Below are 115343 nucleotides of genomic sequence, written 5' to 3' on the forward strand. Positions count from 1 at the left end.
GATACAAACAGTAATTTTCGACATGGATGGTGTAATTGTCGACACAGAACCCGTACACCATTATGCCTATTACAAACAATTTGATGAACTTAAAATAGTGGTTCCAGAAGAAATGTACACTTCTTTTACAGGATTTTCAACCAGAAATACATTTCAAACTTTGAAAGAAGCTTTTCAGCTTGAACATAATGTTGAAGATTTAATTCAAAGAAAAAGAACCATTTTTAATGATGCTTTTGATAGTAAAGAAGATTTAGATTTATTAGAAGGAGTCAAAGATTTAATCAAAGATTTGCATGCAAACGGTATTCAATTGATTGTTGCTTCTTCGGCATCAAAAGTTACTATTGATCGCGTTTTTACTCGTTTTGGGTTACATGATTATTTTACTCATATTGTAAGTGGCGAAGATTTTCCAAAATCAAAACCACATCCAGCTATTTTTGAGCATGCAGCTTCTTTATCTATTGCTCCAAAGGAAAATTGCATTGTAATTGAAGACAGTACAAATGGTGTAAAAGCGGCAAAGGCTGCTGGGATTTTATGTATTGGTTACAATAGCCTTCACTCTAAAGATCAGGATTTATCTGAAGCTGACACAATTATAAATCATTTCAATGAATTAAGTTTTGAGAAAGTAGCTGATATAGATTCTAAATTAAGTAATAATTAACATTTAGAACTATCTGAATTTGTAAATTTGAAAACACCTAAATTGTAATTTATGAAAAATATAATTATTGCTTTGGCTATTATTATCGCCAATTTCACCATTGAGGCTCAGGTTAAAACACCTCAGTCTAGTCCTAAATCAACAGTGATTCAAACCGTAGGATTGACAGATGTTGAAGTAAATTATTCAAGACCGAGCGCTAAAGGTAGAGCAGTTTTTGGAAATTTAGTTCCTTTTGGAAAACTGTGGAGAACCGGAGCTAATGAAAACACTATAGTTTCTTTTAGTGATGATGTTATTATTGATGGTAAAACATTAAAAAAAGGAAAATATGCTTTGTACACTGTTCCTAAAATTGAAAGTTGGGAAGTAATATTCTATTCTACAACAGATAACTGGGGAACACCTCAAGAATTTAATGAAGCAAATGTTGCTCTTAGAACAGTTGTAAAAGAAGAAGCTCTTTCAAAACCAGTAGAAACATTTACTATAGGTGTAAGTGGTTTAGACCCTAATTATGCATATTTAGAAATCTATTGGGAAAATTCATATGTGGCAGTTAAGTTTGAAGTTCCAACACAAAAAACAGCTAATGCTAATATAGAAAAAGCTTTAGCTGGACCAACTTCAGCAGATTATTTTGCAGCAGCTCAATTTATTTTCCAATCTAATGGAGACAATGATAAGGCATTAGAATATGTGAATAAAGCTTTGGATATGAGTGCTGAAAAGCCTTTTTGGTATAATAGACTAAAATCATTGATTCAAGCTAAATCAGGAAATAAAGCTGGAGCTATTGAAACAGCAAAATTATCTCTTGCAGCTGCAGAAGCTGCAAAAAATCAGGATTATGTAAAAATGAATAAAGACAGCATTGCTGAATGGAGTAAAAAATAATCTTTTACCATTTTATATAAAAAATCCCGTTTCAATTTGGAACGGGATTTTTTTATTTAATCAATTATTGGTTCGTATTTCTCGTTTTTAAAAATGGTCCATTGTAGCAATAATGATAGTATGATTGTTAATGTAGCTCCAATGAAGTTAAGCCATAAATAGCCTAATTTTTCTTCGCCACTTGGATAAATATGTATGGCAAAATAGTAGATTATAAAAATGGTTATTTGACTAAAAACTGCGCTGTAGAAAATAGCTTTTGATTGCACTTCTTTTATATAAAAACCAACTAAGAAAATACCCAAAACAGTTCCATAAAAAATGGAACCAATGATATTGACTAATTGGATAAGATTTTCAAATAAGGTTCCAATACAAGCAAATAAGATAGCTATAATTCCCCATATTAAGGTGAAAAATTTTGTAGCATTTAGATAATGCTTTTCTGATTTTTCGGTTTTTACATTTCGTTTATAAATATCAATTGCTGTTGTTGAAGCTAATGCATTAAGTCCTGATGCGGTTGATGACATAGCAGCTGAAATGATTACAGCAAGTAATAAACCGATGAGCCCTTTGGGTAGGTAATTGAGTATGAAATGAAAAAAGACATAATCTTTATCATTAGTTTCACTGTTTTTATCGGCTTTTAAAATTATTTCTTTGGCACGATCTCTTAAATCCTTTTCTTTGTTTGAAAGGGTTATTAGTTCTTTTCGTAGAATTGGATTGTCATAATCCTGATTGAGTTGGTCAATATACAATAGGTTGATTACTTTTTTATCTTCTGATAAGGCTTCTAATTTTTTCTCCAAAGTATGGTATTCATTTTTGAAAGCTGACTTTTCAATAATTATTTTATTATTTGGATTAAAATTCAAAGGAACAGGATTGAATTGAAAAAAGACAAATACCATAACACCAGTCAATAATATAAAAAATTGCATTGGTACTTTTAACAAACCGTTCATAATTAATCCCATTTGGCTTTCCTTGACAGATTTACCAGATAAGTATCGACCTACTTGAGATTGATCTGTCCCAAAATAAGCCAAAGCAAGAAAAAATCCACCAGTAATTCCACTCCAAAAAGTATATTTTTCTTCGGGATCGAAAGAAAAATTGACAATATCCATTTTGTCGTTAGCTCCAGCGATATGTAAAGCACTATTAAAAGTCATGTCGTTAGGTAAGTAATGCAGAATTAGGAAAAAAGTGATAAACATACCAGACATGATAACAAACATTTGTTGCTTTTGTGTAACATTCACCGCTTTTGTGCCACCCGAAAAAGTATAGATTATTACTAATAAACCGATGACGATGTTCATATAGGTTAAATTCCAACCTAGTATTGCAGACAATATAATTGCTGGGGCATAAATTGTAAGTCCAGTTCCTAACCCTCTTTGAAACAAGAAAAGCAACGCGGCTAAGGAACGTGTTTTTAGATCAAACCTTTTTTCAAGATATTCATAAGCGGTAAAAACTTTGTACTTATGATAAATAGGAATAAAAGTTACACATATAATTACCATTGCAATAGGTAGTCCAAAATAAAATTGAACAAAACCCATACCGTCATGGTAGGCTTGACCTGGAGTTGATAAAAAAGTAATTGCGCTCGCTTGTGTAGCCATTACTGATAACCCAACAGTATACCATGGGGTTTCATTGCTGCCCAAAATAAAGTCTTCTACGTTTTTACTTCCTTTGGTTTTCCAAGCTCCATAAATAACAATAAATAATAGTGTGCCTATAAGTACAATCCAATCAAATAGTTGCATATGTTAAGAGTATAATTGCATGATTACGTAAAAAATTAAAATATAAATTACATTGGCTACAAGAACCCAGGTGTAGCTTTTTTTCCAGGTTTTTATTTTTTTAGTTTCCATTGGTTAATGCTTTATATTTTGAGTTGGTAAAGTTACAGGCGATTTTAAAGAAATTATATTAGCCAATAATCGATAAGCACCAGAAACTCCTTCAGGGAGCTCTCTAAAAAGGCTTAATCCAGTATAAATATAATATCCTTTGCCATAAGGAGCTACTAATAGTGCTCCGTTTTTAGGTTTTTCTCCTTTATCATTTGAAGATAAAATAGGAGTAAAGCTAGCGTCAAATTCGTTAGGATAATTTAATCCTTGTTCTTGTTTCCAACCTTCAAAATCTTTTTCGGTAATTTTATTCGGTGTATTCAAAACAGGATGATTTGGATTCAAAAAACGAACTTCTGCATTTTCTTCGGTTACACGATCACGAGAAATTTTTAAAGGATATGGCGCTATATTTGGTGTAACTATATCATCAGGTGTATTGTATTGGACTAACATTGTTTTTCCTTCTTTTACAAAATCAAAAAGAATAGTTTGCTTATTAGCTAAAGTTGGAATTGTGTTATAAGCGCGAACTCCAGTAATAATTACATCAAAAACGGCTATTTTTTCGGGTGTTATTTCCTCAGGTTTTAAGATAGTAACTCGATATCCCATTTGGATTAAACTTTTAGGGACTTCATCACCAGCTCCCATAATATATCCTATTTTTTCTTCATTTACATTTAAGTCTAATTTGATACATTTTGCTTCTGCTGATTTTAATACTTGTTGTTTCGTAATGTGATTGAAATCAATAATTATTTGCTCTTTGTCAAATCGCTTGTTGTCAATAATAGCAACACTTTTTGCAACAGCTTCATCGGACTTAGTTGGAGGTGTTACTTCAAAATATACAATTTGTTCGATTCCTTTTTTTTCTAAATTAAATGGAATTGATTTAGGAGATACAAGCCAATTTTTAGGCAATTCTAATTGTAAATCTCCTTTTGCATTATCTTTTCCAGATTTAATTTTAACACCTATAGTTTTGGTTTTTAAATCTTTAAATATTAAAACTTTATCTAAAAAAGAAGTAGTTACTTCAGGAACAATATCTAAATAATTATAGACTTCACCTTTGACATCATCATTGTATTTATAAACGATAGTTCTTTCGAAAGGGATTTCAATTCCGTTAATTAGAATTAAAAAAACAACTTTTTCTTGGCGAATAATATCAGGAATTCCAATCTTTTTTTGGTCATTAACGGAATACATCCCAATCGTTCCTTTTTCATCAAGCCAATAGGGTTGAGTATAATCAATTGTTTGCGGAACCTGAGTTTCAATACTTATATTTTCAACCCTATTATTGTTTAGAGGTTTGTTTTGAGGAATAGTCTTTTGTTCCGGAAAAGCAGTTATTTGAATTAATTCCATTGGAATGGAAGATCTATTAATAGCTTCGATTTTTAGTTTAATCGTACTTCCAGGAGTTGCTTCCTGATTTTGCGCTACAGCTTCAAGATACAATCCAGAACAAGCAGCAATTATTTTTTTTATTTCCTCAGATTTTAAAGAGGTCCAATGTTTTTCGTCCAATGATTGCATTAAAGTATAGGCTTTTACTAAATCAGGAATACTGGCCGAAGGATTTTTAAAATCAAATTCTGTTGCAATCTTTGTTAATAGTAAGCCTATTGGTTTTCCTCCTTTTACACGATTCCAACTCGTATCAATTCCTTCAAATAATGAAGATTTATCAGTTAGAGGATCTCCTTTGATAAACTCTAAATACTCTATTTCTTCACCACGACTTCCAGTGCTACCAAAGCCTTGTGATTGATGGCGACTACGACTTAATGCTGCAATTTCTTGATTTGATTTCCCTATAGAAGGATAATAAGCTCCTGTCTGGATGGCAATTAAATTTGTTTTATCAGCTTTATTGAATTTTTCTTTACTTCCATAAAACCACCACGAGGTATTAAAAAACTGTCTTTTGACCTGCCAAGGTTCTACGTATTTGAGTTGTTCCTGAAATAAATTTGGATTATTGGCTAAATCAAAACTTTCAACACTTAGCATAGCTGAAGCGGTATGATGACCATGGGTAGTTCCTGCTGATCTATGGTCAAAACGATTAATAATAATGTCAGGTTGGAATTTTCGTATTGCCCAAACTACATCAGAAAGAACCTTGTCTTTTTCCCATATTTCAAGTGTTTCCGTTGGATTCTTGGAAAAACCAAAGTCATTGGCACGGGAAAAAAATTGTTCTCCACCATCAATTTTTCGAGCTTCAATAAGTTCTTGAGTTCGAATGACTCCTAACAATTCTCGTAATTGTGATCCAATAAGATTTTGACCGCCATCCCCACGTGTTAATGATAAATAGCCCGTTCTAGCTTTGGTTTCATTTGACAAATATGAAATTAATTGGGTATTTTCATCATCAGGGTGTGCTGCAATATAAAGAACGCTTCCCAGAAAATTAAGTTTCTGAATTTGATTGTAAATTTCGGCGGAATTTAATTTTGTTGGTTGTTGGGCAAGTCCTATTTGAAATGGAAGCAGTAAGATTAATAATAATAGTATAACAATTTTTCGCATAGGGATTTATTTGCATGGTCGTAAGTTCAAAAATACTAATTATATCGTACGATTTCAGACGCTATTTCTAAACTTTATGTTAATGTTTTTAGTAAAAATTTATTTTCTAAAACTGTTTGTTTGTTTTTTTGAATAAAACAAAAAATGAGAGTACAAATAGTTGTACTCTCATTTTGAATAGTTGGATTAAAAATTAATGTTTTCCATTTCCTCTACCATTATTTCCTTTTCCGTTGTTGCCATTACCGTGATTATCTCCTCTATCATTTCCTCTATCATCATTTCGATTATCATTGTATCTATTATTGTAATTATCATTGTTTTGACGCTTACCAATGGCTCTTTGCGGACTTCCTTTGTATCCTTTGTAATATTTCATTTTATGATTATTGAAATATGTATAAGGTCTTGTACCGTGATAATCATTCAAAACTACTTTATATCCATTGTACAAATCATAGTTTCTATACGGTCTAGGTAAATACCTTGAACGAATCCATCTTCCTCTATCAAAATAGATAAATTGCGCCAATCTGATATCATAATAAACTTGAATATCTGGTAGATAATAGAAATCAACTGATGAATATCCAGAAGGACCCCAAGCTGGAGGAGAACCAATTTGAACATTCACAGAAACTTGAGCTTGTGTCGAACTTGTGACTAAAAGAATTATTCCTACTACAATTAATTTTAATGTTTTCATTTTTTTTCTTTTTAATTAATAATCATTTATTGAATTAATCATCAATAAACATTTTAATACTTTGAGAGTAAAACCAACAATTGTGCCAATACTTAATATTTAGCAAACGGATTGTTATAACTAAAAAAGAGAAGCAATGTTTAAGCTTCTCTTTTTTAGTTAATTATTTTGATTATTGTAACTTATAAAATAATTATTAAAAGAAGTATAATTATGATAGCACCAACTGAAATGTAAATTCCATTTCCAGTAGATCTTAATTCTGCATTGATTTTGCGAACTTCTTTTCGAAGTTCTTTCTTTTCAGAAGAATTTAACTCTGATTTATCCATTGCTTTAATTTCCTCTAAACGATTTAGAAGTACTTTTACTTCTGCAGGAATTTCTTTTGGATTTTCAGTTGCTGTTGTAATTGGTTTTTCGGCTGCCCTCGTTTGGGTTGGGACAATACATAATGACAATACTATCATCATTAAATAGAAGCTAATTTTTTTCATAGTAATGTAATTTATGGTTAAACATAATTGTTCCTGTAAATATATCGATTAGTTATGTCAATCCTACTAAGATTTGGATTTAAAAAATTTTGTAATCAACATATTTTCAATATATTACTATTTATGATGTTATAACGTAAATAGTTTTATTTATTGTATTCTATTTCCTAATAAGTTACTTAAAAATCACAGTTCTAGGTTTTGCAAGTTCAAAATCTTGAAATCCAAAATCTCTAGTTTCGAACGAATTTGTTTGGAAAATATTATTTCCAATATCTGGGATGGAAGGGTAGTAGGATAATGATATTTGGAACGAACTAAACACTAAATAGTCGTTATTGATAAGAAATCCAATTCCAATTTTTGAATAGAATTGATTTTTAAACAGCCCTTTTTCAGGCGTTCCTAGTGTAGCAACTGAATAATTGAAATAAGGATTTACGCGGAATCCCCATAAATTCCAAGGAGAATATAATTGAGTTTGCAATGTAAGAACCATTTTTTCAGTTCCGTATTCAGCACTATTAAAACCTTGAATTCCATTATTTTCATTTATGTTGAGTTTGTCTCCAATAGAATTTAACCTGTTTCTACCTAATATTAATTGAGGTTTTACAAATTGTCTTAATTTCCATTTTCCAAATTCTAATAAATCAGTAAAATAATTTGCTTGAAAAGAAAATACACTTTGATTAGTACCATTTGATTTTTCAAAAAAAGTACCTAATTCAAAATTAGTACTTAAAAACCCCCAATCATAAAAATTACCAAAGGACATTTGAGTTCCTAAATAATAACGGCCTATTTTATTTTTATATTGGTAACCACCAGTTATTCCAAAAATTTTCCCAATGGGAACATCTTCTATAATACCATTTCTAAAGATATATTTTTCTTGAATGTATTTTCTAGAAGTTACGCCAATTCCAGAAAAAATAAATTTTTCATTTGAAAAAAAATTAATAGCATCATATTCTAAACTCGGACTATCTAAATAGTTTATATTCAAAAATCGTCCAGATAGAATTAGATTAGTTGTTTGGTCGTTTTCGGTATTTTCTTTATAAAGAGTAAAGGCATGAGCAATCCAATAATCTTGAGAATTATACTTAAAATTTTGTTGTGCATACACTTGATTTTGATCTTGTAAAGTGTCCTTTCTGTATTGTTGATCAAAATAAATACCACCAGCCCATTTTGCATAAGGAGTATAAAAAGGGCGGTCTATAGTTATGCTTTTTTCATAATTACTATTTAAATCAATATTGTATTTAAATGTTGTTTTGATGTATGTGTTTTTAATATTTGGAATACCATAAATAAAATCATATCCCTTTTTGCCATCACTCGATCTGTTTGTGTATTTATTGCTAAATTCATGTCCAATGCCCATAAAGTTCTTTTCATTAAACTCTAAAGTAGTTTTTGAATTGGACACTGAAGCCTTTGGAATAATACTCCAGGAATCTAAAACTCGGATATAAACATCTACGGAATCTACATTTTTATCAGTTTGCAACACATTAATAGATACTTTGTTAACGTATTTTTGGGTTCTAATTAATCGTTCGGATTCTTTTAATAACAAGGAATCTAACGGTTTATTTTTTCTAATTAGAATTAGATTCTCAATTGCTAATTTCTTGGTTTTAAGGTGCAACCGATTTCCAGTTTGTTCTGCCCAATTTTTAGGTTTTCTAGTAGAGTCAATTTCTGAAAACCCAAATGGATCAAGGGTTATAATATTTATGTTTCGAATAATTTTACCCTCAAAGTTTTTGTATTGATTTGGAACAATTTTTTTCTTTTTCTTTTTTGGATTAATGGGTTCGAAAATTAATTTATGAAGTAATTTTGTAAATTTTCGTTTTTTAGAATAGGTTTGGATATCCCGATATACTTCTGAAGATTTCTTTTTCGGCAGATTGGTTTGTGAAAAAGAAAACGTACAAAAGCTGAGAAGCAGAAATAGTAGAAACAATTTTTGCTTTTGAAACATTTTATAAACAATTAATTTTGATAAAAAATGTTGACTTTGATTGGGGCTCTTTTTCAGATTAAAGATACAAATTGTATCTCTAAATTAGTATTTAATCTGTAAATTCTTTGTTCTCATACTCATTTCCTAAAATTGAAATGCCTTTTTGTAAAAGTAAATTATTAGGGTAAATAATTTTCTCTCCATCTTTGGTGTTCAAATAGACTAGAAATGCACCAATGTCTTCAATTTCGCCTTCAATAGGAAAATCTTTATCGTGAATTCGGATGGTATCTCCAATTTTGAATGGAAAATAAAAAAACAAAATAATACCCGAAGTAATGTTACTCAAAACCGACCATTGCGCAATCATTGCAACGCCTACAATAGTTGCTATAGATGAAATAGCAATAAAAATATCTTTGGTTTGAACTCCCCAAATAATTATTAAACCAACAATTGCTAAAATATTGATAAACAAATGAATGTATTTAATTACTAAGTTGGTACGACGCTCTATGGTTTGACTTAATTTAGCATAACGTCTTACTAATTTAGTAGTCACAATTCGTAATACAAGAATAATTATTAATAAAACTCCTGTTCCAATTATTTCCCGTGTAAAATCGTTAAAAAATCTCATGTTGTCTTCGTTTATTACGCTAATTTACTCAAATATTCATAAACTTTATCCGTTGGCATTCCCATAACATTCGCATAGGATCCTTCAATTTTCGAAACCCCAATAAAACCAATCCACTCTTGGATTCCATAAGCACCAGCTTTATCAAAAGGTTTGTAATTTTTTATGTAATATTCAATCGCCTCATCACTTAATTCATTAAATGTTACTTTGGTAATTTCGTAAATAACAGTTGATTTTTCAATGGTTTTAAAGCAAACAGATGTAATTACTTCGTGAGTTGTATTTGATAATGATTTTAAAATCGTAAAAGCATCTTGTTCATCTTTCGGCTTTCCTAAGGCTTTATTATTGTGCCAAACAATAGTATCGCTGGTAATAAGGATTTCATTAGGTTTTAATTCTCCTTCAAAAGCGTTTGCTTTTAATTCAGCTAAGTAGTTTGTAATTTGTTCCGCTTTTAATTCAGGAGGGAAAATTTCTTCAATTTCCTTTAATCTAATTTCAAAATCTAAATCTAAATCTTTAAAAAATTGTTGACGTCTAGGAGAACCAGAAGCCAAAATTAAGGTATATTTTTCTAATTTTTTTTTAAGCATTTTTGTGGTATTTAGATTGATTTAAAGAAACTTACTAATTTCTAATTTGTATGTTATTTTGACTAAAGTAATTTTCTGTTCCAACTTATAATAAGGATAGAAAGTATTCCAAAAAACAGAATCCATTTTAATAGAGTACTTAAATTATGAAATTGTTTTTGAGATTCAGCTGTCCAGATTTTAACCATAAAAAAGAGCAATGGAGCAACAACAAAAACTAACATATAAAGGCAAACATAAACTAAAGGAAAAAGATAGGTTTTAATATAATATAAGATTGAAAACAATGGGATAAAACTTAATACAAAAACTATTTTTGTAGTTTTTTGTTTTCCGATAAATATTGGTAATGTATTCATTCCTTGATTGTAATCGCCACTTATATCTTCAATATCTTTAACTATTTCTCTAATGAAATTAATCATAAAAGCAAAAACAGAATAATCAATAAGTATAGAAAACAGGTTTGCCAATACCGATTGATTTTCAATATTTACAATAGGATAAAGATTGAAAACGCCAATGATTAGAACACTAAATGAAAGCAATAATGCAACAATTATATTGCCAATAAGCAGCATCTGTTTTAAACTACTTGCATAAAAATACAATGTTGCTGCAATCAAAATAAATAGCGAAGCGAAGCCCGGTTTACCAATTACATTTGATAAATAAAACCCAATTGCAACACCCGCAACATTGAGCGCAACATAGCTATAATAGGCATTTGTTTCAGAAATGCTTTTGCCTACAATAACATTTTTTGGCTTGTTAAAGTTATCTGTTTCCTGATCAAAAATATTATTGATTACATAACCCGCTGCAGCAATTAAAACAGTTGATAATACTAATAATATAAACTGCCAATCCTTTAAACCTAAAGAAATATTTTGTAATGCTAAAAACCCATAAAAAAACACCAATTGCATAAACGCAAGCATCAATAGATTTTGGTATCGTATGAGTTTTAAAAAATTCAATTTATAGGATTTAGAAGTTGATTTATTTAATCGTGTTTTCCGTCAAAATGAGCCATCCATTTTCCTTGTACTTTCATTACTTGCTCAATCACATCACGAGCAGCACCTTTTCCTCCGTTTTTATGAGAAATATAAGTTGATATAGCTTTGATTTCTGGACTTGCATCTTGTGGACATGTTGGTAATCCTACTAATTTCATCACATGGTAATCAGGAATATCATCTCCCATATATAATACCTGCTCTGATTTTATACCATAAACATCAATGTATTCATCAAAAGTTTCAACTTTATTAGGAGTGCCTAAATGAATATCAGTAATTCCAAGATTTCTTAATCTAACACGAACACCTTCGTTACTGCCTCCAGAAATAATACATACATTATAGCCGCTTTCAACAGCCGCTTTCATAGCATATCCATCACGAATATTCATGGTTCTAAGAATTTCTCCTTCATTGGTAACAAAAACAGAACTGTCAGTAAGCACACCATCTACGTCAAATATAAACGTAGTAATTTCATTCATTATTTCCTTATAACTTTTTGCCATTATTTTGTATTGATTGTGTTAGTATTTTATAAATAGTAGATTGGTTTTCATCTGATAAAAATAATTCATGTGCTTCAATAGTTTTACTGTCATTGCGTTTTGCAGGTCCAGTTTGTGCTTCTTGTGGAGAAAGAGTCATTATTTTTTGTGCAGTTTCTAAGATCAAAGGTTTTAAAATTTCAAAAGGAATTTTGTTTTCGTAACAAATAGTATTTCCAATTTCATACAAATGATTTACAAAGTTGTTTACAAATACTGCTGCTACATGAAGCGCTTTTCTTTGTTCAGAATTAATTGCAAAAACTTTAGCAGATATACTTTTTGCTGCTTTTTCTAATAATTGAAAATCAGTTGCATTTTCACTTTCTAAACAAATAGGAATGGTTTTAAAATCTACTAATTTATCTTTTGAAAAAGTCTGAAGAGGATAAAATACCCCTTTTCTATTTTTATCATCCAAAGCACCTAATGCGACACTTCCAGAAGTGTGAACTACTAATCGGTTTTTGAAAGGCAATTGCGCCGAAACGGTTGGAATAGCATCGTCTGAAACGGCAATAATATATAAATCAGCTTTAAGTAATAGACTATAATCATTAATAACTTTAGTAGGATCAAGTAGTGAAGACGGTATGTTTTTTTGTCTTGAATACACCTGAATTAATTCGGTTGCAGTATTTTTTGCAAAAGCACGAATTAATTGTTGTGCTACGTTTCCAGAACCAATAATAATTATTTTAGTCATTTGGCAAAATTAACAAAAAAAATGAAGTCCTAATCGATAATTAAAAGATTCATTTTACAGTTAATTCAATAAAAAGCAAAATTTAAGAACCGTTTTTTGAACTCTTAATTTTGGATTAAATTAACAAATGTGCGGATATACAAGTCAACATTTTTAAGTACTTTTGTTGCACTTTTAAAAAAACGTAATCCCTTACAAATGGATAAAAAATTATATTCTATTTTATTCTCTACCCGATTGATGGCCCTGCTTTTTTTAACTTTTGCATTTGCAATGGGCGCAGGAACTTTCATAGAAAGCAAATACAATACTGATACAGCACGAATTTTAGTTTACAATTCTTGGTGGTTTGAAGCCATAATGGGTTTCTTTATGATTAATTTCATAGGTAACATCAAACGCTATCAATTATTAAAAAAAGAAAAATGGGCAACATTATTGCTTCATTTGGCTTTCATTTTTATTATTTTGGGCGCTTTCATTACTCGATATATAAGTTATGAAGGTGTAATGCCTATTCGTGAAGGTGCTGCTGAAAATCAAGTGTTTTCAGATAAAACTTTTTTAACCGTTTTTGTAGATGGTGAATATAAAGGAGAAATGAAACGTAGAGTTTTTGAGAAAGCATTGTTGCTTTCACCTGTAACCAACAATAATTTTTCTATTTCTGAAAAGTTTGACCAAACTCCATTTGAAGTAAAGTATGAAAATTACATCATGGGAGCAAAACAAGCTATTAAACCCAGTGATAAAGGAATATTATATCTTAAGTTAGTAGAAGCGGGTGAAGGTGGTCGTGAAGAACATTTTTTGAAAGCTGGCGAAGTACAAAATATTCACAATGTTTTATTTGCATTAAATAAACCAACAGAAGGAGCAATCAACATCAATACTACTGGTGAAAGTTATACGATTCAAACGCCATTCGAAGGAAATTTTATGCGTATGGCTGATAAATTACAAGGTAAAGTAAACAAGGATATCGTGCAGCCTTTAATGATGCGTTCGTTATATACCATTGGAGAAAAACGTTATGTATTTCCTGATCCAGCCGTAAAAGGAGTTATGGGATATGAATCGCAAAATGATTTTAAATCTAAAAGTCATGAAGACGCATTAGTTTTGAAAGTTTCTGCTGAAGGGCAAGAAAAAGAAGTAACTATTTTAGGTTCAAAAGGTAAAGTGGGAGAGGCACAAACGGTTCGAATAGGAAAAATAGATTACAGCTTTTTTTACGGAAGTAAAGCTTATGTATTGCCTTTTAAGATAAAATTGAATGATTTTATTGCGCAAAAATATCCCGGAACGGATAAAAGTTATTCTTCGTTTGAAAGCCAAGTTACCGTTCAAGATTCTGTTAAGCCATTTGATGCCAGAATATATATGAATCATGTTTTAGATTATAAAGGATATCGCTTTTTTCAATCTTCTTTTGATCCAGACGAAAAAGGAACTGTTTTATCTGTTAATCATGATTTCTGGGGAACTGCAATTACGTATAGTGGTTATTTTATGTTGTTTTTTGCCATGTTAGCCATTATGTTTACTAAACATTCTCGTTTTGCAGATTTAAAAAGAAAACTAGAAGTTGTAAAAGATAAAAAAGCAAAATTATTGACTATTTTAATTTTACTTTTTAGCTTTAATAGTTTTGCGCAAGACCATAATCATGTTCATACTGAATCAGGATCAACTCAAGAAAGTCATGCACATCATGCGGAAAAGAAATTAAACCCACAACAGCTCGATTCGTTGTTGAATAAGTTTAAAGTTTCAGAGGAACACGCTGCTAAATTCGGACGTTTAATCATTCAGGATGCTGGAGGAAGGATGAAACCTATCAATACTTTCTCTTCAGAATTATTGCGAAAAGTAAGCCATTCTGATACTTATAAAGGAATGAATTCAGATCAAGTATTTCTTTCTATGACGCAATATGCTAGTGCATGGATTGAAATTCCATTGATTTATATTAAAAGTGGAAATGACAGTATTCGTAAGATTATTGGAATAGATAAAGAGGCAAAATATGCTCCTTTTATTGCCTTTTTTGATGCAAAAGGAAACTATAAATTATCGTCATATTTAGAGGATGCTTTCAAAAATGCAAATCCAAATCAGTTTGAAAAAGATTTTATTGAAACGGATAAGAAAGTAAATTTAATGGAATCAGCTTTGAGCGGAAGAATATTAAAGATTTTTCCAATCCCAAATCATGAGAACAACAAATGGATTTCTTATTTGGAACTGAATGAATCTGGTATGAAAGGAATGGATTCCACCTATACAAAAAGTATTCTTCCATTATATTTTGGAACTTTAGGGAATGCTGTAGTTTCAAAAAATTATAAATCAGCGGATGAATTATTAGAAAGTATTAATGGTTATCAGAAGAAATTTGGTACCAAAGTGCTTCCAAGTGAAGATAAAATATCATTAGAAATTGCGTATAACAAATATGATGTTTTTAAGAATTTACCTTATTGGTATTTAACTGCAGCAATATTAATGTTGTTATTTACTATTCTTAAAATATTTAAAGAAAGAAAAATATTGAACATTCTGGTTAATGGAATGCATATCATTATCGGCTTATTATTTGTACTACATACTTTAGGTTTAATTGCCCGTTGGTATATTTCTGGACACGCACCATGGAGTAATGCGTATGAATCTATAATATATGTAGCTTGGGCAACCATGTTTTTTGGCTTGGCTTTCGATATTAAATCAAAACTTACAGTAGCTTCATCAGCCTTTGTTACCGCAATGATTTTGATGGCTGCTTATATGAACTGGATTGACCCTGAAATTGCTAATTTACAACCTGTTCTTAATTCGTATTGGTTGATGATTCACGTTGCAGTAATTGTGGCGAGTTATGGACCTTTTGCTTTAGGAATGATTTTAGGATTTGTGTCTTTGTTATTGATTTTGTTTACCAATGCCAAAAACAAAGATAAAATGGATTTAAATATTCAGGAAATAACGTATATAAACGAGTTGGCTTTGACTATTGGTTTAATCATGTTGACCATCGGAAACTTTCTTGGTGGACAATGGGCTAATGAAAGTTGGGGACGTTATTGGGGTTGGGACCCAAAAGAAACATGGGCTTTAATCAGTATTATGGTTTACGCTTTTGTAATTCATGCTCGATTTGTTCCTTCTTTAAGAGGAAAATGGATTTTTAACTTAATGAGTATGTTTGCTTTTATTTCGATTTTGTTTACTTATTATGGTGTAAACTTTCACCTGGTAGGATTGCATTCTTATGCAAGTGGCGAAGCACATTCACTAAGTTGGATTTGGTATTCCTTAGGTGGAATTACTTTATTAGGAGCAATAACATATCCTAAATACAGAAAATATTATAAGAAATAAATTTTATAAAATTCAATAAAAAAGGTTCAACTAACTAAGTTGAACCTTTTTTTTATGCTACATATTCTAATTGAATCATTTTGTAATACTCAATTGGTGAAACACCAGAAACTTCTTTAAAACTAGTAAAAAAAGGATTGTATGAAGTAAATCCAACTTTTTTTGATAAAGAATCCAAAGTGTTGGTTTTTAAGAAATCAGCTTCAATATGTTTGATTGCATCATGAACACGGATTGTTTTTTTGAATTCTGAAAATGAAATTGTAGTGTGGTATTTAAATAAATAGGAAATATGACTTTTCGGAATGCCTAGTTGATTTGAAAAATCAGCAAGTGATAATTCAGGATCTCTAAAAATCTCATAGCTTAAAGCTAGTTTTTCAATTTTTTCAATGTACAGTAAAATTTTACGATCTATTTTTTCTTTGAGGATTACATGTTGGTTATTATCTAATTTGGTAGTATTTGTTAATTTCCAAACACCTTTTAGTATTAAACTAGAATCGTTAATTTCTTTTATTTTAAAGTTTAACGCGTCGTAACCATATAATATTTCTGGTGTAATCAATATTTTTACCAGAACAACTAACCATACAATTGCAGATATCCATAGATAGCTAAAACCATTTATATTACTGTTATGATAAATTTCAATGAATAATGCCACCAGTAATCTAACTGCTAATATTAGTAGCGCTATAAATAAATAAGCAGTCCAGTTATTTATTAATTCGTTTTGCTTCTGAACTACATTTAAGGAGCCTTTTCTATTCCAAATTTCATTTTTTAGTACACTATAACTTAAAATAAAATAGGTTGTAGTAAAGAGGCAAAAAATAGGGAATATAATAAAATCTAATCGTATTGATTTTTGTGAAATTTTATCAAGTATTATTATTGCAAAATATATAGATATAGGTAAAATAAAATGTGCTAGTTCTTTAATTTTAAACTGATTTTTATTTGTTGCTAAATTTTTAAAATATAAATACACAAGCGGAATTACAATTCCTGTGAGGTTTATATATTTCAAATAATTTTGATTAACAATTCTATCGGAATTAAAATAGATTAAACCGCCTAATAAAAATCGAATAGAAACAATAACGATTAATATAATCATGTAGGAATTCATCATCCTGTTTGATTTATGATTATTGAAAATCAGGAATGCTGTTAGCAGACCTATAAGTCCAGTAATGATGAAGAGTAAATTTGTTATCATTCTTATTTAAAATTAGGGGGATTTGAAAACCTTTTTTGAACTATTTAAATGAAATTGTAAAATAATTTTCCCTACTTATTTCATTTAAGTTCCAAACCTAATTTTTTTAAATCAATTGTTTTGTATTGTTACTAAAAATTAGAAATATTGTCCTGATATTTTTAATTTAATTCTGGACATCAATAAAAAAAACTGGACAAAAATATTTTTAAAGTTCAGTATTGTCAATATAATTAGGATGTTATAATGTTTCATGTGTTTGCTGAAAAATGAAAATATAAACACTAAGTGAATTTGTTTTTAGGACATTTTATTCATTTTTTCAAGATAAATGGTGCGTGTTCAAATCATAAAAAATCTCAATAAATTTAATTTTTTTTACAAAACAGTAAATTATATGCTTTTTTAATGACTATAAATACCTTTATTATTGTTTCAAATATTTAACTACTGTTTAACCAAAATAAATTGTTTACAAACAATTAATTGTCTTAATTTTATAAAAAATAAAGTTTATGAGAAAAATAATATTCGTAGCAAGTTGTGCTATTATGTTTTTTAGTTGTAAAAATAATGCGCAACCAAAAAAAACTGAAATTAATACCCGTGAAACTCCTATGGTTAAAGAAAACATTTACCAGTTTAAAGTAGAAGATTTGTCAGGAAACACTTTTGATTTTTCAACCTTGAAAGGGAAAAAAATTATGATTGTCAATACAGCTTCAAAGTGTGGATTAACACCACAATACAAAGATTTAGAAGCTTTGTACAAAGAATATAAAGACAAAGGATTTGTGATTGTAGGTTTTCCCGCAAATAATTTCGCTTCACAAGAACCAGGCACTAATGCTGAAATTGCTACTTTTTGCCAATTGAATTACGGAGTTACATTTCCTATGATGGAAAAAGTTTCTGTAAAAGGGGATGATATGTGTGCGGTATACCAATTTTTGACACAAAAATCTAAGAATGGTTTAAAAGATTCTGAAGTAGAATGGAATTTTCAAAAATATCTTTTGAATGAAAAAGGAGAATTGGAGAAAGTGATTTCACCAAAAACATTACCAACAGATCCTGAAGTGGTAAATTGGATTAAAGGATAGATTTAAAAAGTATTTAATAAAAAAAGAGATTCTCAGTCAAGCCGGAATCTCTTTTTTTTATTGTAGAGATTAATTTTTTTCAGCAGCTAAAATTTCTGCAACTGCAGCTTCGTAATTTCTAATGCTTTTTGTTTTGTTTATTTTTTTCAACACTTTGTGAGGATTTGAAAAAAGGATTGAAAAGTATTCCCACAAATGATGCATCTTTAATAATATATGCGCTGATCCCGATAATGATTCGCTATATCCTTGATATAATGTATCATGAAAAGCACTGAATAAGGCTATTTTGTTTTCAGGATATTCAGAGGTATTGTTTTTTATCATGCTTGGCAAAAAAGGATCTGCAATTAATCCTCGGCCTATCATCCAGTGATCTATAGTAGGAAAACGTTTTTGCATTTCCTGAAATTTGGCCACTGAAGTAATATCTCCGTTATAATATAATTTATGCTTGGTGTTGTCAATACAATGTTGAAAAGCGTCTAAATGAACACCTCCCTTGTAAAGTTGTTTTCCAATACGGGCGTGAATGGCAATATTCTTAATAGGATAGTTATCTAAAATGGGTAATACATCCAGAATTTCTTCGGTAGTATCGTATCCCAATCGCATTTTCATTGATACGATAATATCCGTTTCAGAATGGGCTCTGTCCAGAATATGATTGATTTGTTCCGTGTTTTTAATCAAACCTGAACCCATTCCAGATTTAGTGACCATAGGATAGGGACAACCTAAATTCCAGTTCAATTCTTTATACCCTAGTTGTTGAACATATTTAGCTACAAATAAAAATTCATCGGCATCATTAGTAATAACCTGAGGAATAACTTCTAAACCAACATTGTTTTCAGGAAGTAAATCTCTCTCATAAGAGGATTTAATAATCAGTTTTCCGTTTAGTCGAATATACGGAGAATAGTAGGTGTCAATTCCTCCAAAATATTTATTCTGAGCATTTCTAAAACGAAAATCAGTAAATCCTTGTAAGGGTGATGAAAGTAAAGTGTAGTCCATTATTTATATAAGTTGTGCAAATATACTATTCTTTACACAGCTATGTTTTCTTGTTGCATTTGTATTTTTAAAATACTTATTTATTCTAAAATTAACTGCATAAAAACCGAATGCAACCAACGATCAAATTTAAATCCAGATTCTTTTATGATTCCAACAGTTTTGAATCCGTATTTTTCATGAAATTCAACGCTACTTTGGTTTTCTGAATCAATAACGGCAATCATTGTGTGAAGATTTTGTTTTTTTGCTATTTGTATTAATTCTAGTAGTAAAAGTTTACCAATGCCTTTTCCGTGGTATTCTTTGTCCACATAAACGGAATGTTCAACGGTATATTTATATGCTTCTCTGAATCTAAATTCACTATACATTCCAAAACCAACAACTTTACCGTCATATTCAGCAACAATCACGGGGAAACCTTTCTTTATTTTATCCTCTAAAATCTCTTTTTGCTGGTCGTAACTTCTTATATTATAGTCGTATAATGCTGTAGAATTTAAAATATTGTAATTTATCACAGCTAAAATATCTTGCGTATCTTCGGTTTTATAGGATCTTAATTTGATTTCCATGGAAAAATTATTTGTTCTCAAAAATAAGAAAAAACACTCGAAATTACAGAAAAAGAAATAGCAAGTTTGTAACTTTGTAATCAGAAAAATAAACAAATGATCTACCCCAAAATACCTTTAGCCCAAAGCATCATTCAAATATGTTTAGCCAAAGGAATCACAACAATAATAATATCACCTGGTTCAAGGAATGCTCCTTTGACAATTGGTTTTGCTAGCAATCCTTCGTTTAAATGTTATAGTATTGCTGACGAACGTTCTGCAGCATTTTTTGCACTTGGAATAGCGCAACAAACTAAACAAGCTGTAGCTTTAATTTGTACATCAGGATCTGCTTTACTGAATTATTATCCGGCATTTTCTGAGGCATTTTATAGCCAAATTCCGTTGATTGTAATTTCTGCAGATCGACCACAAAGCAAGATTGATATTGGTGACGGACAAACCATTCGTCAAGAAAACGTTTATGCTAATCATTCGCTGTATAATGCTAATTTGCACGAAGATGTATCTTTAGAAAACGATATAAAAATTAACGAAGCTATTAATTGTGCAATCACTAAAAAAGGACCAGTGCATATTAATGCGCCTTTTGAAGAACCGTTGTATGAGATGGTTTCTGAGCCTTCTGTTGTGCCTAATATAGTTGCTGTTACAAATAATAATTCAACTAATTCAATTGAAGATTTAACGGAATTTGTTACTATTTGGAATAATTCCGCACGAAAAATGATTCTTGTAGGAGTGAATGAGCCAAATTTAATTGATGATAAAATAATTGAGGCTTTTGCCAAAGATGAATCTGTTGTAGTTTTGACCGAAACAACATCTAACTTGCATCACCCTTCGTTTATAAACAATATCGACACCATAATTACACCTTTTACTTCAGAAGATTTTGAAACGTTTCAACCTGATGTTTTGGTCACTTTTGGAGGAATGGTTGTTTCTAAACGAATCAAAGCTTTTTTAAGAAAATACAAACCCAAACACCATTGGCATATCGATACACTGAGAGCTTATGATACTTTCGGGGTTTTATCCCAACATTTTGTAATGGAACCTAATTTCTTTTTTGAAGCATTTTTGCCATTAACTAACCAAATAGAAAGCGATTATTTCCAAAGATTAAATACAGTAAAAACTTTTCGAAAAGAAAAACACGATCTCTACTTATCTAAAATTTCATTTTCAGATTTTAAATTTTTTGAAAAGGTAATTCCTCGTTTACCAAAAAATAGTCAATTGCAAATTAGTAATAGTTCGGCCATTCGTTATGCACAATTAATAGACATTGATCCTTCGATAGAAGTTTATTGTAACAGAGGAACCAGCGGTATTGACGGAAGTACTTCAACAGCAATTGGGGCTGCTGTCGCAAATAATAAACAGACTGTTTTTATAACTGGAGATATTGGTTTTTTGTATGATAGTAATTCGCTTTGGAATAGTTACATACCTAAAAACTTCAAAATAATTTTGATAAATAATGGAGGAGGGGGAATTTTTAGAATTTTGCCTGGACATGATGAAACTCCGGTTTTCAATACTTATTTTGAAACTTCGCATTGTCTTACTGCGGAACATTTAGCTAAAATGTACGGCTTTAATTATAGTATTGCAAGTTCAGAAGAGAGTTTAGATATCGCACTTGCAGATTTGTTTGATCAAGATAACCAGCCAAGTATACTAGAGGTTTTTACACCTACATTAGAAAATAATAAGATTTTATTACAATATTTTAAGGAGTTGATTTAATTGTGAAAAATTAAATGCTCTTGTAGTACTCGCAAATAGTGTTGATGGGACAAATGTCACAATTTGGTTTTGGTCTGCAAATTTCTCTTCCAAGAAAGGAAATAGCCATGCCGATTTCTCCCCAAATTGCTTTTGGTAAAACGGTCATTAATTGTTTTTCGACTTTATTACCATCCTTTGTTTCAGTAATTAATCCGATTCTAGGTGCAACCCTAATAACATGTAAATCAGCGATGATACCTTCTGCAGGAATTCTTGCTTCCTTAAGAATAACATTTGCTGATTTTCGACCAATGCCTTTAAGTGCTGTTAAACCTTCCATTGTAAGTGGAATAGATTCGTCTTTTTTGATAGTTTGAGCAATTTCTATAAGCCAGCTCGCTTTGGTGTTGAAATTTCTAACTTTAGCGATATAAGGAAATAATGCTTCGGTATTTGAAACAGCTAGGCTTTCCATATTAGGAAATACTTTAAATAATTCAGGGGCTATTGTATTAATATTGGCATCAGAATCTTGTGCTGAAAGTACTACCATAACTAATAGTTGATATAAATTATGATAGTCTAAAGGATGCTTCCGATTTTTATATTTCGTCAGAATTGGTTCTAAATCTTTGGGCCAATTATTTGTATTTCCAAATAAATCCATTGCATTATTCTTTAAAATCAATTGATAAAGAGTTTACACAATACCGTTGTCCCGTTTTTGTAGGACCATCATTAAATACATGTCCCAAATGGCCGCCACAATTAGTGCAGACAATTTCTATGCGTTTCATTCCAAGAGTATTGTCAACAATATATTCTATTTTTCCAGGAATTGATTCGTCAAACGAAGGCCAACCGCAGTGTGCGTTAAATTTTGAATCACTTTCAAATAAAGGTTCAGAGCATCCAGCACAGCAATAGGTTCCTTTTTCAAAATGTAAATTATAGGATCCAGAATTAGGATATTCAGTGCCTTTTTCACGAAGAATTCTATAGCGTTCTAAACCTAATTGCTCTTTCCATTCTTGCTCTGTTTTCTCGATTGGATATTTCATTTTGTTTCTTTTTTTTAACCTAACTATTTATTGATAGAAAACCGAACTGTTTTTTTTACAACTTCATAATCTCCTAATATTTTTCTGTGACCAAGACCTTCGGTGAGCAATAATTCACCGTTTTTTAAATTCTTATGAATATTGATTCCTGCTGTAACAGGAACTTCAATGTCGTTTTTGTCATGAATTACTAAAACTGGAGTTGTGATTTCTGCAGCAGCTTTATGAACAGAATAATTATCCATTTTTTCACCATACTTTTCTTCAAAATATAAACGCAATTTTGTGCTAATTATTGGCTCTAATTCTAATTTTAAAATAAAATCATCCATAATATCTTGAACAATATCTCCACTTCCTATAATTACAGCTTTATTGACTTTCAAACCGCGTTTAATTGCATTCATGACAGACATTCCTCCTAATGAATGTCCTACAGCCGCTTCAAAGGGACCATATTTTTTGTCTATTTCAAAAATGGCAGCTATAAAATCAACCATTATGGAATCTGAACCTGGAGATTTACCATGAGCAGGAGCATCAAAGCTCACGGTTGAATATCCTTCTTGGACAAACGCATCGGCTATTTTAAATAATTGAGTACCTCTTCCAGACCAACCATGTACTAATAAAATCTTCTTATCACTTTTCCCATATTGATATACCATGACGGATTTATTTATTGCAGGAATTGGAATTAAATTTTGGATGCTTTTATTGTCCATTTCTAATTCTCTTTTAGGAACTTTATGTTTTATCGGTTTTGTAAATAATTTCGCAGTAAATAGAGTAACTAATTTTGTTGAAATAAAAGCGAAAAATTTACTAATTATTAATATAACCCTAGGTATCTTTAACGATATGGAAGGATTTTTGGATTTTTTTGTCATATAAATAAATTTTTACAAGTGCTGATATGTTAATTTTTTTTTACTAAATTTAGAAAAGATAAAAGTAGCATAAATTATAAATTTTAACGAATTAATACTTGTTTACCTAAAAAGTTTTTAACTACTATCGTTTGAGTAAACAATGTGTTTCTAAAATTTTCAAAATAATTGAAAAAAGATACAATTTCATAAATGGAAATATTTCATATCAGCGCAGAATGTTACCCTGTAGCTAAAGTTGGAGGTTTAGCAGATGTTGTTGGAGCTTTGCCTAAATATCAAAGCAACGAAGGGCATAATGTGAGAGTTGTAATTCCATGTTATGACACAAAATTTATTAAAGAAAATGAATTTGAATGTGTTCATTGGGGTCATGTTAAGTTAGGACAATTTAATTTTCCGTTTAGTGTTCTGAAAGAAAAAAAGGATATACTAGGATTTGAGCTTTATGTAATTGAAATTTTAGAATTATTTGACAGAAAAGAAGTTTATGGTTATGAAGATGATATTGAACGTTTTTTATCTTTTCAGATAGCCACATTAGATTGGATAATAGGACGAAGAGATACTCCTGATATTATCAATTGTCATGATCATCATACAGGATTAATTCCTTTCATGATGTTATATGTTAATAAATATGAAAGGCTGAAAAATACGCCTACGGTTATGACCATTCATAGTGGTTTATATCAAGGTGTCTTTGGTTTTGATAAATTGTATTATCTGCCTGAATTTGATTTAGCGCACTTTACAATTTTAGAATGGGGAGGTGCTATTAATTCGTTAGCCGCTGGAATTAAATGTGCTTGGTTTGTAACAACGGTTTCACCTAATTATTTGAATGAAATTAATACTTCGTCAAACGGATTGGAATCATTATTTAAATCAGTTAGAAACAAGTCAAAAGGAATATTGAATGGAATAGATATAAAAGTTTGGAATCCAAATACAGATCAATTTATTCCAGCTAACTATTCTGTAAAAGATATAGAACAAGGAAAAAATGCCAGTAAAGAAAGACTCTGTGCTCTTTTTGAATTAGATCCAACAAAACCACTGTTTAGTTTTATTGGACGATTGTTATATGAAAAAGGAGCAGATTTATTACCAGAAGCTTTAGCCATGGCAATGACTGAAAATAACAAGTCAATTAATGTACTGATTCTAGGTTCTGGAAATAAAAAAATAGAGAATGAATTAGATGATTTATTAATAGATTATAAAGGGAATTACAATAATTTCATTGGTTATAATGAAGAGTTATCACATTTAATTTATGCAGGTTCTGATTTTTTATTGATGCCATCACGAGTTGAACCTTGTGGATTAAATCAGATGTATGCTTTTAGATATGGAACGATTCCTATTGTAAGAAGAACAGGCGGATTGAAAGATACTGTTATTGATATAGGAGATAATGGGAATGGAATATGTAATGATCAAGCAACTGTAGAAGATATTTGTTCCTCAATAACAAGAGCAATACTATTGTATGAAGATAAGAGAAAGTTAAACGCATTACGAAAAATGGGAATGGATATGGATCATTCCTGGTCAAGTGTTTGCAAAGAATATATAGAAGTGTACCAATTAATTATTAAAAAGAAATGAAAGCTAAAAAGAAAAACGTAATTGCAATTATTTTAGGAGGAGGACAGGGATCTAGATTGTATCCACTTACAGAAACAAGGTCTAAACCAGCTGTACCAATAGGAGGAAAATATAGATTGGTGGATATTCCTATCTCAAATTGTATGAATTCGGATATTTATCGAATGTTTGTATTGACACAATTCAATTCGGCTTCTTTGAATGCCCATATAAAAAACACGTACAACTTTAGTATTTTTAGTCATGCCTTCGTTGATATTTTAGCTGCTGAACAAACGCCTGATAATCCTACTTGGTTTCAAGGAACTTCGGATGCTGTAAGACAATGTATGCCTCATTTCTTAAATCATGAATTTGATTATGCTTTAATTCTTTCTGGAGATCAACTGTATCAAATGGATTTTAACGAAATGTTAGAAGCACATATTAATGCAGAAGCTGATATTTCGATTGCTACATTGCCAGTAAATGCAAAAGATGCACCAGAATTTGGAATATTAAAAACCAATTCAGAAAGTTGTATTGAAGCTTTTATTGAAAAACCAGCTGCAGAGCTTCTTCCACAATGGGAATCAGATGTTAGTGAAGAAATGAAAAGTCAAGGGAAACATTATTTGGCATCAATGGGTATTTATATTTTCAATAAAAAACTATTGGTTGAATTAATGAAAAACCCAGACACTAAAGATTTTGGTAAAGAAATCATTCCGCAAGCTGTTGGTCACAGAAAAATATTAAGCTATCAATATGAAGGATATTGGACAGATATCGGAAATATTGATTCTTTTTTCGAAGCTAATATTGGTTTGACAAATGATATTCCAGAATTTAATTTATTTGACAACGACAATAAAATTTTCACAAGACCCCGTTTATTACCTCCATCAAAATTTCAAAAATCATTGATTGAGAGCTCACTAATTTCTGAAGGTTGTATCATAAATGCAAAGGAAATTAATAAGTCCGTAATTGGTATTCGTTCTAGAATTGGAGAAGGAACAGTTATTCGTAATTGTTACGTAATGGGTAATGATTTCTATCAAAGTATAGATGATATGAAAGAAGATGTTTATAATGACAAACAACTAGTAGGAATTGGAGAAAGATGTTTTATAAGTAATGCTTTAGTTGATAAGAATTGCAGAATAGGCAATGATGTCCATATTGAAGGAGGAAAGCATCTAGAAAACCTTAATCATGAATTATATGCTATAAAAGATGGTATTGTAGTTATTAAAAAAGGAGCAATTATTCCTAATAACTATACTATAAAATAGTAATTCAACTTTAAATAAAATTTTCAATTTGTAATAATTGATTTGCCCCAGTTTCAATTACAATAGTTTTAATTCTTAATTAAAAATTGCTTTAAAACTATTGTATTGGAGTAGATAAAAAAGGGTAATTTGATTGTTAAAGTTGAAAATTTTATTTTTTTCAATAATCAAACAAACTTTCTTTTGAAAAAAGAAAAATCAATACACACTAAATACAAAACATATGTTTAGTGGTTTTTAAAATTGGTTTAGAAATTTTCAATGAATGAATATGATATTAAGCAATTTTTAACATATCAATAATTTTTTTATTAAAGTTTTTACAATATATAATTTTTATTACATTTCGAAAATCATTTAAAGAAATACAATGCAGAATCAAACCAGAATTATAATAGAAAATGTTTTGCCTCAATTAGATTGTGGGGCTTTCGCCATTAAAAGAATTATTGGTCAAAAAGTACATGTAACCGCTGCTGTCTTTTCTGACGGTCATGATGTTTTAGAAAGTTGTGTCAAGTACAAGCATGAAGCTGATGAAAACTGGCAGGAAGTTCGAATGACTCCAACAGTAAATGATGAATGGTTTGCCGAATTCAAAGTTGAAAAACAAGGATTCTATTCTTATTTAGTAGAAGGATGGGTTGATTATGCTTTAAATTGGCAACACGGAACAGAAAGAAAAATTCAAGATAATCAACATGTAAAATCAGAACTTCTAGAAGGAGCGGAATATGTGCGTGCGATTTTGCCACTTGTTAATGCTACCGAAAGTGATTATTTGAAAACATTAGAGTATTATTTTATTACGGAATCAGAATATAATAATGCTGTTCGTGAAGCATCTTCTCATGAATTAACACGTATTTTTAAAAAATATCCAATTCGTTTTTTAGAAAACAAATCACAAGAATTGAAAGTGTATGTTGATAGAAAAAAAGCATTATACAGTACTTGGTATGAGTTTTTTCCTCGTTCAGCATCATCTGAAGAAGGCAAACACGGTACGTTTAAAGATTGTGAAAGACTTTTACCAAGAGTGGCAGCAATGGGATTTGATACCTTGTATTTTCCGCCAATTCATCCAATTGGGGAAGTAAATAGAAAAGGAAAAAATAATGCTACAAATGCACAACCTGGAGATGTAGGATCGCCATGGGGAATAGGTTCTCAATATGGAGGTCACAAGTCAACACATCCAGAATTAGGAACTATTGAAGACTTTAAGGAATTGGTTAAAAAAGCTCAAGATTTAGGTATTGAAGTGGCTATGGATTATGCTTTACAAGCAGCGCCAGATCATCCTTATGTAAAAGATTTTCCACAATGGTTCAAATGGAGACCGGATGGAACTGTCCAATATGCTGAAAATCCTCCGAAAAAATACCAAGATATTCAACCTATTTATTTTGAAAGTGGTGATTGGAAAAATCTTTGGAAAGAACTTTTAGATGTCGCTTTGTTTTGGATTGAAGAATGCAACATAAAAGTATATAGAGTTGATAATCCGCATACTAAGCCGTTTTATTTTTGGGGTTGGTTGATTGCTGAAATTAAGAAGAAACACCCAGATGTGTTATTTTTAGCAGAAGCTTTTACCCGTCCAAAAATAATGAACGAATTAGCGAAACAAGGTTTTAGTCAATCTTATACGTACTTCACATGGAGAAATTCTAAAAAAGAATTAACGGAATATGTTGAAGAATTAACGCAATCGGAACAAAAGGAGTTTTATCGTCCAAATTTTTGGCCGAATACTCCAGACATAAACCCATTTGCTTTGCAAAGTGGAAATGAATCCGTGCATTTACAGAAATATTTTCTTGCAGCAACATTAAGCTCAAGTGTTGGTATTTATGGGCCTGTATTCGAATATAGAATTTGTGAACCAATGGCTTCTGGTAAAGAGGAATATCTAAATTCTGAGAAATATGAGTTTTTTAAATGGGATTGGGATAAGCAGAACAAAATTACCACTTTGATTACTAAAGTGAATATGATTCGTAAAGATCATGCTTCCTTGCAACAAACTAATAATATTGTTTTTTGTGATACCAATAATGAGCAGGTTATGGCTTACTATAAATTTGATGATGAAAAACAAAATCAAACTTTGATGGTCGTTAGTCTTGATCCGTACAATATGAGTAGGGCAATGGTTAGAATTCCAATAGAACAACTAGGAAATCAACCCATTCAGGTAACAGACTTAATTACAGGTAATAATTATTTTTGGGATAAAGAATGGAATTATGTTGAACTATCACCAGATTTACCATTTCATCTACTTAAAATTCACAGATAATGATTGACAATAAAATTAATGAAGACGAATTTCAAGAGCCATTTGTTTTTAAAACAGATTGGAAAAATGCATTCGATGATGAAGAGTTTGTAAAAGTTTTCTCTTCGGATATTTTAGAAAATTATATCATTAATAAGCGTTGGTATGGAGGAAAAGCAAGTACTTTAAAATATATTGAAGTAGTTGACTTTTTTAAGATTTCATCAAAAGACAATACTTATTTTGGAGTTTTACTTGAAGTAAATTTTAAGGAAGCTTTTTATCAGCATTATTTCATGCCCCTAGCTTTCATGTCAGAAGAAGAGCTAGATACCAATACGATTATTGCTCCTGTAAAAATGAACAATATTGACGGGTTTCTTGTTGATGCGTTGCATCAAGAGGATTTTAGAAAATTATTGTTTGATGAAATTATTCATTCCAAAGGGACGGAGTCTTCAAAAGTACAATTTCACAAAGGAAATAAATTAGATGATAAAGAATATATATCTTCTAAATTCATGGGTGTTGAGCAAAGTAATACTTCAATTATTTACAATAACACATTAGTTTTGAAGATATTCAGGAGAATATATATAAGTATGAATCCTGATTATGAAATCAGTCGTTTCCTTACGGAAAGAATGAATTTTAAAAGTTCTCCACAATACAAAGGTAGTATAAGTGTGATATTAACGGAAGGAAACATTACCCTTGGATTAATGCAGGAATTAGTTCCTAATCAAGGAGATGCTTGGAAGTTTATGTTGGAAGAAGTTGACCGAATTTTTGATAATTTGAATCATAAAAAGATAAAAATCAATAAATTACCAGATATTGATTTATTCAAACGATTAAAGCTTAATGAGGTTCCACATGAAATAATTGATTGGGCTGGATTAAGTATCTTTTTACGTATTCAAACGCTCGCTACCCGAACTGCTGAAATGCATATAGCTTTAGGAAGTGATATTCACGAAACTGCTTTTACACCTACAACCTATAATGGAGATTATACGGTTTGGTTAAAAAACAGATTAACATATCAGTTCCAAAACAGATTGAATATTCTGGAAAACAATTTGCATAAATTAGATGGTTTAGCTTTAGAATTAGCCAATCAGTTTTTAGACCATAAAAAAGAAATTCGAAAGTTATTTTTAGATTTTGATTGGACTAAAATGAAATCCGAACGAATTCGTATTCATGGTGATTACCATTTAGGGCAGGTTTTAGTGAATGGCGATGATTTTTATATTCTAGATTTTGAAGGAGAACCAGAGAGTACAATTAGAGATAGAAAAGTAAAACAACCACCATTGAAAGATGTTGCTGGGATGTTTCGTTCTTTTCATTATTCGATTTATGCTACAATTTTTAATAATAAAGAAAAATACCCATACGAACAAAAAGAGCTTTTTCAGGCTGGAGAAATATTATTTAAATATTTTGTTGGTGTATTTTTACAGACATATACCGAGGTGGCACAAAGCGGAAATTTGAATATTGGATATAAAAAAGAGATTGATTTTCTCTTGAAATATTGCTTGCTTGAAAAAGCGGTTTACGAGTTAGGCTATGAATTAAATTCACGTCCACGCTGGTCCGTAATACCTTTAACAGGAATTGCGAGCATTATGGAGTTTGAAAAGCATAATTAATAGTATATTTATACTTTATAAAAAAAACAACAAAATAAAAATGAGCAAAGTACAATCACATTCCCTTTTTACAGATTTTGATATTGACTTATTCAAAGCGGGAAAACATTTCAGACTTTACGAAAAATTAGGGGCACATCTTATAGAAGTTGACGGCGTTAAAGGAGTTTATTTTGCTGTTTGGGCGCCATCGGCAAGGTCAGTATCTGTAGTTGGAGATTTTAACTATTGGATTCAAGGTGAACATTCTTTGCAAGTTCGTTGGGATTCTTCTGGAATTTGGGAAGGTTTTATTCCAGGTATTGAAAAAGGAACTACTTACAAATATAAAATACAATCTAATAATGGAGGAATTGTTACTGAAAAAGCAGATCCATTTGCTTTTTACTGTGAAAAACCGCCACATACAGCTTCTGTAATTTGGGATTTAGACCATAAATGGAAAGATAAAAAATGGATGGATACCCGTAAAGACCATAATAGTCTAGATAAGCCATATTCTGTTTATGAAGTTCATTTAGGTTCTTGGAAACGTCATGGAACTGAAAATCGATTTTTAACCTATCTTGAATTTGCAGAAGATTTAGTTAGTTATGTCAAAGAAACTGGATTTACTCACGTAGAGTTTATGCCGGTAATGGAATATCCTTATGACCCATCTTGGGGATATCAATTAGTGGGTTATTTTGCACCAACATCTCGTTTTGGAAAACCACAAGATTTTATGGTTTTAGTAGATAAGTTACACCAAGCTGGAATTGGAGTAATATTGGATTGGGTTCCTTCTCATTTTCCTGATGATGCACATGGTTTAGGATTTTTTGACGGATCTAATCTTTTTGAGCATCCAGATCGTAGAAAAGGATATCATCCAGATTGGAAAAGTTTAGTTTTTAATTATGGGCGAAATGAAGTGCGTTCCTTTTTGATAAGTAATGCTTTGTTTTGGTTGCAACATTATCATGTTGATGGACTACGTGTAGATGCCGTAGCCTCAATGTTGTATTTAGATTATTCTAGAAAAGATGGAGAGTGGGAGCCAAATATATTTGGAGGAAGAGAAAATTTAGATACCATAAGTTTCCTTAAAGATTTCAATGAAGCAGTTTATGCAAACTATGAAGGTGTTCAAACTATTGCAGAAGAAAGTACTTCATTTCCAATGGTTTCTAGACCTACATTTGCAGGCGGACTTGGTTTTGGGATGAAATGGATGATGGGTTGGATGCATGATACATTAGAGTATTTCCAAAAAGAAACAGTTTACAGAAAATACCATCAAAATGATTTGACTTTTTCAATGACATATACATTTTCTGAAAACTTCATGTTGCCTTTGTCTCATGATGAAGTTGTTTACGGAAAGAAATCTATTGCAGGAAGAATGCCAGGAGATGAATGGCAAAAATTTGCTAATCTGAGATTGTTATATGGGTATATGTTTACGCATCCTGGAACAAAACTATTGTTTATGGGAGCTGAATTTGGTCAAAGTGCCGAATGGAATTTTGAAGGAAGTTTAGATTGGCATTTGCTTCAATATCCATTTCATGAAGGGATTAAAAAATTGATTACAGATTTGAATGAATTATACAAAACACAACCTGCTCTACATGAAAAACAATTCAGTCCTGAAGGTTTTGAATGGATTAATTATTCAGACCATCAAAATGCGGTAATGTCTTTTATTCGAAAAGGAAATAAACCAAAAGAAGATGTAATTGTAGTATGTAATTTCACACCAGTAGTCCGTGAAAATTATAGAATCGGTTTGCCTAAAAAAGGAAAACTTATAGAAATTTTCAATAGTGACTTGGCAGTTTATGGCGGAAGCGGAATTACAAATGCTACTAAATTAGCTATTGAGTCATTGCCTTACGATGGAAGAGATTATTCAGTTGCGTTAAACTTACCACCATTAGGAGTAGCCGTTTTTAAAATATCATAAAAAAATAGATTAAAAGTCATCTTCTATATTTAGTTTTTCAATTGAACAAAATAAAGGGGATGGCTTTTTTATTGTATTTAATCCAAATTGTTTAAAACAAAATGCTTTAATATTTCTACTTTTGTTTTATTCTAAAATCTATATTATGAAAAAGCATTCCGCCCTCGTTGCAATACTAACTTTTGGACTATTATTATCATGTGCTACCAATCCTATAACTGGTAAGAAAAACTTAAATTTTGTTTCCAATAGTGAGCTATTTCCATCATCCTTTCAGCAATATGGAACTTTTTTAAAAGAAAATAAAGTAATCTCAGGAACAGCTGATGCAAAAAGAGTAGAAACAGTAGGGATGAAAATTAAAGTCGCTGCTGAAAAATATCTAATTTCTATTGGCCAACCAGAATATTTGAAAGATTATCGGTGGGAGTATAAATTAGTTGAAAGTAAAGATGTTAATGCTTGGTGTATGCCAGGTGGGAAAATTGTTGTGTACTCAGGAATTTTACCAATAACTAAAGATGAAGCGGGTTTAGCTACCGTTATGGGGCACGAAGTATCACATGCCTTAGCGAATCACGGAGCACAACGAATGAGTGCCGCACAATTACAACAAATTGGTGCAGTAGGGGTTTCTTTGGCTACAGGAAGCCAAACAGAAGAGAAACAAAAAATGTGGCAACAGTATTATGGCATTGGATCTCAGGTAGGAGTAATGCTACCTTTTAGTAGAAGTCACGAAACAGAAGCTGATAAAATAGGATTGACTTTGATGGCTATTGCGGGATATAATCCAGATTTAGCTGTTGGATTTTGGCAAAGAATGGCTGCGCAATCTTCTGGACAATCTCAGCCAGAATTTTTAAGTACGCATCCTTCGGATGCTACTAGAATTCAAAATCTTAAAGCATTAATTCCAGAAGCAAAAGCTACAGCTGCTAAATTTGGAGTTTTCTTTAAATAAACGATAATAAAGATAAATATAAACCACTTCAATCGAAGTGGTTTATTGTTTCATAAAGTATTAAATTTTTTATATTTACGCTTCCGAATAAACACATTCATAAAAAACAAAATATGGCAGATTTACCAAAAGGGAGTAAAAAATTATTGAATGCATGGGCTTTTTATGATTGGGCAAATTCAGTTTATCCATTAGTAATAACTTCTGCTGTTTTTCCAATTTTTTATGAAGCACTATTTTCAGAACGTAGTCATTATATAGCTGTTTTTGGTTTTAGCGTTAAAAATTCTGCATTGATTAGTTTTGTTACTGCTTTTGCTTTTTTAATTGTGGCACTATTTTCTCCTTTGCTATCTGGAATTTCTGATTATGTGGGAAATAAGAAAAAATTCATGAAGTTTTTCTGTTATTTAGGAGCCTTATCCTGTGTTGGTTTATATTGGTTTAGTTTAGAAAATATTTACATAAGTTTATTATTTTACTTTTTAGGATTAATAGGCTTTTGGGGAAGTTTAGTTTTTTATAATTCGTATTTGCCAGACATTGCTTTTACAGAACAGCAAGACGAAGTTAGCGCTCGAGGATTTTCATTCGGATATGTTGGGAGTGTTTTATTATTGATAGTCAATTTAGCAATGATAATGATGCCTGATGTTTTTGGAATTTCTGGAACTAAGGGCGAAGCCGCTATGAAAGCTATGAGATATTCTTTTATAATGGTAGGAATTTGGTGGATTATATTTAGTCAATATACTTATTATTATTTGCCAAAAGGAAATAAAAATGCTAATCGTAAAGTGACTCACCATGTTGTTTTTAATGGTTACAAAGAATTAAAAAAAGTATGGCACTTATTGTCTGAAAATTTGGCTTTGAAAAAATATTTGTGGAGTTTCTTTGTCTATAGTATGGCCGTTCAAACAGTAATGTTGATTGCTACTTATTTTGGTTCACAAGAAATACAATGGTCTTCTCAAAGTGAAAGTACTACGGGATTAATTATTTGTATATTATTAATACAATTAGTGGCAATTATTGGAGCTACTTTGACCTCTAAAGCATCCGCTAAATATGGAAATATTCCAACCTTAATTACAATCAATTCTTTTTGGATAATACTTTGTGTTTTAGCATATTTCATTACGCTACCTATTCATTTTTATGTTATGGCTGGTTTTGTTGGGCTAGTAATGGGAGGGATTCAAGCTTTATCACGTTCCACTTATTCTAAATTATTACCGGAATCTGAAGACACTGCTTCTTTTTTTAGTTTTTATGATGTTGCCGAAAAAATAGGAATTGTTATTGGAATGTGTGTTTATGGTATTATAGATCAGATCACTGGAAGTCCAAGATTTGCAATCGTATTTTTGGGAATCTTTTTTGTAACAGGAGTCTTTTTATTAAAAAAAGTGCCTAAACAAACTGTTTTAAATTAATAAAATTGGTATTTTTATTAAAACTATTTAGGGTTTCTTTATAACCTGCTAATCAAAATCTTTTTTAATAGTTGAATTATTAGAATTTATGCTAATCTTTTTTGGCATAGAGATTGCCTAATTTAAAGGCTATACAAATTTAGTACATTATACATTAATTTTATTTAAAATTAGTTCCGCGATAGCTTATGTTTGCTATTCGAATATAAATTTTAATGACAAAAAGACTTAAACTTATATATGTCAAATCATAAAATACTTACTATTGACAATCTGTCACTTCAGGAATTTGATACTGATGCAGAATTAATTCCATTATTGACTCCCGAAGACGAGGAGGAAATGAATAATGAAGAATTACCAGATATTTTGTCAATTTTGCCACTTCGAAATATGGTTTTGTTTCCTGGAGTTGTAATACCAATTACTGCTGGTAGGGATAAATCCATAAAATTGATTAATGATGCTAATGCTGCCGGTAAAAATATTGGTGTTGTTGCACAAAAAAATGAACAAGACGAAGATCCTACAAAAGACGATATTCATAAAATAGGTACTGTTGCTAAAATTCTACGCGTTTTAAAAATGCCTGATGGTAATGTTACCGTAATTCTACAGGGTAAAAAGCGTTTTGAAATTTCGGAAGTTGTTTCTGAGGAGCCTTACATGACCGCAACTGTAAAAGAAGTTCCTGAAATCAGACCTAGTTCTCAAGATTCTGAATTTATAGCTATAATTGATTCGTTGAAAGAACTAGCTATTAAAATAATTCAAGAGAGTCCAAACATTCCTAGTGAAGCAACTTTTGCAATTAAAAACATAGAAAGCAAATCATTTTTAATCAATTTTGTTTCTTCTAACATGAATTTATCTGTTAAGGAAAAACAAGGTTTATTATCTGTTAATGCGTTAAAAGAACGTGCTTTGCAAACGCTTCGGTTTATGAACGTCGAATTGCAAAAACTTGAATTGAAAAATGATATTCAGTCAAAAGTTCGTTTTGATTTAGACCAACAACAAAGAGAATATTTCCTTCACCAACAAATGAAAACCATTCAGGAAGAATTAGGTGGTGTTTCGCAAGAAGAGGAAATGGATGAAATGAGTCAAAAAGCTAAAACTAAGAAATGGGATGAAAAAACTCAAAAGCATTTCGAAAAAGAGTTAGCTAAGCTTCGTAAAATGAATCCTCAAGCTCCTGATTTTGGAATTCAAAGAAACTATTTAGAATTGTTTTTGGATTTGCCTTGGAATGAATATTCTAAAGATAATTTTGATTTAAAAAGAGCTCAAAAGATTTTAGATAGAGATCATTTTGGATTAGAAGATGTTAAGAAGAGAATGATTGAGCATTTAGCAGTTTTAAAATTGCGTAATGATATGAAATCACCTATTATCTGTTTGACAGGACCTCCGGGAGTTGGTAAAACTTCTATTGGAAGATCAGTTGCAGAAGCTTTAGGAAGAAAATATGTTCGTATATCTTTAGGTGGATTACGTGATGAAGCAGAAATTCGCGGACACCGAAAAACGTATATTGGCGCAATGCCAGGAAGAATTATTCAAAGCTTGAAAAAAGCAGGTACATCAAATCCTGTTTTTGTTTTGGATGAAATAGATAAGCTTTCTAATAGTCATCATGGAGATCCTTCTTCGGCATTATTGGAAGTTTTAGATCCAGAACAAAACAATTCTTTTTATGATAATTTCCTTGAAATGGGATATGATCTATCAAAAGTAATGTTCATTGCAACATCTAATAATTTGGCTACCATTCAACCTGCTTTGAGAGATAGAATGGAGATTATTAAAATGTCAGGATATACAATTGAAGAAAAAGTAGAAATTGCTAGACAACATTTATTCCCAAGACAGTTGAAAGAACATGGTTTAACTTCTAAAGATTTGACCATTGGAAAAAAACAATTAGAAAAAATTGTTGAAGGATATACTCGAGAATCAGGGGTGCGTAACCTAGAAAATAAGATTGCCCAAGTTATTCGTAATGCAGCAAAATCTGTTGCAATGGAAGAGCCTTATAATAAAAAAGTTACTAACGAAGATATTATTAGTGTTTTAGGAGTTCCAAGATTAGAACGCGATAAATATGAAAGTAATGATGTTGCTGGTGTTGTAACAGGATTAGCTTGGACTAGTGTAGGTGGTGATATTCTTTTTATAGAATCCTTACTTTCTCCAGGAAAAGGAGCGATGAGTATAACAGGAAATCTAGGAACTGTTATGAAAGAGTCTGCTACAATTGCTTTAGAATATATTAAAGCAAATGCAGCGCTTTTAGGATTAAGTCCTGAATTATTTACAAAATACAACATTCATTTACACGTTCCTGAAGGGGCTACTCCAAAAGATGGTCCAAGTGCAGGTATTGCTATGTTGACCTCATTAGTTTCTTTATTGACACAAAAAAGAGTGAAGAAAAACCTTGCTATGACAGGTGAAATTACTTTGCGTGGAAAAGTTTTGCCAGTGGGTGGAATTAAAGAAAAGATTTTGGCTGCTAAAAGAGCAAATATAAAAGAGATTATTTTATGTCACGAAAACAAAAGTGATATTGATGAAATCAAACCTGAATATGTTGAAGGGCTTACTTTTCATTATGTGAAAGAAATGAGTGAAGTTTTAGCGATTGCTTTGACAACTCAAAAAGTTAAAAATGCTAAAGATTTGAAATAACAAATAATAAGCAATAAAAATGAATTCCAAATTCCAAAACCTGTTCTGCAGTGCTTGGGATTTGGATTTTTTATTTATAATCATGAGTTTGAAAGTTACTGTTTATTGTATTTATAATTTTATCTTCGCACTAGCGTTTTACCTTACATAAATCACCATTTAAAGCATGTTAAGAAAACAGATATTTTTATTTTTGATCTCATTTTGTGCGGTTTCATACGGACAGATAGGCGGGAAATATACGTATCAGTTTTTGAATCTTGTTACGTCTCCAAGACAAGCTGCTTTAGGAGGAAAAACAATTACCATTTATGATGATGATGTAAATCAAGTTCATTTTAATCCAGCAACTATTAATTCAGAAATGGACAATCATTTAGCTTTGAATTATGGAAGTTACTTCAAGGAGGTTTCTTACGGTACAGCTTCTTATGCATATACGTATGATCGACATTTGCAAACTTTTCAAGCAGGAGTTAATTATGTTAATTACGGAAGTTTTGATGGCTATGACGAAAACGGGCAATCAACCGCATCTTTTTCAGGAAGTGAAATTGCGCTTTCTCTTGGATATGCTTATACAATTCCAAATAGTACGCTTCATATTGGTACAAGTGCTAAATTAATTTCATCAACTTTAGAAAGTTATCAATCGTTTGGAGGCGCTATGGATGTTGGTTTGCTTTTTATAGATGAAAAAAATGATGTCAATTGGGGATTGGCTATTAGAAATATCGGGACTCAATTTACTACATATTCTGAAGTTCGTGAAAAATTACCTTTGGAGATTATTTTTGGGGTTTCCCAAGAATTAGAAAATGTTCCGATTCGTTGGCATTTTTCACTAGAAAATTTACAACAATGGAATATTGCTTTTTCAAATCCTGCTCAAACACAAGTATCAATTAATTGGAACGAGACAAATAAAAAAGTTTCTTTCTTGAATAATGCGCTACGCCATACTATTTTTGGTGTTGAACTTTTTCCAAAAAGAGCATTTAATCTTAGATTTGGTTATAATTTTCGTAGAGCAGAAGAATTACGTATTTTAGAGCAGCGAAATTTCTCTGGAGTTTCTGTAGGTTTTGGGTTGAAATTGAACAAATTAAAATTTAATTATTCGTATTCAAGATATACTTTAGCAGGTAATACAAGCCTTTTTGGATTAACAATTAATTTTCAAGAATGATTATCTTTAGAACGTAAACATAAAAATCAATACACAAATAACATTTATATTTTGAGCAAAAAAATCACCATAGCAATTGATGGATTTTCATCTACTGGAAAAAGTACACTAGCAAAACAATTAGCAAAACAATTGGGATATATTTATGTAGATACAGGAGCAATGTATCGTGCAGTTGCATTATATGCTATGCAAAATGACTTTATAAAACCTGATTTTTTTGATAAAGTAGGACTAGTTAATGGTTTGTCATCCATTCAATTAGAATTTAAATTTAATTCAGATTTAGGTTTTGCTGAAATGTATTTGAACGGTCAAAATGTTGAAACAGCAATTAGAACAATTGAGGTTTCTGGTTTTGTGAGCAAAGTGGCCGAAGTTTCAGAAGTTCGAGCAAAGCTAGTGGAGCAACAAAAAGAAATGGGTAAAAATAAAGGAATTGTTATGGACGGAAGAGATATAGGAACTGTAGTTTTTCCAGATGCAGAACTTAAAATATTCATGACAGCAAGTGCTGCAACGAGAGCTCAAAGACGTTTTGATGAATTACAACAAAAAGGCGATGATGTTTCCTATGAAGAGGTGCTTAAAAACGTTGAAGAAAGAGATTATATCGATACACATCGGGAGGATTCTCCACTGATTATTGCATCTGATGCTATTGAAATTGATAATTCTTACCTAACTAGAGAAGAGCAATTTGACGTTGTTTTAAATTTAGTAAATGAGGTTATTAATGCGGTTTAAACATTTGTATATATAGATTTTAATAGTAGTTTTACGACTTCATTTACTTTAAAGACAATTTCATCATATGGGAATTAAAAACAGATTGATTTTAATGAGCTTTCTTCAATTTTTTGTTTGGGGAGCTTGGCTTATAACAATTGGAAATTATTGGTTTGGGACTAAAAATTGGGAAGGAACTCAATTTGGTCTTGTTTTTGGAACTATGGGAATTGCATCTTTATTTATGCCAACTCTTACTGGAATTATTGCCGATAGATGGGTTAACGCTGAAAAATTATATGGTATTTTACATATCGCTTATGCTCTAGTTTTGTTTGGTATTGCGCAAGTGACAACTCCTGATAACTTTATATACGTAATGCTTGCGGCAATGTGTTGTTACATGCCGACGATTGCTTTGAGTAATTCAATTTCCTATACTTCGCTAAAGTTAAATGATAAAAACATTGTAAAAGATTTTCCGCCTATTCGTGTTTGGGGAACTATTGGTTTTATTGCTGCAATGTGGATTACAAATTTAAGCGGGAGTAAAGCGACTGAATATCAGTTTTATATAGCTGGAATTGGTGCTTTGATTTTAGGAATTTACGCTTTTACATTGCCAAAATGTAAGCCACAACGTTTGACTAAAGAAAATGCTTCTTTGACAGAGACTTTAGGATTAGAGGCTTTTAAATTATTTGGAAATTATAAAATGGCTTTGTTTTTTGTTTTTTCTATGTTTTTAGGAGGTGCTTTACAACTAACAAACGCTTATGGAGATGTGTTTTTAGATGAATTCAAGCATTTTCCAAAATACGCAGATTCTTTCGTTATTAAATATTCGACAATTATTATGTCGATTTCTCAGGTTTCTGAAACCTTATTTATTTTAGCAATTCCTTTTTTCTTGAGACGTTTTGGAATTAAACAAGTTATGCTTATCAGTATGTTAGCTTGGGTTTTACGTTTTGGATTATTTGCTTTTGGAGATCCAATAAATGGTTTATGGATGCTTATCATGTCATGTGTTGTTTACGGAATGGCATTTGATTTCTTTAATATTTCAGGTTCATTATTTGTTGAAAGCAATACCGATTCTAAAATACGTTCTTCCGCTCAAGGATTATTCATGATGATGACTAATGGAGTAGGAGCGGTTTTAGGAAGTTTAACTTCGGGTTGGGCAATTGATCGTTTTTTTACTAAATCTTTTAGAAACACAACTGAATTAGCAGGTTTTTTACAAACAGATGCTACAAATTCTAAAATGTTAGAATTCGTAAAAGGACAAGGAAATTCAATTACTACAGATGGTATTTTTGCAAATCCTATTCTGATGAAAGATTGGCACACAATCTGGCTGTCATTTGCAGCTTATGCACTTATTATTGCGATTGCTTTTGCAATTTTATTCAGACACAAACATGATTCAGCTGAAATTGAGAATTTGAGTCATTAATAAAGAGATGTTTTAATAATAACCTGATATGTTTTCAAAATATATCGGGTTTATAGTTCTAAGGTTATGGAGAATAAAACAGTTTAAAAGAGTATTTGAAAAGTATTCTTAAATTCTGTTATAAAAAATTAGATTATGATAAAACAAATTTTAGGAGTTGTTGTTGGGTATGCAATTTTTGTAGTTAGTTCGATACTTCTTTTTAGAATTTCTGGAGTTAAACCACATTCGGATGCTTCTTGGATATTTATGATTTTGACATTTGTATACGGAACTGTTTTTTCATGCATTAGTGGGTTTGTTTGTCAGTTAATTTCGAAAACTAAGAGCTTGAAAATCAATTATATTCTATCTTTTATTATGGCTGGTTTTGCTACGTTTTCCCTTTTAAAATCAGACGGAAGTTCTTGGACACAATTACTGGCAATTTTTGTTTTTGCTCCGGTTTCAGTTTTAGGAGGATATATTTTGATTAAGAATAAGTAGTTGAATGATAATCATTTGATTTTATTTTGTCAATACAGATAAATGTATTAATTTTGCACACCTTTTGGCAGATAAGAGTTTCCATTAGGAATCAAATAATTAAAGTAAAACAACTTCTGTTTTTTCTATCGCTTTATGAAACTCAAGAAAAACAGAATACAAATTTTCAATCAGCATGTCTGAATTATTAAAATCACAAGAAGAGTTTTTAGCAAATTTTAACTGGCATAACTTCCAAGAAGGAATTGATGCAGTAGATGAGAAAAACTTACAAGAATTCGAAGAACTAGTTTCAAAAACTTTCATTGCTACAGATCAAGAAGAAGTAGTAGAAGGAGTAGTTGTTAGAATTACTGATAGAGACGTTATCGTTGATATCAACGCAAAATCGGAAGGTGTTATTTCATTAAATGAATTCCGTTACAACCCAGCATTAAAAGTAGGTGACAAAGTTGAAGTATTAATTGACATCCGTGAGGACAAAACAGGTCAATTAGTATTATCTCACAGAAAAGCACGTACTATCAAATCATGGGATAGAGTTATTTCAGCTAACGAAACAGGAGAAATCGTTAATGGTTTTGTGAAATGCAGAACTAAAGGTGGTATGATCGTTGACGTTTTCGGAATTGAAGCTTTCTTGCCAGGATCTCAAATTGATGTTAAACCAATTAGAGACTACGATGTATATGTAAACAAAATGATGGAATTCAAAGTGGTAAAAATCAACCACGAATTCAAAAATGTTGTTGTTTCTCATAAAGCGCTTATTGAAGCGGATATTGAAGTACAGAAAAAAGAAATCATCGGTCAATTACAAAAAGGACAAGTATTAGAAGGTGTTGTTAAAAACATTACTTCTTATGGTGTGTTCATTGACTTAGGTGGTGTTGATGGATTAATTCACATTACTGACCTTTCTTGGAGTAGAATCAATCACCCAAGTGAAGTTCTTGAATTAGACCAAAAATTAAACGTTGTAATCCTTGATTTCGATGATGAGAAAACAAGAATTCAATTAGGATTGAAACAATTAAACGCTCACCCATGGGATGCTTTAGATTCTAAATTAGCTATTGGTGATAAAGTAAAAGGTAAAGTAGTTGTAATCGCTGATTACGGTGCATTTATCGAAGTTGCTGAAGGTGTTGAAGGTTTAATCCACGTTTCTGAAATGTCTTGGTCTACTCATTTACGTTCTGCTCAAGATTTCGTAAAAGTAGGAGATATTGTTGAAGGAGTTATTTTAACTCTTGATAGAGATGATCGTAAAATGTCATTAGGTATCAAACAATTGACTCAAGATCCATGGACTGATATCACTGCTAAATACCCTGTAGGTTCTAAACATACAGGTATCGTTAGAAACTTTACAAACTTTGGTATTTTCGTAGAATTAGAAGAAGGAATTGATGGATTAATCTACATTTCTGACCTTTCTTGGACTAAGAAAATCAAACACCCATCTGAATTTGTAAATGTTGGTGAAAAATTAGACGTAGTTGTATTAGAATTAGATGTTGAAGGACGTAAATTATCTTTAGGTCACAAACAAACTACTGCTAATCCTTGGGATCAATACGAAGATTCTTTCGCAGTTGGAACTATCCACACAGGTGAAATTTCTGAAATCGTTGACAAAGGAGCTACTGTAGAATTTGGTGACGATATCGTTGCTTTCATTCCTACACGTCACCTTGAAAAAGAAGACGGTAAAAAATTGAAAAAAGGTGAAACTGCTGATTTCAAAGTAATTGAATTCAATAAAGAATTCAAAAGAGTAGTTGCTTCTCACACTGCTATCTTCCGTGAAGAAGAAGAGAAAAATGTGAAAGCTGTTACTGAAAATACTTCATCTGCATCTACAAATGCACCAGCTGCAACTTTAGGTGATAACAATGATGTATTAGCAGCATTGAAAGCTAAAATGGAAAAAACTGAGAAAAAATAATTTCTTGATTTTTGAATATAAAAGCCTCACAGTAATGTGAGGCTTTTTTTTTATATTAGAGGTTGGTTTTTTGTTTATCTGTAATTGAATTAAAATAGTTTAGTGATGTCATAAACAAACCTCATTATGCAACCAGAGGATGAGTATTTTGATATGATAAGTAATAAAATTTAGAAATATAAAGAACAAAAAAATCCCAATTTTATTTCTAAAATTGGGATTATAATTGCGTTAAGTTGAAACTATCTCAAACTTGCTCCAAGCTCTTTTTCAAAATTATTTTGCAATTTGCTCATAATTTTATCAATTTGTGCATCGGTTAATGTTTTTGAATTGTCTTGAATAGTAAAACTTAATGCGTAAGATTTTTTTCCTTTCGGAAGATTATTTCCTTCGTAAACATCAAATAGATTGACATCTTTTAATAATGATTTTTCAGTTTGACGCGCAATATCATAAATACTTCCGTAACTGATATTTTGATCAATTAACAATGCCAAATCTCTTCTAACTTCAGGATATTTTGGAATTTCAGTATATTTAATTTTATTAGAAATCAATTTTAAAATTATTGCCCAGTTGAAATCAGCAAAGAATACTTCTTGCTTAATTCCAAAATGCTTCGTGATTGATTTTTTAACTACACCTAATTCTACTAGAGTATCTTGTCCAAAGCCAATTGCAATTCCTTCAGAAAAAACATCTGATATTACGGGTTGATTTTGTACTTTTTGAATTCCAAGTCTAGAAAGAATCGCTTCAACATATCCTTTGAATAAAAAGAAATCAGAAGGTTTTTGAGTATTTGTCCAACTTTCTTGGTTTCGGTTACCAGAAAGAAATAAGGTTAAATGTTTTTTCTCTTCATAACCAGTTGGATAATTATGGTATGATTTTCCGAATTCAAATAATTTTAAATCTGCATTTTTTCGATTAATATTATAAGATATAGCTTCTAATCCTGAAAACAATAAGGATTGTCGCATTGTTGCTAAATCATTGCTTAATGGATTTAGCATAGTTACATTGTGCTCTGGACTTAATACTTCGGAAAGTGTAGCATACGTAGCTGTTGTCAATGAATTTGCCATCATTTCATGAAATCCTTGTGAATTCAATTGTGCGGCAACGCTATTCTGAACTTTATAATCTTCTGTTCTTGGCGAATTTGAAACGGATGCATTTAGTTTTTTAGAAAAACTGATGTTGTTGTATCCATATACGCGAAGAATTTCTTCAATAACGTCTATTTCTCTTTGTACATCTACTCGATAAGCAGGAATTGTAAGTCCTAAACCTGCATCAGAAACACTATTTACTTTGATATCTAACGAAACTAATATTTTTTTAATGATATCTTTTGGTATTTCTTGGCCAATGATTTTAGCCGCTTTGCTAAAATTTAAGAAAACTGTAAAATCTTCAATTTTTTTCGGATACAAATCAATTACATCTGATGTAACTTCACCACCAGCTATTTCTTTTATTAATAGGGCAGCACGTTTTAAAGCATATTGTGTAATTGTTGGATCAATTCCTCTTTCAAATCGGAATGAAGCATCAGTATTTAATTGGTGTCTTTTAGCTGTTTTACGAATGCTTACTGGATTAAAATAAGCACTTTCTAAGAAAATGGAATTGGTATTTTCAGATACACCTGATTTTTTTCCACCAAAAACTCCCGCAATACATAAAGGACCTTTTTCGTCACAAATCATTAAATCTTCTTCGTGTAAAGTTCTTTCGACATCATCCAAAGTTATGAACTTAGTCCCTGCAGGAAGTGTTTTAATAATTACTTTTCCGTTTATATGTGATGCATCAAAAGCATGAAGTGGTTGCCCTAATTCATGTAAAACATAGTTTGTTGCATCAACAATATTATTTTTTGGATTTAATCCAATAGCTTTTAATCTATTTTGTAGCCATGCAGGAGAAGGCTTAACAGTGATTCCAGAAATAGTAACACCACAATATCTTGGTGCTAATTTTGCTTCTTTTACGTCAACATCTATTTTCAAAGTTCTCTTATCAACTCTAAAATTACTTACTGATGGTGTAATTAATTCAACATTTACACCGCTTTGTAGCATACCAGCTCTTAAATCACGAGCCGTTCCTAAATGGCTCATTGCGTCAGCACGATTAGGAGTCAATCCGATTTCGAAAACTTCGTCATTTTCAATTTTAAAAACAGTAGCGGCAGGAGTTCCTGCAACTAATGAATCATCCAAAATCATAATTCCATCGTGACTCTCTCCAAGACCTAACTCATCTTCGGCACAAATCATTCCGTGACTTTCTTGTCCTCTAATCTTTCCTTTTTTGATTTGAAAAGAAACTCCTTCTTTGTCGTATAATGTAGTTCCGATGGTTGCAACTGGAACTTTTTGCCCTGCAGCAACATTACTAGCACCACAAACAATTTGTACAGGAACGCCATTTCCTAAGTCAACGGTAGTAATTTTTAGTCTGTCAGCATCAGGATGTGGAATACAAGTAAGAACATGTCCTACTACAATACCCTCTAAGCCACCTTTAACCGATTGGTATTTTTCAACAACTTCTACTTCAAGACCTAAATCTGTTAGTAATGCTGATGTTTCTTCTGAATTCCAGTCTATTTTAATAAATTGTTTTAACCAATTATAAGATATTTTCATCTGTCAATTTTAATGAGATTTTCGACCCTCGGTCTCGGGTGCAAATATAAGGATTGCAGTTTGGAGTAAGAAACAATTTTTTTTGTTTTTTATGAATGATTTTATGCCTTAAAAAAATATTTAAAATGAGTTATTGATATTTATAAGTCAAAATATTTGTTAATTATATAATAAAATAACATTAAAAAAACACATATGGAAATTTAATGCTATTAGTTGCATTAATTGTGCTATTTTGATGATTTATATCAAGCTACTTTTGAATAAACTAAAATATTTAAATATGAGCAATATAGCCCAAAGACCTGAATTTAAGGCAAAGTATGATAATTATATTGGAGGTAAATTTGTTGCGCCTGTTGGTGGACAATATTTTGATGTAGTTTCTCCAGTTGATGGAAAAGTTTACACAAGAGCTGCGCATTCTACTAAAGAAGATTTAGCAATAGCGGTTGATGTGGCATATGATGCTTTTCAAACTTGGGGAAAAACATCTGTTACAGAACGCAGCATTTTGTTGAATAAAATAGCACAGGTTATTGAAGATAATTTGGAATATATAGCAACCGTAGAAACTATTGATAATGGTAAAGCAATACGTGAAACTTTAGCTGCAGATATTCCTCTAGCAATAGATCATTTCAGATATTTTGCAGGTGTAATTCGCGCTGAAGAAAGTTCCATTGCCGAATTAGATTCTCAAACAGTTTCAATTGCATTGAGTGAACCATTAGGAGTTATTGCTCAAATTATTCCTTGGAATTTTCCTATTTTAATGGCGGTATGGAAATTAGCTCCAGCATTAGCAGCGGGAAATACAGTTGTTTTAAAACCAGCTGAAAGTACTCCAATTTCTATTATGGTTTTGATGGAATTAATAGGGGATATAGTGCCTCCAGGAGTTGTAAATATTGTAAATGGTTTCGGAGCTGAACTTGGTCGCGCATTGGTTACCAATAAAAAAGTTTCAAAAGCAGCATTTACAGGTTCAACTACAACAGGTCGTTTGGTGATGCAATATGCAACTGAAAACATTATTCCAGTAACATTAGAATTAGGCGGAAAATCACCAAATATTTTTATGAAATCTGTGGGTGATGCTGATGATGATTTCTTTGATAAAGCAGTAGAAGGTGCGGTTATGTTTGCTTTGAATCAAGGAGAAATTTGTACTTGTCCTTCTAGATTACTAGTACACGAAGATATATATGATAAATTTATTGCAAAAGTAATCGAAAGAACAGCTGCTATCAAATTGGGTAATCCTTTAGATAAAACTACAATGATGGGAGCGCAAGCGTCATTGGTTCAAAAAGAAAAAATACTTTCTTATATCAAATTAGGTAAAGAAGAGGGTGCTGAAGTACTTATTGGTGGTGAAGAAAATGCTTTGGGTGGAAGTCTTGATGGTGGTTATTATATCAAACCAACACTTTTCAAAGGGCACAATAAAATGCGTATTTTTCAAGAAGAAATTTTCGGACCTGTTCTAGCGGTTACTACTTTTAAAACGACTGAAGAAGCGATTGAAATTGCAAATGATACCATGTACGGTTTAGGAGCTGGAGTTTGGACACGTGATGCACATGAAATTTATCAAGTTCCAAGAGCGATTCAAGCAGGTCGTGTCTGGGTCAATCAATACCATGCGTATCCAGCGGGAGCACCATTTGGAGGGTACAAGCAATCTGGTATTGGTCGTGAAAATCATAAAATGATGTTAGGGCATTACCGCCAAACTAAAAATATGTTGATTTCTTACGATAAAAAGAAATTAGGTTTCTTTTAGTTGATTACCAATTACTTATATAATTTTAAACCTGGCAGATTTTAATAATTTGTCAGGTTTTGTTTTAAAATAGAAAAAATGATAAAAAGAATCGATGCAACAGAAAAAGCTGTAGAATTAATTAAAATATTACAGCAAAAACATGGCGAATTAATGTTTTATCAAGCAGGAGGATGTTGTGAAGGAACGCAACCTCAGTGTTTTGAAAAAGGAGGTTTTTATCAAAGAATGGGAGATGTTTGTATTGGAATTATCGAAAATACAGAATTTTGGGTAGACAAAGATTTATTCGAATATTGGAAACATGCTCATTTTACTTTGGATGTAATTGATGCTTTTGGAGTTGGAGGTTTTTCTTTAGAAACACCATTGAAAAAAACATTTCAAATCGAATATCGAATTTTTACACCCGAAGAAGAACTTTTATTGGAACCGGTTATTTACCTTGAATAATCTAATTAACATGTAATAATTGGTATTGTTTAGGGGTAATGCCTTCATGTTTTTTAAACAAACGAATGAAATAATTACTGTCTTCAAAACCAGATAAATAACAGACTTCATTAATTTGAATTGTTGGGTTTTTGAGTAATTGTTTTGCGCATCTTATCTTTTCATTTAGTACAAACTCTATTGGACTCATTCCTAATTCTCTTTTGAATAATCTATAGAAAGAAGTCGTACTCATACATGATTTTTCACTCAAACGCTTAAGACTTATGTTTTCCTTTAAGTTCAACCGAATGTATTCAATTACTTGTGTGATAGGGTTATTAGGATCTGTGAATAAGCCATCATCAATAGCTTTTGCAGTTTGTGTTTGAATAATACGAATCAATAATTCTTGTAAAGTTAAATCCGCCAAAGCATCTTTGGTGATTGATGTACTCATACATTCCTTTATTAATTTGTTGATTGTTGTGGCCAATTCTACATTATTGTAAAAAAAATAATTTTGGTAGTTCAAATGCCAAAATTGAGAATTTCCTTCTTTTGGATAACGCTCATTCAAAAAATGCAAGGTTTCTGTAATTTTAGTTTGATCAATTGCTAATGCTAAACATTGTGTAGGATTGTTTTTTGACGCTTCAGGAAAATCAATTTTCATTCCCACATTTGACGGAATAACGACCGTTTCTCCGGGTAAATACTCAAATCCAGGATCATCAAAAAGATGCATCACTTTTTTGCCTCTAAGCATACTTGTTACCACCAAATCATTAAATTTTAATGGAACCAATTGAGAAGATTCGTAGGTTTCAAAAAGGTTTAATTCACAATGATTTAAAGAATATACAGTACGGTTTTCCACTAAAGTTTTTAACGATTTTTCATTCGTTAATTGAGGTGGATTAATAAAAGCTCGTTTTGAATTCATAAATTAATTTTCTAAAAAACAGAATTTTAAATTTAATGAAAATAACTGTCGGAATAACAAACTAATTGTAAAAAAAAATCAAAGCAATTCTTCGATATGCTTTTTGATGTTTTCGGCGATTTTTTTGGTAGGTAAGTCGTTTTCGTCTGTTCCAAAAGGGTCTTCAATTTCCTCTGCAATTAATTCTAAACTTGCTAAAACATAAAAAATAAACACTACAACTGGAACTACATAATACCCTAAGCTGAAGGAATAGCCAAATGGTAATGTCATTACATAAAAGAAAATAAATTTTTTAATGAATGCACTATAGGAGTAGGGAATAGGAGTGTTTTTAATTCTTTCGCAAGCGCCACAAATTTCTGTAAACGATTGTAATTCGGTGTTTAAAAGAATTAATTGGTCGCCTGTAATTTTTTTGGAATCATACAAATCATTTATTTTATAAAATAACATTTTAGCAACCTGATTGGGTTTATGTGTATGATGATCAATTTCTAAATCCACATCATCAAATAATTGCTTACTGGTGTCACTATCATTTAAATGTTTATGTAAAATGGAAGCATAACTCGGGATCATTTTTCGGAAATAATTTCGATCTTTTTCATCTTTCAAAATGCTCCCTAATTTGATTGCTAGATTTCTGCTATTATTAACTAAATTTCCCCACATTCTTCTTCCTTCCCACCAACGATCATAGGCAGTATTTGTTCTGAAAACAAGCAATAATGAAATTACGAATCCTAACATTCCGTGCATGATAGTTATGTTTTTGATATAACTATCTTGAGATAATTTCCAATATTCGACTTCTAAATACCCAATAATTCCAGCGTAAACGCCAATAGCTATCATTATAGGAATTAATGTTCTAAAAGTGTCCGCTTTATGAAAACGAAAGATGAAAGTAAACCAATCCTTAGTATTGTATGAAATCATTTTTGGTTTTTTTAAAGAAATCTAAAATTAGAAATTCAAATTTCCAGCAAGTTCACGTAAGGCAATTTCGGATAATTTTGCTTGAAATTGAGCATTACTATAACGCACGGTTGCATTGACATAATTTAATTGTGCCGTTCTGAATTCTAATGTAGTTATAGTTCCTATTCTAAACTTATCTAAAGTGATTGTAAGGTTTTGTTTTGCTATAGCTTCATTTTTTTCTTCCAAAGCAATCAATTCTAAATTGGTTAAATAAGTTTGATATGAAATAGCCAATTGTGATTGTAAAGCAAGGTTTTGCTGATCAATAGCAATTTTAGAATTGTCAATTTGGATTTGGCTAATAGTCTCGTTCCTGTTTTGTGAAAAACCATCAAATATATTTAAAGAAGCACTAAATCCATAGTTGAGTCCTCTTGCAGAAGACTGAGTTGTAAAACCAAGACTGGAGTGACTTTCTGAAAAATTATAAGCAGTATTTAATTTTATAGTTGGATATCTCGCAGCTTTTATTTGCTTCAACTGCAATTCAGAAATCTTTTTATTGATGATTTGAGTTTCTAATTGAGGATTTTGTTTTTCAGCCAAAGCGCTCAATTCAGCCAATACTAATTTATTATCTACAAGAATTGTATCCATTACTTTAAAATCAATTTTTGCTTCTCTCGCAAGAATCTGATTCAATAGAATTTTAGTATTGGTATATAATTCTTTTTGTCTAAGGAAAGCTACTTTATCGGTATTCAAATCTACTTGAGCGTTTAGAACTTCCAGTTTTGAAGCTTTACCAATTGTAAATCTATTTTTGGCTAAAGCCAATCGTTGATTAGAGATTACAATAGTTGAATCAAGCGCCATTAGTTGCTGTTGCTGCTGAACTAAGTCGTAATAGGTTGCATTTACATCGCTAATTTTAGTAATTATAGTCAGTTTTAATTTTGCGTCTCCTAGTTTTTTCAATTCATCTAATTGTTCTTTTTTTGCAAACATTTTGAATCCATCAAAAACGGTCCAATCTAAACCAACTCCATAATTTAAGCTGTTGCTTCTGGCGTTGTCCAGATTATTAACTGTTCCGTCAGCTCGTGTTTGCGAAAGTTTTTGGATACCGTTATTGTCAACAATTGTCGCAGTAGCCTTTGGTAACATTCCAGCATTTCCATAAGAAACATTTGCTTTATCAATTAATAAATTATTAGAAGCAATTTTAATCTCATAATTGTTTTCTAAGGCTATTTTTATAGCATCATCAACAGTTAAGATTTCTTGTGCATTGATTTTTAATGCACAAAACAAAACTAAAACCAGCGTTTTAAATATATATTTAGAATGTATCATCTTAATTGCTTTCTTTTTCATATTCTTCAATGTGATCAAATTCAGGATAATGTTTTCGAGCTTTGGACCACATCAAATACATTGCAGGAATTACAAATAGCGTTAAAACTAAAGAAAAAATAGTTCCACCAACAATGACAACTCCCATACCAATTCTACTAGTTGAAGCGGCACCAAGCGACATTGCAATAGGCAAAGCTCCTAATGAAATAGCTAAGCTTGTCATCAAAATAGGACGAAGACGCGCTTCTGAAGCTTCTAAAATAGCGTCTAATTTCGATTTTCCTTGTTCACGAAGCTGGTTTGCAAACTCAACTATTAAAATTCCGTTTTTAGTCACTAAACCTATTAACATTACAGTTCCAATCTGGCTGAAAATATTCCAAGTTTGGTCAAACAACCACAAGGAGAATAAAGCTCCCGCTACTGCCATTGGAACAGTTAAAATGATAATTAATGGATCGATAAAACTTTCAAATTGTGCTGCAAGAATTAGAAAAATTAATACTAATGCCAGACCGAATGCAAATGAAGTATTCGAACTACTCTCCACAAAATCGCGAGATTCACCTCCTAAATCAGTTGTGAAGGTGTCATCTAATACTTTTGCTTTAATTTTATTCATCGCATCAATACCATCGCTCATACTTTTGCCTGGAGCCAGACCTGCTGACACGGTTGCAGACATGTATCTATTATTATGGTACAATTGTGGAGGATTACTTTTTTCTTCAATTGTAACAACATTATCCATTTGAATTAATTCTCCTTTGTTATTTTTTACATACATAGACGTTAAATCAAGTGGAGTAGAACGATCTTTCTGATCAAATTGTCCAATTACTTGATATTGCTTTCCATTTCTCATAAAATAACCAAAGCGTTGTCCGCTTAACGAAAGTTGTAAAGTTTGAGCAATATCAATTACTGAAATTCCTAAACTTTCTGCTTTTTCACGATCAATAGTAACATTAATTTCAGGCTTATTAAATTTCAAGTTAACATCTGTTGTAGAAAAAGTTTCGTTTTTTGAGGCTTCATCCATAAATAACGGAATCTTTTCACGTAATTTTTCAAAGTTTGGCGCTTGAATAATATACTGAATTGGTAAACCACCGCGTCTATTAACTGCAATTGTAGGCTGTTCCAATACAGCTGTTTTTGCTTCAGAATATTGGTTGGTCCATTTGGTTAGTTTTTCGGCAATTTCTTTTTGAGAACGGCTTCTTTCGTTTGGTTCGGTCAAAGAAATTCGGATTCTTCCACTATTTACGGTTGATGCACCAAAACCTGGTGAAGTAATAATTAAAGCAACTTTTTTCTCTGGAATAGAATCATCGATTAATTGTGATAATTCCTGCATGAAACGATCCGTATATTCATATGAAGAACCTTCCGGTGCAGTTATACTCATCATCAATCCGCTTCGGTCATCATACGGTGCTGTTTCTTTTTTTAGTAAATTAAAAAAGAGATAAATCAAACCAAAACACGCAATTAATATTGGAAAACTCAACCATTTTCTTTTCATAAAACGATTCAGTGCATCAGCATAGCCACTGTTCAATTTCAAGAAATAAGGTTCCGTTCTGATATAGAAATTTGATTTTTTTTGCTCGCCACCTTTCATCAAATAAGCATTCAACATTGGTGTTAATGTAAGCGAAACAAATGCTGATATCAATACAGCAGCACCAATGACGACACCGAATTCCCGAAATAGTCGACCCACAAATCCTTCTAAGAAGATTACTGGTAAAAATACCGCTGCAAGAGTTATAGAAATAGAGATAACTGCAAAAAAGATTTCGTTTGAACCTTTTATGGCCGCTTCTATCGGAGTCATGCCTTCTTCTACTTTTTTGAAAATATTTTCCGTTACCACAATTCCATCATCAACCACTAAACCTGTTGCCAATACAATCGCCAATAGCGTAAGTACATTTATGGAGAAACCGAACAACCACATGATAAAAAACGTAGCTATCAAGGATACCGGAATATCTATTAAAGGTCTAAACGCAATTGCCCAATCTCTAAAGAATAAATAGATAATTAGGATTACCAAAAGAATCGAAATTCCTAATGTTTCTGCAACTTCAATAACTGATTTTTTTACAAAAACGGTATTGTCAATTACGATATTCAAATGAATATCTTTAGGCAAATCCTTTTTTAAAATTTGATATTCTTTGTAAAATTCTTTTGAAATATCTAAATAATTTGCTCCCGGAAGAGGTACAATAGCAACACCAACTAATGGCGTTCCGGATTGCGTCATTTTAGTTTCAATATTTTCGGCACCCATAACCGCATTACCTACATCACTAAAACGCACTATTTTTTCTCCTTCTGAGCGAATGATTATATTATTAAATTCTTCAGCTGTGGCTAAATTTCCAACTGTTTTTACGGTAAGTTCCGTATTAGCACCTGTTATTTTTCCGGAAGGTAATTCGACATTTTGTTTGTTTAAAGCTTCACGTACTTCTGAAACAGTACAACCGTAAGAAGCTAATTTCACAGGATCAATCCACAAACGCATTGCGTATCTTTTTTGTCCCCAAATTTGAATTCCACTAACACCAGGAATAGTTTCCAAACGTTGACCGATAACATTTTCAGCATAATCGCTTAATTCTAAAGCGCTTCTGGAATCACTTTGAACTGTCATAGAAATAATAGCTTCACCATTGGCATCAGCCTTAGAAACAACTGGTGGCGCATCAATATCTTGAGGTAAACTACGAATGGCTTGTGAAACTTTATCACGGACATCATTTGCTGCTTCTTCGAGATTTTTATCTAAATTAAATTCAACCGTGATATTGCTACTACCTTGAATACTTGAAGAAGTCACATTTCGAATACCATCAATAGAGTTAATTGCTTTTTCTAAAGGTTCTGTAATTTGGGATTCAATGATATCTGAATTTGCTCCAGCATAATTTGTACGAATAGAAACTTGCGCAGGATCAATAGAAGGAAATTCTCTAATTCCAAGAAAACTGTAACCAATTAATCCAAAAAGGATGATGGCTAAATTTACAACGATAGTAAATACGGGTCTTCTTATACTTGTGGTTGATAAACTCATTTTTGATTTTAGGATTTAATAGTTTTGAATTAGAATTTCTAATGACTGAAATTTAAAATTGTAAACTATTTTATTTTTACAATAACAGGAGTTTCATCTTTTAATGACATAACTCCACTAGTTAATAATGTATCTCCAGGATTCAACCCTTTAAAAACTAATACAGTAGCATCTGTTCTAGTAGCGGTTTCAATTATAACTTCTTTTGCAAAGCCGTTATTATTGATAAAAACTTTCTTTCCGTCTTGTACAGGAATTACTGCTTCAGAAGGAACTACTATTGCATCTTTAATTATATCCAATGGTAATTCTACATTCGCAAACGTACCCGGTAATAATTTACCGTCTTTATTTTCTGCTATAGCACGAACTTTCAAGGTTCTAGTAGCAACTTCAACTTCAGGTTCAATGGCATATACTTTAGCCGTATATTTATCATCAGAACCAGCTACTGTAAAACTTAAAAAAGTATTTATTTTAACTTGTGAAGTATATTTTTCAGGAATAGAAAATGTGATTTTCAGTTTGCCAATATTAACTAATTTAGCTACTAAAATAGAAGGTGTTACATAAGTTCCTGGCGAAATTGAACGCAATCCAATTTTTCCAGAAAAAGGAGCTCTAACAGATGTTTTTGAAATTTGAGCTTTAATTAATTGAGTTTGTGCTTGAGCGGATTTATAATCAGATCTAGCAACATCATATTCTTCTTGACTAATAGCTTCTTTTTGCAAAAGTAATTTAGCACGTCTTTCATTCTCAGAAGCTAATCCTTCTTTGGTAGTTGCTTGAGTTAATTGTGCTTTTAATTCCACATCATTTACTTTAAAAAGAACTTGCCCTTTAGCAACATTGCTACCTTCACTAAAATAAATACCTTCAACAATTCCCGAAACTTCAGATCTAATTTCCACTTGCTCGTTAGCTTCAATTGATCCAGAAAGCGATAGATTGTTGTCAAAAGTTCCACTTTTAAGTACAATCCCACTTACATTAATAGGTTTGTCTTTTCCGTTTGGACCTTTAGGATCTCCAGATTCACTTTTATTTTCAATGATTCGATACGAAATGAATCCAATGATTCCAGCAGTTAAGAGTGTGTAAACAAGGTATTTTATCTTCATATTTATAGTGTAAGAGTAGTATTAATGTGTCTTTTTAACGCAATTAACAAAGTTATACTTTTGGATTCAAAAAAATCATTCCTTTGCTATAATTTAACATTTGTATATACAAATAGTAATACTAAGTTAAAAAGTTTAACTAATGTAATTCCAAATATTTTTCTTTTTAGTCAATTCGATGAAAACTGCCCGTAGCGTTTGATGTTCTGGTTTCTGTAAAGGAGCGTCTTCTCGTAGTATTTTGAGCGCATAATTCCTTGCTAACATTAGGATGTCTCTATCCTTTACAATATCGGCAATTTGAAGATTAAGCACACCGCTTTGTTGCGTTCCCATCAAATCTCCTGGTCCACGAAGTTTAAGATCAACTTCGGCAATTTCAAAACCATCGTTCGTTTGTACCATCGTTTCCATTCGAGTTTTACTGTCAGAACTCAATTTGTGACTCGTCATCAAAATGCAATAACTTTGTTCGGCACCACGACCTACACGGCCTCTAAGTTGGTGCAATTGTGATAATCCAAAACGTTCTGCACTTTCAATAATCATCACACTAGCATTAGGGATATTGACGCCAACTTCAATCACTGTTGTAGCTACCATAATATTTGTTTTCCCCTCGGAGAATCGTTTCATTTCTGAATCTTTGTCGGATGGTTTCATTTTTCCATGAAGAATAGAAATAGAATACTGAGGTAAAGGAAAATCTCGGGAAATACTTTCGTATCCGTCCATTAAATCTTTGAAATCCATTTTTTCAGATTCCTGAATTAAAGGATATACAATATATATTTGTCTGCCAATGGCGATTTCGTCTCGTATAAATTTCCATACTTTCAAGCGGTTGCTGTCAAAACGATGCACAGTTTGAATAGGTTTTCGGCCAGGCGGTAACTCATCAATTACAGAAATATCTAAATCACCATACAAACTCATTGCTAAAGTTCTTGGAATAGGAGTGGCGGTCATTACCAAAATATGTGGCGGAATTTCGTTTTTCTTCCAAAGTTTTGAACGCTGTTCCACTCCAAAACGATGTTGTTCGTCAATTACGGCTAAACCTAAGTTTTTAAATTTAACCTTATCTTCTAATAAAGCATGTGTACCAATTAGAATGTGTAAACTTCCATTTTCTAAGTCTTCATGAATTATTTTTCTAGCGGCAGTTTTAGTTGATCCTGTAAGGATTTGAATATTTATATCAAGGGTTTTAGCTAATTCTGATAATCCTATAAAATGTTGATTTGCTAAGATTTCGGTTGGTGCCATTAAGCAAGCCTGAAAGCCATTATCTAAGGCTAACAGCATACTCATGAAGGCTACAATAGTTTTACCGGAACCCACATCTCCTTGTAACAAACGGTTCATTTGGGCATTACTTCCCATATCTGTCCTAATCTCTTTAAGTACTCTTTTTTGAGCATTTGTGAGTTCAAAAGGCAAATGATTTTGATAAAATTCATTGAAATACTTTCCAACAGTTGTAAAAGGATGTCCTTTAATTTTGTGCTTTCTGATTAAGTTTTTAGTAATTAATTGTAATTGGATAAAAAACAATTCTTCAAATTTTAATCGGAATTGGGCTTTCGCCAAAAGCTCACTATTCTTTGGAAAATGAATATTAAATAAAGCTGTTTTTTTAGGAACGAGCTTAAGTTCGTTGATAAGATAATCGGGTAAAGTTTCTGTAAATAATGTTTGCGTTTCCAGAAACAATTGCTGCATCATTTTATTGATTACTCTATTGCTAATGCCTCTATTGGTTAAGGTTTCTGTAGATGGATATACAGGCTGCATCGCTGAACGCAGGCTTTTTTCGTGTTCTGTTAATAATTCAATTTCAGGATGAGCCATGTTAAATAGTCCGTTAAATGAACTGCATTTTCCGAAAATAACACAAACTTCATTAATTTTTAGACTCTCCCGAATCCATTTGTGGCCTTGAAACCAAACCAGTTCCATTTGTCCTGTGTCATCTACAAAAGTCGCTACTAAGCGTTTTCTTCCTTTAGCAAATTCTACGGTTTTAATAGCAATAATTTTTCCGATAATTTGGACTTCCGCAGCATTATTTTGGAGCTCATTAATTTTATAATAACGAGTTCTGTCTATATATCTATTAGGAAAAAAATTAACCAAATCCCCATACTTATGAATTCCCAATTCCTTACGGAGTAATTCGCCCCGATTAGGACCAACGCCTTTGAGGTATTCAATGGGAGTTTGTAATAGGTTTTGCTGCATACTGCGAAGATAGTTTTTTGTTTGGAAATTAGAAAATGGGAATGTTTTAGAATTAGTTAAGAATATTAATATCTTTGACTAAATTAAAAATTTAAGAATGACAACTCATCTCGCATTGCTTCGTGGTATTAATGTTTCCGGTCATAATATGATAAAAATGGAAGCGCTAAAAACGACTTTGGAAGCTATTGGTTTTCAAAATGTGGAAACTTACATTCAGTCCGGAAATGTTTTTGTGGATACCGAAGAAGAAAATGCTGCTGCCGTTGGTTTTAAAATAAAGCAGGAAATTTTCAAAGTTTTTGGGCATGAAGTTCCAGTTGTAGTCGTTACCATTTCTGATTTAGAAAATTGTTTTAAAAACAATTCTTTTTTTAAGGAAAAAGACATTGATTTGAAGAAACTATATGTGGCTTTTGTTTCAATTGAATTGCGAACGGATCATATTAATGATTTAAAAATGAGTCAAGTCAAACCAGACGAAGCTAGTATTGATAAAAACAAAATTTATATTAAATACGCTGTAGGTGCTGGAAAGACTAGATTTGATCAAAAATATATTGAGAAAAAACTTAATTTAACAGCAACCATTCGTAATTGGAATACAGTAACTCAATTGTTGAAAATGTTTCAAGAAAGAGTACAAAAATAGTTCTATACGCTTGTAAACCGTAGTTATAACTTTTTAATAATGAAATATCTATTTCTTTTTATTTCTGTATTTACATTTGCTCAACAAACAAAATTTGTTGATTTCAAAAATGCAAGTGCGCAAATTACAATTAGTCCTGAAGATAAAAAGGTTTCCGGAAGTGGGAGCTATTGTTTCGATGTTTTAAAACCAATTGACACCATCAAAATTGACGCTCAAAACATCGAATTTGATGAAATTTATTTAAATGAAAAAAAAGTAAACTTCATTAATAATGGTAAATATTTAGCTATAATTTATCCTTTTAAAAAAAGCAAAAAAAATAACATATCATTTAATTATAGCGTAAAACCTAAGCTAGCTTTGTATTTTATTGGGAGTAAAGAAAAAGATAATTTACAAATTTGGACACAAGGACAAGGAAAATACACCAGCCATTGGTTTCCAAGCTTTGATGATGTAAATGAAAAAGTAATCTTCAATATGACGGTTGTTTTTGACTCAAAGTATACCGTAATTTCAAATGGAATTTTAAAAAATAAAGTCCAGAATAACAATATGACGTATTGGAATTACAACATGCAAAAGCCTATGAGTTCTTATTTGTTGATGCTTGCCATTGGTAAATTTGATAAAAAAATAGTTTATTCTAATTCGGGAATTCCTTTAGAAATGTATTTTGAACCTAACGAAAAGGCAAAGTTTGAACCCACTTATAGAAATTCAAAACGAATGTTTGACTTTCTGAATACAGCAATAGGAGTGAAGTATCCTTGGCAAATTTACAAGCAAGTACCCGTTCGGGATTTTTTATATGCCGGAATGGAAAACACTAGCGCAACTCTGTTTACCACTCGTTATGTAGTTGATTCTTTAGGCTTTGAAGATAGAAGCTACACGAATGTAAATGCACATGAATTAGCGCATCAGTGGTTTGGAAATTTAATTACTGCCGAAAGTGGAAAGCATCATTGGTTACAAGAAGGTTTTGCAACGTATTATGCTTTATTAGCTGAAAAAGAAATTTATGGGGAAGATTATTTTTATTCCAAATTATATGAATATGCACAGCAATTAAAATTTGCGGCTAGAACAGATACTATTCCTGTTTTGAATGCGAAAGCCAGTTCCTTGAGTTTTTATCAAAAAGGAGCTTGGGCATTATTTGTTTTGGATGAAGAAATTGGTCATGAAACTTTTAGAAAAGCAGTAAAAAACTATTTGAAAAAATATTCTTTTCAAACAGTAAATACGGAAGATTTTTTTAATGAAATAAAGAAAGTTTCAAATTATGATTTGAAAGAATTTAGCAAAAATTGGCTTGAGTTAATCGATATTAATTCGCAACAAATCAATAGTTTATTAGGTAAAAATAAATCCATTCAACTGTTATTCGATATAGATAAAGTAAAGAATAAATCGATATCTGAAAAACAAGATTTTTTTGCAAAAACATTACAATCTAAAGTTCCCTCTTTTATAAAAGAAGCGATAGTGAACCAATTGAAAAATGAAAATTTTGAAGAAAAAGAGACACTTCTAAAGCTGGCACTTGGCACCAATGAAATACAAGTTCGCCAAGCGGTTGCAGCTACTTTAACAGAAATTCCAGAAAGTTTCAGACCATATTACGAAACCTTATTAAATGATAAATCATACCAAACCCAAGAAATAGCATTGTATAATTTGTGGAATAATTTTCCGGAAAATAGAAATGAATATCTAGTCAAATCAAAATCATGGATTGGATTCAATGATTATAATTTAAGGACATTGTGGTTGTCTTTAGCATTATCTACAGCAGATTATCCTGAAAACAAACAGGAATTAATAGCAGAATTGATTACCTATTCCTCTACTAATTTTGAAGCAACAACGCGACAAAATGCTTTAGAAAAACTTATAGGTTTTCATTTAATAAATGATACAGTTTTGATAAATTTAGTCAATGCTACAACGCACCATATGTGGCAGTTTTCAAAATTCGGAAGAGAAGCTATTCGGAAGTTATTAAAGGATCCAGAAATGAGAACTCAATTTGAAAACATTCTCTCAAACTTAAATGATTCAGAGAAATTTCAATTGAATCGCTTATTAAGAGAACAGTAAATAGTTTACCACAACTGACTAACTTCATTTTTGATAAAAGCTAAAGCAGCATTACTTGGCGATTGTTTTTCTAACAAATTATTCAAAAGTAATTCTCTAATTTGATCAGCATTATCAATGCCTTCAGTTCTATTTGCTTTTCGAATCATTTGAATAGTTGCATTCTTTGCAGTTGTTATAATGCTCCAACACTCATCTGAAATATAAATTTGTTGCGTTAAATTATGTTCAAATTCCTGCTCGATATGAGCAATAACTAAATTCTCATAATCATTTTTATCATTAGAAATAGGCGTTATGCGAATCAATAATTTTGTTAAACTGATGCGTTCTAAAAACAAAGTCATACGCTCATAAGCTTGTAAACGTAATGGTAAAGCCTCTTTATGTGTTTCTTTCTGTAGCAACCATCTTCGGGTATTTTGTTGGTCTTTAAAATAGGATTGAAATAAGTAATAAGCAACTGCACCTGTAACTATTGAAGGAATTGTATAGGCTAAAATTTCTATAATTTTTGTAGCATCCATTTTTTTAAATTTAAAGAAACAAAAATATACTTTTTGATTGTAATATTTATGTAGGAAACCTAATTTTGCCCGAGTAAATTCTTATTTTAAAAGACTCGCAATTGGAAACCTATATTTTGATTTTATTATGTTTGGCTGCTTTTGCTGCAGGATTTATAGACGCTGTTGTTGGAGGTGGTGGACTTATTCAAACTCCAGTAGGACTTATTTTGTTGCCTAATCTTCCTGTCGCAACAGTTATTGGTACATTAAAAGTTCCTGCTTTCAGTGGTACTTCATTTGCAGCCTTTCAGTATCTTAAAAAAGTAGATATGAATTGGAAATTATTGGCCATTATGATGGTTTTAGCATTTCCATCCGCTTTTTTGGGATCTACTTTATTGACTTATGTGAGTAATGATTTTATGAAACCATTATTACTTGTAGTACTCTCTTTTTTGGTTGTTTATACTTATGCCAAAAAAAATTTCGGTCAACATATTGAAAAAAATCTATCTTATAAAAAACAGCTTATAAATGCAATTTCTATCAGTTTTATCGTTGGTTTATACGATGGATTTATTGGTCCTGGAACTGGAAGTTTTTTAGTTGTGGCTTTCATTGCACTAATGGGTTTTGATTTTTTGCACGCTTCCGCAAATGCCAAAATGGTAAACTTAGCTACAAATTTTGGTTCTATATGCTTGTTTATGTTGAAAGGAAAAATCATTTGGGCAATTGCAATTCCAATGGCGGTCAGTAATGCATTCGGAGGTTTGCTAGGTGCTAAATTAGCGATTAATAAAGGAAATAGTTTTATTCGAATATTCTTTTTGGTCGTGGTTGTAGGGACTTTAATCCGTTTTGCTTACGATGTTTTTTTTAAATAATTTTTTTTAAACTATATATGTTTTCTAAGAGATTATAAGTTAAAATTGGTCTGTCATTTATTTGACTTTTTAGTTAAAAAAAGACCTTAAATGACCTTATATTTCTTACATGGTTTAATAAATGACGAATGGTTTTTTAGCTTCATTTAAAAGTACACTTTTACATCTTTAATTCTTATTTTTGCATACAATAATTTAAAAATTACATGCAGAAATATATAGATCAACTCAACGAAGCACAACGGGAACCAGTTCTACAAAAGGATGGTCCTATGATTATTATTGCAGGTGCTGGTTCTGGAAAAACACGTGTGTTGACCATTAGAATTGCTTATTTGATGAGTCAAGGAGTAGATTCATTTAGTATTTTATCGCTGACTTTTACTAATAAAGCAGCTCGTGAAATGAAAAACAGAATTGCTCAAATTGTTGGAGCAGGGGAAGCTAAGAATCTTTGGATGGGAACATTCCACTCTGTTTTTGCTCGTATTTTGCGTTCTGAAGCGGATCATTTGGGATATCCTTCAAATTTTACGATTTACGATTCTCAGGATTCTGTTCGATTAATTTCTTCTATTATTAAAGAAATGCAATTGGATCGTGATGTATATAAACCGAAACAAGTTCTAAGCCGAATTTCAAGTTATAAAAATAGTTTGATCACTGTAAAAGCCTATTTCAATAATCCTGAATTGCAGGAAGCGGATGCCATGTCCAAAAAACCACGATTAGGTGAAATCTATCAAAATTATGTAGATCGTTGTTTCAAAGCTGGCGCTATGGATTTTGATGATTTATTATTAAAAACGAATGAATTACTAACTCGTTTCCCTGAAGTTTTAGCTAAATATCAAAACAGATTTCGTTATATTCTGGTGGATGAGTACCAAGATACAAACCATTCCCAGTATCTTATTGTTCGAGCGCTATCCGATAAATTTCAAAATATATGTGTTGTAGGCGATGATGCCCAAAGTATTTATGCCTTCCGAGGAGCTAATATTAACAATATTCTAAATTTTCAGAAAGATTATGAAGGTGTAAAAACCTTTAGATTAGAGCAGAATTATCGTTCTACAAAAAATATTGTGGAAGCTGCCAATACCATAATCGATAAAAATAAAACGAAGCTTGATAAAATTGTTTGGACAGCAAATGATTTTGGTCCAAAGATAAAAGTGCATCGCAGTTTAACAGATGCCGAAGAAGGGCGTTTTGTAGCCAGTACCATTTTTGAACAAAAAATGCAAAACCAATTGCATAATGGTGCATTTGCCATTTTGTACCGAACCAATGCACAATCTCGAGCTATGGAAGATGCTTTGAGAAAAAGAGATATTCCATACCGAATTTATGGTGGTTTATCCTTTTATCAAAGAAAAGAAATCAAAGATGTTTTATGTTATTTGAGATTGGTTATTAATCCAAAAGATGAAGAAGCATTGATACGCGTAATCAATTACCCTGCGCGTGGTATAGGTGATACAACAGTCGAAAAACTTACTATTGCAGCCAATCATTACAAGCGTTCCATTTGGGAGGTAATGCAAAATATTGATAAAATTGACTTGAAACTAAATTCAGGAACTAAGCAAAAACTGACGGATTTTGTCACTATGATTCAGAGTTTTCAGGTTATTAATGAAAATCAAGATGCTTTTTATATTACAGATCATGTTTCTAAAAAAACAGGATTAGTTCAAGAATTAAAAAAAGATGCTACTCCAGAAGGAATGGCAAAAATTCAGAATATAGAAGAATTATTAAACGGTATCAAGGACTTTACTGAAGGGCAAAAAGAAATTGATGGCGCTCGTGGTGCATTATCAGAATTTATGGAAGATGTGGCCTTAGCTACGGATTTAGATAAAGATACTAGTGATGAAGATCGTGTGGCTTTAATGACTATACATTTAGCAAAAGGATTAGAATTTCCGCATGTATTTGTAGTAGGAATGGAAGAAGATTTGTTTCCAAGTGCTATGAGTATGAGTACGCGTTCTGAGCTTGAAGAAGAACGCCGTTTGTTTTATGTGGCATTAACACGCGCAGAGCATCAAGCGTATCTTACTTATGCACAATCTCGTTATCGTTGGGGAAAACTTACTGATAGTGAGCCTTCGCGATTTATCGAAGAAATTGATAGCCAATATCTAGAATATATAACTCCAATCGAATCCAATTACAGGTACAAGCCTATGATTGACAGTGATATTTTTGGAGATGTTGATAAATCAAAATTACGATTGGCAAAACCAGTTGCTGGTACACCGCCAAAATACATTACAGATAACGAACCCAAATCAGATATTAATCTTCGGAAATTAAAGCCTGTTTCTAGCAATAATTCCTCTTCTGGCAGTGCTAATTTATTTGATAATAAATTAATAGTTGGAAATATTGTTATGCATGAGCGTTTTGGTAAAGGAGAAATCATTAATTTAGAGGGAGCAGGAGCAGACAAAAAAGCTGAAATCCGTTTTGAAGTAGGCGGAATTAAAAAATTACTGCTGCGCTTTGCAAAATTGGATGTTATCGGATAAAAATCGGTTTCAAGTTTAAGGCTTAAAGTTGTCTTTCGGAAGCACTTTGAACTTTAGATATTTTAACTATAAACTAAAAATATGGCTCAATTTATAAAAATATACGAAGACAAACCTAATGAAGCGGCTATTGCCAAAGTGGTAAAGGTTCTAAAGGATGGAGGCTTGGTTATTTATCCAACCGATACCGTTTATGGTTTAGGCTGTGACATTACAAACACTAAAGCATTAGAACGAATTGCAAAAATAAAAGGGGTGAAGTTAGACAAAGCAAACTTTTCTTTTATATGTCATGATTTGAGCAATTTATCAGATTATGTTAAACAAATTGACACTGCAACTTTTAAAATTTTGAAGAGAGCGTTGCCAGGACCTTATACTTTCATTCTTCCAGGAAATGCTAATTTGCCAAAAGAATTTAAAAAGAAAACAACTGTTGGTATTCGTGTACCAGATAATTCAATTGCGCTGGAAATTGTTCGTCAATTAGGAAACCCTATCGTTTCAACATCCATTCATGATGACGATGATGTAATTGAATATACTACTGATCCAGAACTTATTTTTGAGAAATGGCAGAACCTTGTTGACATGGTTATTGATGGTGGTTATGGAGATAATATGGGATCTACAATCATAGATTTATCAGGTGATGAACCTATTGTTGTCAGAGAAGGTAAAGGAAGTTTAGATATTATTTAAGAAAGTATTGCGTAATAATCATAAAAAAACGTCTTGATTGCTCAAGACGTTTTTTATATAATTTAGTAACGAAATTACTATTGTTGTTTTTTCATTTCTTTTTCAACCATTTCATAAAATTGGTCAATTTTAGGCAATACAACAATACGGGTTCTTCTGTTACGCGCTCTATTTTCAGCAGAATCATTTGCTACTAAAGGTACATAAGAACTTCTACCAGCAGCAATTAATTGTGATGGTTTAACTCCTAATTGATTTGTCAACACACGAATTATTGAAGTAGAACGTTTTACACTCAAGTCCCAGTTGTCTAACAAAATTCCAGAACCATTGTAAGGAACGCTATCTGTATGACCTTCAACCATACATTCAAAATCAGGTTTGTCATTTACAACTTTAGCCACTTTAGCCAAAACTCCTTTAGCTTTATCTGTTACATCATAACTTCCTGTTTTAAACAATAGTTTGTCTGCAATAGAAATAAAAACTACTCCTTTTTCAACATTTATTTCAATATCTGGATCTGATAAACCAACAGCACTTTTTAAACTAGTAACAACTGCAAGTGTAACACTGTCTTTTTTAGTTAAAGCATCTTGCATTCTACTAATTTTCAAATCTTTTTCTTTAATAGATTCTAATGCTTTTTCAATATTTTCAGCTCCTTTAGTAGACAAGATTGTCATGTCTTTTGAAACATTTATTAAATTTTGATTGTGCTCTTTCAAAGAAGCAGCTGTAGCAGCAAGTCCTGCTTTTTCTTCTAAACAAGAATTTAGCTTAACAGTACAAGTATTCAATAAATCTTGAGTTTCTTTGTTTTTAGCTTCAAGTTCTGAATATTTCTTTTTAGAAACACAAGAAGTTAAAAGTGCTAAAACTGATAAAGCAATTACAATTTTTCTCATAAAAATTAATTTTAATTAAACGTGAATTACAAATTTAGGTTATTCTATTTTATTTGAATGTCAAAATATCCTTAAATATCATAACATTTTTTATAAAATATAAGTAAACGATACTTTTTACTGTATAGTATTTTTCAACTTGAAATACTTCTCTTTTATTATAATGAATAGTAAAAAGACTATAAAAGGACGCATGTGCTTTTAAAACAGCTAAAAAATGATTTGTTTTTCCTTTAAGTAAAAATTGAATTGCTGCAATTCCGTCTAGTATCATTCGTTGAAAAAGAATACTATAAATTTCTTTTTGCGGTAAGTTTTTAGTTAACATCAGTAATGAATTTCTAAAATTCAAAAATGTTTTCTTTGGATTACCTTGTTGCAATGTGGCCCCACCCACGTGATAAACCACTGATGCAGAATTATACATAATGGTATATCCTTTATTAATAGTGCGCCAACACAAATCAACTTCTTCTTGGTGGGCAAAAAAATCAGCATCAAAACCTTTTAATTCCTTATAAACGGAACTTCGTATAAAAAAACACGCACCCGAAGCCCAAAATATTTCGCTAGTATCATCGTATTGTCCATTATCTTTTTCCAAAGTTTCAAAAATACGACCACGACAATAGGGATAGCCATACTTATCAATGAATCCGCCAGCTGCACCTGCATATTCAAAGTATTCTTTACGTTTGTAATCCAAAATTTTAGGTTGGATAATAGCTGTTTTAGGTTCGTTTTCGAAAGTAGTAATGATAGGTTTTAGCCAATTTTCGGTTACTTCAATATCTGAATTTACCAAAGCAAAAAGATCAGCATCAACACTTTTTAAGGCTTCATTATACCCCCCTGCAAAACCCAAATTCAAGTCGTTTTTGATGATTTTAACTGTAGGAAAAAAAGTATTTACATAGGAAATAGAATTATCCGTTGAAGCATTATCAGCAACAAAAACGGTAGCATCCGGAGAATTTTTAACTACTGAAGGTAAAAATTGTTCTAATAATTGTACTCCATTCCAATTAAGGATAACAACTGCTACTTTCATTCAGATAAAGTTTTAGACATATAATTAGGTAATTCTGGTAGAAATTGATATTTCTCGTTTTCAAAATCCATCTGGCAAAAGTAATGATTCAAACCATTAGTCACCATTAAAAATTGTGATTGCATGGTCATATTATAGCGTGCAATTTGGTCAAAAGTAGATTGTGCTATTTTTATTTGAGGGGCTTTGCATTCAATTAGAATATAAATTGAACCATCTGGATTAAAGACAACAACATCATACCGTTTTCGTAATCCGTTGACTTTTAAAACTTTTTCAACATTTATTAATGATTTTGGGTATTTTTTTTCTTCCAAAAGAAATTGAACTACATGCTGACGAACCCATTCTTCTGGTGTGAGAATGATAAATTTTTTCCTGATTTCATCAAAAATAGACACTTTATTTTCGCTATTTTTGAGACGAAAAGAATAAGAAGAAAAATTCAGTTTTTGCATTTGACAAAAGTATAAAATAAGTTTAAAATTTAAAGTTTAAAGTTTCACACGATCCTACAAACTTTAGCCTTTAAACCTTAAACAAAAAATAATGGATGAAGTACTAAAAATTGTAAACGATATTAAAGGGGGAAACATCAAACCGATCTACTTTTTGATGGGAGAAGAGCCTTATTATATTGACAAACTATCTGACTATATTGAGCAAAATATATTATCTGAAGAAGAAAAAGGCTTTAATCAAACTGTTTTATATGGGCGTGATGTAACAATTGAAGATGTTGTTTCAACTGCTAAGCGCTATCCAATGATGGCAGATCGTCAAGTGGTAATTATTAAAGAAGCTCAAGAACTCTCCAGAACAATTGACAAAATTGAAAGTTATGTTGAGAATCCTTTGCCAAGTACCGTTTTAGTTTTTTGTTATAAATACAAAACTTTAGATAAACGTAAAAAAGTAACTAAGCTTTTGGGGCAAAAAGGTGTCGTTTTTGAAAGTAAAAAATTATACGAAAACCAAGTTGGAGATTGGATAAAAAGAGTTTTATCGGGAAAGAAATATGCCATTGAACCTAAAGCTTCTGCAATGTTAGTTGAGTTTTTAGGAACTGATTTGAGTAAAATAAATAATGAACTTGAAAAATTACAGATTATTTTACCCGTAGGAAGTACTATTACTCCCAAACATATTGAAGAAAATATAGGGTTTAGTAAAGATTATAATAATTTTGAATTGTTAAATGCACTTGGTTCGCGTAATCAATTGAAAGCATTCCAAATCGTTCAATATTTTTCGGATAATCCAAAAGCAAATCCTTTGGTAGTCACAACAAGTACAATCTTTGGTTTTTATATTAAAATATTAAAATACCACGGATTGAAAGATCGTAATCCTAAAAATGTAGCGACAGCTCTGGGTGTTAGCCCCTATTTTTTAAAGGATTATGATGTTGCACTAAAAAATTATCCAATGAAAAAAGTAAGTCAAATTGTAACTGCTTTGCGAGATATTGATGTGAAAAGTAAAGGAGTAGGAGCAAATGCGTTACCACAATCTGATTTATTAAGAGAAATGCTTTATAAAATATTTAATTAGCGTACAAAATTCCGATATTTGCACCTTTAAAATAAAATACCAAACGTATGGGAATGAATAAAAATACCATTTTAGGATGGGCAACATTGATAATGATTTTGATGGGATTATTGCTTATCGCATTAGGCGCTTTCAGATATGATGATGTTGCTGGCTGGGGGTTTGCAGCTGTAGGAGTTGGATTTCTTGCTAATGCATGGGTTTTTAGCTCTTTGAAAGGAAGAGTATAATTAGATTAATATTGAATTTTAAATTTTATTAAAAAATGGCTGACGATAAAAAAGTAATATTCTCAATGTCAAAATTGAGTAAAACGTATTCAAGTAGTAACAAACAAGTATTAAAAGACATTTATTTGAGTTTCTTTTATGGCGCTAAAATTGGTATTTTAGGTTTAAACGGCTCAGGAAAATCTTCTCTTTTGAAGATTATTGCTGGAGTTGATAAAAACTACCAAGGAGATGTTGTTTTTGCACCAGGTTATACGGTTGGATATTTAGAACAAGAACCTATTTTAGATGATTCTAAAACAGTAATTGAAATTGTAAAAGAAGGTGTTGCCGAAACTATGGCAGTATTAGAAGAATACAACAACATAAACGATTTATTTGGTCTTCCAGAAAACTATGAAGATGCCGATAAAATGGATAAGTTGATGGATCGTCAAGCTGCATTGCAGGACAAAATTGATGCTCTAGGTGCTTGGGAAATTGATACCAAATTAGAGATTGCAATGGATGCGCTACGAACTCCGGAAGGAGATACTCCTATCAAAAATTTATCAGGAGGTGAGCGTCGCCGAGTAGCTTTATGTCGTTTGTTATTGCAACAACCTGATGTATTATTGCTGGATGAGCCTACCAACCACTTAGATGCTGAATCGGTACTTTGGTTAGAACAACATTTAGCTCAATATGCTGGAACTGTAATTGCCGTTACTCACGATAGATATTTCTTAGATAATGTGGCAGGTTGGATTTTGGAATTGGATAGAGGAGAAGGTATTCCATGGAAAGGAAATTATTCTTCTTGGTTAGACCAAAAATCAAACCGTATGGCACAAGAAGAGAAAGTAGCTTCAAAACGTAGAAAAACCTTAGAACGCGAGTTGGATTGGGTTCGTCAAGGAGCTAAAGGACGTCAAACTAAACAAAAAGCACGTTTACAGAATTACGATAAATTATTGAATGAAGATCAAAAACAATTGGATGAGAATCTAGAAATCTACATTCCAAATGGTCCTCGTTTAGGAACTAATGTAATTGAAGCTAAAGGTGTTGCTAAAGCTTTTGGCGATAAATTATTATATGATAATTTGAATTTCACTTTGCCTCAGGCTGGAATTGTTGGTATTATTGGACCAAATGGCGCTGGTAAATCTACTATTTTCAGAATGATAATGGGAGAAGAGAAACCAGACGCAGGAGAGTTTTTAATTGGTGAAACCGTTAAAATCGCTTATGTTGATCAAGCGCATTCTAATATTAATCCAGACAAATCAATTTGGGAAAACTTCTGTGATGGTCAAGAATTAATCATGATGGGAGGTCGTCAAGTGAATTCTCGTGCTTATTTAAGTCGTTTTAACTTTGGTGGAAGTGACCAAAACAAAAAAGTTTCGATGCTTTCAGGAGGTGAAAGAAACCGTTTGCATTTAGCCATGACTTTGAAAGAAGAAGGCAACGTATTATTACTGGATGAGCCTACGAATGATTTGGATATTAATACGCTTAGAGCTTTAGAGGAAGGTTTGGAGAATTTTGCTGGTTGTGCAGTTGTAATTTCTCACGACAGATGGTTCTTAGACAGAATTTGTACGCATATTCTAGCTTTTGAAGGCAACTCTGAAGTGTATTATTTTGAAGGTGGTTTTTCTGATTATGAAGAAAACAAAAAGAAACGATTAGGTGGTGATTTGACTCCAAAACGTCTTAAATACAGAAAATTGATTAGAAGTTAATCTTTTCAATTTTATAAAAACAAAAAAGAGGATATTCATCAAATATCCTCTTTTTTTTTGAAATCTTATTTCTTCTTTTTATCAGAGTTCATCATCATAAATACGGCTGCTATTAAACCAATTATTACCAAACCAAAAACAACTATCATAATAAATGAGCCGTTCCCCCAAGAATATAGTGATAAATTTCTCATAATTAAGATTTTTAAGATTAATCAAATTTAACACTACTATTGTTGTTAAGATATGATAAATGTCATAATCCGCAATTTTTTTACAAAAATTTTAAATTTAATTCAGCTGTTGGTACAAAACAGGATTCTCTTTTTCCATACCATTTGTACCGATTACTAGCAACGTAATCATAAATATAATTTGCAACTGACTTTGGAAAAATTCCTAATAGCGTTCCAAGATAAAAAACACCGTTTAAATCCCTTGAAATTGCTATAGCTGCTTCAGATTTATAATAGTATGCAATTCCTGGTTGATAGAGAATTATACTATCAATATTCTTAGTGTCAATTCCAATGTGTTTTAAAATGTCTTGACCTAAATCAGATTGTAAGGCTACAAATCTGAAAACATCTTTTTTATCACGCTTAATTATAAATTGAACAGATGAATTGCACAAATTGCAAACACCATCAAAAAGAATGATTTTTTTGTTTTTAGGAAGATTGAGCATATTTTTAATTATTTTTTTACTGCTTCTACCAATTCTAAAACATCCAAACTTACTTTTGAAGTAAAGACTCCATAATTAACGGTTGCTTTGTTTTTTTCAATAGAATCAATACTTCCCACCGCTTTTCCGTCAAACATTCGTACACGATCACCCACTTTCAAAATAGGTTTTGGTTTCTCTACAACTACTTTTAATTTCTTTTCTTTTTTAGCAGCTCTAATTTCTTCGACTTGAACGGTAACTTCTTCAATAATTTCTTTTTTCTTTTGAACCAATTCTTTGGTTTCTTTAGCAGTTGCTTTTTTTCGTTTTGAATTTTCAATTTCAATAATTTTCAGAAATTCCCCAATTAGGTCTTTTTTGTTTTTATTATTAAAATATTTTTCAGCAATATCTTCTATTTTTTGGCCAATGTAAATTGTCTTTTGATTGCTGTCATACAATTCTTGATAGCTTTCTAACTTTTGTTTAATTTTCACATTGATATTTTCCATTTTTTTACCTTCTTCACGCGCTTTTGTTTCTTCTTCTTTAAGCGTTTGAGAGGTTTTTTCGAGTTTGGAACGCTCTTTTTGAAGCGTCGCAATTGTTTTATCAAAACGCACTTTTCCAACTTCAATTTTCTTTTTGGCCCGATTAATTAAGCTAAAAGGAATTCCGTTTTTTTGTGCTACTTCAAATGTAAATGAACTTCCTGCTTGCCCTAAAGCTAATTTATACATGGGTTCTAATGATTTTTCATCAAAAAGCATATTGGCATTTGTTGCAAAAGGCAATTCGTTAGCTAGAATTTTTAGGTTTGAATAATGCGTAGTAATTATCCCGAAAGCTTCTCTATGATAAAATTCCTCTAAGAAAATTTCGGCTAGAGCACCTCCTAATTCTGGATCAGATCCGGTACCAAATTCATCTATCAAGAACATCGTTTTTCTATTGCACTTTTTCAAAAAGTAGTTCATGTTCTTTAATCGGTAACTATAGGTACTTAAATGATTTTCAATAGATTGATTATCTCCAATATCTGTCAATATTCTATCAAATAAAAATGTTTCACTACGCTCATGAACAGGAATTAACATTCCAGATTGTAGCATTAGCTGTAGCAACCCAACGGTTTTCAACGAAATAGTTTTTCCTCCTGCATTAGGCCCTGAAATGACTATAATTCGATTTTCCTGACCTAGCTCAATAGTTTGCGGATGCGTAATTTCGTTTTTTTGTTTGTTGTTCAAATACAAAATAGGATGGAAGGCATCTCTAAAATAAAGGCGGCGCTCTTCTGTAATAGTAGGAAGGATTCCGTTGATTTTATTTGCATATTTTGCTTTGGCAGCAATCACATCAATATCGCTTAAAAAATCTTGATATTCAATCAATAGCGGCAAAAAAGGACGTATTTGATTGGATAATTGTTTTAAAATACGAGTAATTTCTTCTTTCTCTTCATATTCTAAATTGCTTAATTCTCTAGAATATTTAAGTGTTGTTTCGGGTTCGATGTAAGCAATACTTCCCGTTTTTGAACTCCCTAAAATAGAACCTTTAACCTTACGTCTGTACATAGCAAGAACGGCAAGAACCCTTCTGTTTTGCACAAAACTTTCTTTGATGTCGTCTAGGTATCCCAATGAATTGTATTGGGTTAAAGCTACACCAAAACTCTGATTTACCTTGCCACGAACCGCATTCATATTGCGTCTGATATTTAATAAATCAGGTGACGCATTGTCCTTAATTTCGCCATATTTATCAACAACTTCATCTACCATTGAAATGATATCTTTTGTCATTTCGACTTGTAAAGCTCTTGAATTTAAATTGGGGTAATAGTCATCAAATTTTTTGAAGAAATTCAAAAGAAAATTTACCGTTGCAGATATTGTTGCTATTTTTCTAAAACTTCCTACTTCAAGAAAACTGTCCTCTATAGCTAGAAATTTAATTTCATGAGTGATGGCATCAAAACCATGGTTAGGAATTGCATTGTTGTTTTGAAACGACGATAGGTACTCTGATGTCTGCATTAATGCTTTCATCAAGGTTTCTTTATCTTTGAAAGGGGTAATTTCTAATGCTTTTTGTTTTCCAATATCAGTATTGCAAATAGCCGAAATAGTTTCGAGTACAGTTGGAAATTGTAAATCTTGTAAGGTCTTTTCGGTAATAGATATCATTTTATGGACTAAGTTGTAAATTTTCAAAGTTACAAAGTTTCAAAGTGAAATACAGTACTTTTTTTATTGACTTTGCGAAAAACTTCGCTTACTTTGTTGCAAAATACATGCTATGCAAATCAATCTCAATTCAGAATGGCAAACTCTTTTATCAGATGAAATTCAGAAACCTTATTTTCAGGATTTAATGAATTTTGTTGATGATGAGTATAAAAATCACACCTGCTATCCTCCAAAAGATTTGATTTTTTCTGCATTTAATTATTGTGATTTTAAGGATGTAAAAGTAGTTATTATAGGTCAAGATCCATACCACGGCAAAGGGGAGGCTAATGGACTGTGTTTTTCAGTAAATGACGGAATTCGAATTCCACCTTCATTGAGAAATATCTTTAGAGAAATGACTGATGATTTAGGCAAACTGTTTTTCCCTACCTCGGGCAACTTAGAGTTTTGGGCTAAACAAGGAGTGCTGCTTTTAAATGCCTCTTTGACGGTTAGAGAAGATATCCCAAATAGTCACAAACACTTGAAATGGAATGTTTTTACTGACGCTGTAATTCAGAAGATTTCAGACCAAAAAGAGCATGTTGTTTTCCTCCTTTGGGGAAGTTTTGCACACAAAAAAGGACTTAAAATTGACCGAAACAAACATTTGGTTTTGGAATCAGGACATCCTTCTCCCATGAGTGCCAACCAAGGAAAATGGTTCGGTAACAAACATTTTAGCAAAACAAATGAATATCTGAAAGCAAATAATCTTCCCGCAATAGAATGGGTTTAAAAATGTAATTTTAAAGAGATTATTTTTTGATAATATCTTGCAAAACCGCTCTATCGGAATAGTTTATAACCTTAAGAGTAATGGGTTGATTTTTTACAGTTTTTCCGTCAATAACGTATAGTTTTCCTTTTTCAACTTCAATATTGCTTTGGTCAAAATCAACATCTCCATATTGTAATGTGTTTTTAATATCCATTGTATCAATCCATTTTTCGGCTAATATCTGAGACGCTTTATCCGAATAATTAAATGGTTTGTTTCTTAAATCATTCAAAACTCTAGCATTTGGAAAATAATTGCAACGCGTGTCTTTTCCGCTAAATACCATAGCAACAAAAAACATTCCCATAATCAAACCGATAAAATAATATGCAAAACGATGTATAAACTTCATGAAGTATTTTTTTGCGCAAAGGTAAATGAAAGTTTACTTAAAAAACAATTAAATTAATATCACTATCTGGTAATTCAAACCATTCGCCAATTGCTTTGTTGGTTAGTATTCCATGATACATATAAACGCCATTTTTCAAGCCTTTATCACAACGAAGCGCGCTTTCAATTCCTCCATATTCCGCTATTTGCATTAAATAAGGTGTAATTATATTGCTGATAGATAAGGATGCCGTTTTAGAATAACGAGAAGGAATATTAGGAACACAATAATGCAATACATTGTTTTTTATGAACGTAGGTTTTTCATGAGAAGTAACTTCTGAAGTTTCAAAACATCCGCCTGTATCAATGCTTACATCAACAATTACAGCTCCTCTTTTCATGTGTTCTACCATCGTTTCAGTAACAACAACAGGACAGCGTTCTAATCCTCTCATTGCGCCAATGGCTACGTCACACCTTCTGAGTGCTTTTAATAAAGATTTTGGCTGTATAGTAGAAGTGAAAATGCGTTGATTTAGATTATTTTGTAAACGACGTAATTTGGTAATTGAATTGTCAAAAACTTTGACATTAGCTCCTAAGCCAATAGCTGTTTTAGCAGCAAATTCACCAACTGTTCCTGCACCAAGAATAACAACATCAGTAGGAGGAACGCCTGTAATATTTCCAAACAGCAATCCTTTTCCAAATTCGTTGGTAATCATCAATTCTGCTGCGATTAAAATTGAAGCGGTTCCTGCAATCTCACTCAATGATTTTACTGCGGGATAAGTTCCATCTTCATCTTTTATATATTCAAAAGCAAGTGCGGTAATTTTTTTCTTTGATAAAGCTTCAAAATAGGCTTTTTTTCTAGTTTTAATTTGAATCGCTGAGATCAAAATCGTTTTAGGATTCATCATTTCAATTTCAGCAACACTAGCCGGTTCCACTTTTAGGATCATTGGACAGCTAAATACTTTTTTGGTATCCTGCGTTACTTCGGCACCTGCGTCACTATACTCTTTGTCTGAATAACTAGAACTTTCACCAGCGCCAGACTCAATCATCACTCTATGTCCATGACAGGTCAAGGAGTTTACAGCATCGGGAGTAAGACAAATTCGGCGTTCTTGGTAACTGGTTTCTTTTGGGATACCAATAAAAAGCTCGCTTTTTCTTCTTGCTATTTCTAGTTTTTCCTCTTGAGGTAAAAGCTGTAATTTTGTGAATGGAGTTATAATTATTGACATTGGTAATGTTAAATTAGAGTGCAATTTACACAAAAGTTTTAAAAAATCAGCTCTTTTACGAATTGCATTTCTCAAAGAAATTTCTTAAAAACTATAAATCTAAAGACAGCTATTCCAACTTTTGATTTTAATCTAAGCGTAACAAACGTTTGTTTTCAGGAAGCAATTCAATTGTTATTACAGAATGTTCTTCAGGGATTAAGTTTGGTATTTTTTCAGCCCATTCAATAAAACACCAATTTCCAGAATATAAATAATCATCAGCGCCCATATCTAAAGCTTCCATTTCCTGTTTTAATCTATAAAAATCAAAATGATAAACTATCTGATTATCTTTTGTTTGATACTCGTTAACTAAAGAAAAAGTTGGACTACTTGTAGTTTCTAGAACGCCTAGTTTTTTACACAATTGTTTTATCAAAGTAGTTTTTCCAACCCCCATTTCTCCATGAAAAAGAATCACTTTATTAGGGTTTTGTGCTATAATTTGCTCGGCAACTGTATTAATTTCTTCTAATGAAAAAGTAATTTCCATACTTTATTTTGTTTAAAGTTTAAAGTTTAAAGTTCTTGCAAACCAACTAAAAACGGGTCTTATAATTGTTTTATTTTGGATTAAAAACCAAAAACGGAATAATCATTTCTTCCAATGAAATTCCACCATGTTGATATGTGTTTTTGTAATAACTGACATAATGGTTGTAGTTATTTACATAGGCCAAAAACAAATCATTTTTTGCAAAAATATAAGAACTACTCATATTTATACTAGGTAATCCTATTTTTTTAGGTTCTTTGACTGCATAAACATCTTTATGCTCATAGGTCAAACTGCGTCCCGTTTTATAACGTAAATTCAGACTTGTGTTTTTATCTCCTACAACTTTTGATGGGTTTTTTACATTAATTGTCCCATGATCAGTGGTTAAAATCAATTTAAAACCTAATTTTTGAGCGTGTTGAATCATTTCTAAAAGTGGTGAATTTTTGAACCAACTGAGCGTTAAAGAACGGTATGCTTTGTCATCAGGAGCTAATTCTTTGACAACATCCATTTCTGTTTTAGCATGTGAAAGCATATCAACAAAATTGTAAACAACAGTAACCAAATCATTGTTTTTTAAAGCTTTAAAACTTTCAACTAATTTTTTTCCGCTTGCTAGATTGGTAATTTTAAAATAATCTTGCTTAATATCTAATCCTAATCTTTTTAATTGAGCCGTTAAAAATTCAGCTTCATATAGATTTTTTCCTCCTTCTTCGGGATCATTTTTCCAATATTGTGGAAACTGCTTTTCCATTTCAAGTGGTGTCAAACCCGAAAAAATAGCATTTCTAGCATATTGTGTTGCCGTAGGTAAAATAGCATAATACGGAACTTCTTTCTCAAGTTTGTAATAATTACTTACTACATTTTCAAAGGCTTTCCATTGGTCGTAACGCAAGTTATCAATAACAACAAAAAGTATTGGTTTGTCTTTTTTCTTAATTTCAGGAACCACTAATTCTTTAAATAAAGTGTGGGATTGTATCGGTTTATCCGCTTTAGGCTCGAACCAATCTTCATAATTCCGCTCAATAAATTTTCCAAATTGCGAATTAGCTTCAATTTTCTGAGATTCCAAAATTTCAATCATACTTTGATCATTGATATTTTCCAATTCAAGTTCCCAAAAAATTAATTTTTTATACAATTCAATCCAATCTTCATAGGAATTGACCATCGACATTTCCATAGTTATTTTCCGAAACTCTTTCTGATAATCTAAAGTTGTCTTTTGGGATATTAGTCGAGAATGATCTAAGTTTTTCTTCAAACTCAGCAAAATCTGGTTTGGATTGACTGGTTTTATCAAATAATCGGCAATTTTAGAACCAATTGCTTCTTCCATTATATACTCTTCCTCACTTTTGGTAATCATAATGATAGGAATAGCTGATTTCTTTTCCTTCATTTCTGACAACGTTTCAAGACCACTCATACCGGGCATATTTTCATCAAGAAAAACAATATCAAAATTATTTTCTTCAAAAACACCAATCGCATCAAGTCCGTTGTTACAGGTAGTCACCTCATAATTTTTCTTTTCCAGAAACAAAATATGTGGTTTCAAAAGATCAATTTCGTCATCAACCCAAAGTATTTTTATTGTATCCATAAGTATGTTAGTCCGCTTTCAAAAAAATTAAATCAATGTGCCAATTTACTGCTTTTTCAAACGGGGACTTGCTAAAATTATTATAATTTTTCTCGCAATAGTGATCTCTTTTGGATAATTATAATCTGGGCGTGCCCTTCGGTCGGGCTATACGCTATATCTTTTCGTTACCGCTAAATTTCTCCTCCATGAACATCCCATAAACGAAAAAGGATACCGCTCTTATCCCTCACGCAATCCGCAATTAAATAGCGCTTTTCGTATTAAGAAATCAAATGAATGATAAGGATTAAGCTTATTTTTAACACACAACTTTTGAAAGAAAAATATTTTGTATAAATTTGGTACCAAACCATCAATTCCTTTTTAGCTTCTTACGTATTACGACAATTTTGAAGAATAAAAACACCTATTAAAACTATGAACTACTCTCAAAAAACACAACTTTTAATTACATTAGGTATCGCTCTATTTCTTATGGCTCTTTTATCATTTGACTTAAGCGATCTTTCGTTAGAACACAATACAAAAGCGTATTTTAAAATCACCGTTTCAACAGCAATCTTAATTATTGCCATTTTAAGAATTCGAAAAATTAAAAAAGAAAAAATAAACGATTAAACACTAATCTGTGATTTTTTTTCATGTGGATGTAAAAGCAAGCAATTTTATTTTAATTTTATGCTTTTATCAAACCAAACCCTATTTTTTATGAAATCTAAAAAAATTACAACTTATTTTTTAACTATAGCTTTATTTTCAGCTACAGTTGCCATGGCACAACATGATTATGTAAACACTCCTCCAGCAGTTAATCCCATGCCGATGAAACCGGAAATGACTGAAATTTGGGAACCAGAAGTAAAAGTAATTACGCCTGCTAAGAAAATAGGCGATGCGCCATCAGATGCCATTATTTTATTTGACGGTAAAAATTTAGATCAATGGGTAGATCAAAAAGATACTAGTAAACCAGCAGGTTGGAAAATAGTTGATAAAGACTACATGGAAGTAGTCCCAGGTTCTGGAGCAATTCAAACTAAAATGGCATTTGGAGATTGTCAAATGCACATTGAGTGGAGCGCACCAGATGTAGTATTGGATGGTGGACAATGGAGAGGAAATAGCGGCGTGTTTTTTCAAAACAGGTACGAACTTCAAGTATTGGATTCCTATAACAACAGAACCTATAGTAATGGACAAGCAGGAAGTATTTATAAAGATCATCCGCCATTAGTTAATGCTATGAAAACACCATTAGAATGGAATACTTATGATGTAGTTTATACTGCGCCTCGTTTCAAAGAAAATGGATTAATCGATGCTCCAGCTACAATTACAGTTTTTCTTAACGGTGTTTTAGTTCAAAATAATGCAACTATTAATGGTTTAACATTATACATTGGTTTACACAATTATCCTTCACCTCATGGAGAAGATGTTATCGCATTACAAGATCATGGTTGTAAAAATCAATTTAGAAATATTTGGATTAGAAGACTTTAATCTTAATAAATTATTACCAAAAGGAGCGCTAAAACGCTCCTTTTTTTATGCCCAAAACGTATCGTTATTTATTTCGTTTACTATTGTTGGTTGCAATGAAAAACCATTTTAATAATACGATCAAATTTCCTTATATTTGTTGACCAAAACAACTTGTCATTGTGAGTCAAATCAACAAACTTAAAATATTTAATGATCCTATTTATGGATTTATTACGATTCCCAACGCTTTAATTTATGATTTAATTCAGCATCCTTATTTTCAGCGCTTGCGACGAATATCACAAATGGGATTGTCATATTTAGTTTATCCAGGAGCTAATCACACTCGTTTTCATCACGCTTTAGGCTGTATGCATTTAATGCAAAAAGCGGTTGAAGTATTACGTTTCAAAGGAATTTCAATCTCTGCCGAAGAAGAAAATGCATTATATATCGCCATTTTATTGCACGATATTGGTCACGGTCCTTTTTCTCATGCAATGGAAAAAAGTATTGTTGAAGATGTACATCATGAAGAAATTTCATTGTTATTTATGAACCAATTAAATGTTGAATTTAAAGGGCAATTAAGTCTTGCAATTCAGGTTTTTAGAGGGGAATATAATAGAAAGTTTATGTTGCAATTGATTTCAAGTCAATTAGATATGGATAGAATGGATTATTTAAAACGAGATAGTTTTTACTCCGGTGTAGCAGAAGGAAATGTAAATTCTGAACGTTTAATTCAAATGATGAATGTGGCAGATGACCACTTAGTGATTGAAGAAAAAGGGGTTTATTCCGTAGAGAAGTTTCTAATGTCCAGACGTTTGATGTATTGGCAAGCGTATTTACACAAGACAAGTTTAGTTGCAGAATTGATTTTGACGAAAGTCTTAAAACGTGCCAAAGAGTTAACGCTAAAAGGAGCACAATTACCGTGTAGTGAACCTTTAAAATTCTTTTTGAATCACAAAATTACTTTGGGTGATTTTGATGAGAAAACGTTAGATTTATTTTCACAATTAGATGATTTTGACATTATAAGTGCCTTGAAAGCATGGCAAAGTCAAGAGGATTTCATTTTGTCATCATTGAGTAAAATGATTGTAAATCGTGATTTGCCAAAAATAAAATTAACGAATGAAAAAGTTGAATTAGACGACTTAATTCCTCTAAAAGAACGCTTTGCTTCTGAAAACGGAATTACTTTAACTGAAACAAACTATTTTATTTTTAAAGGAAAAATTAAGAATCAAGCCTATAGTAAAGCTGCAGAGCCTATTCGGATTTTGAAAAAAGATAAAACAATTGAAGATGTTATTGAAGCTTCTGACCAATTGAATTTAAAATCATTATCAAAATTAGTTACTAAATATTATACCTGTTTCCCAAAACAACTCTTATAAAAATACCATATTAAAATCTATTTTTTATATTTTTGTCGGAATGAAATTTACAGCAGAACAAATAGCGGGAATTTTAGAAGGAGAAGTAGTTGGGAATCCCAATGCTGAAGTTTCTCAATTGTCTAAAATTGAAGAAGGTTATGAAGGATCGCTTACCTTTTTAGCAAATCCTAAATACCTGAATTATATCTATACCACAAAGGCATCTGTGACGATTGTTAATGACACCTTTGTTCCTGAACATGAATTAACTACTACATTGATAAAAGTTGAAGATGCTTATGCTTCTTTTTCAAAATTATTAGAATTTTACAATCAAGTTAAATTAAATAAAACCGGGATTGAACAGCCTTCGTTTATTTCTGAAAGTGTAAAATACGGCGAAAATTTATACTTAGGTAGTTTTAGTTATTTAGGACAAAATGTGATTTTAGGTAATAATGTCAAAATTTATCCTAATTGTTTCTTGGGCGATAATGTTGTTTTAGGAGATAATGTGACTATTTTTGCTGGTGCAAAAATCTATTCGGAAACAATTATAGGCAATGATTGTACTATTCATTCTGGAGCAATAATTGGTGCCGATGGTTTTGGTTTTGCACCAAATCCTGATGGAACCTATACTAAAATACCTCAAATTGGTAATGTAGTAATTGAAGACAATGTCGATATTGGTTCTTGTACAACTATTGATAGAGCTACAATGGGTTCTACAATAATCAGAAAAGGAGTGAAGCTTGACAATCAAATTCAGATTGCCCACAATGTTGAAATAGGAGAGAACACCGTTATTGCAGCACAAACAGGCGTGGCTGGTTCTACAAAAATAGGAAAAAACGGAATGATAGGTGGCCAGGTAGGAATTGCAGGGCATTTAACAATAGGAAATAATGTTCGAATTCAGGCCCAATCAGGCGTAGGAAGAAACATTAAAGATGATGAAATCTTACAAGGAAGTCCAACATTTGGATACAATGATTTTAGTAAATCATATGTTCATTTCAAGAATTTGCCTAAAATAGTTGCTGAAATAGAAGAATTAAAAAAAGAAATATTAAACCAAAAAAATGGAAACAATGGTTAAACAGAAAACCATCAAAACACAAATCTCGCTAACAGGAGTTGGATTACACACAGGAAAAGAAGTTACAATGACTTTTAAACCTGCTCCAGTCAATAATGGTTTTACATTTGTAAGATTAGATTTGGAAGGTCATCCTATAGTTGAGGCTGATGCAAATTATGTTGTGAATACACAAAGAGGAACTAATTTAGAGAAACTTGGTGTAAAAATTCAAACCCCAGAACATGTTTTAGCTGCATTAGTAGGTTGTGATTTAGATAATGTTATTATTGAATTAAATGCATCCGAACTTCCTATCATGGACGGTTCATCTAAATACTTTGTTGAAGCTGTTGAAAAAGCTGGAATCGAAGAACAAGAAGCAAAACGAAATGTTTATGTAGTTAAAGAAGTAATTTCTTTTACTGACGAGGCTACAGGAAGTGAAATTTTAGTAATGCCAAGCGATCATTATTGTATTACAACTATGGTTGATTTTGGAACTAAAATTTTAGGAACTCAAAATGCAACGATGAAAAGTCTTGATGACTTTAAAACAGAAATATCTGAGTCAAGAACATTTAGTTTTTTACATGAATTAGAATCATTATTAGAAAATGGTTTAATAAAAGGTGGCGATTTAAATAATGCTATCGTTTATGTAGATAAAGAAATTTCTGCATCTACAATGGAAAACCTAAAAAAGGTTTTTGGTAAAGACGAACTAACTGTAAAATCAAACGGAATATTAGATAATCTTACTTTACATTATCCAAACGAAGCTGCAAGACACAAATTACTTGATGTTGTTGGAGATTTATCTTTAATAGGAACACGAATTCAAGGTAAAATTATTGCTAATAAACCAGGACATTTTGTAAATACTCAATTTGCAAAAAAAATGGCTAAAATCATAAAAATTGAACAACGTAATTTTGTTCCTGTTTATGATTTGAATCAAGAACCATTGATGGACATTCATAAAATCATGTCGGTTCTGCCACACAGACCTCCATTTTTATTTATTGACAGAATTATAGAAATGTCTGATAGCCACATTGTAGGTTTGAAAAACGTTACTATGAACGAAGGTTTCTTTGTTGGACATTTTCCTGGAGCTCCAGTAATGCCTGGTGTAATCATTGTGGAAGCAATGGCACAAACAGGCGGGATATTAGTACTTAGTACCGTTCCAGATCCAGAAAATTATTTGACCTATTTCATGAAAATAGATAATGTTAAGTTCAAACACAAAGTGCTTCCTGGCGATACCTTAATTTTTAAATGTGATTTGATTACACCTATAAGAAGAGGGATTTGTCACATGCAAGCTAATGCTTACGCAAATGGAAAACTTGTGGCTGAAGCAGAATTAATGGCACAAATTGCTAAAAAACAGTAATTTTTTTGTTGATTTGGCTGATCGTTTATTCGGTTAATCCATTCAACAGTTAAACGATTAAATAAAGAATATGAATCAACCGTTAGCATATGTTCATCCAGGCGCAAAAATCGCCAAAAATGTAGTAATAGAGCCGTTTACAACCATTCACAATAATGTTGTTATTGGTGATGGAACTTGGATTGGTTCTAATGTTACCATAATGGAAGGCGCAAGAATTGGAAAAAATTGCAATATTTTTCCAGGAGCAGTAATTTCAGCAGTTCCACAAGATTTAAAATTTGGCGGAGAAGATTCACTGGCAATAATTGGTGATAATTGTACAATTAGAGAATGTGTAACCATTAATAGAGGTACAATTGCATCGGGTCAGACATTGATTGGAAACAATTGTCTAATCATGGCAGCTGCCCATATTGCTCATGATTGTCACATAGGAGATAATGCTATTATTGTCAATGGAGTACTTTTAGGAGGACATGTTACCATCGGGAATTATGCTATTATTGGTGGATTATCAGCAGTACATCAATTTATTAGTGTTGGTGATCACGCTATGATTTCAGGAGGTTCTTTGTTAAGAAAAGACGTTCCCCCTTATACTAAAGCGGCAAAAGAGCCTTTGTCTTTTGTTGGAATAAATTCTGTTGGACTTAGAAGAAGAGGATTCACTCCTGAAAAAATAAGAGAAATTCAAGATATTTATAGAATTTTATATCAAAAAAATTACAATACAACTCAAGCAATTGGGATCATCGAGGCGGAAATGGAAGCAACTCCAGAACGTGATGAAATATTAGATTTTATCAGAAACTCTTCAAGAGGAATCATGAAAGGATATTCTGGAAATTCTTAAATAAAAGTTCAATCGTTTATTTGTTTAACCGAAAACAAATAAGTGATTTTGAAACCAAACAAATTAATAAATAAACGAATCAACAAATAAACTTAAAATGGCATCTACTTCAGATATTAAAAACGGATTGTGTATTAAATACAACAACGACATTTATAAAATCATTGAATTCCTTCACGTAAAACCAGGTAAAGGTCCTGCTTTTGTTAGAACAAAACTTAAAAGTTTAACGAACGGAAAAGTATTGGACAATACATTTTCTGCTGGACATAAAATTGAAGAAGTACGTGTAGAAAACCACAAATTCCAATTTTTATATCCTGAAGGTGATTTATTTCATTTTATGAATGTAGAATCTTTTGAACAAATATCATTAAACAAAAATGTTTTAGATTCACCAGAATTATTGAAAGAAGGTGAAAACGTAATGATTAGTATCAATACTGAAACTGATTTACCTCTTTCAGTTGATATGCCAGCTTCAGTAGTACTTGAAGTTACTTATGCTGAACCAGGAGTTAAAGGAAATACAGCAACAAATGCTACAAAATCAGCTACAGTTGAAACAGGAGCTACAGTAAATGTTCCTTTGTTTATCAATGAAGGGGACAAAATTAAAATAGATACTACAACAGGTTCTTATATGGAACGAGTTAAGGAATAGATTTAGTTACGGTTGATGGTTGATTGTTTCAAAACCATCAACCACCAACTAACAACTAAAACCAATAAATGAAATTTTCAAAAACACAAACCCTAAAAGAAATTGCTACTATTATCAACTGCGAATATGTTGGTAATGAAAATTTCCCTGTATCAGGCATGAATGAGATTCATGTTGTTGAATCAGGTGATATTGTTTTTGTAGATCATCCTAAATACTATGAAAAGGCATTAAATTCGGCTGCAACTATCGTTTTAATTAATAAAAAAGTAGATTGCCCTGAAGGAAAAGCGTTATTGATTTCTGACGATCCTTTTAGAGATTTCAATACTTTAACAAAACACTTTAGACCTTTTCAGTTTTCTAATGTTTCAATAGCTTCTTCAGCTAAAATAGGAGAAAACACCATAATTCAACCCAATACTTTTATAGGAAACCACGTTAGTATTGGAAAAAATTGTCTAATTCATTCTAATGTCTCAATTTACGATCACACCATAATTGGAGATAATGTTATTATTCATGCTGGAACTGTTCTTGGTGCGGATGCTTTTTATTATAAAAAACGCGCAGAAGGATTTGATCAATTAATTTCGGGAGGAAGAGTTATTATCGAAGATAATGTGGGTATTGGAGCACTTTGCACAATAGACAAAGGCGTTTCTGGAGATACTACAATTGGTGAAGGAACAAAAATTGACAATCAAGTTCATGTTGGACATGATACCGTAATAGGCAAAAAATGTTTAATAGCTTCTCAAACAGGAATTGCAGGTTGTGTAATTATTGAAGACGAAGTTACATTATGGGGACAAGTAGGCACAACAAGCGGAATAACAATTGGTGCGAAAGCTGTAATACTTGGACAAACAGGAGTTACTAAATCCGTTGAAGGTGGTAAATCTTATTTTGGAACCCCAATTGAAGAATCAAGAGAAAAATTGAAGCAACTAGCGAATATTAAAAAAATTCCTGAAATTCTAAATAAACTGAAATAGTATGTCTCCTAAAGAAATTGTTCAAAAATTTTATAAATCAGATGCACTAATTGATAGTGAAGTCATGAAAGACTTTATACATCCTGAAATTGTTTTGGATTGGAATAGTAGTAAAGGTTTTATCCAAATGAATTATGATTCCATAATAAATTTAGCTGCTGAATTGAACAAAGCTTATGTAAGATCCAAAGTACGAATTAGTCATATTGTTGCTGAAAACGATTTAATTTCTGTTCGATATTCTCATTTTGTCAAGACAATTGAAAACCCAAGAGAAGAAATGCTTTTGGCACATTTTATAGCAATTTGGCAAATAAAAGACAATAAATTATATAGAGGCTATCAAATGAGCCAAATATCTTAAATTTAGCAATAAAAAACTGAATTTTGAATACCAATTACTGCTTACAATTTTATACTTTTGTGACACGATTTTAAAAACTACATAAAAAATATATCATGAGTGTTTTAGTTAATAAAGATTCCAAAATAATTGTTCAAGGATTTACAGGAAGCGAAGGTACATTCCATGCTTCACAAATGATTGAATACGGTACAAATGTTGTAGGTGGTGTTACACCAGGAAAAGGTGGAACTACACATTTAGACAGACCCGTTTTTAATACTGTAAAAGATGCAGTTGATCAAGCAGGTGCTGATACAACTATTATTTTTGTACCACCAGCTTTTGCAGCCGATGCAATTATGGAAGCTGCTGATGCTGGAATCAAAGTGATTATAGCAATTACGGAAGGTATTCCTGTAGCTGATATGATTAAAGCAAACGGTTATGTAAAAGAAAGAAACGCTAGATTAATTGGTCCTAACTGTCCAGGTGTAATCACTCCAGGTGAAGCTAAAGTGGGTATCATGCCAGGTTTCGTTTTCAAAAAAGGTACCGTAGGTATTGTTTCTAAATCTGGAACTTTAACGTATGAAGCAGCTGATCAAGTTGTAAAACAAGGATTAGGAATCACAACGGCTATCGGTATTGGTGGAGATCCAATCATTGGAACAACTACTAAAGAAGCTGTTGAATTATTGATGAACGATCCAGAAACAGAATGTATCGTAATGATTGGTGAAATTGGTGGGCAATTAGAAGCTGATGCTGCTAAATGGATTAAAGCTGATGGTAACCGTAAACCAGTTGTTGGTTTTATTGCAGGAGTAACTGCTCCAGCAGGAAGAACAATGGGACATGCTGGTGCAATTGTTGGTGGTTCTGACGATACAGCAGAAGCTAAAAAACAAATCATGAGAGAGAATGGAATTCACGTAGTTGATTCTCCTGCTGAAATTGGTAAAAAAGTAAAAGAAGTTTTAGGTTAATCCTAAACAGAATCTAAGATATAAAATACCTCACGGTTTTCGTGGGGTATTTTTTTAATAAATACAATAGAAAAGAAAATGTACAAAGAGTTAAAAAAGTTCAAAGTAAATAATAGTTTTACTTTTGGTCAAGAAGATAGTTTAGAAGAAGTATGTAATGCATCTGAAACTGGAAGTGGTGTTTTTCTGGTTTATGCTTTAAATGGAGATGATAAAGAATTGATCATGGTTGGTTCTACTGGGACTGTTCAAAATGACGGAACACTAAAAAGCAAAAATGGTGGATTGTATGACAAAATCGTAAACGGTCATCAATTTGCTAAAACAGGAAGAAAATATTCTTGGCCAGCACAAATGAAGTTGGAAAATATCGAAAGACTTGAAGTCCTTTGGTATGAAACGTATAATGAAAAAACAAAAGGAATTCCAACATTTGTAGAAGGGCAAGTTTTGCAAAATTTCTTAGATGAAAATGCAAAATTACCGAGATGGAATGTTGCTTTTTAATTTTATCTAAAAACGAATGGAAAGCTTTACTACGGTAAAGCTTTTTTAATTTAATTTACGTTTTAATTTTTACAAGAATATTAATTAAGCACTATAAAAATGGTTTAATTGAATAGGGATTATTTCAAAAAACCACAATTATTGTTATATTTGACAGGAATAAAATAGTCCTGATAGCAATGGAAATCCTTTGTAAGTTTTGTTTTTTTAAAACTTACAAAGATTGAAATGAATAGCAGGGAATAACTTCAAATAAAAATAAATCTAATTTTAGAATATGAAATTACTAGAAGGAAAAGTAGCCATTATTACTGGCGCAAGTCGTGGAATTGGAAAAGGAGTTGCTGAAGTTTTTGCAAAACATGGAGCAAATGTAGCATTTACCTACAGTTCATCTGTTGAATCTGCTTTAGCTTTAGAAAATGAGTTGAATGCTCTTGGAATTAAAGCTAAAGGATACCAATCTAATGCAGCTGATTTTGATGAGGCTCAAGCATTTGTAGATGCTGTTTTGAATGATTTTGGAACTGTTGATATTGTAATCAATAATGCTGGAATTACAAAGGACAACCTGTTAATGCGTATGTCTGAAGCTGATTTTGATCAAGTAATTGATGTGAATTTGAAATCTGTTTTCAACATGACTAAAGCAATTCAAAAAACATTCTTGAAACAACGTTCGGGTTCAATTATTAATATGAGTAGTGTTGTTGGTGTAAAAGGAAATGCAGGCCAAACTAATTATGCGGCTTCTAAAGCTGGAGTTATTGGTTTTTCAAAATCAGTTGCTCTTGAATTAGGTTCACGTAATATTCGTTGTAATGTTATTGCTCCAGGATTTATCGAAACTGAAATGACTGCTAAACTAAATGAAGACGTAGTTAAAGGATGGAGAGATGGAATTCCTTTGAAACGTGGCGGTACAACTGAAGATGTTGCAAATGCATGTCTTTTCTTTGCTTCTGATATGAGCGCATTCGTTACAGGACAAGTTCTGAATGTATGCGGAGGAATGCTTACATAAAAATAATTATAAATTATAAATAATGAATTTTAAATGGTGGCAGAATTCAAAATTTAAATTCATTATTTTAAATAAAAAAGAATGACAACAGCAACCGTTCTATTAATACTACTTTCTATAGTAATTACTGGCGGTTTGTCGTTTTTTCAATATCTTTATAAAGCCAATAACAAATCAAATCTGTATTTGTTATTGGCTTTATTACGTTTTTTAATAATTTTTGGAGTTTTTATTCTGTTGATAAATCCAATTATTAGCAGAAAAAATTTAGAAATTTCAAAACCTCCTTTACCTGTTGTAGTTGATAATTCTAGTTCTATTGTGGCATTAAATGTTAAAAATAAAACCCTTGAATTGTATAAAAAGATTATTTCAAACAAGGCGATACAAGATAAATACGAAGTACAATCATTTCAGTTTGATAGTGAATTTCAAGCTTCGGAAAAATTCAACTTTAAAGGAAAGCAAACCAATCTAGATGCTATTGCCAAAGATTTAAAAAACATTTATAAAAACACATCATACCCAACTGTTCTGATTACCGATGGCAATCAAACTACTGGAAATGACTATTTATACAGTTTTGATTCAACTAATAAAGTTTATCCTTTAATTGTAGGCGACACCACACGATTTATGGATTTAAAAATAAATCAGTTGAACGTGAACAAAAATGTTTTTTATAAAAATAAATTTCCTGTAGAAACTTTTATTCAATATTCAGGAGACAAGACAATAACGGCTACTTTCAGTATATCACAAGGAAATAAATTAATCAGCAAACAAAACATTACGTTTTCGCCAATAAAAAAATCTGCGGTTGTGACTTTATTTTTGCCTGCAGATAAAATAGGATTGCAACTATTTAAAGCCAATGTAACCTCAAAGGAGAAAGAGAAAAACAACTATAATAACACCAAGAATTTTGCTGTTGAAATTATAGATCAAAAAACAAATATTGCTATTGTTTCTGCATTAAATCATCCTGATATTGGTGCTTTGAAACGATCAATTGAATCTAATCTTCAACGAAAGGTAACTGTAATTAAACCAAAAGAAATCAATACTTTACAAAATTACAATATTCTTATTTTGTATCAACCTGACTCTTCATTTAAATCTGTTTTTGAAAACGCAAAATCAACTGATGTAAATAAGTTTATCATTACAGGAACAAATACTGATTTCTCTTTTTTGAACCAATATCAAAATGTCTTTAACTTTAAAATGAGTAGCCAAAAAGAAGATTATTTGGCTAAATTTAATTCGAAATTTAATCTCTTTGCAACTGATAATATTGGCTTTGAGAATTTTCCGCCTTTGCAAAATACTTTTGGCACAATTAATACTACTGGGAATATTCATGTATTGCTTTCTTCAAAAATAAGAGCTTTAGAAACAAATGCACCACTATTAGCTTTTGCAGAAAATCAAGGAAAACGTTCTGCTTTTCTATTAGGAGAAAATATTTGGAAATGGCGCTTACAGAGTTATATTGACAAGCAATCATTTGAAAAATTTGATCTTTTAATGGATAAGATTATTCAATTTTTAGCTTCTAATTCTATTAGAAAATCATTAGTGGTTGAGCATGAAAATTTTTATAATTCTGGAGAAGCCATTGAAATTTCAGCTCAATACTTCAATAAAAACTATGAGTTTGACGAAAAAGCACGATTAGCTATTAAAGTAACGAATACCGAAACAAAGCAAATTAAAAACTACGATCTATTAAAAGGGACAAATTCGTATAAAGTTAATCTTGATGGACTTCCTGCGGGAAATTATTCTTTTTCGGTAAATGAATTAAATTCTAAAACGTCCTATTCAAGTCATTTCAAAATACTAGATTTTGATATCGAAAAGCAATTTGTGAATCCAGATGTTGAAAGGTTGGAGCAATTAGCAAAGCAAACAAGTGGAACAAGTTATTTCCCAAATCAAATTGATCAACTAATTCAATCACTTATAGAGAATCAAGATTATAAAGACATACAAAAAGAAATTATTACAAAATCCCCTTTAATTGATTGGAAATGGCTTTTAGGATTAATTCTGAGTTTACTATCAATAGAATGGTTTCTTAGAAAATACAACGGATTGTTATAAATTTAAATGTTGTTAAAATAATATTACTATGGATTTTAGACTTAAAGTATTTTATACTGTTGCCAATAGATTAAGTTTTACCAAAGCTGCAACAGAATTATTTATTACACAACCTGCCATTTCAAAACACATCCAAGAACTAGAGGAACAATATAAAATCAAGCTTTTTGAAAGAAATGGTTCTAAAATTTCTTTAACAATTGCCGGTGAAGCTTTGCTAAAACACACCAAAAGCATTTTTGAAATTTATAGAGAAATTGATTTTGAAATGGGAGCTCTAATAAATGAACAGCACGGAATGTTGCGATTAGGAGCCAGCACAACTATTTCACAATACATAATTCCGCCAATATTAGCTCGTTTTCATCAAAAAGCGTTAGATATTAAAGTCAATTTGTTAAATGGAAATACCGAACAAATTGAAAATGCCTTACTCAAAAAAGAAATTGAAATTGGAATAGTGGAAGGGCAATCTAAAAACACATCGATTAAATATACTCCGTTTTTAAAAGATGAATTAGTGTTAGTTTGTAATACAAAAAATTGCCTAGCTAACAAAAATAAAATTAATGCTGAGGATCTTAAAGCCATGTCTTTTGTAATGAGAGAACAAGGTTCAGGAACACTTGAAGTTATTGAATATGCTTTAAAACCTTTTAATATTAATCTTTCACAATTAAATATTGAAATGCAATTAGGCAGTACTGAAAGTATAAAATCCTACCTAATGAACTCAAATTGTGTTGCCTTTATTTCTGTTCATGCCATTGAAAAAGAGCTTAAAAACAATGAACTAACAATATTAGATGTTGAAAATTTAGTAATTGAACGTTTTTTCTATATAATCACTTTACATGGTAAAGTTAATGCGCTCTCTGAATTATTCATCAAAAACATTTCAGGAAATCATAATTTAAAGTTATAGTAGATTATATTATACAATTGGTTAATCTTAATTAATCAATAGACCTTTGTATAGTAATATTGAATTACTTTACAATGGAAACAAACCAAAAAATACTTAGCAAAAGTCTATTCGCAATTTTTGAAAATAATAGAATTGGTCAACAAATTATTTTTGGAGCATTTCTTTTATTGTGCATGACTTCCTATGCATCTCCAGCAATAGCTTTGCTAATGGGTTTGATTATTGCTAACTTATTTGGGAATCCTTTTTTACACCTTAACCACAAAGCAACTACAATACTATTGCAATTTTCAGTTGTAGGATTGGGATTTGGTATGAATATCAATAACGCTATTGTGGCTAGTCAAGAAGGATTATTAATTACTATTGCCTCAATACTAAGTACTTTGATTCTAGGTGCATTTCTAGGAAAATGGTTGAAAATAGAAAAAAAAATAGCACACCTAATTTCTTGTGGGACTGCTATTTGTGGTGGTAGTGCAATTGCTGCCATTGCACCAGTAATTAAATCAGATGAAAAACAGACTTCGGTGGCGTTAGGGGTTATTTTTATATTGAATTCGGTAGCTTTATTTTTGTTTCCAATCATTGGCCACGCCTTACATTTATCACAAAACGAGTTTGGTTTATGGTGTGCTATTGCAATTCATGATACGAGTTCAGTTATTGGTGCAGCGAGTAAATATGGTGCAGAAGCTTTACAAATAGCTACAACAGTAAAATTAGCAAGAGCTTTGTGGATTATTCCAGTAGCTTTAATTACGTCTATTCTTTTTAAAAATAAATCTGGAAAAATTAAAATTCCTTATTTCATAGGAGCATTTATTTTAGTGATGATATTAAATACCTATTTTTATCAAATAGCTCTTGTAGGTTCTTATTTTGTTGGAATAGCAAAAATTGGGCTTACCGTAACTTTATTTTTAATTGGGGCAGGATTGAATATAAACGTGCTAAAATCTGTTGGAATCAAAGCATTGCTTCAAGGTAGCTTGCTTTGGGTTTTAATTGCGGGAATTACATTAATCACAATTATGTATTCTTTTAACTAGAGAAACAACTTTCACTTTTACAAGTTACTTCTGCTTTTTCTTTTAATGATATGAAATTGAAATCTCATATAATCATACATAAGTGCTATCAATAAAAAAAACACAGAAACTAAAAGTGTTTTCATTTTAATATAACTATATAAAAAACCTCCCGAAAAACACCCAACAAAAAAGAAGCTGATGATTGACAATCTCAAATAAATACTTGTTTTCAACCGTTTCGTTTCCTCTGGTTTTTTGTAAAAAAACAACTGAGATAATTCAATCCCTAAATCTGTAAAAAGACCCGTTAAATGTGTTGTTCTAACAGTAGATTGTGAAATTTTAGTAACCAATGAGTTTTGGATTCCCATAGCAAAAAGCATCGCGAAAGCAATCCATTTCCCATTAAAAGAAGATAAATCAGATTCCATTCCAAAAATACCCACTCCAAATAAAACTATGATTTCTAATGAAATTGGGATTACATGAGAAAAATTCGGATTTGTTTTTGAAATTAATTCAGATAAAAAATTAGACGTAAAAGATCCAATTAAAAAGAAAATGGTAAATACAAAAAAAGTAATCGCTGCCGAAAAATCCTGCCGCATTACTTCTTCTGCAAAATAGGCAAAATGCCCAGTAACATTAGTAGTTAATGTTTTTATGGCTAAAACTCCTGTTATATTAACAATCCCAGCCACAAATGACAATAGGGTTGCCAGACGTAAATTATGAATGAAAGTTCTATTTTTTCCTTTATGGCGAAACATAAGAATATAATATAAATCAAATTTACAACTAATAAACCCGAAACCAAGTACTACAATTAACTATTGTTTCTGGTATTTCTTTTTCTTCAAAATATCCGAAGCGGTCTGGTAATATCCAATAGTTTGGTTCACTAAATCAGTACGCTCTTTAGTTAATGGAACTTGCTCATAATAGATTTGGAAATCTGCAGCTACTTTCGGATCAGGTTTTAATGTCAATTGAAATTGTTTTACCAATTGTTTAGGGGAAATAACAGTCAAAACATTGTCTTTTATTAAACCTAAATCTTGATAAGTAGCAATTAAAGCTCTCGGCTTATAATCTGATTTCAGAACATCCTGACCGTAAAATTTACTTTGGTAATTAAAATTTAATAGCCCAAATACTGTTGGCATAATATCAATTTGAGACATCAGATTCGTATATTTTTTTGCCTCTACAAAACCACCTGGACTATAAATCATTGCGGGAATTCTATATTTATCAACTGGAAGTTCTGTTTTTCCAGCACTTGATGCACAATGATCTGCTAGAATAACAAAAATTGTGTTCTTGTACCAAGGCTGTTTTTGCGCCATTTTAAAAAACTTGTTCAAGGCGTAATCCGTGTATTTAACACCTCCATCGCGTGATTTTGCATCTCCAGGAATATCAATTTTATTATTTGGATAAGTGAATGGTCTATGATTACTTACCGTCATCCAATGATTAAAAAATGGTTTTCCAGTTTTAGCTTCAGAGTTCATCACTTTGATAGCTTTATTCGCCATATCTTCATCACAAACTCCCCAAACATTATCAAAAGTAATTTCTTCAGTAGTAAAGGCTTTTTTATCTACAATATCATATCCATTTCCTGAAAAGAAATCTTCCATATTGTCAAAGAATGCATCGCCACCATAAAGGAATTTTACATTATATCCTTTTTGTTTGAATATACTTCCTGTCGAAAACTTGTTTTTGTTATCCTGTCTTTTTACAACACTTTCACCAGCAGTTGGAGGGAAACATAAAGTTACAGCTTCAAGACCTCGAACCGTTCTATTTCCTACAGCATATAAATTTGTAAACAGTAAACTTTTAGTTGCCAAACTATCTAAAAAAGGAGTAATATTTTTATCATTTCCATACATTTTCATAAAATCAGCGCTATAACTTTCAATAGTTATCAGAACTACATTTTTATGATTTTCTGCAGCAGTGCTTTTAATTTGTCGCAATGTGTTTTCGCCAGAAATAGTAGTTAATTGTTCTTTAAGTTGTGCATATGCCTCATTATTAGGAATCGTTTTGTAAAACTTAAAATAGTCTAATTCACTATGTATAAAGGCCAAATAAAACTTATAAACGCCATTTGATTGGAGTTCATTTGCAAAAATATTTTGAGAATTCTCTTTGTCTGCCATAAAAGGAATTGCAGATAAAGAAAGCCCTAATAAAGTAAGGTAAATTCCTGAAATTTTAATTTTATCCGTGAAGGAAGGAATGCTTTCAATGTAGTTTTTAGACCGTTTTGTTATAAAATAAGTAACAATTCCAGCAATAATAAACAAACCTGTAAATAAAGGAATTACAGGATAGGATTGCATAATATTACCAATAACCTCATTGGTGTAAACCAAATAATTTACAGCAATAAAATTGTATTTCACTCCAAATTCATTCCAGAAAAAATATTCGCTTATTGCGTTTTGTAAAATCAAAACAACAAATAGAAACATCACAAAGCTAAAAAGCCAAAATCTAATTTTACTTCTATACTTAGGAAGAAATAATAACAAGCCAAATAAAAGTGTTTTTAGACCTATAAATATCATTCCTATTTTTGGTAAAGCACCACCATATTCATTCAGAATGGTATTGCCAAAAGCAACATATAAAAATAGCGCTACAAAGAGACCGAAAATAATATAGCCTGTTGGTTTGTAGTATTTTGAATTAGAAATAAAAATAAGATATATCCATAATAATCCACTGATAACGGTGAATACAAAAAAATCAGAAATGATTCCATAAAGAAATATTTTGATCGTATCTGTAAAAACAAATGTAGATTGTGTGATAGGATGGAAGAGCAAAACAACTCTCAAAATCAAGCTTACTGAGATATAAAAAAGAGTAAGATTATAAAAAGGAGAAAATTTCTTTAACAATTGCATAATAAAATAATTTGAGTACAAATGTAACTAAACTATTTAGGCTTGTTTTTATGACTAGCTTAATATTTTATTAAAATTAATATTCGCTTAAAATATAGCTACAAATTAATAGTTTAGGATTTAAATCAATATTTTTACTCTCAAATAATTTAAAAAAGTGGATCAATGAAAAAATCGATGGTAATACTACTTCTTTTTATAGGAACTTTTACATATGCACAGAACTGGCAAACTACTTTTGACAATGCAAAAACGGTAGCTGAAAAAGAAAATAAAAATATCCTTTTGGTCTTTTCAGGTTCTGATTGGTGTGCGCCTTGTATAAAATTAGAAAAAATGATTTGGGAATCAGAAGCTTTTCAAGTTGATTCTGAAAAAAATTGGGTTATTTATAAAGCTGATTTTCCAAAGAAAAAAGCCAATCAATTAGCTCCAGAATTAACAGAGAGCAATAAAGCATTAGCCGAAAAATACAATAAAAATGGTAGTTTTCCTTTAGTTGTACTACTAGACAAAACAGGAAAAGTACTTGGAATGACAGGCTATAAAAATGTTTCTGCACCAGAATACATTGAACTTCTTCATTCATTTGAAAAATAATGAAAGCTAAAATTATCATCGTCGCTTTATTGATTTCTTTTGTGAGTTTTGGACAAATAATTCACAAAAGAAAGTTATCCATGTTAGGTAGTCCTTTTGAGATTACTGTAGTAGCTAAGGATACTGTTGAAGGAAATAAATATTGTGATTTGGCTGTAGCCGAAGTAAAACGAATTGAAAACTTAATTTCGGATTGGATTCCCACAACACAAATTTCTGAAATTAATCGCAATTCAGGGCAAAAAGCTGTAAAAGTTGATCGAGAAGTATTTGATTTGGTAGAACGTTCAATTAAAATTTCACAAATTACATCTGGTGCTTTTGATATTTCATATGCATCAATGGATAAAATTTGGAAATTTGATGGCAGCATGAAAGAAATGCCTACTGCAGAAGCTATAAAAAAATCAGTTGCTAAAATTGGATACAAGAACATTATTTTAGATTCAAAAGAGCAAACTATTTTTTTGAAAAACGCAGGAATGAAATTAGGTCTTGGCGGAATTGGTCAAGGATACATTGCGGATAAAATAAAAGAATTATTGATTTCTAAAGGATGTATATCCGGAATTGTAAATGTTTCTGGGGATATCAATACTTGGGGAAAACAACCTGATGGAAAGCTTTGGACGGTTGGGATTGTAAATCCAATGAATAAAAATAAAATCTTCGCAACCTTTCCTTTAGAAAATAGTGCCGTAGAAACTTCAGGAAGTTATGAGAAATATGTAATTTTCAACGGCATTCGCTATTCGCATATTATAGATCCTAGAACAGGTTATCCAGCAATGGGTGTTGTTAGTGTATCTGTTTTTGCAAAACAAACTGAAATTGCCGATGCATTAGCAACAGGTATTTTTGTGCTAGGAGTAGATGTAGGATTAGATTTAGTGAACCAACTAAAAGGAATTGAATGCATTATTGTTGATGACAAAGGTAAAATTCATTCTTCAAAAGGAATTGATACAAAAAAATATGAATAATATAAAGATAAATAGAATGATACAAAAAATGGCTTTTGTGTTTTTAGCGATTTTACTTTTTCAATCCTGTACAACCGTACGAGAATATGAAAAAGAAAAAATTAATGATCCTGACATGAAACTTTCTGCTAGAACTACAGAACGCTACGAAACCGCCTTTCAGGTCTATCGCGAAGCTGCTGCGGGTGCTAACGGTGGAAAATCAGGTGGAGGTTGTGGATGCAATTAATTGTGTCAACTTCTATTAAAAAATTTAATACCAATAATTTCAAATGAAAATAAAAACAATAGTATTCTCGTTATTCATTAGCACTATTGCTTTTGCGCAAAAGGATAATTCCTCCGTAGAGTTCAAAAAAAGAGTTTTGGAGAGTACCGAAGTTGATTTTTTGGCTAGTTATTACAACCAAGATGGAGCGCATTCAGCAGTATCAGGTGGTATTGGTTCGGAAAAACTGACGGATGTAACTTCAAATATAGTTGTTGCTATGCCTTTAAATAATGATGATGTATTGACTGTTGATTTAGGGATATCGGCTTATTCATCCGCTTCATCAAGTAATATAAATCCTTTCAATGCTACTGGAGCTTCTGGTGGGAGAGGTGATGATGATCGTCAATCGCAAACTAAAGCCGCTACTGGTCCACAAGGAACTCCTTGGCAAGCTTCATCTGGTGCTTCAAAAAGTGACCAATTAGTAGCTGTAACAGCAAATTATAGTCACAGTAGTGATTCTAGAAATTTTATTTGGAATGCTGATGCATCATTTTCTAATGAATTCGATTATACATCTATGGGATTTGGTGGTGGAATAGCTGCTTTATTTAATGATAAAAACACCGAATTAAATTTAAAAGCAAATGCATATCTGGATCAATGGAGACCTATTTATCCAACAGAACTTCACGAATATGGAAATTACGGTATTAATTTCTTAAACCAAGGATATTTTAGTGGCGTAACTATTTTTAATCAAAATGGAACTCCAACAAATAGTTATTTACCATCCGCATTTCAACCTGTAAGTGGGGTGAACAGAAATTCATATTCGGCTTCCTTTGGTTTGTCTCAGGTAGTGACTAAAAAATTACAATTTTCAATATTTTTTGACGTATTGCAACAACAAGGATTATTGTCAACACCGTATCACCGAATTTATTTTGCCGACAAGGCTAATTATTACATTGGTCAAGCACAGTATATAAATAATTACGAAAGTACCTCTAATGTAGCAGTTTATAAATTAGCTGATGATATAGAGCGATTACCTGATACACGATTTAAACTTCCTTTAGGTGCACGTTTAAACTATTATATTAACGAACGATTTGTGTTACGAACCTACTATCGCTTTTATTCAGATGATTGGAACATAAAGTCGCATACTGCTAGTGTTGAGCTTCCGGTTAAAGTATCTGATAAGTTCACTATTTTCCCAATGTATCGCTATTATACGCAAACAAAATCTAAGTATTACGCCCCATACGAAACGCATTTATCAACCGAAGAATTTTATACCTCTGATCCAGATTTAGCTACTTTCAACTCTAATCAATTTGGTTTTGGAATCAGTTATACCGATATATTTACAGAGGCTAAAATTTGGCAATTAGGACTTAAAAATATTGATTTCAGATTCAATCATTACAAACGAAGTGATGATTTAACCGCAAATATTGCTACCATAGGATTCAAGTTTATTATGCAATAAATGATGAAAATTTTAATAGTTGAAGACGAAGTTGGAATTGCAAATTTTCTAAAACAAGGTTTAGAAGAGGAGGGATATGAGGTTTTGATTGCTCATGATGGTAAAACGGGCTATGAATTGGCTTTAAGCCAAAAATTAAATTTGATTCTTTTAGATTGGATGTTGCCACAAATGACAGGAATAGACGTTTGTCAATCCATCCGAAAAACAGATTTAAAAACGCCTATTATATTTCTTACCGCAAAAGATACCGTTCAAGAAACTATTGAAGGATTGAAAGCTGGTGCAAATGATTACATCAAAAAACCATTCAGTTTTGATGAATTGTTAGAACGTATCAAAATTCATTTCAGAAATGAAAATACAGATACTATTTTAACGCTAGGGAATATAAAAATAAATATCTCTAAGCACCAAGTAACAGTTGAGAGCCAAGAAATCATATTTACCCAAAGAGAATATGAATTGTTAGTTTATCTCATCAAAAACAAAGGAAAAGTTTGTACTAGAAACCAAATTATTGAAGATGTTTGGGACATTCATTTTGAATATGATACGGGTGTAATTGATGTCTTTATGAATGCTATTCGCAAAAAACTGAATCTTAATAAAGATCAAGAACTAATCAAAACCATACGTGGTGTTGGTTACATTGCAAATGATTAAATAAAAATGCAACAACTTTCTTTTAAAAATAGAATCGCATTCAATTACATCCTCACAACAGGATTACTAATTTTTGTTGTCTTTCTTGTCATATATTCTATTGTAAAGTTTACGGTTTACAGTCATATCAATAATGACATTAAAAGTGAAGCCGAAAAACACTTAACGGAAATTGAAATTAAAGGAAATCATATCGGCTTGATTCACGATGAAGAATGGATGGAAAGAGAACATAATACGGTGGCGGTAAATCCTGTCTTTGTTCAATTTTTTGATCTAAATGGTTTAATTGCAGAAAAATCTCCAAATCTAAAAATTCACACCTTAGCTTTTAATTCAAAAATACCCGATTATGAACTTTTTGATACCGAATTAGTTCATAAGTCAATACGCCAAATCCAAATTCCTATATTCCAAAACGGAATTAAAAAAGGCTATTTATCTGTTGCAATGTCATTAGAAGATGCCAAAATGGTACTTCATAATTTGTCTAAAATATTGATGATTGCATACCCATTAATCCTATTAATTCTTTTTGTGATAGCTAGATTAATTGCCGGAAAAAGTATAAAACCAATAAGTTCTATTATTGAAACTTCAAATATTATTACTAAAGATAATCTTAAATCTAGAATTCCATTACCTCAAAATAGAGATGAATTGTATACACTTTCACAGACGATAAACAATTTATTAGACCGAATTGAAAATGCCGTAGAAAGAGAAAAACAATTTACCTCAGATGCTTCACACGAATTAAGAACACCTTTGACAGTACTAAAAGGAACTCTTGAAGTTTTGATTCGAAAACCCAGAACACAATCTGAATACGAAGATAAAATTGTATACAGCATTAAGGAAGTCAACCGATTAAACAATTTAGTAGATCAATTACTACTATTAGCGCGTTTTGAAAATCAGAAACAAAGTTTGAAAATTGAAAAAGTGTATTTGAACGCTTTAATTTTAGACAGTTTAATTCTTTATTCAGGAAAAATAAATGCTAAAAAAATTAATGTCCACCATTCTTTTTCTAAAGACTATATAATTGAGTCCGATAACTATTTGGTTTCAACAATTATTAGTAATATCATTAGTAATGCGATAAAATACTCTAATGAAGAAGGGGAGATTACCATCAAATTAACTAAAAAAGAAGGTCAAACCATATGCTCCATTTCAGATAAAGGAATTGGAATTAAAGCAGATGATTTAGATAAAATTCACCATCCATTTTACCGCTCAAATGCGACAAATCATCCAGAAATCAAAGGAAATGGATTGGGATTATCCATAGTAAAAAGAATAGCTGATTTACTTCAAATAAAATTTGAAATCTCAAGCAATCTTCAAAAAGGAACTACTGTAATCTTAAGATTTAAATAATAAAATCCTAAGTTGTTCTTAAGTTATTTATAGGTTTTTAATTCTATTTTTGTTTAAATAAATATTATTAAAATGCTAGAAAAAATTATAGCTTTCAGCCTAAAAAACAAACTCATTGTTTTACTCTTTACATTGATAGTTTCTGGTTTTGGAATTTTTTCAATAACCCAAATTTCAATTGGAGCAGTGCCAGATGTTACAAATAATCAGGTACAAGTTATTACTACATCTCGCAATCTTTCTACTCAAGATATTGAACAGTTTATTACGTATCCTGTCGAAATTGAAATGGCAAATTTGCCTGGAGTAAAAGAAATTCGGTCTATCTCTAAATTTGGACTTTCCGTTGTAACTATTGTTTTTGAGGATGATTTAGGAACTTATCTTCCTCGACAACTTATTGCTGAAAAAATAAAAGCAGCTTCTGAAAAAATCCCACAAGGTTTTGGAACACCAGAAATGGGGCCAATTACTACAGGATTGGGGGAAATTTACCAATATACTTTAGAAGTTAAACCTGAATTCAAAAACTTATATTCTGTAACCGATTTAAGAACCTTACAAGACTGGGTTGTAAAAAGACAATTATCAGGAATAAAAGGAGTGGTCGAAATTAATACTTGGGGCGGCTATTTGAAACAATATGAAATTGCTATAATTCCTTCTCGATTGAAAGCGATGAATATCACGATGAATGATGTTTTTACTGGTTTGGAAAAAAACAACAGTATTGCTGGAGGAGCTTACATTGAAAAAATTAACCAAAGCTATTTTATTCGTGCTGAAGGGAAAGTAAAATCAATTCAAGACATTGAAAACATTGTCATTAAAAATGCAAATGGATTGCCTGTTTATGTCAAAAACGTAGCGCAAGTTAATTTTGGTCACGCTAATCGTTTTGGAGCAATTACAGGAAATGGCGAAGGTGAAAAAGTACTTGGACAAGTAATGATGCTCAAAGGAGGGAATTCGAAACAAGTTATTAATGACGTAAAAGCTAGAGTTGCAGAAATTCAAAAAAGTCTTCCAAAAGGGGTTTACATTAATGGCTTTTTAGAACGAAGTGAATTAGTTAGCAAAACAACATTTACAGTAGCTGAAAACCTTATTTTAGGCTGTTTAATTGTGATTTTTGTTGTAATTCTACTATTAGGAAACTGGCGTTCGGGATTAGTTGTTGCATCGGTTATTCCGTTGTGTTTGCTTTTTGCTATTTCATTCATGAATATATTGGGTATTGATGCAAATTTGATGAGTTTAGGTGCAATAGATTTTGGTATTATTATCGATGGTGCGGTTATTATTGTTGAATTTATAGCCTTTCAAATTGCACATAAATCGGCTCATTTAGTGAATCTTCCGAAAGAATCTCGTCAAATCGAAATTGATCAAATTACCTACAAAAGTGCTTCAAAAATGATGAATTCAGCGGTTTTTGGGCAACTAATTATTTTAATTGTTTTCATACCAATTCTGTCTTTATCTGGAATTGAAGGTAAAATGTTTAAACCTATGGCAATGACCTTTAGTTTTGCATTATTAGGGGCAATGTTGTTTTGTTTTACTTATGTACCAGTAGTTTCGTCTTTATTTTTAAAACCAAAAGCAGAAGACCCAAATTCATTATCTCATAAACTAATCAGTAAACTCAACGCTATATATTTACCTTCCATCAAATGGGCCTTAAATAATACCAAAAAAGTTTTATATGGTGCTGTAGGCTTATTGATAATGTCAATAGTTGTGTTTTCAACAATGGGAGGGGAATTTATTCCTACACTTGACGAAGGTGATTTTGTGATTCAACCCGTTTTAAAAACAGGAACTTCTTTGACAAAAACAATTGGAACTACTACTAAAATAGAAAAAATTATTCTTAAAAATTTCCCAGAAGTAGAACAAGTTGTCAGTCGTATTGGTGCTGCCGAAGTTCCTACCGATCCAATGTCAATGGAAGAAAGTGACGTAATCGTTAAGTTAAAACCTAAATCGGAATGGGTTTCAGCAACTAGCAAAGATGAATTAGCGGATAAAATAAAAACGGCTATTGAAACTCAAATTCCAAACATGGATATTGAATTTACGCAACCTATCGAAATGCGTTTTAACGAACTCATTTCAGGAACGCGTTCTGATGTTGCAGTAAAGATTTTTGGCGAAGACCTAAATGTTTTAGCTGAAAAAGCAAAAGAAATCAAAGCTGCTATAAAAAATGTTGCTGGAGCTTCGGATATAATTATCGAAAAAACAGAAGGGTTGCCACAAATGGCAGTTTTATATGATCGTTCTAAAATTGCACGATATGGCTTAAATATAGCCGATTTAAATGAAATGATTGCATTAGGTTTTGCTGGAAAAACTGTTGGTAATGTATTTGAAGGAGAAAAAAGATTCGATATGGTAATTCGTTTAGACCAAACGAATCGTAAAGACATCAATGACCTAAAAAATCTCTATATCTCAACTCCTTCAGGCCAACAAATTCCGTTGAGCGAGTTAGCAAGTATTGAATATACTGAAGGACCAGCCAAAATTTCTAGAGATAATACAAACAGACGAATTGTTGTTGGAATTAATGTTAGAAATCGTGATTTACAAAGTGTAGTTGTGGATATTCAAAAAATTGTAGATGCTAAAATCAAACTCCCAGCTGGGTATTATGTGAAATATGGTGGGCAATTTGAAAACTTAGAAAGCGCAAAAGCAAGATTAGCAATAGCAGTACCCATTGCTTTGTTTTTAATATTTGTTCTGTTGTATTTTGCTTTTGGAACAATCAAAGAAGCGCTTATGGTTTATTCTGCCATTCCATTATCTGCGGTAGGAGGTATTTTATTCTTATGGATTAGAGATTTACCTTTTAGCATCTCGGCAGGAGTAGGATTTATTGCGCTATTTGGTATAGCAGTACTAAATGGAATTGTACTTATTGAACATTTCAAAGAACTCAAACATAACGGAATGAAAGATATGGATCAACTAATTTTAAAAGGAACTACAGATCGTTTGCGTCCTGTATTATTAACGGCCGCAGCCGCAGCATTAGGCTTTTTACCAATGGCCATTTCATCATCAGCAGGAGCAGAAGTTCAGCGACCATTAGCAACCGTTGTGATAGGTGGATTGTTTACAGCTACACTTTTAACCATGATTGTTTTGCCTATTTTGTATAAAGTATTTGATAAAAAAGAATTCAAAAAACCAAAATTCAAAATTCATCAAAACAATACGTATCTACTATTATTTTTACTGTCTTCAACACTGCTATTTGCTCAAAATACGAATACTGAATTAGAAACATTAGTATCTAAAGCAACTGCAAATAATAAAGGATTAAAAGCAGCTCAGTTACAAGTTGACAAAACAAAAGCCAATATAAAATCCGCATATACATTTGAGAAAACGAATGTATATTATAGCTATGATCAAAATAATCTAGCGATGAATAATCAACCTTTAAAAGTTTTTGGAGCACAACAGCGTTTTCTGTTTCCTTCGATTTATGGTGCCCAAAAAAAGGTGTATTCATCAGAATATGAAAAAGAAAAAATCAACTTTGAACTTCAAAAAAACAAATTGGCTTTCGGCGTTTCTAATTTGTATTACCATATTGTTTATTTGCAAAATCAGGAAAAAAGGTATCAATATTTAGATAGTTTGTACCAAAATTTCTCTAAAGCTAGTGATAGAAAATTTGAATTAGGAGAAACTAATTATTTAGAAAAAATTACGGCTCAAGCCAAATTTAGAAAAATTAGAACCCTGCTTTTACAAATTAGAAATGATAAAAAAGCGCAGTTTGAAATGTTAGCTTTATTAGTACAAACTGACGATAAAATTGATATTAAAAATAGCACTATAGAACCCTTAAGTACTTTGAGTGATAGTACTAGTTCACTAACTCATAAAGCTTATTTAGAGAATATTACAAAAAATTATAAAAATCAATTAGAGTTACAAAAAAAACATTGGTTACCAGATATTAACCTAGATTATTTTCAAGGAAGAAACAATGGCTTATCACAATCTTTATATGGCTTTCAAGTTGGTATAGCCGTTCCTATCTTATTTTCGGGAACTGTTTCAAAAGTTAAAGTAGCACAATTAGAATTGCAAAGCTGGGAACAACAAAAACAACAGGAAGAACAAAAAATAGAAAAATTCATTAGTGAAAAGAAAGCAGAATTAGCCAAGCATCAAGAAGCGATTAATTATTACAATCAATTTGGAAAAAAATTATCAGAAGAAATCATTAAAGTTGGAACGATGAGTTACAAACAAGGAGAAATAGATTTTTTTCAATACATACAAAGTTTAGAAAACGCAACGGCTATTCAGATTGAATATTTAGAGGCTGTTTTGCAATATAATAAAACCCAATTAGACCTTCAATACCTAAATTTTAATATATAACTCATGAAAAAAATCATATATATACTAGCACTATCAACTTTATTTTATGCTTGTAAAGATGCTAAAGTAGAAGAAAAAGCACCAACAAATCCTAATGACATTACAGTTACTGAAACTCAGTTTAAATCATCAGGAATTGAAATTGGAAGTCCGGTTGAACAAGATTTTGACATCGTTGTAAAAACTTCTGGAAAGATAGATGTGCCACCACAAAATAGAGCAAAAGTAACCGCGTTTATGGGTGGTTATGTAAAAACTACAAAGCTTCTTATTGGTGATAAAGTAACTAAAGGACAAGCACTTTTAACTTTAGAAAGTACTGATTATTTAGATGTTCAAAAAGAATATTTAGATGTTGCGGAACAAATAAACTTTTTAAAATCAGAATACGAACGTCAAAAAGCATTGTATACTGAAAAAATCACTTCACAAAAAAATTATTTGAAAGCTGAAAGTGAATACCGCAGAGCAAAAGGAACGTATCAAAGTCTTAGAGAAAAATTACGCTTATTAAACATCAATCCTTCAAATACAGAAAAAGGAAAGCTAACATCAACTATTACTATTTACGCTCCTATTTCTGGTTCTATTTCAGTAATGAATGCGAATATAGGAATGCTTATGGGACCAACAGATGTGATTTTAGAAATAGTTAATAATAATGATTTACATGTAGAATTATCTGTTTTTGAAAAAGACATATTGAAAATTAAGGAAGGACAAAAAATAAAATTCAAAGTCCCTGAAGCCTCAAAAGAAGTATTTGATGCTGAAGTTCATTTGGTTGGAAATACTATTGAAGGAAACGACAGAACAATCAATGTACATGGTCATTTAGACCAAAATGTAAAACAGCGTTTGATGGCTGGAATGTTTGTTGAAGCCGATATTGTAGTAGATTCCAAAAAAGGTTTAGCAATTCCTACTGACGCTTTACTTACAGAAAACAATAAAAATTTCGTACTTTTATTATTAAATGATAAAAATGGATATTCGTTCAAAAAAGTAGCTGTTACCGTTGGTGAAAAAACAGAAGAATTCATTGAACTTATTCCAAATAACACAATCAATTCTGCCTCAAAAATTGTAACAAAAGGAGTCTTTGATATTGCTAATTAATAGAAAACTATGGATTTAAATAAACTAAAAGGACAATTGCAAACAGAAGTTGATACCGCTTTTTTATACGACAGTATCGCTGCAATTCAATCTGACGAAAATCTTTCTAGAGTCTTACAAAGTTTAGCCGAAATAGAAAAAGGTCATGCGCAGCATATGTTAGAAAAAGTGTTGACTTTTGATTCAAATTATAGTATGCCGCCACCTTCTTCAAGAGCAAAATTGCAATTGAAATTGGGTAAAATTTTCGGATACAGTTCTATTATCAGCAGTTTATCAACTGTAGAAAAACAATTTGCAGTTAATACCATCAAAAATAAAATTGAACATGGCGAAAAATTAACAGGTTTTGAACATAATCATCTTAATATAATTGAAGCCGTAAATAATAATGCAGCGCTTAATGTTTCAGGAGGCTTATTATCTAAATTTGAAAGCCGTCACAAATCAGTAGGAGGAAATGCCTTGCGAGCAGCCGTGTTAGGTTCTAATGATGGATTAGTTTCTAATATGAGTTTAGTTATGGGAGTTGCTGGAGCAGCCGTTTCGAACAACACCATTTTGTTGACTGGAATTGCAGGTCTTTTAGCAGGTGCAATATCGATGGCATTAGGAGAATGGCTTTCGGTACAAAGCTCAAGAGAATTAAATCAGAGACAAATTGATTTGGAAACGGAAGAATTAGAAGCATCGCCAGAAGAAGAAAAAAAAGAATTGGTTTTGCTCTATCAAGCAAAAGGGATGAATGTTATTGAGGCACAAAAATTAGCAGATAAGGCATTCGAAAATCCTGAAACCGCTATTGATGCTATTATAACGGAAGAATTAGGAATTGACAAAGAAGAATTAGGTGGTTCTGCCTGGGAAGCAGCAATTGCATCTTTTGTTCTTTTTGCAATCGGAGCTATTATTCCTTTATATCCGTTTATGTTTTTAGATGGAAATAACGCTATTTTATTAAGTGTAGGCAGCAGTATTGTTGGGCTTTTTGGCATTGGTGCTGCCATTACATTATTAACTGGTAAAAGCATTCTGTTTTCAGGATTCAGACAAGTTGCTTTCGGTTTAGCAGCGGCAGCGGTGACTTACGGAATAGGAACTTTAATTGGAGTTTCTTTGGCAGGATAAATAATTTATTAAACATAAAACATTCCTTTTTTTAACCTTTTAAACAAAAAACATTATGAACGACGCACATTTACACATGGTAGTTAACCATTTTCCAATTATTGGAACAATTTTAGGGCTTGGAATTTTAATTGTTGGTGTACTTTTAAAAAACAATACCGTAAAAAACACTGCTTATTGTCTTTTTATCGTGGCAGCTATTTTTGCAGCATTTAGCATGGGAACTGGCGAAGGTGCTGAAGAAATGGTAGAGGATATGCCTAACATTGGAAAACAAATTATTCACGAACATGAAGAAATGGCTGAGAAGTTAGCATTGGTTTTATATGTATTAGGGATTGTTTCACTTGTCGGATTATATTTGAATGCAAAAAAACATGCTAAAGCAAATTTAGTTTCCTTTTTAGCAATTGTAATAGCAATTATAGGAGTCTTTTTTGCACAACAAACAGGAACTTCTGGAGGTGAAATTCGTCACACCGAAATCAGACCTAATGCTACTAACACAACTGCACCTGCGGGAGTTGAAAAAGCTGGTGAAGAAAAAGAAGATTAGTTTAGAACTATACTTCCATAAAAAAGAGGATATCTACAACAGATATCCTCTTTTTTATTTTACTTATCATTAAAGCTAACTGGCAAATAACAATATCAATAATTGAGCGATAAATATCCTTGCTATGGTAACCATCGGATAAACTGTGGCGTAAGATTGATTAGGAATATCTGAATCTAGGTATTTTGTACTAAATGCTAATGCTGCTGGGTCAGTGTATGCTCCACTCATTATTCCTACTAGCTGATAAAAATTAAGATTAAATACAAATCGGCCTATTAAAACCATAATAATCAACGGAATAAAAGTAATATAACAACCATAATATATCCAAAGCCAGCCATTAAATTTTATGAAATTATCATAAAAAGCAGCCCCTGCATGAATTCCAACTGCGGCGAAGAAAAGACATATTCCTAGATCTTTCATAAAATGAATTGCTCCATTATTAATATACGAATGAATCGCGCCAACCCCGCCATATCTACTAATAAATAAAGCAGTTAATAATGGTCCAGCTGCAAATCCTAATTTTAAAGGAACTGGTAGCGATGGAATAAAAATAGGGATAGAACCAATAACAATTCCTATAATTAAACCTCCAAAAAGAGACAGAAAATCAGGCTCTAAAAGGCTTTTTTCAGAGTTGCCAATTATTTTTTCTACTTCACCAATTGCTTCTTTATTTCCAACAATCAAAAGTTTGTCTCCGTAAAATAATTCTAAAGATGGTTGTGCTAATAATTCTAATCCGGAACGAATCACACGAGTTACTTTTAAATCAAACTTATTATGTAAATCTAACTCTGCTAAAGTTTTATGAGTAGCCGATTTTTTAGTGACTAATATAAATTTTGAAACCACATCTTGTTCGGATTCAATGAACAAATCAGTTGATATTTTACCCACAAGTTCAATAAAATGATCTACATCTTTTTGAACTCCAACAACCATTAAAACATCTTTATCATGAATTTTAGAATCTAATGAAGGAGAATAAACAACCTTAGAGCCACTGTTTTTTAATCGTGAAATGATAATGTTATGAATGTCTAATTCTTTGAAAATTTGGTAAATACTTTTACCTAATAAGGCTGAATTTGTAATTCTACATTTTTCATGAATGATAGCATTTTCAGTATTGGCTATTTTGGTCTTTATCAAAAGACTTTCTTTTATTATATCAATTTTCAAAACTGATTTTGATACAATAATCGTCAAAATAATTCCAAAAACTCCTAACGGATAAGTAATGGCATAGGCGATTGTAGGATCTCCAAAAACTTTGGAAGGAAATTGATTCTGAATTTCCTGTAATGTTGATTTAGCAGCTCCTAAACCTGGAGTATTAGTCACCGATCCAGACATTAAACCTACTGCATTTTCTATATCAATTTTTGTTATTATATGAATAAAATAAGTAATTACACCTCCTAAAAGAACAGCACCAACAGCTAAAAAATTAAAAAGTAAGCCGTCTTTTTTGAATGAAGAAAAGAAAGAAGGGCCAACTTGAATTCCAATGCCATAAACAAAAAGAATTAATCCAAAATCACGAACAAAAACCAAAATACTTTCATCCATTCGATAGCCATAATGACCTAAAAACAGACCCACAAACATAACGGCTGAAACCCCTAATGATACTGTTCCTAATCGAACTCTTCCTACGAAAAAACCAACACTAATCGCAATCAATAAAACAATCAACGATTGCGTTATATCTGGCTCATTATTAGGATAAAACAATGTGTTAAACCAATCAAACATAATGTTATAATTTAGAGGTTAAATTTAAAAAATTAAAATCCAATAACAAATAACTAAAATAGTTTACTATTTTTATATGATAAAAATCAGGTAGCTTTTTTAGATAAATCAAACTAATAAACCAACTTTTCATTTGTAGTTAAAGTAAGAATAAAAACACCGTAAACCCTTTTAAAACAACGAAAACGTTTGCGTATATTTTTGCTTTTCATGATAAAAGTCACCTTTTTTTAGAATAAACGAAACTATATTTGAATAGAATTAAATAACAAGAATTTTAAATTAAATACAATGAAAAACATTAAAATTATTCAGGAATTACATGATTTAGGAATTACAGGGTATCATGAAGTATCTTATAATCCAACTTATGAAGAATTATATCAAGCAGAAGTTTCACATAAAAGAAAAGGATATGAAAAAGGTGCTTTAACTGATACTGGTGCTGTTGCTGTTAAAACAGGTGTATTTACGGGACGTTCTCCTAAAGACAGATACATTGTTAAAGATGACATCACAAGAGATACAATATATTGGGATGACAAAGTAAACTTTCCTACTACAAAAGAAGTTTGGCATGATTTAAAAAAATTAGTTTTAAAACAACTTTCTACTTCTCCGAAATTATATGTTGTTGATGCTTTTTGCGGAACAAATGCAGATACAAGATTAAAAGTTCGTTTTGTAATGGAAGTTGCTTGGCAAGCACATTTTGTAACAAATATGTTCATCAGACCTTCAATTTATGAATTGGAAAATTTTGGAGAACCAGATTTCATTGTTATGAATGGTTCAAAAGCAACAAATCCAGATTGGAAAGAACACGGACTAAACTCTGAGAACTTTGTGTTATTCAATTTAACTGAAAAAGTTCAAATCATTGGTGGTACTTGGTACGGTGGTGAGATGAAAAAAGGAATGTTCTCTATGATGAATTATTATTTACCACTTAAAGGAATGGCGTCTATGCACTGTTCTGCTAACGTTGGTGAAGATGGTGATGTAGCGGTATTCTTCGGACTTTCTGGAACAGGTAAAACAACGCTTTCTGCAGATCCAAAAAGATATTTAATTGGTGATGACGAACACGGATGGGACGATAATGGAGTATTCAATTATGAAGGTGGTTGTTATGCAAAAGTTATTGATTTAACAGAAGAAAATGAGCCAGACATTTGGAGAGCTATCAAAAGAGATGCTTTATTAGAAAATGTTATTGTAGATGAATATGGAGAAATCAATTACTACGATCATTCAATTACTGAAAACTCAAGAGTTTCATATCCAATTTATCACATCAATAAAATTGTATTGCCTTCAAAAGCAGGACATGCTAAAAAAATCATTTATCTTTCTGCAGATGCTTTTGGTGTATTGCCTCCAGTTTCTATCCTAGATGATGATCAAGCACAATACCACTTCTTATGCGGATATACTTCTAAATTAGCAGGTACAGAAAGAGGAATTACAGAACCAGAACCATCATTTTCTCCCGCTTTTGGTGAAGCTTTCTTGACTTTACACCCAACAAGATATTCTCAAACCTTAATTGGTAAAATGAAAGAACATGGAGCAAAAGCGTATTTAGTTAACACAGGTTGGAATGGTACTGGAAAAAGAATTTCATTAAAAAACACAAGAGCAATTATTGATGCGATCATCAGTAGCGAAATTGATGAAGCAGAAACTAGAACAATTCCGTTCTTAAACTTAACAATTCCTACGGTATTGCCTCACGTAAGCGACGGAATTCTTGACCCAAGAGATACATACAAAGACAAAGACGATTGGGAACGTAAAGCCAAAGATTTATCAGCGAGATACATCAAAAACTTTGAGCAATACACAAACACAGAAGAAGGTAAGCGTTTAGTTGCTGCTGGTCCTTCTTTGGAAGAAGTTTTAAGTTAGTTTAAAAATAGTTAGTTGTCCAAACATCTGCAGCTTATCAGTATTGATTGGTTGCAGATGTTTGTTTTTAAAACCTTTTTTTAACAATTTCATTTCGTTTAGTTAAATTTAAAATTGGGTTTTAAATAAATTTTCTACTATATTTGCAATCGAAATCAAGGGATTATCAAATTAAAAATTATGTTATCAAATCAATTACATCATCATCATTTTCATTATTGCTCTCAAGCGATGTGTTAATGGTATGCATGTAAATCATCATATTTTAAAACCCGTTTGAGTACATCAAGCGGGTTTTTTATTATTTATCCGTTGGTACTCAAACCACAAACTATAATTAAATAAAAAAACTTAAAAATGAGTACTTTAAAAATTGCAATTCAAAAATCAGGACGTTTAAACGAAGACAGCATACAAATTCTAAAAGATTGTGGAATTTCTATTAACAATGGAAATGATCAACTTAAAGCAGCTGCAACAAATTTTCCATTAGAAGTTTTATACCTTAGAAATTCAGATATTCCTCAATATTTGATTGATGGAGTGGTAGATATTGCCATTGTTGGTGACAACCTTTTATTTGAAAAAGGAAAAAATATTATTGTAGCTCAAAAATTAGGTTTTTCAAAATGCAAAGTATCCGTTGCGGTTCCTAAAACATTTAAATACAACTCTATAAAAGATTTAGACGGAATGCGTATTGCAACCTCTTATCCGAATACCGTTAATGAATACTTTAATTCATTTGGATTATCCGTTGACATTCACCAAATTTCTGGTTCTGTTGAAATCGCTCCAAATATTGGCTTAGCAGATGCAATTGTTGATATTGTTTCAAGCGGTAGCACTTTATTTAAAAACAATCTTAAAGAAGTGGAAGTAATCATGAAAAGTGAAGCTGTACTTGCTGTTTCACCAAAAGTGACTCCTGAAATTCAAAAATTAATTGACATTCTTCAATTTAGAATAGAATCTGTTTTGAGAGCTAGAAAATCAAAATATATTTTGATGAACGTTCCTAATGATAAAATTGAAGCTATTGGTAAAATTTTGCCTGTATTAAAAAGCCTTACCGTAATGCCTTTGGCTGAAGAAGGTTGGAGCAGCGTTCATTCCGTAATCGACAAAGATACTTTTTGGGATGTGATCGATCAATTAAAAGAAGTTGGTGCCGAAGGAATTTTGGTTTGCCCAATTGAGAAAATGGTATTATAAAGCCTTATCTAAAAGTTAAAAAAATGAATAAAATATACAATCCAAAACCAGCAACTTGGGCTAGCATTTTAGAGAGACCAACTAAGACTATTGATGATATTGAAGCTACCGTTAAAGAAATTTTTAAGGAAGTTCAAAAAAAAGGAGATAGTGCTGTAGCTAAATACACTTCCCTTTTTGACGGAGCTGTAATCGAAAACTTAGAAGTTACTCCAGCTGAAATTGACGAAGCTATTGCAACTATTCCTCAAGAATTAAAAAATGCTATTCAACTGGCAAAAGCAAATATTAAAAAATTTCATACAGCTCAAAAAACACATCGAGTTGCTGTTGAAACGATTGAAGGCGTAAACTGTTGGCAAGAAAAAAGACCGATTCAAAAAATAGGTTTATATATTCCAGGAGGAACAGCTCCTTTGTTTTCTACTGTATTAATGTTAGCTGTACCCGCTGAAATAGCTGGTTGCAACGAAATTGTTTTATGTTCACCTCCTGACAAAAAAGGTAAAATCAATCCTGCAATTTTGTATGCTGCTAATTTATGTGGCGTTACCAAAATTTTAAAAGTAGGAGGGATTCAAGCTATTGCAGGAATGACTTTTGGAACTAAATCAATTCCTAAAGTGTATAAAATCTTTGGCCCTGGAAATCAATTTGTAACTGTTGCTAAACAATTGGCAACTCAATTTGGAGTAGCTATTGATATGCCTGCAGGACCATCTGAATTGCTTATTGTGGCTGATGATACTGCTGTACCAGCATTTGTGGCTTCTGATTTACTTTCGCAAGCAGAACACGGAGCTGATAGCCAAGTAATTTTAGTTTCAACTTCAAAAAGTTTAATTGATGCAGTTGAAAAGGAAGTTCAAATACAAATGGATTTACTTCCAAGAAAAGCTATTGCTGAAAAAGCTATTGCGAATTCTAAATTGATTTACGTTGAAAATGACAGCATTGCATTAGAATTAATTAATGAATATGGTCCAGAACACTTCATTATTTGTTCAGAATTTGATGATTTTTACAGCAATGGAATTCATAACGCAGGTTCTGTTTTCATTGGGAACTACACGCCAGAAAGTGCAGGTGATTATGCCTCAGGAACCAATCATACCTTGCCAACAAACGGTTATGCGAAAAATTATAGCGGTGTAAATCTGGATAGTTTTACTAAAGCAATGACTTTCCAAAAAATATCTGCTGAAGGAATAAAAAATATTGGTAACGCTATCGAAATTATGGCAGAAGCCGAAGGATTGCAAGCGCACAAAAATGCAGTTACATTAAGATTAAAAGCAATTGAAGATGGAAAATAATTTCGATATAAATAATTTAGTGCGTGAAAACGTGAAGTCGATGAAGCCTTATTCTTCTGCTCGTGATGAGTTTGAAGATTTTGACACGGCAGATATGATTTTCTTGGATGCTAATGAAAACCCTTTTGAGAACGGTGTAAATCGATATCCTGATCCGCAACAAAGCAGCGTTAAAGTGGTTTTGGCAAAACAAAAAAAGATAAAAACAAATCAAATTTTGTTAGGAAATGGAAGCGATGAAGTTTTGGATTTATTGTTCCGTGCTTTTTGCGAACCCAAAGTGGACAATGTAATTACTTTACCGCCAACCTACGGAATGTATGGTGTTTTAGCTAATATCAATGCTGTTGAAAACAAAGAAATTTTACTTTCAACTGATTTTCAACCACAGATTGAAAAAATCATGGACGCTGTTGATGAGAATACTAAAATTATATTTTTATGTTCTCCAAATAACCCAACAGGAAATTCATTTTCGGATGAAAATGTTGCTTATTTGTTGAAAAACTTCAATGGTTTAGTAGTTATAGA

Annotated in this window: 94 protein-coding genes (2 of these 94 only partly in view); 58 read left to right on the forward strand and 36 right to left on the reverse strand. The window is 31.5% G+C overall.

Features of this window, described 5'->3' with window-relative positions:
• Together C8C88_RS11890 and C8C88_RS11895 are read left to right on the forward strand one after the other, a co-directional pair.
• Positions 1-673: the 3' portion of an HAD family phosphatase gene (locus C8C88_RS11890; RefSeq protein ID WP_121338328.1), read on the forward strand. The gene continues 2 nt to the left of window position 1, outside the view; 673 of the gene's 675 nt are visible here — the last part of the coding sequence; only part of the start codon is in view: it crosses the left edge, with 1 base visible at position 1; its stop codon occupies positions 671-673.
• A gap of 51 nt (positions 674-724) precedes the next feature.
• Positions 725-1570 (forward strand): DUF2911 domain-containing protein, encoded by an 846-nt coding sequence (locus C8C88_RS11895; RefSeq protein ID WP_121338329.1) that lies wholly within the window; start codon positions 725-727, stop codon positions 1568-1570.
• 56 nt (positions 1571-1626) lie between these two features.
• Here the strand turns inward: C8C88_RS11895 and C8C88_RS11900 are convergent, their stop codons facing one another.
• The 10 genes from C8C88_RS11900 to C8C88_RS11945 all read right to left on the reverse strand — a co-directional run bounded on the left by C8C88_RS11900 (position 1627) and on the right by C8C88_RS11945 (position 12705).
• On the reverse strand, positions 1627-3357 hold the full coding sequence (locus tag C8C88_RS11900) for a sodium:solute symporter (protein ID WP_121338330.1): 1731 nt from the start codon (positions 3355-3357) through the stop codon (positions 1627-1629).
• A gap of 114 nt (positions 3358-3471) precedes the next feature.
• Positions 3472-6003 carry a PIG-L family deacetylase gene (locus C8C88_RS11905; protein WP_121338331.1) on the reverse strand — a complete coding sequence of 844 codons (2532 nt, stop codon included), beginning with the start codon at positions 6001-6003 and terminating at the stop codon, positions 3472-3474.
• Between the two features lie 193 nt (positions 6004-6196).
• Positions 6197-6709 carry a hypothetical protein gene (locus C8C88_RS11910; protein ID WP_121338332.1) on the reverse strand — a complete coding sequence of 171 codons (513 nt, stop codon included), beginning with the start codon at positions 6707-6709 and terminating at the stop codon, positions 6197-6199.
• Between the two features lie 182 nt (positions 6710-6891).
• A complete protein-coding gene (locus C8C88_RS11915; protein WP_121338333.1) occupies positions 6892-7206 on the reverse strand; it encodes a hypothetical protein in 315 nt (104 codons plus the stop codon).
• A gap of 175 nt (positions 7207-7381) precedes the next feature.
• Entirely contained in the window at positions 7382-9205 is a 1824-nt protein-coding gene (locus C8C88_RS11920; RefSeq protein WP_121338334.1) for a hypothetical protein, read from the reverse strand.
• 91 nt (positions 9206-9296) lie between these two features.
• A complete protein-coding gene (locus C8C88_RS11925) occupies positions 9297-9827 on the reverse strand; it encodes a mechanosensitive ion channel domain-containing protein (protein ID WP_121338335.1) in 531 nt (176 codons plus the stop codon).
• A 14-nt stretch (positions 9828-9841) separates the two neighbouring features.
• Positions 9842-10426: a Maf-like protein gene (locus C8C88_RS11930; protein WP_121338336.1), complete on the reverse strand. Its 585-nt coding sequence runs from the start codon at positions 10424-10426 to the stop codon at positions 9842-9844.
• A 62-nt stretch (positions 10427-10488) separates the two neighbouring features.
• Complete coding sequence (locus C8C88_RS11935; protein ID WP_233549345.1) at positions 10489-11367, reverse strand: geranylgeranylglycerol-phosphate geranylgeranyltransferase; 879 nt, start codon at positions 11365-11367, stop codon at positions 10489-10491.
• Between the two features lie 65 nt (positions 11368-11432).
• The gene (locus C8C88_RS11940; protein WP_121338338.1) at positions 11433-11960 is read right to left on the reverse strand and encodes an HAD family hydrolase; all 528 of its coding nucleotides are present in this window, start codon (positions 11958-11960) and stop codon (positions 11433-11435) included.
• Positions 11944-12705 carry a Rossmann-like and DUF2520 domain-containing protein gene (locus C8C88_RS11945; protein WP_121338339.1) on the reverse strand — a complete coding sequence of 254 codons (762 nt, stop codon included), beginning with the start codon at positions 12703-12705 and terminating at the stop codon, positions 11944-11946. The genes C8C88_RS11940 and C8C88_RS11945 overlap by 17 nt, the downstream gene beginning before the upstream one ends.
• 198 nt (positions 12706-12903) lie before the next feature.
• Between C8C88_RS11945 and ccsA the strand changes: the two genes are divergently transcribed.
• Positions 12904-16089, forward strand: a complete 3186-nt coding sequence (gene ccsA, locus C8C88_RS11950) for a cytochrome c biogenesis protein CcsA (protein ID WP_121338340.1) — start codon at positions 12904-12906, stop codon at positions 16087-16089.
• Positions 16090-16141: 52 nt separating this feature from the next.
• On the opposite strand, the gene C8C88_RS11955 is transcribed toward ccsA, so the two are convergent.
• Entirely contained in the window at positions 16142-17314 is a 1173-nt protein-coding gene (locus tag C8C88_RS11955) for an AraC family transcriptional regulator (RefSeq protein ID WP_121338341.1), read from the reverse strand.
• Positions 17315-17829: 515 nt separating this feature from the next.
• Here C8C88_RS11955 and C8C88_RS11960 point away from each other — a divergent pair.
• On the forward strand, positions 17830-18417 hold the full coding sequence (locus C8C88_RS11960; protein WP_121338342.1) for a glutathione peroxidase: 588 nt from the start codon (positions 17830-17832) through the stop codon (positions 18415-18417).
• Between the two features lie 69 nt (positions 18418-18486).
• Here C8C88_RS11960 and C8C88_RS11965 read toward each other — a convergent pair whose 3' ends face one another.
• Positions 18487-19437 carry a tRNA-dihydrouridine synthase gene (locus C8C88_RS11965; protein WP_121338343.1) on the reverse strand — a complete coding sequence of 317 codons (951 nt, stop codon included), beginning with the start codon at positions 19435-19437 and terminating at the stop codon, positions 18487-18489.
• Between the two features lie 80 nt (positions 19438-19517).
• Positions 19518-20015 carry a GNAT family N-acetyltransferase gene (locus C8C88_RS11970; RefSeq protein WP_121338344.1) on the reverse strand — a complete coding sequence of 166 codons (498 nt, stop codon included), beginning with the start codon at positions 20013-20015 and terminating at the stop codon, positions 19518-19520.
• Between the two features lie 96 nt (positions 20016-20111).
• On the opposite strand from C8C88_RS11970, the gene menD reads away from it, so the two are divergent.
• On the forward strand, positions 20112-21773 hold the full coding sequence (gene menD, locus C8C88_RS11975; RefSeq protein WP_121338345.1) for a 2-succinyl-5-enolpyruvyl-6-hydroxy-3-cyclohexene-1-carboxylic-acid synthase: 1662 nt from the start codon (positions 20112-20114) through the stop codon (positions 21771-21773).
• 10 nt (positions 21774-21783) lie between these two features.
• On the opposite strand, the gene nth is transcribed toward menD, so the two are convergent.
• Genes nth through C8C88_RS11990 form a run of 3 tightly spaced genes read right to left on the reverse strand, consistent with a single transcriptional unit; the run spans position 21784 to position 23706 of the window.
• On the reverse strand, positions 21784-22422 hold the full coding sequence (gene nth / locus C8C88_RS11980) for an endonuclease III (protein ID WP_121338662.1): 639 nt from the start codon (positions 22420-22422) through the stop codon (positions 21784-21786).
• Between the two features lie 4 nt (positions 22423-22426).
• A complete protein-coding gene (gene msrB / locus C8C88_RS11985) occupies positions 22427-22816 on the reverse strand; it encodes a peptide-methionine (R)-S-oxide reductase MsrB (protein ID WP_121338346.1) in 390 nt (129 codons plus the stop codon).
• Between the two features lie 23 nt (positions 22817-22839).
• Positions 22840-23706 (reverse strand): alpha/beta fold hydrolase, encoded by an 867-nt coding sequence (locus tag C8C88_RS11990; RefSeq protein ID WP_121338347.1) that lies wholly within the window; start codon positions 23704-23706, stop codon positions 22840-22842.
• A gap of 192 nt (positions 23707-23898) precedes the next feature.
• Between C8C88_RS11990 and C8C88_RS11995 the strand changes: the two genes are divergently transcribed.
• The 13 genes from C8C88_RS11995 (at position 23899) to rpsA (ending at position 43404) form a co-directional block, all read left to right on the forward strand.
• Entirely contained in the window at positions 23899-25320 is a 1422-nt protein-coding gene (locus C8C88_RS11995; protein WP_121338348.1) for a glycogen synthase, read from the forward strand.
• On the forward strand, positions 25317-26597 hold the full coding sequence (locus C8C88_RS12000; RefSeq protein WP_121338349.1) for a glucose-1-phosphate adenylyltransferase: 1281 nt from the start codon (positions 25317-25319) through the stop codon (positions 26595-26597). The genes C8C88_RS11995 and C8C88_RS12000 overlap by 4 nt, the downstream gene beginning before the upstream one ends.
• A 370-nt stretch (positions 26598-26967) precedes the next feature.
• Positions 26968-28902 (forward strand): alpha-1,4-glucan--maltose-1-phosphate maltosyltransferase, encoded by a 1935-nt coding sequence (locus C8C88_RS12005; RefSeq protein ID WP_121338350.1) that lies wholly within the window; start codon positions 26968-26970, stop codon positions 28900-28902.
• Positions 28902-30542, forward strand: a complete 1641-nt coding sequence (locus C8C88_RS12010) for a trehalose synthase (RefSeq protein WP_121338351.1) — start codon at positions 28902-28904, stop codon at positions 30540-30542. The genes C8C88_RS12005 and C8C88_RS12010 overlap by 1 nt, the downstream gene beginning before the upstream one ends.
• 40 nt (positions 30543-30582) lie before the next feature.
• Positions 30583-32490 (forward strand): 1,4-alpha-glucan branching protein GlgB, encoded by a 1908-nt coding sequence (gene glgB, locus C8C88_RS12015; protein ID WP_121338352.1) that lies wholly within the window; start codon positions 30583-30585, stop codon positions 32488-32490.
• A gap of 145 nt (positions 32491-32635) precedes the next feature.
• Positions 32636-33454: a M48 family metallopeptidase gene (locus C8C88_RS12020; protein ID WP_121338353.1), complete on the forward strand. Its 819-nt coding sequence runs from the start codon at positions 32636-32638 to the stop codon at positions 33452-33454.
• 113 nt (positions 33455-33567) lie between these two features.
• Complete coding sequence (locus C8C88_RS12025) at positions 33568-34893, forward strand: MFS transporter (RefSeq protein WP_121338354.1); 1326 nt, start codon at positions 33568-33570, stop codon at positions 34891-34893.
• Between the two features lie 240 nt (positions 34894-35133).
• Positions 35134-37587, forward strand: coding sequence for an endopeptidase La (lon, locus tag C8C88_RS12030; protein WP_121338355.1), 2454 nt, complete (start codon positions 35134-35136; stop codon positions 37585-37587).
• Between the two features lie 166 nt (positions 37588-37753).
• A complete protein-coding gene (porQ, locus tag C8C88_RS12035) occupies positions 37754-38776 on the forward strand; it encodes a type IX secretion system protein PorQ (protein ID WP_121338356.1) in 1023 nt (340 codons plus the stop codon).
• 51 nt (positions 38777-38827) lie between these two features.
• Positions 38828-39523: a (d)CMP kinase gene (gene cmk / locus C8C88_RS12040; protein WP_121338357.1), complete on the forward strand. Its 696-nt coding sequence runs from the start codon at positions 38828-38830 to the stop codon at positions 39521-39523.
• 67 nt (positions 39524-39590) lie between these two features.
• Positions 39591-40967 carry a nucleoside permease gene (locus tag C8C88_RS12045; RefSeq protein WP_121338358.1) on the forward strand — a complete coding sequence of 459 codons (1377 nt, stop codon included), beginning with the start codon at positions 39591-39593 and terminating at the stop codon, positions 40965-40967.
• A 135-nt stretch (positions 40968-41102) separates the two neighbouring features.
• A complete protein-coding gene (locus C8C88_RS12050) occupies positions 41103-41453 on the forward strand; it encodes a hypothetical protein (RefSeq protein WP_121338359.1) in 351 nt (116 codons plus the stop codon).
• Positions 41454-41628: 175 nt separating this feature from the next.
• The gene (gene rpsA, locus C8C88_RS12055) at positions 41629-43404 is read left to right on the forward strand and encodes a 30S ribosomal protein S1 (protein ID WP_121338360.1); all 1776 of its coding nucleotides are present in this window, start codon (positions 41629-41631) and stop codon (positions 43402-43404) included.
• 242 nt (positions 43405-43646) lie between these two features.
• On the opposite strand, the gene pheT is transcribed toward rpsA, so the two are convergent.
• On the reverse strand, positions 43647-46067 hold the full coding sequence (gene pheT, locus C8C88_RS12060; RefSeq protein ID WP_121338361.1) for a phenylalanine--tRNA ligase subunit beta: 2421 nt from the start codon (positions 46065-46067) through the stop codon (positions 43647-43649).
• Between the two features lie 283 nt (positions 46068-46350).
• Here pheT and C8C88_RS12065 point away from each other — a divergent pair, with 283 nt between their 5' ends.
• On the forward strand, positions 46351-47856 hold the full coding sequence (locus tag C8C88_RS12065) for an aldehyde dehydrogenase family protein (RefSeq protein WP_121338362.1): 1506 nt from the start codon (positions 46351-46353) through the stop codon (positions 47854-47856).
• Between the two features lie 78 nt (positions 47857-47934).
• Positions 47935-48309, forward strand: a complete 375-nt coding sequence (locus tag C8C88_RS12070; protein WP_121338363.1) for a DUF779 domain-containing protein — start codon at positions 47935-47937, stop codon at positions 48307-48309.
• A gap of 1 nt (position 48310) precedes the next feature.
• Here C8C88_RS12070 and C8C88_RS12075 read toward each other — a convergent pair whose 3' ends face one another.
• From C8C88_RS12075 to recG, 6 genes are all read right to left on the reverse strand, one after another.
• Positions 48311-49234 (reverse strand): AraC family transcriptional regulator, encoded by a 924-nt coding sequence (locus C8C88_RS12075; protein ID WP_121338364.1) that lies wholly within the window; start codon positions 49232-49234, stop codon positions 48311-48313.
• A 78-nt stretch (positions 49235-49312) separates the two neighbouring features.
• Entirely contained in the window at positions 49313-50176 is an 864-nt protein-coding gene (locus tag C8C88_RS12080) for a bestrophin family protein (RefSeq protein WP_121338365.1), read from the reverse strand.
• A 27-nt stretch (positions 50177-50203) separates the two neighbouring features.
• Positions 50204-51538, reverse strand: coding sequence for a TolC family protein (locus C8C88_RS12085; protein ID WP_233549335.1), 1335 nt, complete (start codon positions 51536-51538; stop codon positions 50204-50206).
• Positions 51519-54614, reverse strand: a complete 3096-nt coding sequence (locus C8C88_RS12090) for an efflux RND transporter permease subunit (RefSeq protein ID WP_121338366.1) — start codon at positions 54612-54614, stop codon at positions 51519-51521. Before C8C88_RS12090 ends, C8C88_RS12085 begins: the two co-directional genes overlap by 20 nt.
• 65 nt (positions 54615-54679) lie before the next feature.
• Complete coding sequence (locus C8C88_RS12095; RefSeq protein WP_121338367.1) at positions 54680-55738, reverse strand: efflux RND transporter periplasmic adaptor subunit; 1059 nt, start codon at positions 55736-55738, stop codon at positions 54680-54682.
• A 135-nt stretch (positions 55739-55873) separates the two neighbouring features.
• Positions 55874-57982, reverse strand: coding sequence for an ATP-dependent DNA helicase RecG (gene recG, locus C8C88_RS12100; RefSeq protein ID WP_121338368.1), 2109 nt, complete (start codon positions 57980-57982; stop codon positions 55874-55876).
• 97 nt (positions 57983-58079) lie between these two features.
• Between recG and C8C88_RS12105 the strand changes: the two genes are divergently transcribed.
• Both C8C88_RS12105 and C8C88_RS12110 read left to right on the forward strand, forming a co-directional pair.
• Entirely contained in the window at positions 58080-58634 is a 555-nt protein-coding gene (locus C8C88_RS12105) for a DUF1697 domain-containing protein (RefSeq protein WP_121338369.1), read from the forward strand.
• A gap of 39 nt (positions 58635-58673) precedes the next feature.
• A complete protein-coding gene (locus tag C8C88_RS12110; RefSeq protein ID WP_121338370.1) occupies positions 58674-60743 on the forward strand; it encodes a M1 family metallopeptidase in 2070 nt (689 codons plus the stop codon).
• 5 nt (positions 60744-60748) lie between these two features.
• Here the strand turns inward: C8C88_RS12110 and C8C88_RS12115 are convergent, their stop codons facing one another.
• Positions 60749-61270 carry a hypothetical protein gene (locus C8C88_RS12115; RefSeq protein WP_121338371.1) on the reverse strand — a complete coding sequence of 174 codons (522 nt, stop codon included), beginning with the start codon at positions 61268-61270 and terminating at the stop codon, positions 60749-60751.
• A gap of 101 nt (positions 61271-61371) precedes the next feature.
• Between C8C88_RS12115 and C8C88_RS12120 the strand changes: the two genes are divergently transcribed.
• The 3 genes from C8C88_RS12120 (at position 61372) to C8C88_RS12130 (ending at position 65384) form a co-directional block, all read left to right on the forward strand.
• Positions 61372-62139: a TSUP family transporter gene (locus C8C88_RS12120; protein WP_121338372.1), complete on the forward strand. Its 768-nt coding sequence runs from the start codon at positions 61372-61374 to the stop codon at positions 62137-62139.
• Between the two features lie 206 nt (positions 62140-62345).
• Entirely contained in the window at positions 62346-64682 is a 2337-nt protein-coding gene (locus tag C8C88_RS12125; RefSeq protein ID WP_121338373.1) for an ATP-dependent helicase, read from the forward strand.
• Between the two features lie 81 nt (positions 64683-64763).
• Positions 64764-65384, forward strand: coding sequence for an L-threonylcarbamoyladenylate synthase (locus tag C8C88_RS12130; RefSeq protein WP_121338374.1), 621 nt, complete (start codon positions 64764-64766; stop codon positions 65382-65384).
• 77 nt (positions 65385-65461) lie between these two features.
• Here the strand turns inward: C8C88_RS12130 and C8C88_RS12135 are convergent, their stop codons facing one another.
• Genes C8C88_RS12135 through C8C88_RS12145 form a run of 3 tightly spaced genes read right to left on the reverse strand, consistent with a single transcriptional unit; the run spans position 65462 to position 67801 of the window.
• A complete protein-coding gene (locus C8C88_RS12135) occupies positions 65462-66292 on the reverse strand; it encodes an OmpA family protein (protein ID WP_121338375.1) in 831 nt (276 codons plus the stop codon).
• Positions 66293-66341: 49 nt separating this feature from the next.
• A complete protein-coding gene (locus C8C88_RS12140; RefSeq protein ID WP_121338376.1) occupies positions 66342-67343 on the reverse strand; it encodes a glycosyltransferase family 2 protein in 1002 nt (333 codons plus the stop codon).
• Entirely contained in the window at positions 67340-67801 is a 462-nt protein-coding gene (locus C8C88_RS12145) for a type I restriction enzyme HsdR N-terminal domain-containing protein (RefSeq protein WP_121338377.1), read from the reverse strand. Before C8C88_RS12145 ends, C8C88_RS12140 begins: the two co-directional genes overlap by 4 nt.
• Before the next feature lie 91 nt (positions 67802-67892).
• Between C8C88_RS12145 and holA the strand changes: the two genes are divergently transcribed.
• The 3 genes from holA to ettA are packed head-to-tail and all read left to right on the forward strand — an operon-like array spanning position 67893 to position 70857.
• Positions 67893-68897 carry a DNA polymerase III subunit delta gene (gene holA, locus C8C88_RS12150; RefSeq protein WP_121338378.1) on the forward strand — a complete coding sequence of 335 codons (1005 nt, stop codon included), beginning with the start codon at positions 67893-67895 and terminating at the stop codon, positions 68895-68897.
• 47 nt (positions 68898-68944) lie between these two features.
• Positions 68945-69127, forward strand: coding sequence for a CAL67264 family membrane protein (locus tag C8C88_RS12155; protein WP_121338379.1), 183 nt, complete (start codon positions 68945-68947; stop codon positions 69125-69127).
• A gap of 35 nt (positions 69128-69162) precedes the next feature.
• The gene (gene ettA, locus C8C88_RS12160; protein ID WP_121338380.1) at positions 69163-70857 is read left to right on the forward strand and encodes an energy-dependent translational throttle protein EttA; all 1695 of its coding nucleotides are present in this window, start codon (positions 69163-69165) and stop codon (positions 70855-70857) included.
• 274 nt (positions 70858-71131) lie between these two features.
• Here ettA and C8C88_RS12170 read toward each other — a convergent pair whose 3' ends face one another.
• Positions 71132-71545, reverse strand: coding sequence for a thiol-disulfide oxidoreductase DCC family protein (locus C8C88_RS12170; protein ID WP_121338382.1), 414 nt, complete (start codon positions 71543-71545; stop codon positions 71132-71134).
• Between the two features lie 8 nt (positions 71546-71553).
• Positions 71554-73719: a DNA mismatch repair protein MutS gene (locus C8C88_RS12175; RefSeq protein WP_121338383.1), complete on the reverse strand. Its 2166-nt coding sequence runs from the start codon at positions 73717-73719 to the stop codon at positions 71554-71556.
• A 112-nt stretch (positions 73720-73831) separates the two neighbouring features.
• On the opposite strand from C8C88_RS12175, the gene ung reads away from it, so the two are divergent.
• On the forward strand, positions 73832-74503 hold the full coding sequence (gene ung, locus C8C88_RS12180; RefSeq protein WP_121338384.1) for a uracil-DNA glycosylase: 672 nt from the start codon (positions 73832-73834) through the stop codon (positions 74501-74503).
• A 19-nt stretch (positions 74504-74522) separates the two neighbouring features.
• On the opposite strand, the gene C8C88_RS12185 is transcribed toward ung, so the two are convergent.
• From C8C88_RS12185 to C8C88_RS12200, 4 genes are all read right to left on the reverse strand, one after another.
• A complete protein-coding gene (locus C8C88_RS12185) occupies positions 74523-74897 on the reverse strand; it encodes a DUF4258 domain-containing protein (RefSeq protein ID WP_121338385.1) in 375 nt (124 codons plus the stop codon).
• Between the two features lie 37 nt (positions 74898-74934).
• The gene (locus C8C88_RS12190) at positions 74935-76134 is read right to left on the reverse strand and encodes an alanine dehydrogenase (protein ID WP_199711410.1); all 1200 of its coding nucleotides are present in this window, start codon (positions 76132-76134) and stop codon (positions 74935-74937) included.
• Between the two features lie 127 nt (positions 76135-76261).
• Complete coding sequence (tsaE, locus tag C8C88_RS12195; RefSeq protein ID WP_121338386.1) at positions 76262-76669, reverse strand: tRNA (adenosine(37)-N6)-threonylcarbamoyltransferase complex ATPase subunit type 1 TsaE; 408 nt, start codon at positions 76667-76669, stop codon at positions 76262-76264.
• 70 nt (positions 76670-76739) lie between these two features.
• On the reverse strand, positions 76740-78293 hold the full coding sequence (locus tag C8C88_RS12200; RefSeq protein ID WP_121338387.1) for a bifunctional response regulator/alkaline phosphatase family protein: 1554 nt from the start codon (positions 78291-78293) through the stop codon (positions 76740-76742).
• A 420-nt stretch (positions 78294-78713) separates the two neighbouring features.
• Between C8C88_RS12200 and C8C88_RS12205 the strand changes: the two genes are divergently transcribed.
• The 15 genes from C8C88_RS12205 (at position 78714) to C8C88_RS12275 (ending at position 93125) form a co-directional block, all read left to right on the forward strand.
• Positions 78714-78914: a hypothetical protein gene (locus C8C88_RS12205; RefSeq protein WP_121338388.1), complete on the forward strand. Its 201-nt coding sequence runs from the start codon at positions 78714-78716 to the stop codon at positions 78912-78914.
• A gap of 90 nt (positions 78915-79004) precedes the next feature.
• A complete protein-coding gene (locus C8C88_RS12210) occupies positions 79005-79799 on the forward strand; it encodes a DUF1080 domain-containing protein (protein WP_121338389.1) in 795 nt (264 codons plus the stop codon).
• A 161-nt stretch (positions 79800-79960) separates the two neighbouring features.
• Entirely contained in the window at positions 79961-81190 is a 1230-nt protein-coding gene (locus C8C88_RS12215; protein ID WP_121338390.1) for an HD domain-containing protein, read from the forward strand.
• Between the two features lie 40 nt (positions 81191-81230).
• Positions 81231-82274 carry a UDP-3-O-(3-hydroxymyristoyl)glucosamine N-acyltransferase gene (gene lpxD, locus C8C88_RS12220; RefSeq protein ID WP_121338391.1) on the forward strand — a complete coding sequence of 348 codons (1044 nt, stop codon included), beginning with the start codon at positions 81231-81233 and terminating at the stop codon, positions 82272-82274.
• Complete coding sequence (locus C8C88_RS12225) at positions 82267-83655, forward strand: bifunctional UDP-3-O-[3-hydroxymyristoyl] N-acetylglucosamine deacetylase/3-hydroxyacyl-ACP dehydratase (protein ID WP_121338665.1); 1389 nt, start codon at positions 82267-82269, stop codon at positions 83653-83655. Before lpxD ends, C8C88_RS12225 begins: the two co-directional genes overlap by 8 nt.
• Positions 83656-83725: 70 nt before the next feature.
• Complete coding sequence (gene lpxA, locus C8C88_RS12230; RefSeq protein WP_121338392.1) at positions 83726-84511, forward strand: acyl-ACP--UDP-N-acetylglucosamine O-acyltransferase; 786 nt, start codon at positions 83726-83728, stop codon at positions 84509-84511.
• Between the two features lie 97 nt (positions 84512-84608).
• On the forward strand, positions 84609-85175 hold the full coding sequence (gene efp / locus C8C88_RS12235; RefSeq protein ID WP_121338393.1) for an elongation factor P: 567 nt from the start codon (positions 84609-84611) through the stop codon (positions 85173-85175).
• A gap of 68 nt (positions 85176-85243) precedes the next feature.
• Positions 85244-86173 carry a UDP-3-O-(3-hydroxymyristoyl)glucosamine N-acyltransferase gene (locus C8C88_RS12240; RefSeq protein WP_121338394.1) on the forward strand — a complete coding sequence of 310 codons (930 nt, stop codon included), beginning with the start codon at positions 85244-85246 and terminating at the stop codon, positions 86171-86173.
• 1 nt (position 86174) lies between these two features.
• Positions 86175-86537 carry a nuclear transport factor 2 family protein gene (locus C8C88_RS12245; protein ID WP_121338395.1) on the forward strand — a complete coding sequence of 121 codons (363 nt, stop codon included), beginning with the start codon at positions 86175-86177 and terminating at the stop codon, positions 86535-86537.
• A 95-nt stretch (positions 86538-86632) separates the two neighbouring features.
• Positions 86633-87505: a succinate--CoA ligase subunit alpha gene (sucD, locus tag C8C88_RS12250; RefSeq protein ID WP_121338396.1), complete on the forward strand. Its 873-nt coding sequence runs from the start codon at positions 86633-86635 to the stop codon at positions 87503-87505.
• A gap of 78 nt (positions 87506-87583) precedes the next feature.
• Entirely contained in the window at positions 87584-88012 is a 429-nt protein-coding gene (locus C8C88_RS12255; protein ID WP_121338397.1) for a hypothetical protein, read from the forward strand.
• Positions 88013-88289: 277 nt separating this feature from the next.
• Entirely contained in the window at positions 88290-89036 is a 747-nt protein-coding gene (gene fabG, locus C8C88_RS12260) for a 3-oxoacyl-[acyl-carrier-protein] reductase (RefSeq protein WP_121338398.1), read from the forward strand.
• Positions 89037-89117: 81 nt separating this feature from the next.
• Positions 89118-91145 carry a hypothetical protein gene (locus C8C88_RS12265; RefSeq protein ID WP_121338399.1) on the forward strand — a complete coding sequence of 676 codons (2028 nt, stop codon included), beginning with the start codon at positions 89118-89120 and terminating at the stop codon, positions 91143-91145.
• A 28-nt stretch (positions 91146-91173) separates the two neighbouring features.
• Positions 91174-92070 carry a LysR family transcriptional regulator gene (locus C8C88_RS12270; protein ID WP_121338400.1) on the forward strand — a complete coding sequence of 299 codons (897 nt, stop codon included), beginning with the start codon at positions 91174-91176 and terminating at the stop codon, positions 92068-92070.
• A gap of 74 nt (positions 92071-92144) precedes the next feature.
• On the forward strand, positions 92145-93125 hold the full coding sequence (locus C8C88_RS12275) for a YeiH family protein (protein WP_121338401.1): 981 nt from the start codon (positions 92145-92147) through the stop codon (positions 93123-93125).
• A 17-nt stretch (positions 93126-93142) separates the two neighbouring features.
• Here C8C88_RS12275 and C8C88_RS12280 read toward each other — a convergent pair whose 3' ends face one another.
• Positions 93143-93877, reverse strand: coding sequence for a YoaK family protein (locus C8C88_RS12280; RefSeq protein ID WP_121338402.1), 735 nt, complete (start codon positions 93875-93877; stop codon positions 93143-93145).
• A gap of 60 nt (positions 93878-93937) precedes the next feature.
• Complete coding sequence (locus C8C88_RS12285; RefSeq protein WP_121338403.1) at positions 93938-96037, reverse strand: LTA synthase family protein; 2100 nt, start codon at positions 96035-96037, stop codon at positions 93938-93940.
• Positions 96038-96202: 165 nt separating this feature from the next.
• Here C8C88_RS12285 and C8C88_RS12290 point away from each other — a divergent pair, with 165 nt between their 5' ends.
• The 10 genes from C8C88_RS12290 to C8C88_RS12335 all read left to right on the forward strand — a co-directional run bounded on the left by C8C88_RS12290 (position 96203) and on the right by C8C88_RS12335 (position 108600).
• On the forward strand, positions 96203-96637 hold the full coding sequence (locus C8C88_RS12290; RefSeq protein ID WP_121338404.1) for a thioredoxin family protein: 435 nt from the start codon (positions 96203-96205) through the stop codon (positions 96635-96637).
• Entirely contained in the window at positions 96637-97620 is a 984-nt protein-coding gene (locus C8C88_RS12295) for an FAD:protein FMN transferase (RefSeq protein WP_121338405.1), read from the forward strand. Before C8C88_RS12290 ends, C8C88_RS12295 begins: the two co-directional genes overlap by 1 nt.
• 16 nt (positions 97621-97636) lie before the next feature.
• Entirely contained in the window at positions 97637-97849 is a 213-nt protein-coding gene (locus tag C8C88_RS12300; RefSeq protein ID WP_199711417.1) for a DUF4266 domain-containing protein, read from the forward strand.
• Positions 97850-97892: 43 nt separating this feature from the next.
• A complete protein-coding gene (locus C8C88_RS12305) occupies positions 97893-99332 on the forward strand; it encodes a DUF3570 domain-containing protein (protein ID WP_121338406.1) in 1440 nt (479 codons plus the stop codon).
• 3 nt (positions 99333-99335) lie between these two features.
• Positions 99336-99998 carry a response regulator transcription factor gene (locus tag C8C88_RS12310; protein ID WP_121338667.1) on the forward strand — a complete coding sequence of 221 codons (663 nt, stop codon included), beginning with the start codon at positions 99336-99338 and terminating at the stop codon, positions 99996-99998.
• Positions 99999-100004: 6 nt separating this feature from the next.
• A complete protein-coding gene (locus C8C88_RS12315) occupies positions 100005-101384 on the forward strand; it encodes an ATP-binding protein (RefSeq protein ID WP_121338407.1) in 1380 nt (459 codons plus the stop codon).
• 72 nt (positions 101385-101456) lie between these two features.
• Positions 101457-105797, forward strand: a complete 4341-nt coding sequence (locus C8C88_RS12320; RefSeq protein WP_121338408.1) for a CusA/CzcA family heavy metal efflux RND transporter — start codon at positions 101457-101459, stop codon at positions 105795-105797.
• Between the two features lie 3 nt (positions 105798-105800).
• A complete protein-coding gene (locus tag C8C88_RS12325; protein WP_121338409.1) occupies positions 105801-106916 on the forward strand; it encodes an efflux RND transporter periplasmic adaptor subunit in 1116 nt (371 codons plus the stop codon).
• Between the two features lie 9 nt (positions 106917-106925).
• The gene (locus C8C88_RS12330; RefSeq protein ID WP_121338410.1) at positions 106926-108044 is read left to right on the forward strand and encodes a VIT1/CCC1 transporter family protein; all 1119 of its coding nucleotides are present in this window, start codon (positions 106926-106928) and stop codon (positions 108042-108044) included.
• A 55-nt stretch (positions 108045-108099) separates the two neighbouring features.
• On the forward strand, positions 108100-108600 hold the full coding sequence (locus C8C88_RS12335; protein WP_121338411.1) for a hypothetical protein: 501 nt from the start codon (positions 108100-108102) through the stop codon (positions 108598-108600).
• A gap of 75 nt (positions 108601-108675) precedes the next feature.
• On the opposite strand, the gene C8C88_RS12340 is transcribed toward C8C88_RS12335, so the two are convergent.
• A complete protein-coding gene (locus C8C88_RS12340; RefSeq protein ID WP_121338412.1) occupies positions 108676-110370 on the reverse strand; it encodes a putative transporter in 1695 nt (564 codons plus the stop codon).
• Positions 110371-110661: 291 nt separating this feature from the next.
• On the opposite strand from C8C88_RS12340, the gene pckA reads away from it, so the two are divergent.
• The 4 genes from pckA to hisC all read left to right on the forward strand — a co-directional run.
• A complete protein-coding gene (gene pckA, locus C8C88_RS12345; protein WP_121338413.1) occupies positions 110662-112281 on the forward strand; it encodes a phosphoenolpyruvate carboxykinase (ATP) in 1620 nt (539 codons plus the stop codon).
• Between the two features lie 357 nt (positions 112282-112638).
• Positions 112639-113496 carry an ATP phosphoribosyltransferase gene (gene hisG / locus C8C88_RS12350; protein WP_121338414.1) on the forward strand — a complete coding sequence of 286 codons (858 nt, stop codon included), beginning with the start codon at positions 112639-112641 and terminating at the stop codon, positions 113494-113496.
• Between the two features lie 23 nt (positions 113497-113519).
• The gene (gene hisD, locus C8C88_RS12355) at positions 113520-114812 is read left to right on the forward strand and encodes a histidinol dehydrogenase (protein WP_121338415.1); all 1293 of its coding nucleotides are present in this window, start codon (positions 113520-113522) and stop codon (positions 114810-114812) included.
• Positions 114802-115343, forward strand: partial view of a histidinol-phosphate transaminase gene (gene hisC / locus C8C88_RS12360; protein ID WP_121338416.1) — the 5' portion only. Its footprint extends 508 nt past the window's final position; only the first 542 of its 1050 coding nucleotides appear in the window; its start codon is at positions 114802-114804; its stop codon lies off the right edge, out of view. The genes hisD and hisC overlap by 11 nt, the downstream gene beginning before the upstream one ends.

The organism is Flavobacterium sp. 123 (assembly GCF_003634825.1).
In the GTDB taxonomy this organism is placed as follows: Bacteria; Bacteroidota; Bacteroidia; order Flavobacteriales; family Flavobacteriaceae; genus Flavobacterium.

Bases quoted from the DNA above. Each gene is read 5' to 3' on its own strand.
- C8C88_RS12125 (WP_121338373.1), top strand. From the start codon at position 62,346: ATGCAGAAATATATAGATCAACTCAACGAAGCACAACGGGAACCAGTT.
- C8C88_RS12025 (WP_121338354.1), top strand. From the start codon at position 33,568: ATGGCAGATTTACCAAAAGGGAGTAAAAAATTATTGAATGCATGGGCT.
- C8C88_RS12190 (WP_199711410.1), bottom strand. From the start codon at position 76,134: ATGTCAATAATTATAACTCCATTCACAAAATTACAGCTTTTACCTCAA.
- C8C88_RS12045 (WP_121338358.1), top strand. From the start codon at position 39,591: ATGGGAATTAAAAACAGATTGATTTTAATGAGCTTTCTTCAATTTTTT.
- C8C88_RS11935 (WP_233549345.1), bottom strand. From the start codon at position 11,367: ATGCTTGCGTTTATGCAATTGGTGTTTTTTTATGGGTTTTTAGCATTA.
- C8C88_RS11965 (WP_121338343.1), bottom strand. From the start codon at position 19,437: ATGGACTACACTTTACTTTCATCACCCTTACAAGGATTTACTGATTTT.
- C8C88_RS12310 (WP_121338667.1), top strand. From the start codon at position 99,336: ATGAAAATTTTAATAGTTGAAGACGAAGTTGGAATTGCAAATTTTCTA.
- porQ (WP_121338356.1), top strand. From the start codon at position 37,754: ATGTTAAGAAAACAGATATTTTTATTTTTGATCTCATTTTGTGCGGTT.
- ettA (WP_121338380.1), top strand. From the start codon at position 69,163: ATGGCTGACGATAAAAAAGTAATATTCTCAATGTCAAAATTGAGTAAA.
- C8C88_RS12130 (WP_121338374.1), top strand. From the start codon at position 64,764: ATGGCTCAATTTATAAAAATATACGAAGACAAACCTAATGAAGCGGCT.
- sucD (WP_121338396.1), top strand. From the start codon at position 86,633: ATGAGTGTTTTAGTTAATAAAGATTCCAAAATAATTGTTCAAGGATTT.
- C8C88_RS12255 (WP_121338397.1), top strand. From the start codon at position 87,584: ATGTACAAAGAGTTAAAAAAGTTCAAAGTAAATAATAGTTTTACTTTT.
- C8C88_RS12070 (WP_121338363.1), top strand. From the start codon at position 47,935: ATGATAAAAAGAATCGATGCAACAGAAAAAGCTGTAGAATTAATTAAA.
- C8C88_RS12080 (WP_121338365.1), bottom strand. From the start codon at position 50,176: ATGATTTCATACAATACTAAGGATTGGTTTACTTTCATCTTTCGTTTT.
- pheT (WP_121338361.1), bottom strand. From the start codon at position 46,067: ATGAAAATATCTTATAATTGGTTAAAACAATTTATTAAAATAGACTGG.
- C8C88_RS11990 (WP_121338347.1), bottom strand. From the start codon at position 23,706: ATGACAAAAAAATCCAAAAATCCTTCCATATCGTTAAAGATACCTAGG.
- C8C88_RS12225 (WP_121338665.1), top strand. From the start codon at position 82,267: ATGGTTAAACAGAAAACCATCAAAACACAAATCTCGCTAACAGGAGTT.
- lpxD (WP_121338391.1), top strand. From the start codon at position 81,231: ATGAAATTTACAGCAGAACAAATAGCGGGAATTTTAGAAGGAGAAGTA.
- C8C88_RS12330 (WP_121338410.1), top strand. From the start codon at position 106,926: ATGGATTTAAATAAACTAAAAGGACAATTGCAAACAGAAGTTGATACC.
- recG (WP_121338368.1), bottom strand. From the start codon at position 57,982: ATGCAGCAAAACCTATTACAAACTCCCATTGAATACCTCAAAGGCGTT.
- C8C88_RS12325 (WP_121338409.1), top strand. From the start codon at position 105,801: ATGAAAAAAATCATATATATACTAGCACTATCAACTTTATTTTATGCT.
- ccsA (WP_121338340.1), top strand. From the start codon at position 12,904: ATGGATAAAAAATTATATTCTATTTTATTCTCTACCCGATTGATGGCC.
- C8C88_RS12265 (WP_121338399.1), top strand. From the start codon at position 89,118: ATGACAACAGCAACCGTTCTATTAATACTACTTTCTATAGTAATTACT.
- C8C88_RS12300 (WP_199711417.1), top strand. From the start codon at position 97,637: ATGATACAAAAAATGGCTTTTGTGTTTTTAGCGATTTTACTTTTTCAA.
- lpxA (WP_121338392.1), top strand. From the start codon at position 83,726: ATGAATCAACCGTTAGCATATGTTCATCCAGGCGCAAAAATCGCCAAA.
- C8C88_RS12155 (WP_121338379.1), top strand. From the start codon at position 68,945: ATGGGAATGAATAAAAATACCATTTTAGGATGGGCAACATTGATAATG.
- C8C88_RS12095 (WP_121338367.1), bottom strand. From the start codon at position 55,738: ATGAAGATAAAATACCTTGTTTACACACTCTTAACTGCTGGAATCATT.
- C8C88_RS12090 (WP_121338366.1), bottom strand. From the start codon at position 54,614: ATGAGTTTATCAACCACAAGTATAAGAAGACCCGTATTTACTATCGTT.
- C8C88_RS12335 (WP_121338411.1), top strand. From the start codon at position 108,100: ATGAACGACGCACATTTACACATGGTAGTTAACCATTTTCCAATTATT.
- C8C88_RS12145 (WP_121338377.1), bottom strand. From the start codon at position 67,801: ATGCAAAAACTGAATTTTTCTTCTTATTCTTTTCGTCTCAAAAATAGC.
- C8C88_RS12075 (WP_121338364.1), bottom strand. From the start codon at position 49,234: ATGAATTCAAAACGAGCTTTTATTAATCCACCTCAATTAACGAATGAA.
- C8C88_RS12085 (WP_233549335.1), bottom strand. From the start codon at position 51,538: ATGAAAAAGAAAGCAATTAAGATGATACATTCTAAATATATATTTAAA.
- C8C88_RS12200 (WP_121338387.1), bottom strand. From the start codon at position 78,293: ATGGATACAATAAAAATACTTTGGGTTGATGACGAAATTGATCTTTTG.
- C8C88_RS12210 (WP_121338389.1), top strand. From the start codon at position 79,005: ATGAAATCTAAAAAAATTACAACTTATTTTTTAACTATAGCTTTATTT.
- C8C88_RS12320 (WP_121338408.1), top strand. From the start codon at position 101,457: ATGCTAGAAAAAATTATAGCTTTCAGCCTAAAAAACAAACTCATTGTT.
- C8C88_RS11910 (WP_121338332.1), bottom strand. From the start codon at position 6,709: ATGAAAACATTAAAATTAATTGTAGTAGGAATAATTCTTTTAGTCACA.
- C8C88_RS12115 (WP_121338371.1), bottom strand. From the start codon at position 61,270: ATGGATGCTACAAAAATTATAGAAATTTTAGCCTATACAATTCCTTCA.
- C8C88_RS12110 (WP_121338370.1), top strand. From the start codon at position 58,674: ATGAAATATCTATTTCTTTTTATTTCTGTATTTACATTTGCTCAACAA.
- C8C88_RS12340 (WP_121338412.1), bottom strand. From the start codon at position 110,370: ATGTTTGATTGGTTTAACACATTGTTTTATCCTAATAATGAGCCAGAT.
- C8C88_RS12135 (WP_121338375.1), bottom strand. From the start codon at position 66,292: ATGAGAAAAATTGTAATTGCTTTATCAGTTTTAGCACTTTTAACTTCT.
- C8C88_RS11945 (WP_121338339.1), bottom strand. From the start codon at position 12,705: ATGACTAAAATAATTATTATTGGTTCTGGAAACGTAGCACAACAATTA.
- C8C88_RS12020 (WP_121338353.1), top strand. From the start codon at position 32,636: ATGAAAAAGCATTCCGCCCTCGTTGCAATACTAACTTTTGGACTATTA.
- C8C88_RS12065 (WP_121338362.1), top strand. From the start codon at position 46,351: ATGAGCAATATAGCCCAAAGACCTGAATTTAAGGCAAAGTATGATAAT.
- C8C88_RS12050 (WP_121338359.1), top strand. From the start codon at position 41,103: ATGATAAAACAAATTTTAGGAGTTGTTGTTGGGTATGCAATTTTTGTA.
- C8C88_RS11900 (WP_121338330.1), bottom strand. From the start codon at position 3,357: ATGCAACTATTTGATTGGATTGTACTTATAGGCACACTATTATTTATT.
- C8C88_RS11895 (WP_121338329.1), top strand. From the start codon at position 725: ATGAAAAATATAATTATTGCTTTGGCTATTATTATCGCCAATTTCACC.
- C8C88_RS12290 (WP_121338404.1), top strand. From the start codon at position 96,203: ATGAAAAAATCGATGGTAATACTACTTCTTTTTATAGGAACTTTTACA.
- C8C88_RS12140 (WP_121338376.1), bottom strand. From the start codon at position 67,343: ATGAAAGTAGCAGTTGTTATCCTTAATTGGAATGGAGTACAATTATTA.
- nth (WP_121338662.1), bottom strand. From the start codon at position 22,422: ATGGATTTATTTGGAAATACAAATAATTGGCCCAAAGATTTAGAACCA.
- tsaE (WP_121338386.1), bottom strand. From the start codon at position 76,669: ATGGAAATTACTTTTTCATTAGAAGAAATTAATACAGTTGCCGAGCAA.
- hisD (WP_121338415.1), top strand. From the start codon at position 113,520: ATGAATAAAATATACAATCCAAAACCAGCAACTTGGGCTAGCATTTTA.
- C8C88_RS12295 (WP_121338405.1), top strand. From the start codon at position 96,637: ATGAAAGCTAAAATTATCATCGTCGCTTTATTGATTTCTTTTGTGAGT.
- msrB (WP_121338346.1), bottom strand. From the start codon at position 22,816: ATGAAATATCCAATCGAGAAAACAGAGCAAGAATGGAAAGAGCAATTA.
- C8C88_RS11905 (WP_121338331.1), bottom strand. From the start codon at position 6,003: ATGCGAAAAATTGTTATACTATTATTATTAATCTTACTGCTTCCATTT.
- C8C88_RS12000 (WP_121338349.1), top strand. From the start codon at position 25,317: ATGAAAGCTAAAAAGAAAAACGTAATTGCAATTATTTTAGGAGGAGGA.
- menD (WP_121338345.1), top strand. From the start codon at position 20,112: ATGATCTACCCCAAAATACCTTTAGCCCAAAGCATCATTCAAATATGT.
- C8C88_RS11960 (WP_121338342.1), top strand. From the start codon at position 17,830: ATGAGAAAAATAATATTCGTAGCAAGTTGTGCTATTATGTTTTTTAGT.
- C8C88_RS11925 (WP_121338335.1), bottom strand. From the start codon at position 9,827: ATGAGATTTTTTAACGATTTTACACGGGAAATAATTGGAACAGGAGTT.
- C8C88_RS12105 (WP_121338369.1), top strand. From the start codon at position 58,080: ATGACAACTCATCTCGCATTGCTTCGTGGTATTAATGTTTCCGGTCAT.
- C8C88_RS12005 (WP_121338350.1), top strand. From the start codon at position 26,968: ATGCAGAATCAAACCAGAATTATAATAGAAAATGTTTTGCCTCAATTA.
- fabG (WP_121338398.1), top strand. From the start codon at position 88,290: ATGAAATTACTAGAAGGAAAAGTAGCCATTATTACTGGCGCAAGTCGT.
- C8C88_RS11920 (WP_121338334.1), bottom strand. From the start codon at position 9,205: ATGTTTCAAAAGCAAAAATTGTTTCTACTATTTCTGCTTCTCAGCTTT.
- C8C88_RS12185 (WP_121338385.1), bottom strand. From the start codon at position 74,897: ATGAAGTTTATACATCGTTTTGCATATTATTTTATCGGTTTGATTATG.
- holA (WP_121338378.1), top strand. From the start codon at position 67,893: ATGGATGAAGTACTAAAAATTGTAAACGATATTAAAGGGGGAAACATC.
- C8C88_RS11930 (WP_121338336.1), bottom strand. From the start codon at position 10,426: ATGCTTAAAAAAAAATTAGAAAAATATACCTTAATTTTGGCTTCTGGT.
- rpsA (WP_121338360.1), top strand. From the start codon at position 41,629: ATGTCTGAATTATTAAAATCACAAGAAGAGTTTTTAGCAAATTTTAAC.
- C8C88_RS11970 (WP_121338344.1), bottom strand. From the start codon at position 20,015: ATGGAAATCAAATTAAGATCCTATAAAACCGAAGATACGCAAGATATT.
- efp (WP_121338393.1), top strand. From the start codon at position 84,609: ATGGCATCTACTTCAGATATTAAAAACGGATTGTGTATTAAATACAAC.
- C8C88_RS12285 (WP_121338403.1), bottom strand. From the start codon at position 96,037: ATGCAATTGTTAAAGAAATTTTCTCCTTTTTATAATCTTACTCTTTTT.
- C8C88_RS12245 (WP_121338395.1), top strand. From the start codon at position 86,175: ATGTCTCCTAAAGAAATTGTTCAAAAATTTTATAAATCAGATGCACTA.
- C8C88_RS12170 (WP_121338382.1), bottom strand. From the start codon at position 71,545: ATGCTCAATCTTCCTAAAAACAAAAAAATCATTCTTTTTGATGGTGTT.
- C8C88_RS12275 (WP_121338401.1), top strand. From the start codon at position 92,145: ATGGAAACAAACCAAAAAATACTTAGCAAAAGTCTATTCGCAATTTTT.
- C8C88_RS12010 (WP_121338351.1), top strand. From the start codon at position 28,902: ATGATTGACAATAAAATTAATGAAGACGAATTTCAAGAGCCATTTGTT.
- C8C88_RS11955 (WP_121338341.1), bottom strand. From the start codon at position 17,314: ATGATAACAAATTTACTCTTCATCATTACTGGACTTATAGGTCTGCTA.
- C8C88_RS12240 (WP_121338394.1), top strand. From the start codon at position 85,244: ATGAAATTTTCAAAAACACAAACCCTAAAAGAAATTGCTACTATTATC.
- C8C88_RS11995 (WP_121338348.1), top strand. From the start codon at position 23,899: ATGGAAATATTTCATATCAGCGCAGAATGTTACCCTGTAGCTAAAGTT.
- hisG (WP_121338414.1), top strand. From the start codon at position 112,639: ATGAGTACTTTAAAAATTGCAATTCAAAAATCAGGACGTTTAAACGAA.
- C8C88_RS12270 (WP_121338400.1), top strand. From the start codon at position 91,174: ATGGATTTTAGACTTAAAGTATTTTATACTGTTGCCAATAGATTAAGT.
- pckA (WP_121338413.1), top strand. From the start codon at position 110,662: ATGAAAAACATTAAAATTATTCAGGAATTACATGATTTAGGAATTACA.
- C8C88_RS11915 (WP_121338333.1), bottom strand. From the start codon at position 7,206: ATGAAAAAAATTAGCTTCTATTTAATGATGATAGTATTGTCATTATGT.
- ung (WP_121338384.1), top strand. From the start codon at position 73,832: ATGCAAATCAATCTCAATTCAGAATGGCAAACTCTTTTATCAGATGAA.
- C8C88_RS12280 (WP_121338402.1), bottom strand. From the start codon at position 93,877: ATGTTTCGCCATAAAGGAAAAAATAGAACTTTCATTCATAATTTACGT.
- C8C88_RS12175 (WP_121338383.1), bottom strand. From the start codon at position 73,719: ATGATATCTATTACCGAAAAGACCTTACAAGATTTACAATTTCCAACT.
- C8C88_RS12315 (WP_121338407.1), top strand. From the start codon at position 100,005: ATGCAACAACTTTCTTTTAAAAATAGAATCGCATTCAATTACATCCTC.
- lon (WP_121338355.1), top strand. From the start codon at position 35,134: ATGTCAAATCATAAAATACTTACTATTGACAATCTGTCACTTCAGGAA.
- C8C88_RS11940 (WP_121338338.1), bottom strand. From the start codon at position 11,960: ATGGCAAAAAGTTATAAGGAAATAATGAATGAAATTACTACGTTTATA.
- C8C88_RS12205 (WP_121338388.1), top strand. From the start codon at position 78,714: ATGAACTACTCTCAAAAAACACAACTTTTAATTACATTAGGTATCGCT.
- C8C88_RS12305 (WP_121338406.1), top strand. From the start codon at position 97,893: ATGAAAATAAAAACAATAGTATTCTCGTTATTCATTAGCACTATTGCT.
- glgB (WP_121338352.1), top strand. From the start codon at position 30,583: ATGAGCAAAGTACAATCACATTCCCTTTTTACAGATTTTGATATTGAC.